General features: G+C 58.7%; 99 protein-coding genes, 14 pseudogenes and 1 other annotated feature (1 of these 114 only partly in view). Of the genes and pseudogenes, 40 read left to right on the forward strand and 73 right to left on the reverse strand.

The features are described from left to right. Positions 1 to 381: 381 nt before the first annotated feature. The 3 genes and pseudogenes from BJF92_RS06470 (at position 382) to BJF92_RS06485 (ending at position 4,761) form a co-directional block, all read left to right on the forward strand. Positions 382 to 1,113, forward strand: a complete 732-nt coding sequence (locus BJF92_RS06470; protein WP_075633974.1) for a helix-turn-helix transcriptional regulator — start codon at positions 382 to 384, stop codon at positions 1,111 to 1,113. Positions 1,114 to 1,408: 295 nt separating this feature from the next. Then, a complete protein-coding gene (locus BJF92_RS06475; RefSeq protein ID WP_245294685.1) occupies positions 1,409 to 3,193 on the forward strand; it encodes a methyl-accepting chemotaxis protein in 1,785 nt (594 codons plus the stop codon). 429 nt (positions 3,194 to 3,622) lie between these two features. After that, positions 3,623 to 4,761: pseudogene (locus BJF92_RS06485) on the forward strand (IS3 family transposase). Positions 4,762 to 4,822: 61 nt separating this feature from the next. Here BJF92_RS06485 and BJF92_RS06490 read toward each other — a convergent pair. From BJF92_RS06490 to BJF92_RS06525, 8 genes and pseudogenes are all read right to left on the reverse strand, one after another. After that, a pseudogene (locus tag BJF92_RS06490) lies at positions 4,823 to 5,848 on the reverse strand (ISNCY family transposase); the annotation flags it as partial. Positions 5,849 to 6,060: 212 nt separating this feature from the next. After that, positions 6,061 to 6,294 (reverse strand): hypothetical protein, encoded by a 234-nt coding sequence (locus BJF92_RS06495; RefSeq protein ID WP_075633977.1) that lies wholly within the window; start codon positions 6,292 to 6,294, stop codon positions 6,061 to 6,063. A 93-nt stretch (positions 6,295 to 6,387) separates the two neighbouring features. Further along, entirely contained in the window at positions 6,388 to 6,813 is a 426-nt protein-coding gene (locus BJF92_RS06500; RefSeq protein ID WP_075633978.1) for a helix-turn-helix domain-containing protein, read from the reverse strand. Positions 6,814 to 6,903: 90 nt separating this feature from the next. Further along, positions 6,904 to 8,154: a hypothetical protein gene (locus tag BJF92_RS25065; protein ID WP_143523947.1), complete on the reverse strand. Its 1,251-nt coding sequence runs from the start codon at positions 8,152 to 8,154 to the stop codon at positions 6,904 to 6,906. Then, positions 8,151 to 8,861 (reverse strand): TfuA-like protein, encoded by a 711-nt coding sequence (locus BJF92_RS06510; RefSeq protein WP_075633980.1) that lies wholly within the window; start codon positions 8,859 to 8,861, stop codon positions 8,151 to 8,153. The genes BJF92_RS25065 and BJF92_RS06510 overlap by 4 nt, the downstream gene beginning before the upstream one ends. After that, the gene (locus tag BJF92_RS06515) at positions 8,858 to 10,111 is read right to left on the reverse strand and encodes a YcaO-like family protein (protein WP_280938373.1); all 1,254 of its coding nucleotides are present in this window, start codon (positions 10,109 to 10,111) and stop codon (positions 8,858 to 8,860) included. The genes BJF92_RS06510 and BJF92_RS06515 overlap by 4 nt, the downstream gene beginning before the upstream one ends. Further along, positions 10,083 to 10,514, reverse strand: coding sequence for a hypothetical protein (locus BJF92_RS06520; protein ID WP_075633981.1), 432 nt, complete (start codon positions 10,512 to 10,514; stop codon positions 10,083 to 10,085). The genes BJF92_RS06515 and BJF92_RS06520 overlap by 29 nt, the downstream gene beginning before the upstream one ends. A gap of 8 nt (positions 10,515 to 10,522) precedes the next feature. Next, a complete protein-coding gene (locus tag BJF92_RS06525; protein WP_078057885.1) occupies positions 10,523 to 12,430 on the reverse strand; it encodes a BTAD domain-containing putative transcriptional regulator in 1,908 nt (635 codons plus the stop codon). Between the two features lie 178 nt (positions 12,431 to 12,608). On the opposite strand from BJF92_RS06525, the gene BJF92_RS06530 reads away from it, so the two are divergent. The 4 genes from BJF92_RS06530 (at position 12,609) to BJF92_RS25730 (ending at position 15,696) form a co-directional block, all read left to right on the forward strand. Further along, entirely contained in the window at positions 12,609 to 13,127 is a 519-nt protein-coding gene (locus BJF92_RS06530; protein WP_143523948.1) for a hypothetical protein, read from the forward strand. A 362-nt stretch (positions 13,128 to 13,489) separates the two neighbouring features. After that, positions 13,490 to 14,125, forward strand: coding sequence for an SOS response-associated peptidase (locus tag BJF92_RS06535; RefSeq protein WP_075633983.1), 636 nt, complete (start codon positions 13,490 to 13,492; stop codon positions 14,123 to 14,125). A gap of 80 nt (positions 14,126 to 14,205) precedes the next feature. Beyond that, positions 14,206 to 14,718 carry a thermonuclease family protein gene (locus BJF92_RS06540; protein ID WP_078057886.1) on the forward strand — a complete coding sequence of 171 codons (513 nt, stop codon included), beginning with the start codon at positions 14,206 to 14,208 and terminating at the stop codon, positions 14,716 to 14,718. 507 nt (positions 14,719 to 15,225) lie between these two features. Continuing rightward, positions 15,226 to 15,696 (forward strand): hypothetical protein, encoded by a 471-nt coding sequence (locus BJF92_RS25730; RefSeq protein ID WP_075633984.1) that lies wholly within the window; start codon positions 15,226 to 15,228, stop codon positions 15,694 to 15,696. A 1,082-nt stretch (positions 15,697 to 16,778) separates the two neighbouring features. Here BJF92_RS25730 and BJF92_RS06550 read toward each other — a convergent pair. Genes BJF92_RS06550 through BJF92_RS06560 form a run of 3 tightly spaced genes read right to left on the reverse strand, consistent with a single transcriptional unit; the run spans position 16,779 to position 19,840 of the window. Further along, positions 16,779 to 17,825: an L-idonate 5-dehydrogenase gene (locus tag BJF92_RS06550; RefSeq protein WP_075633985.1), complete on the reverse strand. Its 1,047-nt coding sequence runs from the start codon at positions 17,823 to 17,825 to the stop codon at positions 16,779 to 16,781. Positions 17,826 to 17,856: 31 nt separating this feature from the next. Continuing rightward, positions 17,857 to 18,627 (reverse strand): SDR family oxidoreductase, encoded by a 771-nt coding sequence (locus BJF92_RS06555; protein ID WP_075633986.1) that lies wholly within the window; start codon positions 18,625 to 18,627, stop codon positions 17,857 to 17,859. Positions 18,628 to 18,637: 10 nt separating this feature from the next. Further along, complete coding sequence (locus BJF92_RS06560) at positions 18,638 to 19,840, reverse strand: mandelate racemase/muconate lactonizing enzyme family protein (RefSeq protein ID WP_075633987.1); 1,203 nt, start codon at positions 19,838 to 19,840, stop codon at positions 18,638 to 18,640. Between the two features lie 161 nt (positions 19,841 to 20,001). Between BJF92_RS06560 and BJF92_RS06565 the strand changes: the two genes are divergently transcribed. From BJF92_RS06565 to BJF92_RS06585, 5 genes are all read left to right on the forward strand, one after another. Next, positions 20,002 to 20,757: a GntR family transcriptional regulator gene (locus BJF92_RS06565; protein WP_075633988.1), complete on the forward strand. Its 756-nt coding sequence runs from the start codon at positions 20,002 to 20,004 to the stop codon at positions 20,755 to 20,757. A 133-nt stretch (positions 20,758 to 20,890) separates the two neighbouring features. Continuing rightward, on the forward strand, positions 20,891 to 22,111 hold the full coding sequence (locus BJF92_RS06570) for an ABC transporter substrate-binding protein (RefSeq protein WP_075633989.1): 1,221 nt from the start codon (positions 20,891 to 20,893) through the stop codon (positions 22,109 to 22,111). A gap of 60 nt (positions 22,112 to 22,171) precedes the next feature. Then, on the forward strand, positions 22,172 to 23,089 hold the full coding sequence (locus BJF92_RS06575; RefSeq protein WP_075633990.1) for a carbohydrate ABC transporter permease: 918 nt from the start codon (positions 22,172 to 22,174) through the stop codon (positions 23,087 to 23,089). Continuing rightward, positions 23,089 to 23,919, forward strand: coding sequence for a carbohydrate ABC transporter permease (locus BJF92_RS06580; RefSeq protein WP_075633991.1), 831 nt, complete (start codon positions 23,089 to 23,091; stop codon positions 23,917 to 23,919). The genes BJF92_RS06575 and BJF92_RS06580 overlap by 1 nt, the downstream gene beginning before the upstream one ends. Before the next feature lie 12 nt (positions 23,920 to 23,931). Then, a complete protein-coding gene (locus tag BJF92_RS06585; protein ID WP_075633992.1) occupies positions 23,932 to 25,089 on the forward strand; it encodes an ABC transporter ATP-binding protein in 1,158 nt (385 codons plus the stop codon). Positions 25,090 to 25,279: 190 nt separating this feature from the next. Here the strand turns inward: BJF92_RS06585 and BJF92_RS06590 are convergent. Next, positions 25,280 to 25,528, reverse strand: a pseudogene (locus BJF92_RS06590) (transposase domain-containing protein); the annotation flags it as partial. A 256-nt stretch (positions 25,529 to 25,784) separates the two neighbouring features. Between BJF92_RS06590 and BJF92_RS06595 the strand changes: the two are divergent. Further along, entirely contained in the window at positions 25,785 to 26,972 is a 1,188-nt protein-coding gene (locus BJF92_RS06595; RefSeq protein ID WP_078057899.1) for an IS110-like element ISAtu7 family transposase, read from the forward strand. On the opposite strand, the gene tnpC (BJF92_RS06600) is transcribed toward BJF92_RS06595, so the two are convergent. After that, the gene (gene tnpC, locus BJF92_RS06600) at positions 26,915 to 28,294 is read right to left on the reverse strand and encodes an IS66 family transposase (RefSeq protein ID WP_245294677.1); all 1,380 of its coding nucleotides are present in this window, start codon (positions 28,292 to 28,294) and stop codon (positions 26,915 to 26,917) included. The two genes, BJF92_RS06595 and tnpC (BJF92_RS06600), sit on opposite strands and share 58 nt — an antisense overlap. A gap of 135 nt (positions 28,295 to 28,429) precedes the next feature. Here tnpC (BJF92_RS06600) and istA point away from each other — a divergent pair, with 135 nt between their 5' ends. Next, positions 28,430 to 29,692 (forward strand): IS21 family transposase, encoded by a 1,263-nt coding sequence (istA, locus tag BJF92_RS06605; protein WP_075634082.1) that lies wholly within the window; start codon positions 28,430 to 28,432, stop codon positions 29,690 to 29,692. Then, a pseudogene (istB, locus tag BJF92_RS06610) lies at positions 29,689 to 30,569 on the forward strand (IS21-like element helper ATPase IstB). Before istA ends, istB begins: the two are co-directional and overlap by 4 nt. Positions 30,570 to 30,620: 51 nt before the next feature. On the opposite strand, the gene BJF92_RS06615 reads toward istB, so the two are convergent. Further along, the gene (locus BJF92_RS06615; protein ID WP_075633994.1) at positions 30,621 to 31,448 is read right to left on the reverse strand and encodes an AAA family ATPase; all 828 of its coding nucleotides are present in this window, start codon (positions 31,446 to 31,448) and stop codon (positions 30,621 to 30,623) included. Next, on the reverse strand, positions 31,445 to 32,923 hold the full coding sequence (locus BJF92_RS06620) for a Mu transposase C-terminal domain-containing protein (RefSeq protein WP_198931530.1): 1,479 nt from the start codon (positions 32,921 to 32,923) through the stop codon (positions 31,445 to 31,447). Before BJF92_RS06620 ends, BJF92_RS06615 begins: the two co-directional genes overlap by 4 nt. A 183-nt stretch (positions 32,924 to 33,106) precedes the next feature. Between BJF92_RS06620 and BJF92_RS06625 the strand changes: the two genes are divergently transcribed. Continuing rightward, complete coding sequence (locus BJF92_RS06625; protein WP_075633995.1) at positions 33,107 to 33,706, forward strand: recombinase family protein; 600 nt, start codon at positions 33,107 to 33,109, stop codon at positions 33,704 to 33,706. Here BJF92_RS06625 and BJF92_RS06630 read toward each other — a convergent pair. Further along, positions 33,681 to 34,493: an IS5 family transposase gene (locus BJF92_RS06630; RefSeq protein WP_075633996.1), complete on the reverse strand. Its 813-nt coding sequence runs from the start codon at positions 34,491 to 34,493 to the stop codon at positions 33,681 to 33,683. The two genes, BJF92_RS06625 and BJF92_RS06630, sit on opposite strands and share 26 nt — an antisense overlap. A gap of 114 nt (positions 34,494 to 34,607) precedes the next feature. On the opposite strand from BJF92_RS06630, the gene BJF92_RS06635 reads away from it, so the two are divergent. From BJF92_RS06635 to BJF92_RS06640, 3 genes are read left to right on the forward strand one after another with little or no spacing between them, the layout of a single operon-like run. Continuing rightward, a complete protein-coding gene (locus tag BJF92_RS06635) occupies positions 34,608 to 35,078 on the forward strand; it encodes a recombinase family protein (protein ID WP_245294678.1) in 471 nt (156 codons plus the stop codon). Further along, positions 35,071 to 35,166, forward strand: coding sequence for a helix-turn-helix domain-containing protein (locus BJF92_RS25980; RefSeq protein WP_245294686.1), 96 nt, complete (start codon positions 35,071 to 35,073; stop codon positions 35,164 to 35,166). The genes BJF92_RS06635 and BJF92_RS25980 overlap by 8 nt, the downstream gene beginning before the upstream one ends. Before the next feature lie 13 nt (positions 35,167 to 35,179). Beyond that, on the forward strand, positions 35,180 to 35,413 hold the full coding sequence (locus BJF92_RS06640) for a hypothetical protein (protein WP_075633997.1): 234 nt from the start codon (positions 35,180 to 35,182) through the stop codon (positions 35,411 to 35,413). A 50-nt stretch (positions 35,414 to 35,463) separates the two neighbouring features. On the opposite strand, the gene BJF92_RS06645 is transcribed toward BJF92_RS06640, so the two are convergent. Then, positions 35,464 to 35,853 (reverse strand): DUF1801 domain-containing protein, encoded by a 390-nt coding sequence (locus BJF92_RS06645; RefSeq protein WP_158032205.1) that lies wholly within the window; start codon positions 35,851 to 35,853, stop codon positions 35,464 to 35,466. A gap of 209 nt (positions 35,854 to 36,062) precedes the next feature. Here BJF92_RS06645 and BJF92_RS06650 point away from each other — a divergent pair, with 209 nt between their 5' ends. Then, on the forward strand, positions 36,063 to 36,443 hold the full coding sequence (locus BJF92_RS06650) for a VOC family protein (protein WP_075633999.1): 381 nt from the start codon (positions 36,063 to 36,065) through the stop codon (positions 36,441 to 36,443). Between the two features lie 12 nt (positions 36,444 to 36,455). After that, positions 36,456 to 36,773 carry an MmcQ/YjbR family DNA-binding protein gene (locus tag BJF92_RS06655; RefSeq protein ID WP_075634000.1) on the forward strand — a complete coding sequence of 106 codons (318 nt, stop codon included), beginning with the start codon at positions 36,456 to 36,458 and terminating at the stop codon, positions 36,771 to 36,773. A gap of 137 nt (positions 36,774 to 36,910) precedes the next feature. On the opposite strand, the gene BJF92_RS06660 is transcribed toward BJF92_RS06655, so the two are convergent. Next, positions 36,911 to 37,786: a DMT family transporter gene (locus BJF92_RS06660; protein ID WP_075634001.1), complete on the reverse strand. Its 876-nt coding sequence runs from the start codon at positions 37,784 to 37,786 to the stop codon at positions 36,911 to 36,913. Between the two features lie 189 nt (positions 37,787 to 37,975). Beyond that, positions 37,976 to 38,962, reverse strand: coding sequence for a LysR family transcriptional regulator (locus BJF92_RS06665; RefSeq protein WP_198931531.1), 987 nt, complete (start codon positions 38,960 to 38,962; stop codon positions 37,976 to 37,978). A gap of 75 nt (positions 38,963 to 39,037) precedes the next feature. Between BJF92_RS06665 and BJF92_RS06670 the strand changes: the two genes are divergently transcribed. Beyond that, the gene (locus BJF92_RS06670; protein ID WP_075634002.1) at positions 39,038 to 39,922 is read left to right on the forward strand and encodes an EamA family transporter; all 885 of its coding nucleotides are present in this window, start codon (positions 39,038 to 39,040) and stop codon (positions 39,920 to 39,922) included. Between the two features lie 21 nt (positions 39,923 to 39,943). On the opposite strand, the gene BJF92_RS06675 is transcribed toward BJF92_RS06670, so the two are convergent. After that, on the reverse strand, positions 39,944 to 40,447 hold the full coding sequence (locus BJF92_RS06675) for an Lrp/AsnC family transcriptional regulator (protein WP_075634003.1): 504 nt from the start codon (positions 40,445 to 40,447) through the stop codon (positions 39,944 to 39,946). Positions 40,448 to 40,581: 134 nt separating this feature from the next. Between BJF92_RS06675 and BJF92_RS06680 the strand changes: the two genes are divergently transcribed. Next, on the forward strand, positions 40,582 to 41,217 hold the full coding sequence (locus BJF92_RS06680; protein WP_075634084.1) for a LysE family translocator: 636 nt from the start codon (positions 40,582 to 40,584) through the stop codon (positions 41,215 to 41,217). 22 nt (positions 41,218 to 41,239) lie between these two features. Continuing rightward, positions 41,240 to 42,025 carry a PhzF family phenazine biosynthesis protein gene (locus BJF92_RS06685; protein ID WP_075634004.1) on the forward strand — a complete coding sequence of 262 codons (786 nt, stop codon included), beginning with the start codon at positions 41,240 to 41,242 and terminating at the stop codon, positions 42,023 to 42,025. 62 nt (positions 42,026 to 42,087) lie between these two features. Here BJF92_RS06685 and BJF92_RS25075 read toward each other — a convergent pair whose 3' ends face one another. Further along, entirely contained in the window at positions 42,088 to 42,315 is a 228-nt protein-coding gene (locus tag BJF92_RS25075; RefSeq protein WP_143523949.1) for a hypothetical protein, read from the reverse strand. 149 nt (positions 42,316 to 42,464) lie between these two features. Further along, the gene (locus tag BJF92_RS06695) at positions 42,465 to 42,833 is read right to left on the reverse strand and encodes a nuclear transport factor 2 family protein (protein WP_075634006.1); all 369 of its coding nucleotides are present in this window, start codon (positions 42,831 to 42,833) and stop codon (positions 42,465 to 42,467) included. Positions 42,834 to 42,939: 106 nt separating this feature from the next. On the opposite strand from BJF92_RS06695, the gene BJF92_RS26420 reads away from it, so the two are divergent. After that, a complete protein-coding gene (locus tag BJF92_RS26420) occupies positions 42,940 to 43,248 on the forward strand; it encodes an ArsR/SmtB family transcription factor (RefSeq protein WP_075634007.1) in 309 nt (102 codons plus the stop codon). Then, positions 43,238 to 43,693, forward strand: coding sequence for an SRPBCC family protein (locus BJF92_RS06705; protein WP_075634008.1), 456 nt, complete (start codon positions 43,238 to 43,240; stop codon positions 43,691 to 43,693). The genes BJF92_RS26420 and BJF92_RS06705 overlap by 11 nt, the downstream gene beginning before the upstream one ends. A 116-nt stretch (positions 43,694 to 43,809) precedes the next feature. On the opposite strand, the gene BJF92_RS06710 is transcribed toward BJF92_RS06705, so the two are convergent. The 10 genes and pseudogenes from BJF92_RS06710 to BJF92_RS26430 form a co-directional block, all read right to left on the reverse strand. Continuing rightward, a complete protein-coding gene (locus BJF92_RS06710) occupies positions 43,810 to 44,145 on the reverse strand; it encodes a hypothetical protein (protein WP_075634009.1) in 336 nt (111 codons plus the stop codon). Positions 44,146 to 44,233: 88 nt separating this feature from the next. Further along, complete coding sequence (locus BJF92_RS06715; RefSeq protein WP_075634010.1) at positions 44,234 to 44,632, reverse strand: very short patch repair endonuclease; 399 nt, start codon at positions 44,630 to 44,632, stop codon at positions 44,234 to 44,236. Further along, on the reverse strand, positions 44,629 to 44,937 hold the full coding sequence (locus BJF92_RS06720; protein WP_198931532.1) for a DUF4928 family protein: 309 nt from the start codon (positions 44,935 to 44,937) through the stop codon (positions 44,629 to 44,631). Before BJF92_RS06720 ends, BJF92_RS06715 begins: the two co-directional genes overlap by 4 nt. Positions 44,938 to 45,104: 167 nt before the next feature. Further along, a pseudogene (tnpC, locus tag BJF92_RS06725) lies at positions 45,105 to 46,745 on the reverse strand (IS66 family transposase). 45 nt (positions 46,746 to 46,790) lie between these two features. Further along, positions 46,791 to 47,138 (reverse strand): IS66 family insertion sequence element accessory protein TnpB, encoded by a 348-nt coding sequence (tnpB, locus tag BJF92_RS06730; protein WP_075634011.1) that lies wholly within the window; start codon positions 47,136 to 47,138, stop codon positions 46,791 to 46,793. Then, on the reverse strand, positions 47,135 to 47,542 hold the full coding sequence (gene tnpA, locus BJF92_RS06735) for an IS66-like element accessory protein TnpA (protein ID WP_075634012.1): 408 nt from the start codon (positions 47,540 to 47,542) through the stop codon (positions 47,135 to 47,137). Before tnpA (BJF92_RS06735) ends, tnpB (BJF92_RS06730) begins: the two co-directional genes overlap by 4 nt. Before the next feature lie 168 nt (positions 47,543 to 47,710). Further along, positions 47,711 to 47,899, reverse strand: a pseudogene (locus BJF92_RS25985) (transposase domain-containing protein); the annotation flags it as partial. A gap of 151 nt (positions 47,900 to 48,050) precedes the next feature. Beyond that, complete coding sequence (gene tnpB, locus BJF92_RS26425; RefSeq protein ID WP_078057889.1) at positions 48,051 to 48,176, reverse strand: IS66 family insertion sequence element accessory protein TnpB; 126 nt, start codon at positions 48,174 to 48,176, stop codon at positions 48,051 to 48,053. A 145-nt stretch (positions 48,177 to 48,321) separates the two neighbouring features. Continuing rightward, the gene (gene tnpA / locus BJF92_RS06750) at positions 48,322 to 48,765 is read right to left on the reverse strand and encodes an IS66-like element accessory protein TnpA (RefSeq protein ID WP_075634013.1); all 444 of its coding nucleotides are present in this window, start codon (positions 48,763 to 48,765) and stop codon (positions 48,322 to 48,324) included. Between the two features lie 71 nt (positions 48,766 to 48,836). After that, a pseudogene (locus BJF92_RS26430) lies at positions 48,837 to 49,039 on the reverse strand (IS3 family transposase); the annotation flags it as partial. Between BJF92_RS26430 and BJF92_RS26435 the strand changes: the two are divergent. From BJF92_RS26435 to BJF92_RS06770, 3 genes are all read left to right on the forward strand, one after another. Further along, on the forward strand, positions 49,007 to 49,288 hold the full coding sequence (locus BJF92_RS26435) for a hypothetical protein (protein ID WP_425356455.1): 282 nt from the start codon (positions 49,007 to 49,009) through the stop codon (positions 49,286 to 49,288). The pseudogene BJF92_RS26430 and the gene BJF92_RS26435 sit on opposite strands and share 33 nt — an antisense overlap. Before the next feature lie 512 nt (positions 49,289 to 49,800). Next, complete coding sequence (locus BJF92_RS06765) at positions 49,801 to 50,670, forward strand: type 2 periplasmic-binding domain-containing protein (RefSeq protein WP_143523951.1); 870 nt, start codon at positions 49,801 to 49,803, stop codon at positions 50,668 to 50,670. 58 nt (positions 50,671 to 50,728) lie between these two features. Further along, positions 50,729 to 52,546, forward strand: coding sequence for a methyl-accepting chemotaxis protein (locus BJF92_RS06770; RefSeq protein WP_078057890.1), 1,818 nt, complete (start codon positions 50,729 to 50,731; stop codon positions 52,544 to 52,546). Positions 52,547 to 53,052: 506 nt separating this feature from the next. Here BJF92_RS06770 and BJF92_RS06780 read toward each other — a convergent pair. The 3 genes and pseudogenes from BJF92_RS06780 to BJF92_RS06790 form a co-directional block, all read right to left on the reverse strand. Next, positions 53,053 to 53,328 (reverse strand): annotated as a pseudogene (locus BJF92_RS06780) (integrase core domain-containing protein); the annotation flags it as partial. 318 nt (positions 53,329 to 53,646) lie between these two features. Beyond that, complete coding sequence (locus BJF92_RS24680) at positions 53,647 to 54,153, reverse strand: diguanylate cyclase domain-containing protein (RefSeq protein ID WP_158032206.1); 507 nt, start codon at positions 54,151 to 54,153, stop codon at positions 53,647 to 53,649. A gap of 447 nt (positions 54,154 to 54,600) precedes the next feature. Then, entirely contained in the window at positions 54,601 to 57,135 is a 2,535-nt protein-coding gene (locus BJF92_RS06790) for a methyl-accepting chemotaxis protein (RefSeq protein ID WP_075634086.1), read from the reverse strand. 647 nt (positions 57,136 to 57,782) lie between these two features. On the opposite strand from BJF92_RS06790, the gene BJF92_RS25520 reads away from it, so the two are divergent. Further along, complete coding sequence (locus BJF92_RS25520) at positions 57,783 to 57,953, forward strand: hypothetical protein (RefSeq protein WP_158032207.1); 171 nt, start codon at positions 57,783 to 57,785, stop codon at positions 57,951 to 57,953. A 36-nt stretch (positions 57,954 to 57,989) separates the two neighbouring features. On the opposite strand, the gene BJF92_RS25080 is transcribed toward BJF92_RS25520, so the two are convergent. The 12 genes from BJF92_RS25080 to BJF92_RS06855 all read right to left on the reverse strand — a co-directional run bounded on the left by BJF92_RS25080 (position 57,990) and on the right by BJF92_RS06855 (position 71,267). Beyond that, on the reverse strand, positions 57,990 to 58,175 hold the full coding sequence (locus tag BJF92_RS25080; RefSeq protein WP_425356452.1) for a hypothetical protein: 186 nt from the start codon (positions 58,173 to 58,175) through the stop codon (positions 57,990 to 57,992). Between the two features lie 19 nt (positions 58,176 to 58,194). Next, positions 58,195 to 59,076 carry a MurR/RpiR family transcriptional regulator gene (locus BJF92_RS06805; protein ID WP_075634020.1) on the reverse strand — a complete coding sequence of 294 codons (882 nt, stop codon included), beginning with the start codon at positions 59,074 to 59,076 and terminating at the stop codon, positions 58,195 to 58,197. Continuing rightward, positions 59,076 to 59,468 carry a tautomerase family protein gene (locus BJF92_RS06810; protein WP_075634021.1) on the reverse strand — a complete coding sequence of 131 codons (393 nt, stop codon included), beginning with the start codon at positions 59,466 to 59,468 and terminating at the stop codon, positions 59,076 to 59,078. The genes BJF92_RS06805 and BJF92_RS06810 overlap by 1 nt, the downstream gene beginning before the upstream one ends. 42 nt (positions 59,469 to 59,510) lie before the next feature. Then, positions 59,511 to 60,320, reverse strand: a complete 810-nt coding sequence (iolB, locus tag BJF92_RS06815; RefSeq protein ID WP_075634022.1) for a 5-deoxy-glucuronate isomerase — start codon at positions 60,318 to 60,320, stop codon at positions 59,511 to 59,513. Positions 60,321 to 60,330: 10 nt separating this feature from the next. After that, positions 60,331 to 61,242 (reverse strand): myo-inosose-2 dehydratase, encoded by a 912-nt coding sequence (gene iolE / locus BJF92_RS06820; protein WP_075634023.1) that lies wholly within the window; start codon positions 61,240 to 61,242, stop codon positions 60,331 to 60,333. A gap of 31 nt (positions 61,243 to 61,273) precedes the next feature. Then, on the reverse strand, positions 61,274 to 63,109 hold the full coding sequence (gene iolD, locus BJF92_RS06825; protein ID WP_075634024.1) for a 3D-(3,5/4)-trihydroxycyclohexane-1,2-dione acylhydrolase (decyclizing): 1,836 nt from the start codon (positions 63,107 to 63,109) through the stop codon (positions 61,274 to 61,276). 1 nt (position 63,110) lies between these two features. Continuing rightward, on the reverse strand, positions 63,111 to 65,078 hold the full coding sequence (locus BJF92_RS06830; RefSeq protein WP_075634025.1) for a bifunctional 5-dehydro-2-deoxygluconokinase/5-dehydro-2-deoxyphosphogluconate aldolase: 1,968 nt from the start codon (positions 65,076 to 65,078) through the stop codon (positions 63,111 to 63,113). 422 nt (positions 65,079 to 65,500) lie between these two features. Further along, positions 65,501 to 66,520: an ABC transporter permease gene (locus tag BJF92_RS06835; RefSeq protein WP_075634026.1), complete on the reverse strand. Its 1,020-nt coding sequence runs from the start codon at positions 66,518 to 66,520 to the stop codon at positions 65,501 to 65,503. Between the two features lie 26 nt (positions 66,521 to 66,546). Then, complete coding sequence (locus BJF92_RS06840) at positions 66,547 to 68,091, reverse strand: sugar ABC transporter ATP-binding protein (protein WP_198931533.1); 1,545 nt, start codon at positions 68,089 to 68,091, stop codon at positions 66,547 to 66,549. Positions 68,092 to 68,144: 53 nt separating this feature from the next. Continuing rightward, a complete protein-coding gene (locus tag BJF92_RS06845) occupies positions 68,145 to 69,068 on the reverse strand; it encodes a sugar ABC transporter substrate-binding protein (protein ID WP_425356454.1) in 924 nt (307 codons plus the stop codon). A gap of 81 nt (positions 69,069 to 69,149) precedes the next feature. Further along, positions 69,150 to 70,322: a Gfo/Idh/MocA family protein gene (locus BJF92_RS06850; RefSeq protein WP_075634028.1), complete on the reverse strand. Its 1,173-nt coding sequence runs from the start codon at positions 70,320 to 70,322 to the stop codon at positions 69,150 to 69,152. 21 nt (positions 70,323 to 70,343) lie between these two features. Further along, positions 70,344 to 71,267, reverse strand: coding sequence for a TIM barrel protein (locus BJF92_RS06855; protein WP_075634029.1), 924 nt, complete (start codon positions 71,265 to 71,267; stop codon positions 70,344 to 70,346). A gap of 132 nt (positions 71,268 to 71,399) precedes the next feature. Between BJF92_RS06855 and BJF92_RS06860 the strand changes: the two genes are divergently transcribed. Next, positions 71,400 to 72,413: a LacI family DNA-binding transcriptional regulator gene (locus BJF92_RS06860; RefSeq protein ID WP_075634030.1), complete on the forward strand. Its 1,014-nt coding sequence runs from the start codon at positions 71,400 to 71,402 to the stop codon at positions 72,411 to 72,413. A 363-nt stretch (positions 72,414 to 72,776) separates the two neighbouring features. Here the strand turns inward: BJF92_RS06860 and BJF92_RS06865 are convergent. The 10 genes and pseudogenes from BJF92_RS06865 to BJF92_RS06905 form a co-directional block, all read right to left on the reverse strand. Then, a pseudogene (locus tag BJF92_RS06865) lies at positions 72,777 to 73,047 on the reverse strand (transposase); the annotation flags it as partial. A gap of 143 nt (positions 73,048 to 73,190) precedes the next feature. Continuing rightward, a pseudogene (locus BJF92_RS06870) lies at positions 73,191 to 73,994 on the reverse strand (methyl-accepting chemotaxis protein); the annotation flags it as partial. A 62-nt stretch (positions 73,995 to 74,056) separates the two neighbouring features. Beyond that, positions 74,057 to 74,266, reverse strand: a pseudogene (locus BJF92_RS24685) (nucleotidyl transferase AbiEii/AbiGii toxin family protein); the annotation flags it as partial. Then, the gene (locus tag BJF92_RS25995; protein WP_245294687.1) at positions 74,227 to 74,424 is read right to left on the reverse strand and encodes a type IV toxin-antitoxin system AbiEi family antitoxin domain-containing protein; all 198 of its coding nucleotides are present in this window, start codon (positions 74,422 to 74,424) and stop codon (positions 74,227 to 74,229) included. The pseudogene BJF92_RS24685 and the gene BJF92_RS25995, both read right to left, overlap by 40 nt. 138 nt (positions 74,425 to 74,562) lie before the next feature. After that, on the reverse strand, positions 74,563 to 75,078 hold the full coding sequence (locus BJF92_RS26000; RefSeq protein ID WP_342585777.1) for an AbiEi antitoxin N-terminal domain-containing protein: 516 nt from the start codon (positions 75,076 to 75,078) through the stop codon (positions 74,563 to 74,565). Between the two features lie 343 nt (positions 75,079 to 75,421). After that, positions 75,422 to 76,552: a substrate-binding domain-containing protein gene (locus BJF92_RS06885; RefSeq protein ID WP_075634033.1), complete on the reverse strand. Its 1,131-nt coding sequence runs from the start codon at positions 76,550 to 76,552 to the stop codon at positions 75,422 to 75,424. Between the two features lie 54 nt (positions 76,553 to 76,606). Continuing rightward, positions 76,607 to 77,590 carry an ABC transporter permease gene (locus BJF92_RS06890; protein ID WP_075634034.1) on the reverse strand — a complete coding sequence of 328 codons (984 nt, stop codon included), beginning with the start codon at positions 77,588 to 77,590 and terminating at the stop codon, positions 76,607 to 76,609. Then, on the reverse strand, positions 77,587 to 78,555 hold the full coding sequence (locus BJF92_RS06895) for an ABC transporter permease (RefSeq protein ID WP_075634035.1): 969 nt from the start codon (positions 78,553 to 78,555) through the stop codon (positions 77,587 to 77,589). Before BJF92_RS06895 ends, BJF92_RS06890 begins: the two co-directional genes overlap by 4 nt. Further along, a complete protein-coding gene (locus BJF92_RS06900; protein ID WP_075634036.1) occupies positions 78,552 to 80,069 on the reverse strand; it encodes a sugar ABC transporter ATP-binding protein in 1,518 nt (505 codons plus the stop codon). The genes BJF92_RS06895 and BJF92_RS06900 overlap by 4 nt, the downstream gene beginning before the upstream one ends. Continuing rightward, positions 80,066 to 81,019, reverse strand: a complete 954-nt coding sequence (locus BJF92_RS06905; RefSeq protein ID WP_245294680.1) for a sugar phosphate isomerase/epimerase family protein — start codon at positions 81,017 to 81,019, stop codon at positions 80,066 to 80,068. The genes BJF92_RS06900 and BJF92_RS06905 overlap by 4 nt, the downstream gene beginning before the upstream one ends. A gap of 44 nt (positions 81,020 to 81,063) precedes the next feature. Here BJF92_RS06905 and BJF92_RS25085 point away from each other — a divergent pair, with 44 nt between their 5' ends. Continuing rightward, positions 81,064 to 82,080 carry an AraC family transcriptional regulator gene (locus tag BJF92_RS25085; RefSeq protein WP_158032208.1) on the forward strand — a complete coding sequence of 339 codons (1,017 nt, stop codon included), beginning with the start codon at positions 81,064 to 81,066 and terminating at the stop codon, positions 82,078 to 82,080. Positions 82,081 to 82,415: 335 nt separating this feature from the next. On the opposite strand, the gene BJF92_RS06915 is transcribed toward BJF92_RS25085, so the two are convergent. Continuing rightward, on the reverse strand, positions 82,416 to 82,889 hold the full coding sequence (locus BJF92_RS06915; RefSeq protein ID WP_075634038.1) for a hypothetical protein: 474 nt from the start codon (positions 82,887 to 82,889) through the stop codon (positions 82,416 to 82,418). Positions 82,890 to 82,942: 53 nt separating this feature from the next. Then, positions 82,943 to 83,724 (reverse strand): annotated as a pseudogene (locus BJF92_RS26440) (IS5 family transposase). A 229-nt stretch (positions 83,725 to 83,953) separates the two neighbouring features. On the opposite strand from BJF92_RS26440, the gene BJF92_RS06930 reads away from it, so the two are divergent. Beyond that, complete coding sequence (locus BJF92_RS06930) at positions 83,954 to 86,302, forward strand: hypothetical protein (protein ID WP_075634040.1); 2,349 nt, start codon at positions 83,954 to 83,956, stop codon at positions 86,300 to 86,302. Positions 86,303 to 86,527: 225 nt separating this feature from the next. Here the strand turns inward: BJF92_RS06930 and BJF92_RS24700 are convergent. After that, positions 86,528 to 87,016 (reverse strand): annotated as a pseudogene (locus tag BJF92_RS24700) (SDR family NAD(P)-dependent oxidoreductase); the annotation flags it as partial. A gap of 62 nt (positions 87,017 to 87,078) precedes the next feature. On the opposite strand from BJF92_RS24700, the gene BJF92_RS06945 reads away from it, so the two are divergent. After that, positions 87,079 to 88,310 (forward strand): IS3 family transposase gene (locus BJF92_RS06945; RefSeq protein ID WP_143523953.1). Its coding sequence is split into 2 segments (ribosomal slippage): positions 87,079 to 87,370 and positions 87,370 to 88,310, totalling 1,233 coding nucleotides; the frame shifts between segments, so codons are not numbered across the junction. Next, positions 87,363 to 87,479 (forward strand) — a sequence feature (AL1L pseudoknot). Its footprint overlaps the gene before it by 117 nt. 36 nt (positions 88,311 to 88,346) lie before the next feature. On the opposite strand, the gene BJF92_RS06950 is transcribed toward BJF92_RS06945, so the two are convergent. From BJF92_RS06950 to BJF92_RS06965, 4 genes are all read right to left on the reverse strand, one after another. Further along, positions 88,347 to 88,649, reverse strand: coding sequence for an SDR family NAD(P)-dependent oxidoreductase (locus tag BJF92_RS06950; protein WP_078057894.1), 303 nt, complete (start codon positions 88,647 to 88,649; stop codon positions 88,347 to 88,349). 61 nt (positions 88,650 to 88,710) lie between these two features. Next, positions 88,711 to 89,892 (reverse strand): alpha/beta hydrolase, encoded by a 1,182-nt coding sequence (locus tag BJF92_RS06955; protein ID WP_245294681.1) that lies wholly within the window; start codon positions 89,890 to 89,892, stop codon positions 88,711 to 88,713. Positions 89,893 to 89,983: 91 nt separating this feature from the next. Next, positions 89,984 to 90,883 carry an SDR family oxidoreductase gene (locus BJF92_RS06960; RefSeq protein ID WP_075634043.1) on the reverse strand — a complete coding sequence of 300 codons (900 nt, stop codon included), beginning with the start codon at positions 90,881 to 90,883 and terminating at the stop codon, positions 89,984 to 89,986. Between the two features lie 118 nt (positions 90,884 to 91,001). Next, the gene (locus tag BJF92_RS06965) at positions 91,002 to 91,919 is read right to left on the reverse strand and encodes an NmrA family NAD(P)-binding protein (RefSeq protein WP_210187600.1); all 918 of its coding nucleotides are present in this window, start codon (positions 91,917 to 91,919) and stop codon (positions 91,002 to 91,004) included. Between the two features lie 64 nt (positions 91,920 to 91,983). Between BJF92_RS06965 and BJF92_RS06970 the strand changes: the two genes are divergently transcribed. After that, positions 91,984 to 92,889 (forward strand): LysR family transcriptional regulator, encoded by a 906-nt coding sequence (locus BJF92_RS06970; protein WP_075634045.1) that lies wholly within the window; start codon positions 91,984 to 91,986, stop codon positions 92,887 to 92,889. A 137-nt stretch (positions 92,890 to 93,026) separates the two neighbouring features. Here the strand turns inward: BJF92_RS06970 and BJF92_RS06975 are convergent, their stop codons facing one another. After that, entirely contained in the window at positions 93,027 to 94,766 is a 1,740-nt protein-coding gene (locus BJF92_RS06975; protein WP_245294682.1) for an ATP-dependent helicase, read from the reverse strand. 28 nt (positions 94,767 to 94,794) lie between these two features. Continuing rightward, the gene (locus BJF92_RS06980) at positions 94,795 to 96,579 is read right to left on the reverse strand and encodes an ATP-dependent nuclease (RefSeq protein WP_075634047.1); all 1,785 of its coding nucleotides are present in this window, start codon (positions 96,577 to 96,579) and stop codon (positions 94,795 to 94,797) included. A gap of 121 nt (positions 96,580 to 96,700) precedes the next feature. Here BJF92_RS06980 and BJF92_RS06985 point away from each other — a divergent pair, with 121 nt between their 5' ends. Further along, positions 96,701 to 99,532, forward strand: a complete 2,832-nt coding sequence (locus tag BJF92_RS06985) for a restriction endonuclease (protein WP_075634048.1) — start codon at positions 96,701 to 96,703, stop codon at positions 99,530 to 99,532. A 40-nt stretch (positions 99,533 to 99,572) separates the two neighbouring features. Here BJF92_RS06985 and BJF92_RS06990 read toward each other — a convergent pair whose 3' ends face one another. The 6 genes from BJF92_RS06990 to BJF92_RS07015 all read right to left on the reverse strand — a co-directional run bounded on the left by BJF92_RS06990 (position 99,573) and on the right by BJF92_RS07015 (position 109,589). Further along, positions 99,573 to 101,126 (reverse strand): argonaute/piwi family protein, encoded by a 1,554-nt coding sequence (locus BJF92_RS06990; RefSeq protein WP_075634049.1) that lies wholly within the window; start codon positions 101,124 to 101,126, stop codon positions 99,573 to 99,575. Continuing rightward, a complete protein-coding gene (locus BJF92_RS06995) occupies positions 101,123 to 103,087 on the reverse strand; it encodes a toll/interleukin-1 receptor domain-containing protein (RefSeq protein WP_245294683.1) in 1,965 nt (654 codons plus the stop codon). Before BJF92_RS06995 ends, BJF92_RS06990 begins: the two co-directional genes overlap by 4 nt. 448 nt (positions 103,088 to 103,535) lie before the next feature. Continuing rightward, positions 103,536 to 106,007: a S8 family peptidase gene (locus tag BJF92_RS07000; protein WP_075634051.1), complete on the reverse strand. Its 2,472-nt coding sequence runs from the start codon at positions 106,005 to 106,007 to the stop codon at positions 103,536 to 103,538. Next, the gene (locus BJF92_RS07005) at positions 106,007 to 107,011 is read right to left on the reverse strand and encodes an AAA family ATPase (RefSeq protein WP_075634052.1); all 1,005 of its coding nucleotides are present in this window, start codon (positions 107,009 to 107,011) and stop codon (positions 106,007 to 106,009) included. The genes BJF92_RS07000 and BJF92_RS07005 overlap by 1 nt, the downstream gene beginning before the upstream one ends. 118 nt (positions 107,012 to 107,129) lie before the next feature. Further along, positions 107,130 to 108,188: a hypothetical protein gene (locus BJF92_RS07010; protein WP_075634053.1), complete on the reverse strand. Its 1,059-nt coding sequence runs from the start codon at positions 108,186 to 108,188 to the stop codon at positions 107,130 to 107,132. A 264-nt stretch (positions 108,189 to 108,452) separates the two neighbouring features. After that, entirely contained in the window at positions 108,453 to 109,589 is a 1,137-nt protein-coding gene (locus BJF92_RS07015; protein ID WP_075634054.1) for an RHE_PE00001 family protein, read from the reverse strand. A 198-nt stretch (positions 109,590 to 109,787) separates the two neighbouring features. Between BJF92_RS07015 and BJF92_RS07020 the strand changes: the two genes are divergently transcribed. The 3 genes and pseudogenes from BJF92_RS07020 (at position 109,788) to BJF92_RS24705 (ending at position 111,228) form a co-directional block, all read left to right on the forward strand. After that, positions 109,788 to 110,045 carry a type II toxin-antitoxin system VapB family antitoxin gene (locus tag BJF92_RS07020; protein ID WP_075634055.1) on the forward strand — a complete coding sequence of 86 codons (258 nt, stop codon included), beginning with the start codon at positions 109,788 to 109,790 and terminating at the stop codon, positions 110,043 to 110,045. Beyond that, positions 110,042 to 110,446, forward strand: a complete 405-nt coding sequence (locus BJF92_RS07025) for a type II toxin-antitoxin system VapC family toxin (RefSeq protein ID WP_075634056.1) — start codon at positions 110,042 to 110,044, stop codon at positions 110,444 to 110,446. The genes BJF92_RS07020 and BJF92_RS07025 overlap by 4 nt, the downstream gene beginning before the upstream one ends. After that, positions 110,443 to 111,228: pseudogene (locus tag BJF92_RS24705) on the forward strand (site-specific integrase). Before BJF92_RS07025 ends, BJF92_RS24705 begins: the two are co-directional and overlap by 4 nt. Positions 111,229 to 111,280: 52 nt before the next feature. On the opposite strand, the gene BJF92_RS07030 reads toward BJF92_RS24705, so the two are convergent. Next, entirely contained in the window at positions 111,281 to 112,078 is a 798-nt protein-coding gene (locus BJF92_RS07030; protein WP_075634057.1) for an IclR family transcriptional regulator, read from the reverse strand. Positions 112,079 to 112,373: 295 nt separating this feature from the next. On the opposite strand from BJF92_RS07030, the gene BJF92_RS07035 reads away from it, so the two are divergent. Next, positions 112,374 to 114,849 carry the 5' portion of a benzoate-CoA ligase family protein gene (locus BJF92_RS07035; RefSeq protein ID WP_075634058.1) on the forward strand. It continues 284 nt past the right edge of the window, so only the first 2,476 of its 2,760 coding nucleotides appear in the window; it begins with the start codon at positions 112,374 to 112,376; its stop codon lies off the right edge, out of view.

Genomic DNA, 114,849 nt, shown 5'->3' on the forward strand with positions numbered 1-114,849 from the left:
CCCATGCCCGTCATAGTCTGACCGCAACGAAATCCCCGAACCCATCGCAAACCTCCTGTTTGCGCCATCGATTCAGATTCGGCGCCTTTGGGGAATCCCGAGAGTCGGCATCATTGAGGGTTGGTATAAGACACATTTCGCGATAGGCCAGATAGCGCCTGCCACGAAGGCAACGGCTTCGGCCATATCCCATTTCAAAATAGTCCACATGCTTGCGGAGGCCATCGAAGCAAACACTTCGATCATGTGCGACTACATCGAACAGAAGCACGGCACGGCTGAATTGTGCGACGCGCTGGATAAATCTTGGAATTGTGCATTTACTGATTTTTAACCGCCTACCTCCAGAAATTGAATTCTATTCTGAGTTGGAGATTTGAATTGCCATTTTCCCGCGCTCTTGCTCTTAGCATCCCTTTGGATGAAGCTCCTGATTTAAGGTCGCTGCCCGTGCGAAGGCACGTTGCGTCGCATCCGTTTATTGAAAAACTGCGTGCAGCCGTCCCGTTCGACTTTTTCGCAGTGTCGGGCCTGGATCTCGATGGCTACCGCTTCGGAAGCGGACATTCGATCGACACCGATGTTCCACCAGCTTTTCTCGATGCCTATTACGGCGATGACCTCCTGAAAACCGACCCTTTTGTGATCGCTTCCATGCAGGCAAAGACGGTTGTCATTGAAGAGGAAGTCTACGCGGAGACGCCTCCGCCTCAGCGCTTGCAATATCTTGCGAGGACTTTTGGGGTTCTTAACCGCACTCTGTTTCCGATCCGGCGGGGTGAGGTGGTATTCGGCGCAGTGACCTTCTCGCGTGCGACGCCTTTCTCCGGTGAAGAAATCGAGTTTCTCGTTGAAATCGCGGAGACCACGCACCGCGTCCTGACGCGACCAATCATGGATAAGTTCTCTGCGCAGACCCTAAAGCTGATCGAGGGCGAGATCACCTGCTTGAAATTCGCCAGCCTGGGCAAAACGACGGATGAGATTGCCGTAGCGAGCGGTTACACGCCCGATACGGTGAATAGCTACATGAAGATCGCCATCCGCAAACTCAAGGCTGAAAACCGCGTCCATGCGATCGCGGAGGCAATCCGTCGGGGACTTATCACATAGCGGGCGATCCACCAGAACCCGACTCCACAAAGGGCTGCCTCTATCAGGTGGCCTTTAGGCGTTTTACGATCTCCTAATGATTGAATAGTGGGCAAAATGCGCACTTAATGGGCGATTGCTCAACTGCGTATATTGGTTTTAAGTGCTTCTTCATAGGTTACTCCTAGAACTGGGTGTGCCAGGAGGGGAAGCATGAGAGAGATGGGAACCTGGCTTCAACAAAGCGATTTGCCGCGGAACCCGGTGCTGGCCATCCCCCGACGCCTCGGCAGACATGGAGTGTGTTGTGGGTCTTATGTCTCTTGGCTTCTCGTCCGATGCGAGTGCCGTGCTCGCCGCAATGAACAGGTCTCAGGCGATCATCCAATTTGATCTCACTGGAAAAATTCTGTCCGCCAATAAGAATTTTTGTGCCGCGCTCGGCTATGAGATGAGCGAAATCGTCGGGCAGCATCACAGGATGTTTGTCGATCCGGCTGAGGCCTCGAGCGCGGAATACCACCAGTTCTGGAGCAACCTGTCTGCCGGGAAATTTGATCAACGCGAATGCAGGCGCATTGGAAAGGGCGGGCAGGAAATCTGGATCGCGGCTTCCTACAACCCGGTGTTCAAGCGCGGCAAACCCTACAAAGTGGTGAAGTTCGCGACCGATATCACTGCGCTAAAGCTGAAGAGCGCCGAAGACGCCGGAAAGCTGGACGCCCTGTCTCGGGCTTCGGCCGTGATCGAGTTCACGGCCGCAGGCGAGATTTTGACGGCCAACGAGAACTTTCTCAGCACGCTTGGATATCAGCTGGCTGAAATCAAGGGCAAGCATCACTCCATGTTCTGCGACCCCACCTACACCAGCAGCGAGGATTATCGTCGCTTTTGGACAAGATTGGCAGGGGGCGAGTTCATAGCCGATGAGTTCATGCGCCTTGGGAAGAACGGAAAGAAGGTCTACATCCAAGCCTCATACAACCCGATCTTCGATATGAACGGCAAGGTCTTCAAGGTCGTCAAGTTTGCAACCGACGTCTCGACGCGCGTTGAAAACGTCGATCAGCTTGCCTCCGCGCTGCAAGGACTTGCCGAAGGTGATCTTACCCAGAAACTCGGCACGCCTTTCCTGCCGACGTTGGAAAAGCTTCGGACGGATTTCAACGGCGCCGCATTCAAGCTACGATCTGCGATGGAGACAGTGTCGCAGAACGCCGCTGCTATCGCCGCTGCATCGCAGGAAATCAGAGCAGCCTCCGATGATCTTTCACGCCGCACCGAGCAGCAGGCTGCGTCCGTCGAGGAGACCGCCGCAGCCCTGGAGGAGATCACGACGACCGTATCCGATTCCAGCAGGCGGGCTCGGGAGGCTGGCCAACTCGTCCGCAAGACGAAGGAGAGCGCCGACCGCTCCGGCTTGGTGGTTAAGCAGGCGGTTGAAGCCATGGGTAAGATCGAGGCGTCAGCAGCTGAAATCGCCAATATCATTGGCGTGATCGACGAAATCGCGTTCCAGACGAATCTTCTCGCCTTGAATGCGGGCGTTGAAGCTGCCCGCGCCGGCGAGGCCGGCAAAGGCTTCGCGGTTGTCGCGCAGGAGGTTCGGGAGCTTGCCCAGCGCTCCGCCAAAGCGGCAAAGGAGATCAAAGATCTCATCGGTGCGTCTAACGGCCATGTCAAGAATGGCGTCTCTCTCGTCGGCGAAACCGGCAAGGCATTGGAGGAGATCGTCGGGCAGGTGGTCCATGTCGACAGCAATGTCTGTGCAATCGTGGAAGCCTCCCGAGAACAAGCGACAGGTCTGAAAGAGATCAATATGGCCGTCAACACCATTGACCAGGGCACCCAGCAAAACGCTGCGATGGTCGAGGAGACATCCGCGGCCGCGCATGGTCTGGCGAAAGAAGCCGACGCCCTCTTCCACCTTTTGTCCCAGTTCAATATCGGCGGGACGCATTCCCACCGTGGGGCTCTAAAGAGTGCATCGGCTGCACCTCGCCCGGCGGCCAACGCGGTGCGTCAGATGACAGCCAAGGTTGTTCATGCGTTCCAGGGGAACGCGGCCTTGGCGGGCGGCGACAGCTGGAAGGAGTTCTGATGTCCGCGCCGCCACGAAGCCAGACGGACAGACGGCACTGGGCATTGTCGCATTCCAACTTGGAAGACAGGCATCCTCGTGCCGAAGCGGCCCCTGAACTGATGGGGTGGATGCCCCATCAGTTCGCTCCACCATGCGGCCATGGCGTCAACGCTTGGCCCCACCGACGAAAGCGACGGAATACTTGCCAGGAATAGTCGCGAGCCCCGATTAGGAGGACATGGGTGCCGGTGCCGGCGCCTTCTTCATTGACTTGCAGTATCCGAGCGCTCCAGTAGGGGTAACTCCGACACTGAATTTCTACTGCAATCCCGGACCACTCGATAGCGCCGCACGCAATCATTCAGAGGTGGCTCGGGAAATCTGCACAGGGGGGATAAGTGGAATTTCTGCCTGACTTCGGCTTAGATGCCGGGAACAGGAGATATCATGACGAGACGACCGCGCCGGAACCACAGCCCGGCTTTCAAGGCAAAAGTGGCGCTTGCTGCGATTTGAGGTGAGCAGACACTGGTGGAATTATCCCAGCAGTTCGATGTGCATGCCAATCAGATCAAGCAGTGGAAAGACCAACTCCTTGAGGGTGCGACAGGCGTTTTCGGTGATGAAGCGAAGACGGAACCGGCGGGTCCGACCGTCGATGTGAAAACGCTTCATGCCAAGATCGGCGAACTGACCTTGGAAAACGATTTTTTGTCCGGTGCGCTCGGCAAGGCGGGATTGCTGGGCGGAAAGAAATGATCGACCGCGAGCACAAGCTGTCGGTCGTGAGGCAGGCCAGGCTCCTCGGCTTCAGCCGTGGCAACGTCTACTATTCACCGCGTCCGGTATCCGATGGCGATCTTGCCCTGATGCGCCGGATCGACGAGCTGCATCTCGAATATCCGTTTGCCGGAAGCCGAATGTTGCAAGGGCTTTTGAGAGGAGAAGGGCTTGAGACTGGGCGGCTGCACGTCGCCACGCTGATGAAGAAGATGGGCATCGAGGCGATCTATCGCCGCCCGAACACCTCCAAACCAGCGCCAGGTCACAAAATCTATCCTTACCTCCTGCGCAAGCTGGCGGTCACAAGGCCCAATCAGGTCTGGGCGATGGACCTGACTTACATCCCGATGGCGCGTGGCTTTGTCTACCTCTGCGCCGTCGTGGACTGGTTCAGCCGAAGGGTTCTGTCGTGGCGACTATCGATCACGATGGAGGCGGACTTCTGTATCGAAGCGGTCGAGGAAGCGCTGGCTCGCTATGGAAAACCGGACATATTCAATACGGACCAGGGATCGCAGTTCACATCCATCGACTTCACGGCAGTGCTGAAGAAAGCTGAGGTTGCCATCTCGATGGACGGCAAGGGCGCGTGGCGCGACAATGTCTTCGTCGAACGGCTATGGCGGTCGATCAAATACGAAGAGGTCTACCTCCACGCCTACAAGACGGTGTCCGAGGCACGCGCTGGCATCGGTCGATATCTGACCTTCTACAACGGCCGACGCCCACATTCGTCCCTTGACCGGCAGACACCCGATCAGGCCTACTTCAACACGCTGGCACCAATGATGGTGGCGGCATAATCGAGGCAGAAATCCACTTAGTGAAACGCCCGAAACTGTTCAAACAAACCGAGCCACCTCTCTCCTCCAGCATGATCCGCTTGCGCTCGAACGACAGGGTCAACTGTGATCCGACATGACGCTGCTCGCGCTTGCGCAGGATCTCTCTCAACCGATCCGGCGTCAGATTCAGCGGCCGGTGCAGGTCGTCGGGACGGGCAGGGACGATGGCAAAACGCGCATTGTAGCCTTCCATGAAGCCGGGCAGAAACGCATTGCCGGCCTCCATGGTGCCGATGCCCGATAGCCGCAGCTCCTTGACCAGACGATCTTGCAGCGTCCGGTTCATCCGTTCGACACGACCCTTGGCCTGGCTCGAATTTGCGCAGATAATCTCTATGTTTAACTCGCTAAGCGCACGCCCGAACTGGGTCATGCCCTGGCCACCTTTGGCATCTTTCTTTGCCACCCGGAACACCGAATGCTTGTCCGAATAAAAGGCAATCGGTGCGCCGTGGTGTTTGAGATAGAGCTCCAGCGCCTCGACATAGGTGAAGGCACTTTCCGAGCGCACGAAACGCAACTGCATCAATCTGCCGGTCGCATCATCGACGAACACCAAGAGCGAGCACGGCGGTCCGCGATCCTCGAACCAGCGATGCTCCGAGCCGTCGATCTGCACAAGCTCGCCATAAGCTTCGCGTCGCAGCCGCGGCTGATGAAACGTCCGGCGCTGCTTGCGCGACAGCCACAGCCCACCATCGACCATCCATTTGCGCACCGTCTCGCGGGACAGACGCAATCCGTCTCGGTCAGCCAGTTTCTCCGTCGCTAAGGTCGGCCCGAAATCCGCATAGCGCTCGCGAACCAGCGTCACCGCAAAATCCCGGATGCCATCGCCGATCCGATTGTTCGACGGCCGGCCGATCGCCTTGTGCCGGATCGACGCTGCGCCGCCCGTGCGTATCCGCTCCAGCAGCCGACGCACCTGACGCTCGCTCACGTCAAGCACATGCGCCGCTGACACCGTCGTCATCCGCCCGGCAACGACCTTCGACAAAACCTCAATGCGCTGCAGATCGCGCTCGCTCATCGCTATCAATCCCATCCGCTTGTCTCCCAGGCTTCAACGCCGGGGAGTGTGACATTCCAAATTTGCGGAAACAGGACATTCCAACTTTGCGGCTACACAAGCCGATCGGGTAACTGAAATTATGGAACCTTTCTTCCCCAAATTGCTCTTCGACTTTGGAGGCAGTTGACCTGCACGCACACGATCGCTGCCGAGCTAGCGGTGGAACTCAGGCCTGCCGAGGACGATCAGTGGAATTCAGAGATATCTGCGACCATTCCCGCCGGCTCGACATTTGGAGAGACCCTTGCACGCTGCTCAATGTCAGTGACAAGGGACAAGAGCGCCATCTCGAGGAAATAAGTCGACATCCCAAGTTCAAGGACCTTCGAACGCTGGCATGCAAAGGACACCATCCGTCCGAGCGCCATGATTTCATCGCCATTATCGTGCTGGCTTGTGATGCCATTCTCCGCCGTCATATCGTGCCCCTGTTTTGATCGTCCGGATGAGTGCCCTGTCCTGGCGCATTTTCATCGGATCAAAACAAGCGTCACACGAACGTCAAAGCGGGATTACAGATCATCGTCCCGGGCCATAGCTTCATTCGAAGCTTCGGCGAGCGACTTGGCTAAGGCAACGATCCGTCGACGCACAGCATCGTTCTTGATCCTCGAAAAAGCCTGATTGAGTGCAAAGCCTTCTTTTGAGGAAACGAGCGCCTGAATACCCGCTATCTCGCCGCCATCCGCCTGATTGGGTTCGATAACAGGCGCTGCACCGCTGAACAATGCGCTCACCTCAACGCCCAGTATTCTGGCGATGCTCTGCAGGCGAGACGCTCCAATTCGGTTTGTGCCCTTTTCGTACTTCTGGACCTGCTGAAACGTGACGCCGAGCCTTTCACCTAATGCACTCTGGCTCATACCCATCATTTTCCGACGCATACGGATCTGAGACCCGACATGTACGTCGGTCGGGTTTGGATTTCTCGTTTGCATAGGTCACACTCCAAGTTCACAGTGGGCGGGTTCACAGTGGGCAGGAAAGCAGTTGTCACAAAAGCAACTTAGAATTATATAACGCAAATATCAAATACAATTTAAGGGGGTTCTTTGCCCCTCTACACCCGGACTCTTCTTTTTGTAGTGGTGATCCGCGTGACGCCGTAAAACCTTTACCACACAGCGGATCGCTCCATTCAGGCCAGCAAAGTGGCTCCATCCTCGAACGGGAACCGGTTCGAAACCAAGCCTACGCCAAATCTCCAGGTTTTCCCGATCGAAGACCTCCAAGGGCTCCATGTCAGAAAACTGCGGAACCCAGACGAGCGGGCTCGACCGGCCGACACGACAGGCGTTTTCTAGGAGAACGTTGTTGTAGAGCCGGGCCAAGCGCTTGCCAGTACCAGGCGCCACCGCCACTGGAATTGGATTGCGCAGCACCGCAAAACCCTGCTTCAGCAGAAGCAGAGCCGACGCGTTCAATTGCTTTTTGAGCGTCTCGTTGAATCGATCCCTCGCTCCATCCACCGAAACCGGATCAGCAACGAGAAGTAGTGGTCTGCCAGTCGAGAAAAGACCTGTGACCGTCACGAACTGGTCGACATGAAAGCCGCACTGATGAACGCCAGCGAAACGGCGCGGAGCGCAGTTTTGAACGAAGGCCTTTGGATCTTGCGCGGCGCCATTATCCGGAAATATCTCGATCGCACCCGGTTCCCAGCTGAGGCTCAAGTCCGTCACCCGATATCCGAACAGGGCGAAGCCTCTTGCATCGAGCGCCGCAACAGCGGCCCAGCGTTTCACATCCACGTCTGCTCTTTTTCCGGCAGAGCTTCGTGTCACCACGTCCGAAGCACCGATGAGCCGAAATTGCTGTCCCACCAGTTGATTTCCGCCGGCGATAACCGCCTCGTTGGTGCGCAGCGGCAGCCGAAGATGCCTGGCTATCTCGGCGGCCGGTTCACAACCGGGCGCAGCGATGATCTCGGTGCATTGTCCACTTTGTCCGCAAGCATTTCGAACCTGTACGAGATCCTGAATCCAAGGGCTTGTAATCGAATCCAGCCCGTCAAGGACTGGGACCAGTTCCATGAGGCAGCATAGCTGCAGTTCCTGCACCCATAGCGCAGCCTCTTCGAGGCAGGTGCGACTGACAAAAATATGGACTTTGAGGCCATCAGGCAGAGATGACAGAAGGTTTCCGATGGGAACGAGAGGCGCGAACGCGTTGCTTTCCGAGCGGTCCTTGTTGAAAAAAGCAGCGGGGATAGCAAGTGCCAGCTCGTGGAGAAGTCCACCACAATCCGAAACGAGGGCGGGTCCGTTTAAAGAGTTCAACGAGCGGCATCCGACGCCGACATCCGTCGCCGGAGCTCGTCAAAGAATATCGTGTTCTGAAAGGTCCAGGCGCGTGAGGCCTGAGGAAAAGGCGCACAGTCCGCCAGCATGCTGACCAGGCGCTCGGCGTCGCGACGTTTTACAGACACCGTATTCGCCGCCAGGATGGCCAGATGTCCCTTTCCGAGCCCCGCTTGCGCGACAATTGACCTCCATGTCCGCCTATGAAAGTGAAGGCTTCTTGCAGCCTTGAGCAATAAATCCACGTCGGCGGCGCCTAAGATATCTGCGGCATCAGCAATGGTCGCCTCGGCGTCGACCAAGGCTATAGAAAGAGGACGATAGCCAAGCTCGGCCGGCGCGTGGGAAATCGCCACATCCCCATCGCAGACGCGTCGACCGTCCCTGTAAGCCTCGAAAATCTCGCCAATACCAATCATTCCGAACGGGGCGCATTCTGCAGCTCGCAACGCGCCCATACTGGCACCGCCGACGATGACCACCCCTTCCGTCAGTGCATAAAGTATTTCCTTGTGCCAAACGGCCGCGCTATTCCCATAAAACCCGTCAATCAGGCCAATGACTTTTGCACCTGCTTGAACGGCAGCCAAAAGGTCGCCGGAAGCAGCAGGCGGCCGAAAGGCAATGTCGAGCCTCGCCGTATCAAGGCCAAAGATCGACGGGCCTGCAAAAACGATCGGTTTCATGGACGAGCCCGCCTGAACAGGAACTGTTCCAGCACCGCAGGCTTCATTCGCTGCAGACCTGGCCCCGTCGCATTGAGACCCTTGGCCAGCGTGCGAACCACATGCAACCCTTCAACACCCGTCGTCAGTGGAAACAGGTAGATATCGTCGACACCGACTGCAAAGAGGTGGTCAGCCAGTGGTTGCCACATCGGCGCAGCTAATTTGCTGGTGAACGTGACGCAAGGAAAGCCATTTTCAACCGGATCGCGAGGCGGGCGCTTCGCATCTATCTCGTGATCCATCTGATAGCGGTTGGGAGACAAGTCGTCACGAGCGCCACTAATGTCGGTCAGGCGTGCCTGTATGGCCTCTAAAAGTGCGGCAAGTGCCGCATCGTGAACGGTCAGGCGACATGCAACGCCTGCCGAGTGGCGGACCGTTGGCCCTTCGACCGTCAGAATTGACCGCCTGAGACTTGCCATGACGACCGGAATACCGATATCCGTCGTCAGATTGAAGAAGTCGACCGAAAGCCCGCGTTCCGAAATATGGGCCATGAGCAAGTCGAGCGCCGGATTCACTGCTCGCTTCAGCGTGATTGGGCCAGACGCCGCGATCCGGGTTTCAAAGGCGTCGATGAGAAAGCAGGCGTCATTCTCGACCAGTTCCAGCAAAGCATGCAGGATGGCGCGATCATAATCGAAACCAGCCGCCAGCCCCTCAGAGCTCATATGAAACGCGCGCCTGTCCCAAGGAAAATCAGCACGGAAGTCCAGCCCAATCAGTTCATATGGCGCAAAGACATCATTGCCGTGGCGAACAGAACGGCCCCTCACCCAGGCACGCTCCTGATGTCCGTCTAGATTGTCGACGTTGACACGCCCCAATGTTTCGAGGGGAATGACGTCGACCCCTCTTGCTCGCATCGCCTCCAAGGAGTCGATGCTGACAATATGGCTTTGCGTGTCTTCCGCGACTGCCCCCTCGATCGCTTCCATGACAGCCGAGATCCGCGCCTGTTCAACCGTCAGCCCCTTGCCCTGAGCGACCGATAACCCCCGGGAATTCGGCCGTGTCGCAAACCAGACCGGAACACCGATAATATCGAGATCCGTCACGTCGCCTATACGTGTTATCCCGAACCGCTTGAGCAGTTCGGGATCGATTGAGGGGTGGGACTGAGCATGAAGTTCCGATTTCGGGTGCCCCCCCGAAATCGAACGAGACGCGAGCCATGGATCAGGGTGCTGCATTCGGTGTGTCGGCAAGGATCGCTTCGAACAGCTCGCCTGCGGCCGGTCCGGACGGCCCAACGGCTTGCAATGCACTTTCAAGCGGCGATTGCGATTTGCGGTTGAAGTCCCAGCCAGCATCGATGACATCACCAACGAAAGCAAAATCAGCCTCGGACACGACAGCACCGCCGGCGATCAATGCCTCGATCCCCTGGATTTGCACATCATCCAGGCCTGTCTCCGGCTTGCCGTCCTGGTTGAGCAGCATCGCCTTTGCCGCAGCCGCAACACGTGCGTAACCGTCAATACCCTCATGCTCTGCTTCGTAGGCAATGATTGCCTCGTGTGAAACAGTCGCAACCCGCAACGGGCTGGTCCTGACAAAAAGAACGCCCGAGCCTTTTTTCCCGATGATATAAAACTGTGAACTTGCCATGATGACCTCTATTTGATGCCTGCCAACCGGAGGGCGTTACAGAAATTCTCATTTGCCGCGGGATCGCGATCCGGCGACAAGGCTGCAATGTCCCGGGCGCTCATGCCAGGGTAGTTTTCCCTTAAACGCCCCGCGCAACGGCGTGCGTTATCCAGATCGCCGCTGAGCGCGTGGCTCGCAGTCAGGATCCGCAGTGCGGGTTCATCGTTATTCATATGTGAGCATAAGTTGACGGCGCCGATGTAATCCTTCCTGTCAAATGCGATACTGGCACCGGCCCACCAGTAGATGTCTGGCGCTAGCGGGTTGAGATCGATTGCGCTTTGAAATTTTTCCCAGGCGGTCTCGCAGTCGCCGAAATGCGCCAGCGCATCGGCGTGTTGGAGCAAAAGGTCTGCCGAGTTTGGCGCCAAAGCTTCGGCTTCGAAGAATTTTTCGGCCGATCGGTCGAAATCTCTCTGGTACAGCGCCACAACGGCCTCCATCCAGAAGCCGACCCCAAGAGCGGGATCGATCTCCCTCGATGCCTCAGCTTCGGCTTTGGCACGATGCAGGAGATGGGGATCGTTGCCACCGAGCATCAGCCATTCCAGTTGCAGCGTCTGGGCAATCCGAGCCCGTGCTGCAGCAAGACTGTGGTCAAGATCAATCGCCCTCCTAAACAACGAGCGCGCGCGCCTGATAAACGGCAGGTCGCACCTCCCATTGAGGAGCTGCTGACCTTCAAGCATTAACCTGTAAGCCTCGCCATTGTGTTGGCGCCCTGGTTCGATCTGAATTCGCTCGATCTCATGTGCCAATGCGATCGCGACCTGTTTTGACAGAACGCGGAAGGCTGAGTGGATGTGACGTTCTGCAAGGACAATTTCCAGAGACCAGACGATCTCGCCGCCCTGCTCATCGATGAGCGACACGGACAGGCGTGCGTCATCGAACACCCGCGCGACAACCCGATAGTCAACCCGCAGAAGTGAGTATCGATCATCACATGTGTCCGTTTCGAAGGCGAAAGTGCTGTGCGGCGCAAGGACAGAAAAGGAGCGAAAGCGCGCGAGGCTATTGGCAACATCCTCCATGAACGCCCGTATGCCCCCTGCTGGAGGGCGACCATCGAGCCGAGCGGGACGGAGGAAAGCCACCCTCGCCAGCTTTCGCCGTGGCCTATCGCCTAAATTTCCATCGCGATCTTTGTCATAGCTGCTAACGGAGGCCGATCTCAGGCGCCTATGCAGCGCAAACGTTGCCGCCTCAGGCACCCGCCCATCGGCACGAAGTTCGTGCTGCAAGGCTTCAAAAATCTTGTTGCTCTCCAAGACATTGCCCGCCCGTGCATAGGCAGACATTGCAGCTTGATAAGTTTCTTCTCGATCAGGCTCCAGACGGACGGCTGCCGCCGTCAATTTTGCGATATCCGCACCCTTGCCCGCGCCAAAGCGCGTGAGCTCGTCCATTAGCTGCACATAGGCTGAAAAGAACAGATCCTTGAGACGGCGCCGCTCCGAAAGGAGCCAAAGGTACAAGTGATGCTGCCCGACATCGAGTCCTTGCAAGAGCTCTCCGCCAACGGCGAGGAGCGCATCCGAACGTTCTGCCGGGGCGTCAAAATTCAAGCTTCGCAGGAACCGTCCGAGGTCTGACGTCTCCGCGAGGTGGCCTGCGAGCAGGTTGTTTCCGTCTCCCTTCACAAATCCATCGGAGCTTCCCGTCAAATTCCGCATACGCAGAATCAATTGACGCAAATTGCCAAGAGCACGCTTATGCTCGACATCTTCCCACAAAAGGGATGCCGCAGTCTGTCGGGACAGAGTCTGATGAGGCGCCAGAAGCAGGGCAGCTAGCAAAATATAGGCTTTTGCCGGGAAAAACTCGGCACTCGTCCCGCCATAATGCGGTAACCCAAACAGTCTGAGTTGCATTTGATCAGCTTCGTCGGCCAATGAGTCGCCCCCGTTTTACGTTATTTAACTATGCCTAACGAAGAATGGAAAGGTGGCCATCATCACAATTTGACGTTGGCGTGACGCTGTTGAGCACATCGTGGAGGCGCAGCTATCCTGGAAGAGACCAGGCCAGTCGTTTATAGAGAAGAGCTCGATGATCGCGTTCAATAAACCATTTCTGGTATTCAACCATATGACACAGCCGTACCAGAGAGCTGATGACGTCGGATACGCGATCACCGAGTTTCTGTGGTCTAAGGGGCGGCCATTTTATCCAGTATCCGCTTTGGCACACGCAAGGGTCAGCGAAGTCAATCTTGCTTCCGTGGCATGCACCAGGTACGACGACGACAACCTGGATCTGATCTTCCAGATGCCCAAGTCAGGTGGAGGTCATTTCTTTGAGATTGTCCTACGATCGAACGAAAGCACGGCTTATGGTGGCTGGGCCTGGGGCGAAAAACTCAGTTTCGTCGACCGTTTCGTGAATGGCTATCGTGTTTTGACAGCTTTCATTGAAGGTCAGGAGGTATCATTCGAATACTCTTCCCGCTGGCACCGTTACCGCGCGAATTGCGATATACCCGTTAGCAAGTCTTTGCGTTACAGCGGACGGGAAGTCACAGAGGAAGCCAACTATTCGAAGAACGTCGTAAGACAAGCGACATTTTAATAGCATCACTGCGAAAATCATCTGAGAATAGCGAAACTGTCCTGAGATATTTCAGTAGCTTGTGAAGCAAGATCGTTTGCGACGACGACAATGGAGATCGCTTTGCGCGAGCATGACAGCCGAGCTGATATTAGCGATAAACTATTATATGGCCAGCTTTAAGCGGCCAAAATTCCGGGATGTGCCCGCCCCTCGCCTCCGCGCAAGACGTCCACCGGTGGCAGGTTAAACTGAACTATACCGGGCTGCGGGCGCTGCAAGTGACCGTCTGGAGAGCATCCAGCTGTGAGAAAATTCGCCGCTCGATAGACGCCGACACCTATGACACCCTGCCAATGCGTGGGGAGCGCTAGGAGGACGGGATGTGTAACCTTTACAATGTGAGCACGAACCAGGAGGCGTTGCGCGCTTTCCGCCAGGCGCTTGATCGTCTCGGCAACCTTGAGCCATCATTCGATATCTATCCCGACCGCCCGGCGCCGGTCCTGCGACGCGCAGACGATGGCGAGGCCTGGGATTGGCTCACCTGGGGCATGCCCACGCCGCCCTCGGTCCTGGGCGACAAGCCAGATACGGGCGTCACCAACATCCGCAACGTGTCCTCGCCGCACTGGCGCCGCTGGCTCGGGCCCGAGAACCGTTGCGTCGTGCCGTGGACGACCTTCTGCGAGTGGGAGGACACCAAGCCGAAGAAGCGCAAGCGCTGGTTTGCGATCAGCGAAGAAAGGCCCCTCGCCTTCTTCGCCGGCATTTGGACAGGATGGAAAGGGACGCGCGGATCCATGAAGAATCCACGCGAGGGTGAGCATCAGCTATATGGCTTTCTGACCACGGAACCGAATGCCGTGGTGAAGCCGATCCACCCGAAGGCGATGCCGGTCATTCTCACCACGGCCGAGGAGGTCGATGTCTGGATGCGGGCCGACTGGGCCGAGGCGAAGGGGCTTCAGCGGCCTCTACCGGATGACGGGCTACTCCTTCTGCCGGTGGAGAGTTGAAGATAAACATCTCGTAAAATGGCGCCATCTCCGCCAGCATGCCAGCAGAAAAATTTAAAATCGCGAGGATCTAGCAAACGATGGCGTCAGACTGGAGGGACCGTCAGAAGAGCATCATAGACCACGAAAACCCTTTGCCAGCCCGCCTTCCATTATGGGGGATAGCTTATTCTGTCATCGTCTGGCTGATGCTCATCGCCATAGGTGTGTTGCTGGTTGCTCGATGCGCAGGCGCTGTTGAGATCTGCTCAGGCGGGCACCGTGCAGAACGAAAGGTAACCTGTGTCGTGGACGGTGATACGATCTGGCAACGCGGCACAAAAATGAGATTGCTGGATATCGATGCACCGGAGACGTCGGGTGCGGAATGCCCGCGAGAAAAAGCTTTGGGAGAAAAGGCCAAGCTCAGGCTGCAGGAACTGATGGGCGAAGGCTACAGGGTATCGAACAGCGGCCAGACGGACCGAACTTCTGATCATCGCGCACTTGTACGGGTTATTCTTCGCGATGGTAGAGACGCCGGCAGAGAGCTTATCAGAGAAGGTCTTGCTCAACCTTGGCCGAATAAGGGAAATGTATGGTGCGGATCATAACCGCCACCATTCCGATAAAACGCGTCGTCTACATCCAAGCTTGCTACAAGGGGATGGCGGTCAATCGGCCGCCACGAAGCAAGGTAGTCAGAGACCCGGTCCGTTCGTCCTTTTTCTGTTCGTCGCAGGTTCATGGGCCGCTCCAACGTCGTTCGCCGCCATCTCTATCAGCTAGACCAGAAGTGGGCGCCGCTGTGTCAGCACCATTCGCGCCATATCGGCGAGCATACTTGCGATGTATTCTCATACCTGTTCGTTCATTCTAGAAATTTCCGTTTATCAACGAACGCATGCAACACGGATAGCTCAACCCAGGGATCGCCTTAAGCAGGAAAATGCTGAAAAGAACGTCTACGTGAGCCCTTCACCACACATGCAAACAACTGCCTTCGGGGCAGCCTGATATCAGACCGTGTGTTGTGGAGATGCAACCTCGCCAGCCTAGACCCTCTCGACTTCGGGTAGCATATGTGTTGAAAATTCCCTCGGGGACTTCTGGGGGCAATCATGAAATTCCGGACCATGGCCGTCGCATTGGCGGCAGGCGTAGCGTTGTCTTTGGCGGGCTGCCAATCGCTCACCTATGACCAGTTTCGGCAGAACCCGAAGGCGGTGAGCAAGGCACAGCTCTGCCGCACGCTCGTGGAAACACAAGACATCGGCTTTGCGCGGCTCATCGTTGCAGAACTCGCGCGGCGCGGGATTGACTACCGGATCTGCCCGGCCATGGTCATGCAGCAAAACCAGGCCGCAGCAACTGTCGCTGCCGTCGCGCTTGCAGGAACAGCCGTGGCCGTGTGTACGAACTACGATTGCTCGGCACCGGGCTACGGCCCCTCTTCCTACCGAACCTATGACGGGAACTGCCAGCATCCGTGGCAGAGAGACATTCGTGGAAATCGATGCGGGGCGAGATCGGCGGATAGCCGCCCTGGGGGGGCGGTAGATGTTCAACAATTGCAAACCAATGAGCCATAATTCGGTGGCTGGAACTCCAGGAGGCACGCATCAGAAAAAGGGCTGGCGTCTCAGACGTGCCTCAGCTCTCATCCTGCCCCTTTTGCCGATCATGGCAGCGCTGACGGGGTGTGGATCAATCACAGTTCCCGCGGCCGTTAAAATGGCGAATGGCGAAGCGCTGGTTGGAACCACTACGGCGGCAATCAGCGGCGGCACGTTTCAGGTTTCAAGCCTAAGCGGTCGCGTAGTCTGCTCAGGCAATTATGACGCTCTCGACACTCGCCCGGTTATCTCAGCACCTGTCAAATGCAATGACGGCCGCTTTGGGACGATAACTGTTCAGCGCGCACCGGATGGCGGCTCCGGGACCGGCACAGTCACGCTTGCAGATGGCTCCACCGGCAATGTCGCATTCGGCCGAGCAGCCGCATCGGTCCTTATGGTCGACAGCTCTCCCACAGCCGCGGACGAATTTGCTCTAAGTGGCGCTTCGGCGCGCCAATATACAGGCAATTGCCCTACTCCAGAAAGCTTCGATTCAGCTGGTCGCCGCTGTGGCGCTAGAAGCGCCGCGTCTCGCGCCGGCGGCTACGATGGATACGGGAACTGGGCAAACTCCTCCTACAGCGGTGGGTCGGTGTACGTCGGCGGCTATTATCGGAAGAATGGAACTTACGTGCGCGGACATACTCGCCGACGATGAACATCGGCGATCGGCCTACCGTGCGCGGCCTGCTTCAGAACGAACGCAATTTGCGCTTCCGTAACCTTCGACGCTTTCATGGAATTCTCCTCGTCCCATCACCGGGATCATAAGTGGAAAATTCCAGTTCAAACTGGCCTAATTTGCCGGGAGCACATCACCTGGTATTAGGTTCATGAAAAACTACGTTCGCGGGCAATAAACCCGCGAGAAATGAACATCAGCCAGCTCCTCGGAGTTGCAATCCGCGCCACGCCCCAAAAGCTTTGTCACGCTTCAAATGCCGCCGTCAAGGTGACGGTGACCTGAGCCCCTGAACTTCCTCAAGAATTTGGTAGAGACCGTCAAGTATTTTAGGCAACCGCCGGGCTTGGCCTGTTAGGCGAAGGCATAAAAATCAGTCACCAATTTCGTTGAACACCAGCTGGACTTTCACACTTCGCGAACGATCGCTAGCAAGCTCGAACGCTTCTCGCGCCTGTTCAAAAGGTAGAGTAGCGCTGATGAGCGGTTTCACATCTATCAATTCCCTTCCCATCAGTTCGACTGCGAGCTGGAATTCTTCGTGGAAACGGAAGGTCCCCCTCAGCTGCAGCTCCTTTGCAACGACGGCGTTAATCGGCAGCGTCGCTTCACCGCCAAGCCCCAGTTGCACGATCACACCGCCCGGGCGCAGTGTATCCAGTGCAGACACCAGCGCTGATTGATTGCCGGAGGCTTCGAACAGGACATCGAATGTCCCTTTGTTGGCACGGTAGGGCTCAAGTACACCGTCATTGCTACTGACATTCACCGCCTCATCCGCACCGATGCGGATCGCAAGCTCGAGCGGAGCCTCCGCGACATCGGTAATGACAATACGCGTGGCACCGGCCCGTCGAGCGACGAGTAGGCTCAGCATGCCGATGGGCCCAGCGCCGGTGATGAGCACTTGCTTGCCAAGCAAAGGCCCCGCCTGACGCGCGGCGCGGAGGCATACCGCCAGAGGCTCGGCCATCGCAGCCTCCCGCATTGATAGCGCATCATCAATGAGCAAAGGCTGTGATGCATGAACTGTCACACCTTCGCGAAACCCGCCCTGGACGTGCGGGTTGCGCATGGCGCTGCCCATGAAACGCATATCAACGCACTGGTTCTGCATTCCTAGCGCGCAGTAGCGGCAATGACCACAAGGGCGGCTTGGATTAACGGCAACCCGCATGCCGGGAACCAGATGCGACACGTCACTCCCGACATTTGTGACTACGCCCGAGAATTCATGGCCAAGGGCCATCGGCGCGCGCAGGCGCACCGCGCCGAAGCCGCCATTGTGATAATAGTGCAGGTCCGACCCACAGATGCCGCCAACCGAAACGGCCACTCGAACCTGATCGGGTTGCAGAAGCTCCTCAGGGACCTCTTCGATGCGCAGATCTTTCGGCGCGTGGATGACTACTCCTCGCATGACTGCTCCTCCCTCATATTTTGTTTAATGCTCAAAGGACCGCCAGCATTCCGCCATCGACATAGATGATCTGGCCATTAATGTAGTCGGACGCACCGGATGACAGAAAGACGGCGGCGCCGATCAGCTCTTCCGGCTTCCCCCAGCGTTTCGATGGGGTTCGCCCCTTCACCCAAGCATCGAATTCCGCATTTTCGATCAGGGCCTGGTTCATATCGGTCAGCATGTAGCCGGGGCCGATGGCGTTGGCCTGAATGCCATATTGCGCCCATTCCGCCGCCATGGCGCGGGTCAGCATCTTGATTCCCCCCTTGGCAACCGTGTAGGGCGCGACGGTCGCGCGCGCGAGTTCGCTGGTGAGCGAACCGATGTTGACGATCTTGCCGTGTCCGCGCGGTATCATGCGTTTCGCGGCCTCTCGTCCGATCATGAAGGCGCTGGTGAGGTTGGTGTCGATCACCCGCTGCCAATCCGCAGTATCAAGCTCGACTATCGGTTTGCGATATTGAATACCGGCATTGTTGACAAGGATGTCGACCGCGATCCCCGCCTGATCGAGTGCGGCAAAAGCCGCCTTGATCTCCTCTTCCGACGTCACGTTGAAGGACGCGGCCTCAGCCGCGTAGCCAGCGCTCCGCAACTCTTGAACGGTCTTTGCGACCCGCACCGGGTCGGTCCCGTTGATGAGAATCCGCGCCCCCGCTTCGGCGAGCCCTTCGGCCATGGCCCGGCCGAGACCACGCGATGACCCGGTCACTAGCGCGGTCCGCCCCTTGATTTCGAATAGTGATTGCATGTTCATCGGGTTCCCCTCAAAGCGCACTGCGGCGAACGGTCAGGTCGGAACGCTCAAAAACCTGCGGCAGCAACTCCGTCCCAAGCCCGGGGCCTTCCATCGGCAGGACGCAACCGTCCTCGATTACGGGGAGGTTCGTGACGAGCTCCTTATACCAACCGGTGTAGAATGCGCGGACCGACTCCTGGATCATGGTATTTGGCTGAGAAAACGAGGAATGAACCGCGGCGACGTAGGCAACGGGACCCGTGCAATCATGCGGCGCGTAGGGGCGGTGATAAGTATCCGCAAGAGAGGCGATCTTGCGACCTTCTGTCAGGCCCCCCGTCCACACCAGGTCGGTCATCACGATACCGATCGCCCCGGCTTCCAGCATATCCTTGTAGGGGAACCGAGAGCCGAGCGTCTCGGATGCGCAGATGGGCACGCTTGTCGACGCGGCGAGTTCCTTTAGAGCCGATACGGAGTTCATCCGGATCGGATCCTCATACCATGTCGGGTCGAAAGCCTCGAGTTCGCGCGCGATCTTTTTGATCGTCGGCAGGTTCCACAGGCTATGGAACTCCACCATGATCCGCATCTGGTCGCCAACTCGCGTGCGGATCTGTTCGAACGGCCTGATGGCAGCGCGCAACTGCTCGGCCGTGATGTAACGGCCATCATTTTCGATCGCAGGAGGATCGAACGGCCATATTTTCATGGCGGAAATGCCTTGCTCCAGCAGCGTCTCGGCAAGCGCGCCCGCATCCGTCATGAATCCTCTGAGATCTTCATAAGGACCTTCGGCGTCGTCGCGGAAATTCCAGGTATCCACCGGCTTGATCTTGTTCGAACGAACATAGCCGTAGCCGGCACAAGTGTTGTAGACCGGGATGCGGTCATGGCAGAGGCCGCCTAGCATCTGATACACCGGCTGGTCGCAAACCTTCCCGAAGATGTCCCACAGGGCCAGATCGATGGCGGAGGCTGCGCGGTATTCCGCGCCGGTCGAGGCCTGCGCCATTGGCAGGTTCACGAGCTCCCGGGCATGGGCCTCGATACGAAGCGGATCTCTGCCCAGCAGGCGACTGGCGAGAACATCGTGGATATGGGCCTCGACCGCGCCGGCGCCGTAGAAGGTCTCTCCGATGCCAATCAATCCTGCGTCTGTATGCACGCGCGCCCAGAGCACGTTTGCGAACTCCTGCGTTCGCAAAGTTTCGATAGACGTAATCTTCATTCGATCCTCCGCACGTCCCGCTTACGGTCCGCATCCCCATTGGCCAGCGAGCCTGCAGGCCAGCTTAGGAGTCCGACAATAATGTCGCTTGTGAAATTTCACAACATGTTTTATATGACGGGAACGCTGACTTTGTTGACCGCGACGGGAGGAGACCGGAGATGGCACGCAAGCAGACTAGGCCCGAGCTGGTAACAAACGAGGCAAAGCCGAAGCGAACGAACAGAATCAATTTCTTCGAGCTCGCCTATGAGCGGATCGAGGAGAGGCTGATCAATTGCGAGCTGAAGCCGGGGCGGCAGCTAACACTGCAAGAGTTGCAGGACGCGACGGGACTGGGCCGTACGCCGGTCCACAATGCCGTCAGCAGACTTGCCGCCGATACGCTTCTCGTGGTTCTACCGCGCCATGGCCTGAGGGTCGCACCGATAGACTTGGCGCGCGAGCGTCTGCTCTTGCAGCTGCGCCGCGACATGGAGCGTTTCGTCGTCCGGCTGGCGATCGAGCGTGCCAGCCTTTCCCATCGCAATCAGATGTTGCATATCGAGCGAGCGCTGAGAGAGCGACGCGATAAGATCACGCTTGCCGAATTCAACCTGATGGATCGACGCATCGACCAGCTTCTGCTTTCGGCGGCAAACGAGCCCTTTCTAGAGCACACCTTGCGGCCCCTGCACACGATCTATCGCCGCATCGGCTTCATACATCACACCATTTCGCGCGAGAAAACCGATCTCTCGAAAACCGTCAATTGTCACCTTTCCGTGCTGAACGCCGTGGCGAACCGTCATATCGAGACGGCCCTCGCGGCAACGGAAGAGCTGATCGGCTTCGTTGATTCCATGTTCGACGAAATGGAGACCGGCATTGACCCGCGACTGCTGGATTGCAGTATCGAGCCGATCTTCAAGGTCTGATCATTCCGACTCCGATCGCGGAAGACCGAGGTTGGGAGATGACCAAGCTTGTCTACACGTCTGGAAATTCGACACTGTTTCGGGGAATGCGGTGCTCAGGAGGCGCCGTTGTAAAGCTCAGGGAGGAGCGAGAATGAGAAGAACGGTCAATAGACTGATGGCCGCAGCAATCGCAGTTGGATTGGCGCCGTGGTGGGCGGCTCCTGCTTTCGCAAAGGACAAGATCACGTTCGCCGCGGCCGTGTTTGCGGAAGCGGGGCGCGGCGACCGCGTGAAGGCCTGGATCGAAAGCTACAATCAAAGCCAGACCGGAGTTGAGGTCGAGCCGATCGCGATTCCGTTCTCCAGCCTCGCCAACACGGTCTTCACGCAGATGGGCGGTGGAGGTGGTCCCGATCTCATCCGCCTCGATCAGACCGACTTTTTCGCGGCTATACCTTCAGGTCGGCTTTTGCCACTCGGCGACGTGATCAACGACAAGGATTACCCGTTTCTCGGGCCGGACCGCTTCATGAAAGTGAAGGATGTCCGTTACGGATTGTTGTTCGACACCACCGGTTACGCCTTGCTCTACAACAAGGATATTCTTCCCCAGCCGCCGAAGGATTTCGAGAGTTTCTTGGCAGCCGCAAGAGAGAAGACGCGGGACGGCACATTCGGCTATGCCTACCGGGCCACGATGGCTGAGCGCGCTGGCTTCTGGCAGGACCTTTGCAATTATGTCTTCGGTTTCGGCGGACGCTGGAGCGACAAGGATGGCAATCTGACGCTCAACAGCCCAGACGTGATCAAGGGCGTCGCTGCCTATAAGAAGGTCTATGATGCCGGCGTGACACCGAAGGGTGCCGATGCCGCCACATACCGGCGGATGTTTTGGGAAGGCAAGATCGCCATGAACGTCGACAATGGCGGCGTGGCGGCCATCTTCAACCGCAATGCGCCTCAGCTGCCTTTCGCCGCTGCGCCGTCTCCCTTTCCGGACAAGGCCCAGGGCCTGATCATGACAGCGCTGGTCGTGAACGCCAATACGAAACACAAGGATGCGGCGGGCGCTTTCATCAAATGGGCCTATGCGCCAGAAAACCAGAAAACTCTTCAGGCCGCCATGGGGACGAGCGTCGGAACCAGACTGGACATGTCCCCCGAAGAGCAGGCCAAGCAACCTTGGCTGAGGGTCTACGAAGAGCAGATGCAGAATGCTCTGCCGCAACTCGTCATGGGGCACGAGGACAAGACGCCGGAAATCCAGCAGATCGTCTTGGAACAGGTCCTGAAGGTGCTTCTGGAGAATGCCGATCCGAAAGACGCCATGGATCGTGCGCAGTCACTGGTCGAGCGTCGCGTTCTGCGCTGAGAATCTCCGGGGAGGCTCCGTCATGGGCCTCCCCGGCCACCATCCCGATCGAGGTCATTCATGAAACGCGCCCAACTCGCCAGAGAGAGGCTCGACGGCCATCCGTGGACGCCTTACCTGTTTGCCGCGCCCGTCGGCATCTATCTTCTGCTGTTCCAGTTCTATCCGCTGATCCAGCAGTTCTATATGAGCTTTACCGCCACCGACCTGTTGACGCCGACAGTGAATCCGTTCGTCGGCATGGAGAACTACAGCTTCCTTATCGAAGATGGCGAGTTGTGGAAGGTCTTGTCCGTTACCGCGATTTACACGGTCGCCTGCGTCGTCTTCGCCATCGGTGTGGGGCTTGGTTCCGCGCTTCTGCTTGACTCCCCGTTCATAGGACGAAGCTTGGCGCGCGCGCTGATTACCATTCCATGGGCTGCGCCTTCGGTCGCTGTGGCACTCATCTTTACCTGGATCTTCAATTCGCAGTACGGGATTTTCAACAGGGCTCTGACAGAGCTCGGTCTGCAGCTGGGTGGAGAAAACTGGCTGGACAATGCGAGCCTGGCCCTGCCCGCAATCCTCCTCACCACCGTCTGGCAGATCTTCCCCTTCTCGTCGGTCGTCATCCTTGCGGCGCTTCAAGGCGTGCCCCAGGAATTGAAGGAAGCCGCTGTCATCGACGGGGCCGATCGCCTCAACATCTTCAAGACGGCGACTTGGCCGACCATTCAGCCCACAGTGCTGATGCTCACCCTGTTCGTCACGATCTGGTCGCTGCGCCGCTTCGATCTCATCTGGCTCATGACCCAAGGCGGACCCATCGGCGCGACCAACACGATGGTCATAGAGCTCTACAGGCAGGGATTCGTTTATCGCGATCTCGGCACGGCCGCCTCGATCGGCATGATCGGCCTGTCCATCGCTCTCCTTGTGACCGTCATCTACTTCAAAGTCACGCAGATGACTGAACAGGCGCAGGGTAAACGCTGATGCGCACGTCGAGACAACTAGAACATATGCGCGTCCTGGCCGTCTTGTTGATGCTGGGCTTTGCGGCCTTTCCGATCTACTGGATGTTCGTCACCTCGATGACGCCGTCCTCGGAACTGTTCGCGTCCTCGCCTCGCCTGCTACCCGCCTGGTCGCAACTCAGCATCTATGCGGAGATCTTCAACACGATCCCGGTCGCGACTTGGTTGAAAAACAGCTTCCTCGTGGCCGCCGGAACGACGGTGCTGAGTATTCTGCTCGCCGTTTTCCCGGCCTATGCCCTCTCGCGCTTCCGCTTTGCGGGTCTGGCCGTGCTCGGTTTTGCTCTGTTCGCGACGCAGATGCTGCCCGAAGCGATGCTGGTCGTGCCGCTCTATTCGATCTTCGGGGATCTTAACCTGCTTAACACGATCCCAGGGCTGGTGCTTGCCAATACGGCTTTCGTGGTTCCGGTGATCACTTGGATCATCAAGGGCGCGATCGACAGCATCCCGTTCGAAATCGAGGAAGCGGCGCGGGTCGATGGATGTTCCCGGCTGGACATCGTTCTGGGCATCGTCATCCCGCTGGTCGCGCCGACGCTCGCGGCTGCCGCCGTGATTTCCTTCTTCCACGGCTGGAACGAATATGTCTTCGCCCAGACGCTGGTCAGCAGCGAGAATCTCCGCACAGCCTCCGTTGGTTTGGCGAGCTTCGTCGGCGAGCTCTCTACCCCCATTCATTCCGTCATGGCGGTCGGCGTCATCTATACCCTTCCCGCTATCATCTTTTACCTCTTCGCCCAACGTTACGTGGTCGCTGGAATGACCGCGGGCAGCGTCAAAGGCTGATTGGAACCTGTCATGTCTGCTATCGAGATCAACAATGTTTCCAAAAAATTCGGCGCGAAGGAAGTCATTCGCGACATCAACGTCTCCATCGACGAGGGTGATTTTCTCGTGCTGCTCGGTCCATCCGGCTGCGGAAAGTCAACCCTGTTGCGGATGCTTGCCGGATTGGAAAGCATTTCCAGCGGCGAGATTGTGATCGGAGGCAAGCGGGTCGATCAGCTGCCGCCCGGTGACAGGGATATCGCGTTCGTTTTCCAGTCCTACGCGCTTTATCCCCACCTCTCGGTGCGCAGGAACATGGCCTTTCCGCTCCTGATGCAGGAATTTCGCCTGTGGTATCACCTGCCGATCATCGGTGCGATGGCGAAGCGAAGAATCGAGAACTCGCCCCGCGTCGTCGAAAAGATCGCGAAGATGTCCAAAATACTCGGGCTGACCGACATGCTCGACCGCTTCCCGCGCACGCTTTCCGGCGGCCAACGCCAGCGCGTGGCGCTTGGCCGCGCCATGGTGCGCGAGCCGGAGGTGTTTCTAATGGACGAACCCTTATCCAACCTTGACGCGAAACTGCGCACGTCCATGCGCTCAGAGATCTCCAGGCTTCACAAGGAGATCGGCGGCACTTTCGTCTATGTCACGCATGATCAGGTCGAGGCGATGACGATGGGAACAAAGATCGCCCTGATGCGCGATGGCATCATCCAGCAGTTTGGTACAGCCCGCGACATCTATACCGACCCGGCCAACACATATGTCGCGCGCTTCATAGGCACGCCACCAATGAACCTCATAATGGCAAAATGGGACGGTGCGCGTATGATGGTAGGCTCTTTAGCAATAGCAGCTAACCTGTCTCCAACGCTGGCCGCATCCGATGTCCTGCTTGGTGTACGGCCAAATGCCATAACACTTGCGACTGATCTCAGTAATGACTCTCTGAATGGCGAGGTCGTCATGGTCGAGCACGTAGGTGCGGATTCCATTATCGCAGTGCGTCTTAAGGACGGCCGCACTGCGCATAATGATGACGGTGATCTCGACGCGGTGATGGTCACAGTCCCCGGATACTGCATGCTTTCAATGGGACAAGCGGTCTCAATCACCATCGATCCCCACCAGATGATCCTGTTTTCAGCAGCGACGGGAGAGAGAATTCGCCGCCTGACGTAGGGCGCGGTTGGATATGGTGCTCTGATCCCTAAAAACTGGACTGTTCATAACTGGAGTTATCCGCGTTATTTTCCGGCTGGGGAAAAGGAGCGGAAGCATGAAGGCATCGAAGTTTTCGGACGCCCAGAAGGCGTTCATTTTGAAGCAGGTAGACGACGGCGTGCCCGTGGCGGAGATTGTAAGCGTCCGGTCAGGCTCTTTCCGACGGGATTTCTAGGTTCCACGGCAGGAGTTCATCGATCCGGTTTATGGGATGATCGGCGATGCGGGTCAGGACATCCCGGAGATAGGCCTCCGGATCGAGACCGTTGAGCTTTGCGGTCTCGATCAGCGACAGGATCGCAGCCGCGCGTTCGCCGCCTTTGTCCGACCCGGCAAACAGCCAGTTCTTGCGGCCGAGCGCAATCGGCCGGATAGCCCGTTCGGCGGCATTGTTATCGGGCATGTTGCCATCGGCGTCCCACGAACGCTCGGCAGATTCTATCCTGTCATGTTAGAATTGTCGTGTCGGGACGGGGGCGTCGGAGTGCGAAGAAGCGGGCAGGCCGAATTGACTTTGAGCTGCGAGCTCGCGTTGTTATCTGGCTGCCCCTGCGACTATCCCGTCTGCGCTGCGAGCGCGTATCCGTAGATGTCGCACAGCCCGCGCACTCCCCCATCAACAACATGGAGGATTTGGAATGCGGTCGATCGGAATGGATGTGCATCGAAGTTTTGCGCAGGTCGCGGTTCTTGACCGGGGCAAGGTCACCGAAGAATTCCGGGTGGAACTGGATTATGACGCTGTGGTGGCCTTTGGGCAGAAGCTCCGAAAGGATGACGAAGTCATACTGGAAGCGACCGGGAACACCTCGGCCATCGTAAGATTGCTGACGCCGTTCGTGGCCAAGGTCGTGATCGCGAACCCGCTTCAGGTGAAGGCCATCGCCCACGCGCGCGTGAAGACCGACAAAGTCGACGCGCGGATTCTGGCGCAGCTTCATGCCGCCGGCTTCTTGCCAGAGGTCTGGGCGGCGGATGATGATACCCTGAACCTGCGTCGTCTCGTGTCGGAGCGCGCCGCACTCGTGCGATCAGTGCGACGAGTGAAGAGCCGGGTTCAGGCCGTTCTCCACGCCAATCTCGTCCCGAAATACTCGGGACATCTGTTCGGAAAAGGCGGCAGAGACTGGCTCTCGACGGCCCCGTTGCCCAAAGCAGAGCTCGACCTCCTCGCCCGCCATCTCGATGAACTGGACTGGCTGAAGGGCAAGCTGGAGAAGCTGGATGGTTCCATGGCTCGAATTGCGCTTGACGACAGTCGCACGCGCAAGCTGATGACGATCGCCGGAATAAATTCTGTGGTCGCCACGGCGGTGATAGCCGCCATTGGCGATATCTCTCGGTTCCCGACGCCCGACCGGCTTGCGAGCTACTTCGGCTTGACCCCGCGAGTACGCCAGTCCGGCGATCGCGGCGCAATCCATGGCCGCATCTCGAAACAGGGAAATGCGACTGCTAGAACGATGCTGATTGAAGCTGCCTGGTCGGCCGCGTCGGTTCCGGGGCCGCTGCGTGCCTTCTTTCTCCGGATCAAGGACCGCAAAGGCCTCAATGTCGCGGCGGTCGCAACCGCGCGCAAGATCGCAAATCTGATCTGGCAGTTGCTGACCAAGGAGGCTCCCTACAGATGGGCTCGGCCCGCCTTTGTTGCCATGAAGATGCGCAAGCTTGAACTGCGTGCCGGCGCTGCCAAAGCACATGGGCCGGCTGGGCCTGCCCGCGATTATTGGATCAAGGAAATACGCCATCGAGAGATGGAGCTCGTTGCACAGGCGGAGGCAGCCTACGCGGCCATGGTCGAAGCCTGGAGAGATAGGCCACCAAAACCACAAAAGGGCTGAGAAAGGGGCTGTTCAACAACATCCGTGTCGATCTCGATACTGCCGTCATCGAGGAAACGCCAAAGCGATTTCCAACGAGACAGTGCATATCGGATCGCTTCAGCCGTTCCGGACTTTTGCGGCAGGCGCTTGAGATTGTCGTCCAACCATGACCGCAGGGCTTCGACCCTGGGAGTGCTGCTCTGTTGCCGCGCAGCTTTGCGCACGTCTGGCGGCTCCCCTCGAACGGCCTTCTCGATATCGTAGAGTTCGCCGATCCGCCGCAGCGCTTCCTCGGCGATAGGCGCTTTGCCCGACGTCGTCAGATCGAAGAACTTGCGTCTTGCATGCGCCCAGCAGGCGGCTTCGAGAATGGCCGGTGGGCCGCCTGGCTCGTTCGGTTCATAGAGATCACGAAAGCCCGCATAGCCGTCGGCATGCAGCACGCCGGAGAAGGTGGCCAGGTGCTGCCTGGGATGCAGTCCCTTGCGATCCGGACTGAAGAAGGTGCAGACGGCCGGTGGTGTCGTGTCACCATGGGGACGACCGTCGCGAACATAGGTCCAAAACCTGCCTGTCCGGGTCTTCCCCTTGCCTGGTTCCAGCACCGGGACGGGCGTGTCGTCACCATGAAGGCGATGGCCTGCGAACACACGGTCCCGAAGCTTCGCCAGCACCGGCTCAAGCAATTTGCTGGCCTTACCGATCCAGTCGGCCATGGTCGAGCGGGACAGATCGACGCCTTCCCGCGCATAAATCTCGGATTGGCGATAAAGAGGCAGGTGATCGCAATATTTGGCGATCAGCACATGGGCGACCAGACCCGGTCCCGGCTTGCCGCGTTCGATGGGCAACGACGGCATCTCGGCCTTAATCTGCGTATCGCAGCCCTTGCAGGTGAAGCGGGGCTGAACATGGCGCACGACACAGAACGAGGCCGGGACATAGTGGAGAACCTCGCTGACGCTTTCGCCTGCACGGATGAAGACGGAGCCGCCACAGACCGGGCATGCGCAAGTTGCCTGGTGCGTCACGTCATGGCGTGGCAGATGATCGGGCAATGGCCGGCGGCTCGGCTTGGCCTTTGCCGGGTCGGCAGTCGACGACGATGCCAGGACCCCAGAGACTGCCATGGCTTCTGCCTCAGCCGCCTCGATATCTTCCAGCGCCAGTTCGAGTTGTTCGTAAGCGCGGTCCATCTTCTCGGAGGAGGAGCCGAACCGTGCCCGTCTGAGGACCGCAAGCTGCGCCTTCAATTTGTCGATCAGCGTGTCGCGGGATTGAAGCTTCCGAGCCTGTTTAGCCAGCTGATCAGCCTGCGCGGCGATAATGGCTCGTGTCATTGCCGGATCAATACTCCCCAGAAGTGCCGTTTGAATCTTCCCCAGTTTGCGCCGCCGGTCTTCCGGGGCGCGCCCCGGAAGACCGGCGGCGCGTCGTCATCAATAGTCCTTCCGATATCCGGAAGGAGGGAATTGGTGATCAAGCTGAGGGAGACGATGATGATCCTGGATTTGCATCGACAAGGTCTGTCGGTGTCGGCGATCGCCAGGCAGACTGGCATCGACCGCAAGACGGTGCGCAAATATATCGAGCGTGGAATGGAGGCTCCCGCTTATGGTCCGAGAAAGCCGAGATCGACAGTGATCGATCCGTTCGCCAGCTATCTCCGCGAGCGCGTGAAGGCCTATCCGGGCCTTACAGGCAGTCGACTGCTTCGCGAGATCAGGGAACGCGGCTACACCGGCGGCTATACCGCCGTGACGGATTTCCTCCGGGATGTGCGGCCGCCGGCGACAGCGGGGTTCGAGGTCCGCTTCGAGACGCCACCCGGCGAGCAGGCGCAGGTCGATTTCGCCCAGTTCCATGTCGTCTTCACCGACGAGCCTATGACGCCGAGGATCGTCTGGCTGTTCTCGATGGTGCTCGGCCATAGCCGGCTCATCTGGGCGCGCTTCGTCATGCACCAGAACCTACCCACAGTGCTGCGTTGCCACGTGGCGGCTTTCGAGGCGATCGGCGGCGTGCCAAGGGAGATACTCTACGACCGGATGAAGACCGCGGTCATCGGCGAAGGCCAGACGGAGGGCATCGTCTATAATCGCGCCCTCCTCGATCTCGCCCGCCATTACGGCTTTCACCCCAGAGCGTGCCAGCCCTATTGTGCCAAGACCAAAGGTAAGGTCGAGCGGCCGTTCCGCTATATTCGGGAGGACTTTTTCCTGGCGCGGACCTTCTGCAACCTCGACGACCTCAATGCCCAGCTGCGGCATTGGCTGGATACCGTCGCCAATCCGAGAGTGCATGCCACGACACTGCGCGTGGTCAACGAGGCCTTCGCCGAAGAGCGACAGCATCTGCGGCCGCTGCCACTGGCTCCTTTCCGTGCGGTGCTGAAGCTGGAGCGCCGTATCTCGCGCGAGGGCATGGTGAGCGTCGGCGGCAATGCCTACAGCGTCCCGGATGCGACGAGGAGCAGGCTGGTCGAGGTTCACTCGCTTGCCAATGAGATACGCATCTTTGAGAGCGGGACCCTGATCGCGGTCCATCCTATCCTGGAGGGCCGCAAGCAACGGCGCGTGCAGCCAGACCACCGACGGAACATCGTCGCGCAGCGCTCCTGGCCAAAGGCGGGCGAAGCCGGCGTTACACTCCAGCCCATCGGTGACAAAGTCCCACAGCGATCCCTGGCTTTCTACGAGGCCGTCGGCAAGGCGCTGGCCCGGGAGAACCGCCCATGAGCGCCGCCCTCGATGCCATGCCGTCGATGATCGATCGCATTCGTCACGATCTTGTCGGACTGAAGATGCCGCGCGCGCTCGAGGCGCTGGACCATGTCGTGCGACGTCTCGAGCACGGAGAGCTGTCGGCCCTGGAAGCGATCGATATCCTGCTGTCGGAGGAACTGACGCTGCGCGAGAACAGCCGTACCAAGACGGCGCTGAGGATGGGCAGGCTGGCCACCATCAAGACCCTGGCCGGCTTCGACTTCACCTTCCAGCCGTCGCTCGACAGGGATCGCATCTTCACGCTTGCTCAGCTCGGCTTCATCGAGCGCAACGAGGCCGTCCACTTCCTCGGACCGCCGGGAACAGGCAAGAGCCACCTTGCAACTGCACTCGGCGTCGAGGCCGTCAAGGCTGGGAAGAGTGTCTACTTCTGCACGCTCGCTGACATGATCACATCGCTCGCACGAGCGGAGCGTGAAGGCCGGTTGCAGGAGCGCATCCGCTTCTTCTGCCGCCCCAGTCTGCTGATCGTCGATGAGATCGGTTATCTGCCCGTCGTCACCGGCGGCGGCAATCTGTTCTTCCAGCTCGTCAATGCCCGCTACGAGCGCGGGGCTATGATCCTGACCTCAAACCGTGGCTTTGCGGAATGGGGCGATGGCTTAGGCGATCCCGTCGTCGCAACGGCGTTGCTCGATCGGCTCCTGCATCATGCGGTCGTCGTTCAAATCGAGGGCTCAAGCTATCGGCTACGCCAGCACGCCGAGCTCATGCCCGAGCATGTGCGCTCCAAAGCCCTCATCACGCCGCCGGCCTTCGCACCGCCGCCAAGGCGCGCGGTCGACCGCCGAAAAATGGTCACCTCGTCCCGTCGTCCACCCCGGCATAAATGGGGAATTGTATGTAACTTTCAGAGCTACCTGGCACGGAATTTCCAGCGTTATGTGGCACCTATAAGCAGTGTGCTGCGGGCAGCATCCACGACTTCTTCAGTGATGGCGGTCATTTCGTTGATCCGCAAAATGCGCTCGATCTGAACGAACAGACGATAGAGAAGGCGGAAGTTTCCGCCGGTGATACGCGCGATCGCGGCGACGGCCTGTGCGTCGGTGAAGTCGGCTTCGTCCAATGTGACGCCCAGTTTGCGCCAGTGCCGGGTGAGAACGAAAGACAGTTCATCGCCGAGAAGCGGCCGGTAGCCGTGAGAGAATCCGACGCGACTGTAGAACTGCGGGTAGCGCGCCATGCGCTTCTCGATGCCCGGCATCCCGACAAGGATGAGGCCGATATTAGAGCGGTCGAAAAGATCGCGGATATATTCCAGCGCAAGGTTCGACAGCCGCTCGGCCTCATCGATCACGATTAGCTCGATCAGGCCGCAACCGTCATGCGAGGGCGTCACGGTCAGGTTGTCCAGGCCCTCGTCGATGCAATAGCTGACGCGGCCGATGAGGCGATGGAGATCGTCACGCAACTCCCGAAGGGGACTTCCGACTGTCGGCGTGTAGAAGACCGTACGCGATCGTGCGAGTATTGCCTGGGTGCTGGTATCGGACTGATCACGCGTTTTCCATGCTGACCGGAGCGCTTCGGCCTTTTCCCAGTTTGCATATCTCCGGCCAGACAGGGTTTTTCCAACGCCGGCCGGACCATGACACAATCCGATATAGCGGTGTCGGCGAACCGTATTGGCGAATTCGACAAAACGCCGATGCTCTTTCGTGGCGATGAACGGCCCTTCGTCCCGCCGATCCGAAGCGGGTTTCATGGGTCATCCTCAAAATAGGTTCGCAGCCTGCGTTTCGCCGCCACCATTTGCGGCTTGGGCTTTTCAGGGCTGGTGCGCCTTGTCGTATCGGGCAGAAAGTCTTTGACGCATCCGACCTTTTCGGTGATCTGACTGCGCAGCGCTCGACGGTGTTCGGTGCGGGCGGTCTGAATGTCTTTCAGGGTGATGGTGTAGCCGGCATATTCCGGGCTGATGGCACGACACAGGAACTGGTTGCGATGAAACACGCGGATTTCCCCAACGTCGCGGGGATCGTAGCGGACCGTGACGGACTCCCCGACATAGCTGGCGAGCGTCGGATCGAGATAGCGCGAGCCCTCGAAATGGATGCCGTCCCGGTGGACGACACGCGGCCTCGCCACCATTACCAACAGGAGGTCGAGATCTTCCAGGCTTTCGGGCATTCGCGGCAGCCAGCCATCCCCAAGCCATGACTTCAGCGGCGTGGTGCCGATGGAGCTGTGAACGCGCGCGTTGTATGTGATCGTGATGAAGCGGCCGATCGCGGCGTCCAGCTCGGAAACCGACAGGCTCGGAGGTGAGACGGGTTTGCCGCCTCTGATGTTTCCAGGCAGCTCGGACAGGAGTTCCGTGTTCAGCGTTCCAAACAGGCGCTCCACCTTTCCGCGTCCCTGCGGGCAGCCGACCGCCGAGTAGGTCAACTGGATTCGAAGATCGGCAGCCACCTGGTCCAGATGGTTGCTGGTGAAATCGCTGCCATGATCGACATAGAGAGCGTCAGGAATTCCGCAGACCGGCCAGCAATCAGTAGACTTTCGCCAGATTGCCTGTCGAAGTGCGAGGGACGTGTGCAGCGCCGATGGCGCGCCGACGAACACCATGTAGCCGGCCACGACCCGTGAATGGTCATCGATGACGGTTGTTAGCCATGGCCGCACGATCGAGCCGTCGGCGTCGATCACCAGAATGTCGAGTTGGGTGTGATCGGCCTGCCAGAGGGCATTCGGCCTCTCGGCCCTGTGACGATAGATCAGCTCGAAGCGGTTCCTGAAGGCCGACATCCCCTCATGGGCAAGGGTCAGCATGGCGGGGTCGAGTTTGCGGACGATCGCGTAGACGCTGCCATAGGATGGGGCTGGTGTATTCCTAGGGCTAAGCGCCGTGGTAGCGCATCGATGAATCGCCGCGATCGTCAGGCGCGGCTTGATGAGCGCCAGCCCCTCGATCAGATCAACGACATCCGGCGCGAGTTTTTGGTGTCCTGCATCCGAGCGCAGCGTTCGTACCAAGCCTGCCAACCCCATGGAGCGGTATCGAGAAAGCCAGCGCCTGAGGGTCCGGATCGGAACGCCAGCGTCGGCGGCAACCCGGGCCAAAGGCACGCCGTCATCAAGATGCGGCTTGAGAACCTTGAAGCGCGCGGCGGCTTCGGTTCGCCGCTCCTCGGCCAACTCCGCGAAATGGGTTCGCGTGCTCCTGCCATCCGTGCCCATGATGACGCCTCCATGCCGATTTCATCAGCTTTGGCGGTGTCCGAAAGAGGATCTTTCAACGGACACTCATTCTGCGACGTTGCGTTTGACCGGAAAGTCCGACTTTGCCGGAGGTCCGCCCGTCTCATTGAGATGGTACTATATTTCTTGCAATGATGGAGCCCCTTACGTTGCAGTTTCTGCATGACGAACACGCTCATCGGCTATGCCCGCTGCTCGACTGAAAAGCAGGACCTTGCCGCCCAGAAGAGCGCTTTGCAAAAGATTGGCGTTGCTGTCGATCGCATCTACACCGATCACGGCTTCACCGGCGCGAACCGGGCAAGGCCAGGTCTGGATCAGGCGCTCGCGGCGGTGCGCAGCGGCGATACGCTCGTAGTGCCAAAGCTCGACCGCCTCGCGCGCTCAGTCCCCGATGCTCGCGCGATCGGCGATGATCTGGCCTCGCGCGGTGTGAGGTTGCAAATCGGGGCGAGCGTCCATGATCCGTCCGACCCGATGGGAAAGCTGTTCTTCAACATACTCGCCACCTTCGCCGAGTTCGAGGCTGATCTGATCCGGATGCGGACCCGTGAGGGCATGGCGCTCGCCCGATTTAGGGGAAAGTTGCGCGGCAAGAAGCCAAAACTCTCCGAGCGCCAGCAAAAGGAGCTGCGCCGGATGTATGACACCGGCGGCTATTCGGTCAGCGATCTGGCAGAAGTATTTTCGATCTCACGGCCAACCGTCTACCGAACCTTAGAGTCCGTCCGAGAATTCATGATCGGCGTGCGATCCTTCTGATGAGGGTCATGATGGAAGCGGCATAAAGGAATGCCTTGGCGGACTTCACTGTCGCCTCCGGGTCTTTCCAGAGGCGGCGGTTTCGGCTGATCCAGGCGAAGAAGCGTTCAACAACCCATCTCTTAGGATGCACGGCAAAGCCGACCTGATCCTTCGGCTTGCGGACGATCTCGACATCGACGAGTGTCGCATTTTGCGGTCTGTCGCCTGAGTATCCCATGTCTGCAAAGGCCTTGGCCACGAACGGGAATGACCTGCGTGACAGTCGTAGAACCGGGACGGCACCATCGCGGTCCTGAATGTGGGCCGGTTGCGGATCCAGCACGAGCGCGCGTCCATCCATATCGACCATTGCTTGTCGCTTTCGGCCTTTGATCTTTTTGCCCGCATCATAGCCTCGTGGACCACCGCTCTCGGTGGTTTTGACACTCTGGCTATCCAACACGGCAGCACTTGGAGAGGCCTGACGACCGGTCTGCTCCCGATCCACCATGACGAGACGGTGATTGATCCGGGTGAAGACACCAGTGTCACGCCAGCGGCAGAAATAACCGAACACCGTGCTCTTGGGTGGCAGGTCTTTTGGGATGAGACGCCAGGGAATGCCGCCCCGCAGAACATAGAAAATGGCGTTGATGATCTCCCGTAGCGGCCAGGCCGGTTTACGCCCCCTTGGCGCCGGCTGCGGAAGAAGCGGCGCTATCACCGCCCATTCCGCATCCGTCAGGTCAGTTTCATATCGAGGCTGATTGCGACTATACTGCCGCCGGGTGGTCGGGTTCCACATGGCGCTTCCATTCAGGCTTCAGACACCTCCTTGGAATCATCATCGGCCCGATCACTCAACCCTATTCTCGGACAGGCTCTTAGACCGTCACGCAGCAGAGGTCGTGGCGTCATGATGATCGGATATACCCACGCCTCCCCGAAGGGCCAGAACCTCAAACAGCAACGTGCTGTCCTTGGCGCGGCGGGATGCGCTCAAATCTTTGAAGAAGACGATCCGACCGCGCAGCCCGATCGGCCCGAGCTGACACGGATGCTCGAACATCTACGCGCCGGCGACGTGGTGACGGTGACGCGCCTTGATCGGCTTGCCCGATCCAGACGCGACCTTCTGGCGATCGCGGTGCGGATCAATGAGGCCAATGCCGGCTTGCGCTCGCTGGCCGAGATATGGGCCGACACGACCACACCGGACGGAAGCGAATTGCTGACCGTGCTGGCCGGAATCGTGGATTTTGAGCGGGGTTTGATCGCGGAAACGCACAAGCGCCGGCAGGATCGAGGCCAGAGCGCAGGGCATAAAGTTCGGTCGCGCCCCGATCCTGTCGGTCGAGCAGATCGAGCACGCGCGCCAACTCATCGATGAGGACAACAAGCCGGTTGCCGAGGTCGCTCAGAGCCTGGGAGTCCATCGCACCACGCTCTACAGGGCGCTTGGTAGCCCGGCCAGGTAGCGGAGATATCAGCATGTCGTCCATGAAGCTTCATTTTCTCGATGCGCGCGGCGCGCTCACCGATCTCCATGATTGGCTTCACCAATGCCTGACGGAAACTTACCAGAAGGCTGCTGGCCTGATGCCGTTGCAACCGCTCGACGTTGTCGTGCAAACGGGGAAGCGCATCATCCCCGAGAAAGGGCACCTCGGATATGCCCCGCTGCTGTCGCAGTGCCACTTAGCGCTGATAAGCAGTGCCAATTAGCGATCAAAGTCACAGCGAAACCCGGACAAAACTTGGGAGTTTTGCGACTATCAGCCCGGCAGGCCGAGAGTTTTGCGGCGTTCCTCGCGTGCCGCGACAATCAAATCACGCACGGCGGGATCGGAAACTTCGTCGGGATGCCGGATAGAGAGATGACGCATCGACTTGCCCGTCCCTTTCAGCCTGCCATGCGGGTCGGGAAGATCGGCACCGCGATAGAAGCCAAGATTGACGTGGTCCTTGTAAGTTAGAGCGTAGGCATAGGCTTCACTCATCTTCTTCGGCCCCCATCCCCAGCTCACCGCGCGGTCGCCCGGACGCGCGACCTCCACATTGCCGGGATGAAGTTCATTTGCCAGTTTACGCAAGGCTCGCAAGACCGCCTCGTGCTCTGGTGCGAGGGTGACAATATCCCCGAATGTTCCGATAACGTCAGTCATTCCTACTCCCTGAACGAAGCTGAAACTATGCTGCCAGCCTCTTGCTGCCGGCCTGCGATCCCATTCGCAGCATAGCATAGCCCCGCCGCCGTAGCGACAACAGGCGAGTGCGGGTGCGTCGCGTAATTCCTAATTTTTCAGCGGCGCAAAAGTCCGGATGACATATCGAACAAAAATCGGGATATTCGCGACAGACATCGGAGGTTGGAATGGATCACGTTGGTATAGCGGTTGATAATCTTGAAGCAGCTCTGGCATTCTATGATGCTGCTTTGGCTCCTCTGGGAATACGACGGCTTATGTCTTACGGAGGAGACGGTAAGGTTCCAGATCACGTCGGTTATGGGAGTGACGTAAAGCCCTATTTCTGGCTCGGACGAGGTGACGCTGCCCGGGGCTATGTGCATCTCGCCTTTCCGGCACCTGATCGCCACGCCGTTGACAGCTTTTATCAGGCTGCATTGGACGCGGGAGCACGCGATAACGGCGCTCCCGGGCTGAGACCGCACTACCACCCGGGCTATTACGGGGCTTTCGTCCTGGCACCAGACGGCTGCAACGTCGAAGCTGTGCACCATTCCTTTTCGTAACGGGCCTTGTTTATGGGCATTGGAATCCAGACCGTACGGGAACTGGCTTTAGCGTTGCCAGGCGTCATTGAGGTCGCTCATCACGAGCGGACAGCATTTAGAACGAAGCGTAAAATCTTCTGCACTGTGGATAGCGCGTCAAGCACGATGAACTTGATGTTTGACCCCTATCTGCGTGACTTTTACTGCGAACAGCACCCAAGCGCTTTCCGTCCTTTTGCAGGTGCGTGGGGAGCAAAAGGAGCCACGTTATGTCATCTACATCTCGTTGACGAAGCACTTGCAACTTCGGCAATCGCCGCCGCCTACGGATGTGCAGCGCCCATATGAAATCGTTGCAAAAACCCTAACATTTGCGACAAAATCAGCGACGCTGATGTTGCAGGGAAATTTCTGTCGCAAAAATCGGACGCAAAAGTCAAAGTTTTGCGACCGATTTTTGCGATAGTCGGTCGACCGAAATGCGTTCACGCCCCTGACAGGAGAATAACGCCGGCGATCAGCACCCCGCACCCGGTAATTCGCCACGGCCCGACCTTCTCGCGCAGGATCAACATGCCCAGGAGCGCGCCGACCATCATCGACATCTCGCGCATGGGGGCGACCAGGCTAAGCGGCGCTCCCGAGGTAAATGCCTCCAGCACGAGAATGTAAGACAGGGGCGAGAGCAGACCCACGCCGATCGCGATCCACCAGTAGCCGCGCATGGCCTCAATGGCTCGGCCGGGGTTCGCGATCACGAGCGGGGCCAGAAGGAAGAACCGCAGCAGGTTCGAGAACCAGTCCAGCACCACCGGGGCGATGCCAAGGGCTTTGACGGCATAGGCATCGACCACCGTATAGGAGGCGATCAGGCCGCCTGTCGCTGCGCCCCACCGCACACCCGTTTGCCCGCCCGGACGCTGGAAGGCGGATAGATCTCCTTGCGTGGCGATGAGTCCGATCCCGACGACCACAAGGAGCAATCCCGCCAGCCCTTGCCCGGATGGCATTTCCCCAAGGATGAAGAATGCACCGATCGTGGAAAGCATCGGGCCGGTTCCCCGTGCGACCGGATAGACCACCGACAGGTCCGCGACCTGATACCCACGTTGCAGGCAGAGGCTATAGGCTAGATGAATCAGACCGCTGAGCAGCAGGAGGACGACGCCGATCCATGACCAGGCAATGCCGTCGCCTTGTATGAGCAGGTAAAACACCCACGGGGCATAGGCGATACAGGCAATCACATTGTAGGCGAAGACGAAGACCGGGCCGACCGACGCGGCCCGTTTGGCGAGAAGATTCCAGCTTGCATGGATGAAAGATGCAAGGACAACAAGCAGTAGCGAGGCAAACGCCATCGAGACCTCCTTATGCGCCAAAGGCGCCGGTTGATCTCGACTTCTCCTCCTCTGGGATTTTGCCCCTCGGGTGCAGCCGTGGAACACCCACGGTTTCTGCAACGCTCGGTCCAGCCACGGCGCTGCCGTCCGGAACCCTAGTTGCCACTCGGTCGATGCGAAGACCTTAGTGTGCTCACATGAGCAATATCAAGCGGCACATGCAAAAATCAGGATTTCTGCGCCGGCGTTGACGACACAGTCTTGAATACATCGGTTACGAGTTCCCTCACCTGCATAACCGGCGCGTTGCGGATGGCATCGAAGCGCCAGCTTATCCCGTAAGCATAGCGCGGGAACGCAATTGGACAGGCCGACAACGCAAACGAGCCGAGATCGGACAAGGCCTGTGCCGCATGAGCTGGAATTGTCGCTATAGCGTCGGTTCCGCGCATCAGGAAAGGCAGAGCCGAAAAATGGGTCGTCGCTGCCCTGACCAGTGCGGCGCAACCCATGTTCCGCAAGCACGTCGTCGGTTATTCCCGTGAGCCCGGAATAGGAAACGAGAATGTGGTCGCGCGCGACATATTCCTCAACCTCAATCGGGGCTTCCGATCCTCTGCCGAGCGGGTCATAGACGACCAGATAATCCGAACTGCCGAGGGCGACATGTTTCAGCCGCCCGTCACTGAAACCGCCCGAGGTGATGGCAAGGTCGATCTCCCGATCGTTCAATGCCTGAGCTGCCACAAGGCTGTTGGTCTGCCGTAACACGATCCTGACATGCGGCACCGACTGCTTTGCCAGTCCGAGAATGCGCGCACCGAACGCCATTTCGAAATCATCCGACAGGCCGATCCGCACGACGACCGTACGCACTTGGTGATCGGTCTGGTAGTTCGCGGCATTCAGCGTTCCGGAGATGATCTGCAGGGCCTCCTCGATCGAAGGCTGCAAGAAGACCGCGCGAGGGGTCGGCCGAAATCCGCGCTGCGTCCGCTCAAACAATGGATCGCCATAGAGCGTGCGCAGACGCCGCAGCGCCGCGCTCACCGCCGCTTGGCTCACGCCCAGCCGCACAGCGGCCTTCGTCGCGTTCATCTCGCTCATGAGCATCTGGAACACGACGAGAAGATTGAGGTCTATATCGCTGTCTTTGGTTTTGATTATATCTATATTCCAGTGCAGTTGTTTCACTTATGGCATATAGCCCGGTAATCTGCACGGACGAAAGACAAATCCGATCATTTCGCTCAAGCAGATCGCCTTTCTATGAAACCTCGGCACATTTTCCTCGCCCTGCTGGTCGCCACGATATGGGGTGTGAATTTCACGGTGATCCGCGTCGGGCTCGGCAGCTTTCCGCCTTTGCTGCTGGCGGCGCTGCGGTTTGCCATCGCCGCCCTTCCGGTCCTGTTCCTGCCGCGCCCGAACATCCGATGGCCGCTCTTCATCGGGATCGGCGCGACGCTGTTCCTCGGACAGTTCGCCCTACTGTTTACAGGCATGGCCGTGGGGATCACCGCCGGGCTGGCCTCTGTCGTTCTGCAATCCCAAGCATTCCTGACAATCCTGATCGCATCGGCCTTTTTACGAGAGAGGCCGACATTCAGGCAGATATCGGGAACCCTCGTAGCATTCGCAGGCCTCGTGATCATCGCCGATACGGCCGGCGGTGTGGACTTCACAATGACTGGCCTTGGCCTGTGCCTCGCAGCTGCCTTTTGCTGGGCCGTGGGGAATGTCCTTCTTAGGCGTGTGGGTTCAACCACAGTGGACGTGTTCGCATTGGTGGCCTGGCTCAGCCTCATACCGCCTGTTCCACTGCTCGTTCTATCGTTGATCGTGAACGGTCCGGAAGCTCTCGGCCGTGCGATGCATACCATGAACTGGGGCGGCGTCGGTGCGGTCCTCTACATCGCCGTGCTCTCGACCACGCTGTGCTTCGCGCTTTGGGGGCAGTTGCTCAAGAGATACCCGGCAAGCGCCGTCGCGCCATTCTCGCTGCTGGTGCCGATTTTCGGGGCCGCGTCCGCCGCTTTGTTTCTCGGCGAGAGGTTCGAGGCCATGCGCATCATCGGCATGGTCATGATTCTTGCCGGACTCGTCGTCGTGGTCCTGCCCGTGAAACGCACTTGGCGATCTCAGCTAAGCTGATGCCGGAAGCTGCCGCGAAAGTTAGGAATTGCGCGACATTTCCCCATTTGGCAGATGCTTCAGCGGGAGCGGTCCCTGCGCCTTCACAGTCTGAATAGCGAAGTTACTGCGAATATCGCTGACACCAGGCAGTTTGAGTAGAGTTCCGAGCAGGAACCGTTCATAGCCGGCGAGATCGGGAACGACGACCTGTAGGAGAAAATCAGCCTCGCCCGATACCAGATGGCAAGAGATGACCTCGGGCAACCCCTGCACGGCCTTCCGAAACGCCGCTGCCGGCTCGTCATGATGACGTTCGACCTTGACCCCGACGAACACGGTCAGGCCAAGGCCGAGGCCGCCGCGATCCAGGGTCGCGTGATAACCACCGATCACGCCGGCCTTTTCCAGAATCCGGACCCGGCGCAAGCATGGCGATGGCGAAAGCCCGATTTCCTCCGCGAGTTGCACGTTGGTCAATCTGGCATCCCGTTGCAGCGCGGCAAGGATACGGCGGTCGATGGCGTCCAGCTTCAAATTTGGCATCCTGTCGCATTTTTGAGTATCGTTGTTGGCACGATACGCTAGTCAGGCGTCAAATCGAAGCGCAGATCGCAAGGACATGCCGCCGCCTCCCACGCTAATCTTTAATCAGGAAGCAAGGGAGAACGATGCAGGGCATGGCTGATCTTTCGGTATTCATCGGCGCGCTCGCTGTCGCCTATCTCGTGCCGGGGCCGGACATGGTGTTGATCCTGCAAACCGGAGCGCTCCAGGGGCGAGTACGGGCCCTTGCCGTCGCGATCGGTCTTGCCCTTGCCCGCGCCGTCCATGTGTTCCTTGCTGTTGTCGGGCTGGCGGCGCTTCTCAGTGCATCGCCGTGGGCGTTCGAGATCGTGCGTGTTGCCGGCGCGGCCTATCTGATATGGCTCGGCGTCGGAATCCTTCGGTCTCGATCCCTGTTGCCGGAAGGGGTGGTGTTGCCGGCGAGCGATAACGGCCGATCATGGTCAGCCGCCATGCGCCGTGGCCTCCTGACCAATCTTCTCAATCCCAAGGCGCTGCTGTTCTGCTCGGTGCTCCTGCCGCAGTTCATCCGGCCGGAGAACGGCAGCGTGCCGGGGCAATTCCTATTGTTGGGAATGATCCTCGTTGCTGTCGGCCTCGTGTTCGATCTTGTCTATGCCGGCGCTGGCGCGATGCTCGGCCGATGGATCGCCCTTCATCCGCTCGTACAGCTTCTTCAGCGATGGGTCTTCGCCGCGCTGCTGATCGGCTTCGGCGTGAGTCTGGCCCTGTCGCAGCGTCCCCTGTAACGACAAGGAAAGGGCAAGGAATTTGCACCAGATTCCATTCTACCAGGTCGATGCATTCGCATCTCAGCCCTTCGCTGGGAACCCCGCCGCCGTCCTCATCATGGAGGACTGGCTTACCGATCGAGACATGCTCGCGGTAGCGGAGGAAAACAACATCGCCATCACCGCATTTGTGCGGCCTGCCGACGCTGGCTGGGAACTTCGCTGGTTCACGCCGACGATGGAAGCGGATTTCTGCGGGCATGGGACGTTGGCGACAGCCCATGTGCTGGCGACGGAAAGGGGCGTTGAGGGGGATTTCGTTTTCGCCACGCAAGCGGGTGCGCTGCGGGTGAGCCGTCATACGGACGGATATGCCCTCGACCTGCCAAGCCTTCCACCAGAACTGGTGTCGGAGGTGCCGCCGACCGTCATGGAGATTATCGAAGGTCCCGGCCTCGCCGTGTTTCGCACGGCGCGGCACTGGTTCGTGGAGCTTGCCGACGAACGGGCGGTGCGGGACTTCATGCCCGATCTGGCGAAGATAGCAACACTTCACCCCCTGAGCTTCGCCGTCACAGCGCAGGGAAACGCACATGATTTCGTATCCCGTAACTTCGCGCCGGGCGCAGGTGTCCCCGAGGATTCGGTGACGGGTTCCACCCATTCGGCGCTCGTTCCCTATTGGGCTTGGAAGCTCGGCAAGGACCGGCTCACGGCCTTTCAATGCTCGCGCCGGGGCGGCCGGCTTTCATGCGAGCTGGATGGCGATCGCGTCCGCATCGTCGGCACAGCTGTCCCCTATCTGAACGGGACCGTAATTTTCTAGCCTCTCGTAAAAATCCCGGATTTTGCTCGATATGTTATCCCGACTTTTGCAACGCTGCAAAATTAGGAATTTTGCGACAGCTTAAGTGATGAAATCATTCGGTCGCGGGCCTCCATCGCAAGCACAGGCCATGTTGCGGGACCTTCAGCAACAAGCCATTCCTTCATCCTACGGCTGCCCATCTCAAGTGGGGCACCTTCACCATTTGAAGCAAGCTCGCTAACTCGCTGCGCCGAGAGCCTGACCGCGAGCACCCCTTGCCATTCCATCGCAAAAACCTTGCCGTTCATCTTAACCCCGTTCGAACCGAACCGCGGCGAGCGAGAGTCTAGCGGTGTCACCCATGGGTCGTCTGCGAACACACCCTGCAAAAATAGCTGGACCGTGCTTGTCTTCGTCTCCGAACCATTCGTTTGCAGCCTATCGCGGCTCATGCGGGCTATCTTTCGAAGCCGGCTGCCCGCAAGGCCGCAGTGTCGTGAATTTGGCGCAGTCGGATGACCAGACCATTCTGGATCACGAAATGCTCGGTCATGCGGATAACGCCCAGACCGGAGACATTCATGTCATAGATTTGCACGACGTCGTCTCCTTCGGCCAGATCGACCAAGCGATTGGCCCCTGTTACCAGCGTGCCGAATCCTGACAGCGCGGCGACGAAATCCGCCTTGTTCGGATAGGCGTTTATAGGCGTTTCGATCTCGATTTTCTCCGCAAGAAGAGCGGCGGCGGCCTCAAAGCGCCCAGCGGTCCAGTGGTCAAAGTAAGCCTGCGCAACGGCTCTTGGCGACGTTCCGGTTGATGACATGATCCAATCCTTACCAGCTAACACAAGCAGAGACTTGTATATCGAAACATGCCTTCTCACAAGTCCACACTTGTGAAAAGGCATGTTTCATGGCAGGTAAATCGGAATGGAAGCTTCTCTCGTTATAAGCGCTCTCGCCGAGCCGCGCCGGCGCGAAATCTTGCGCATGATGCGTAACACTCCTTGCTCAGCATCTGAGATTCGGGACGCCCTCGACATCACCCAGCAAGCCGTGTCTCAGCATCTTCAGATTCTTGAAACGGCAGGCCTTGTCTGGGCGGATCGTCCGGGCCGTGGCCGACGATACACGCTGGCGGCAGATGGTATCGATGCCCTTGACAGGTTCCTGAGCGAACTTTGGCCGGACGGATTGCAACGGCTGAAATCCGCTGTGGAGGCCCGGCGTGACAGTTGATCCCTACCGCCACTCGATTCTCATTCATACGCGACAGGAAGAAGTCTTTCGGTACTTCACCGAGCCTGAAGCAATTGTAGCGTGGATGGGAGACAAGGCTTCTGTCGATCCGCAACCGGGAGGTTTGTTCCTGTTGCAGTTCAACGACACGCAGGTCGAAGGCCGATATATCGAGGTCGCACCTCACCATCGACTTGTTATTGGCTGGGGTCGGCAAGGTTCTGCAAGCTTCCCTCCGAATAAAAGCAGGTTGGAGGTCATTCTCACGGCAGAAGATACCGGCACGCGCGTGACGATCATTCACTACGGCTTGCCTGTTGAAGAACAGCCGCGTCATGCCCTTGGCTGGAAACACTACCTCTCCCGCCTTGAGCGGGTTGCATCAGGCAGGGATGTCGAAGCCCACGTCGTACCCTCCGAACTGGCGCAAGGCGTAGACGAGTAGGCCGTTCGATTGCGTTTCGCAAATGTCCCGCTTTTCGCACGACATGTTCTCGCGACTTTTTCAGCGCTGCAAAATCAGGAGATACGCGACCGCCGCGTTGAGCTGGGAACTGCTCACTACTCGCTTCTTACCAACAGGACGACACCAGCAGGATCAGAGGTCCAATGGCCATTGACACTATCAAGTGGCTCCAACTCATCGCGTTGTGGCCCGTCGAGGTGTTCAAGCGCGCGGTCAGGATCATCTGTGAGTAGTTCGAGCCACACATCGACTTGGCTCTGTTTCTCAACGCGGTCTATCCACAATGTCATGCTGCCGAACGCAAATGCTACGCTATCGGTCATTTGCTTGCTGATCGGAAGCCCAACCTTGTCCCGATAGAAAGCAACAGTGTCCGCCCATTTATAGAGCGGTACCTTGATCGCAATATTTCTTCCGGGCTTGATCTCCATAATTCCTCCGGTTCCTGTGCTATCTTGTGTCCCAAAATTCCCGCAATCCGCGACACAGCAAGCTTTAAGCTATTCGCGACACAGGCCGCTAGGCAAGGAAAACTAAGAGCTTCCGCCGCAGGGCATCGGCATCCTTCAATTCGCACTCCCAGATGACGCAGGTCTGCCATCTGCCCTCAGATAGCAATTGTTGCGCCCGCTGATCGCGATCACGATTTCGAGCCACCTTGGCAATCCAATAGTCAGCATTAGTTTTGGGCTGGCGGATGCCGCGAGCGCAATCATGGCCGTGCCAAAAGCAACCATGTACGAAGATCACTTTCCTCCTGCCAGGGAAAACGATGTCAGGCGAGCCGGGCAAATTCTTTCGATGCAGGCGAAACCGGAATCCGAGAGAGTGAACCAGTCGTCTAACGATCAGTTCGGGCTTTGTGTCCTTTGATTGGACCGCCCGCATCGTTCGCGACCGAAGTTCATCGACCGTCATCCCTCAAACTCGATCCTCAAGCTTGGATCGCTTTCCACGTCAGCGACGATGCGATTGTAGCGCTCGATTATATCTTGAACCGCCGTGGGTCGGGCATCGCGTTCAAATACGCTCCACTCGTAGACATTGGTGGCGATGAACTGCTCGATCTCTATGACATCGAGACGGTCATCTACGCCGGCCTGCTTGGAAAGCGCTTTGGCGCCGCCAACACCATCTTCGGTCGTGACAATTAAAGGCCTGAGACCGAGCGACAGGTTACCTTGGCATTTGCGGATCAGTGCTTCACCAAGCGCAGCAGGCATATTTGGGACGACGCGTCACCAGATGTCGAGCTTCTCGCTGACGTCTCCGCCGATCCGATGCACGCTTTTGCCACAGCAGGGCAGTCATGGCTTTCGATGTCGATGACGACATCGATGCTGCAGTAGATGGGCGGGAAGTGAAGTAAGCCTCCGGTGGAGGCCGTGGGTTATGCCGCTTGAGCGTTCGGCGTGTATTGCTGCCAGTTCCACGGAAGCAATTGCTCCAGCCTGGTGATCGGTGTGTCGGCGATGCGGGCGAGAACGTCGGCAAGCCATGCCTGCGGATCGATGTGGTTGAGCCTGGCGGTCATGAGGAGTGTCGCCATGAACGCGGCACGGTCAGCACCACGGTCCGATCCGGCGAAGAGCCAGGACTTCCTGCCGAGCGCGAAGCCTCGCAGGGCTCCCTCGGCCGCATTGTTCGTCAGGCAAATCCTGCCATCCTCGAGGAATAACGTGAAGCCATCCCAACGCTTGAGCATGTAGTTAATCGCTTCTGCGAGGGGAGAACTGCGCGATAGCTTTGCCCGCTCGGTTTGGAGCCAGCCATGCAGCTCTTCGACGAGTGGCTGGCTGTCCTTGCGCCGGCGCTCCAGGCGCTGGTCGGCGGCAAGTCCGTTGATTTCCCGCTCGATATCGAACAGGGCGTCGATCCGCTTGACGGCTTCGAGCGCCATGGGCGAGATCGACGCAGCGTTCTTTCCGCGCTTGGCGTTCGCGGCAATGTCGGCGAGCACGAAGAATTTGCGCCTCGAGTGAGCCCAGCAAAGTGCTTGCGTCAGGGGACCGGGATCGCGGTCAGCCTTAAACAGCGGATTGTAGCCGCCATAGGCGTCCGCCTGCAGAATACCGGTGAAGGATTTGAGGTGGCGCTCCGGATGCTCCTGCCGCCGGTCCCGTGAGCCATAATACAGCGCGGCCGGCGGTGAGAGCCCGCCGAATGGCCGATCGTCCCGGACGTAAGTCCAGATGCGGCCCGTATCGGTCTTTCTCTTCGCCAGGATCGGCACGGTGGTGTCGCCGCCATGCAGACGCTCGGCAGCCAGAAGATGCGCCTCGATCAGCGAATGGATGGGCTTCAACGCCGCGGCACAAGCACCAACCTGGTCGGCCAGCGTCGACAAGCTGAGGTCAACGCCCTCGCGGGCATAGCGTTCGCTCTGGCGATTGAGCGGTTGGTGCTGAGCGAACTTCTCGAAGAGGATCATCGCCAGCAGGTTCGGTCCGGCAAAGCCGCGGGGAGTCATATGGAACGGAGCCGGCGGCTGCGTAATCTTCTCGCACTCCCGGCAGGTAAACTTCTCCCGCACTGTCTGGATGACCTTCCACTAACGCGGAATGACCTCCAGGGTCTCGGTAATGTCCTCGCCTAGCTTCGACAGCTTGGCCGAGCCGCAGCAAGGACAAGTCGTCGGGGCGGCGATGACGACGCGTTCGCGCGGCAGGTGTTTGGGAAACGGCTTACGTGACGGACGCTTGCGCTCGAAGGCTTTGACGGCGAAGACTTTGGCTGCAATCTCCGCGGCCAGTTCGTCTTCGCCGGCGTCTGCTTCAAGCTCCTCGAGTTGCAGTTCCATCTGTTCGAGGAGTCGCACTTTACGCTCGGACCGGCTGCCGTAGAGCTCCCTTCGAACCTTGTCGATCTCCAGCTTCAACCGCGCAATCAGCGCCTCGGAATGCGATACGAGCGCTTTTGCGCTGGCAGCTTCAGCCTTTGCGGTCACTGCTTCCGCCTCGGCAGCAACGCGCCGGGCGCGTTCCTGAGCCAGCAGTGCAAGCGCACTGGCAAGGTCGGTCGCATCGCTCATGACCGGATGGAATCATATTCGACACTGCCATTCCAGTGCTTTTGTTCACCCGGCGGACGTCGGCCGCCAAGTCTTTTGCGGCATCCGCCAGTCGATACCCTCCAGCAGATAACCGAGCTGCGCGGGCGTGATCACTACCGTGCCGTCGGCCGCTGAAGGCCAGATGAAGCGTCCCCGTTCCAGCTTCTTTGTGAACAGGCAGGCCCCTTGGCCGTCATGGCAGATCACCTTGATCAAGCCGCCGCCGCGGCCGCGGAACACGAACAGGTTCCCGCACATCGGATCACGCTTCAGCGCCTCCTGTACCGTCAACGACAGACCTGGAAAGCCTTTGCGCATGTCGGTATGGCCTGTCGCCAGCCAGACCTTTACACCTGCAGGAACCGCGATCATCGCAGACCCAATACACAATCGAGAATCCGGCCAAGCGCATCCGTGTCGATATCGCTGTCCACGCGGACACGACGGCCACGCCCCAGCTCAATCGTTACATCGCTGCGTTTGCGTCGGAGATGGGATGGTGCGGGTGGCTCCGGCATAGCAGGCGAGATTTTGGAAGCGGCCTCAGACACGATTACCGGCACCAACACGGTTCCCGTCTCGGTCTGCGGCTCCTCGATCCGGCACAGCTCTTTGCGCCAACGGAACAACTGGCTGACATGGATACCGGCCGCGCGAGCAATCTCAGAGACAACCGCGTCCAGCTCAAAGCAGGCAGCGACCAATCGCTCGTCTTCGCGTGACCAGCGCCGACGGCGCTCTATGGATGTGATCACCTCAATTGGATTCTTCGTCATATGACTACTCCTAGCGTTACCACTAGGACTGGCAGTCAGCAGCCCCTCATCGCAAGACGTCCTTCACCGTAGGCTTACGAAGTGAACCGCGCTTTACCGGCCGCTTCGCAGTCCGTTCCCTGCGCAGATCGTTCGACGCTTGCTCCTGATTTTCCAGACCGTCCGCCTCGACCTGTTTGCCTCTTCGAGCCCGAGGAGAAGCTGATCTTCCGCAAGAGTCGCGGCGCGACGACCGAAGCGGTGGCGCTGCAATTCCTTGATGATCTGGCGCAGCCGGTCGTTCTCGAGTTCGCGCGACAGCAAGATGACCTTGAGCGCGTTCAGTTCGTCGGGAAGCGCGTCCGCCGTCATCGTCATAGCACCACAGCAGCACACTTCGGCGCCCAGGAGGAGGGTGTTGACGCGGCTGATTCTACGGTCGCGGCGGCTACACTGCCCTCTGCGGGACAAGCGCCTCGATCGTCGCATGAACGCGCTTACAATCCAGCCCATCGAACAAGGCCGAGACCTAAGCGGCCGTCAGGCGCATCGCACCGTCCAGCATTTTTGGCCAATGCAACTCGCCACCTTTAAGACGCTTTGAGACCATGCACACACCGCTGCCGTCCCAGAAGACGAGCTTGATCCGGTCCACCCTTTTGGCTCAGAACACGTAGATCGTGCCGGAAACGGATCAACAAGCATCTCTGTTTTGACCAGCGCCGCCAAGCCCTCCTCGCCTTTAAGGAAGTCGACAGGCCGGGTGGCGACCATCACCTCTACAACTCCCGAAAATCCGATCACGACGTAGCTTTCACAGCCTGGATGACGGCAGCAATTTTCGCGGCGTCGACGCCGAATGCGGTCCTCATGATTGCCCCACCGAGCTCCAATTCGATTGCGTCGATGCTCGACCTTCTGGTTGCGCTCGGCGATTCCTGCTCTTTCACGACAGGCGTCGTGGGTACATTCAAGACCGCCGGCGCAAACATCCCAACATCGACATCAGGGACAGCTCCGAGCAGCTTGCGGGCGAGCGGACGCCAAGGGAACAACTGCTGCGGGGTCAATCCGTGACACCGAGCCACCGAGCAGACCTTCACACCCCGCTCGTAACTCTCGGAAACAATCTTCGCCTTCTGCTCGTTGCTCCACTCGCGACGACGGCCGGTGCCAGTAAAAACCTCAAACCGGCGCACCGGTTCTTCATCGCTGAATTCAAGCGTAAGCTGTGAAATCGACATATGTCTAAGCCCCCGTTCGTGCTCAACATCGTCAATCACGCACTGGTTCGAAAGGTGCGGTCGAAACACCGCATACCGTCGATCGTTCCGATTAGAGCGTTGTTATATGAATAGCCAACGCTGCCAAAAGAAAGCTCAATGCCAGCTTCCGCCAGCCTCTCTCGGAATACTTGATCGACAAGTATTGCGTACCGCAATCAAAATGTTAGATCAGCCCGCCGCGATGGACCGGCCGCCGATCATGAAGAGCCTGATCGAGCGCATCGAGCACGAATCCGCATCTCGAGTTGATGGCCATGTCGCGCCGGGCGCGGGCCGACACTCGGTCAACGTCCGTGCGCTTGGGAATGACCTCCTAGTAGGCGGACGGGGCAGCAGTATGCAGATTGGCTCGACCTCGAGCACCGAACGGTGTTCGCAGATAAGGGAAATCATCGCTTCAGTGGGCTCCGCCCGGAGAAAATATGCCGAGGCCTTGCGCCATATCTCCTTGCCTGACGAAGCTCGCGGTTATCTTGTTTAAGGCCTTCATCTTCTTGGCAATGTCGCTGGGCAGACCTGCTCGCTTGCCACTGTCGACCTCCGCCTTCTTCACCCATTCATTGAGCGTATGCGCCGAGAAGCCGATCTTCGCGGCTATCGAGCACACCTTCGACCAACAGATGCATGTTCAGCTTCGTACGCGGTAACCACTCGAACAGCGCGGGCACGGACTTCAGGAGAAAACTTGTTCGTTGTCTTGCTGGTCATAGACCCTACATTCTCACGAGTTTGGGTCTCCGGCAAATTCAGTGCGTTTCAACTTAAACACTTGAATAAATGAACGATTTCCGCACTCCTACACACAATTATATCGGAAATGGAATGCCGTTGCCCATCATTTCCGAGAATCATTAAAAATACCAACGCGCGTCCTACCCGGAACTTGAGGCCATACAGCCGTGTCTCAGCATTATTTACCTTTTAACTATTTACTGGGATTGTTACGCTGAAATTCGAGTAAATCTCCCGGTATTTAACTTCTTCGAGGGTCCTATGAAACGTCGACAATTCGTCGCAGCGGGCGCGTCGTTGCTGGCCATGCCGTGGGCGCGGCGCGCTTTCGCGGGGAATGAAATTCCGTTGCGTTACAATGCCACGGAGAAGCTGGACGAAACGTCGCTGCCCGCGAAGGCACTGAAACTCGCTTTGTCGAAGCTTGACAAACCCTATGTGTTGACACCGTCGCCAGTGGGCTATCCCACGCAATCCGGTCTGATCAATGCCTTGTCTACCGGCGGGGAAATAGACATCTGTTGGGTCGGGGTCGAGCGGAACGCTTGGGATGCCACCCTGCCAGTTCCGTTCCCGATAGACGGAGGGCTCCTCGGCTACCGTCTATTCCTTATAAATTCCGATCGCCAGCCGGATTTCAGTGGCGTGAAGTCGATTGACGCCCTTCGCAACTTTGTCGCCATCCAGGGGCCCGGCTGGGGAGACATCGATATTCTCCGCAACGCCGGCCTTACAGTCCGGACCGGTCTTTACAAGAACCTCTTCCGTATGACGGTCGGCGGGCGAGCAGACTATTTTCCCAGAGCGGCCTATGAGGCAGTCGACGAGTACAAACAGTATGTCGGGGATGTCCCCAAGCTCGCTGTCGAGCAGGACCTTATCCTGAAATATAAGTTTACAATGATGTTCTTTGTTTCGAAAAAGAAGCCCGAGCTGCGCGACGACATCATGAAGGGCTTGGCGAAGGCGCATTCGGACGGCTCCTACCAAGCCATGTTCCAATCGGACGACAACGTGGCGACGGCGCTGTCACAGGGCAATCTCGGACAACGCACGCTAATTGAGATCGAGAATCCAAAGCTGCCTTCGGAAGTGAACGCGATCGACAAACGGTACTGGTTCTCAGTTTGACGACCACGTCGCATTTTGCAGAAAGAACCGCCGTGAACACAGACAAGAGGGCATTTACATGAAGACTTCTATCAAGACACAGATCCTGATACCGACCCTTTCCATGATGGCGGTCGGTCTCGTGGTCGTAGGAGGATTTGCCGCATTTTCGCGCGCGGACATGCAGACCGACATGTTTCAGAAAAAGGTCGATCTCACCGCGCAGCTCGTGCTGAGCGGCAGCGCCAATGCAATGTGGCAGTTTGACAGTGGCATGGCGAAGGAGACGCTTGCGCCAGCGACTAGCGATCCGGATTTTCGAGCGGGTGTGATTTTCGACGACAAGGGCACCCCGTTCTATTCCATCGGCGATGCCGCGATCATCGACGCGCTGGCGAAGTCGGATGAAAAGGGGCTTGACGGGTCGTTCGTCATCAAGTCGATACCTCTCAACCGCACGGAGGAGGGCAAGCTGATGACGATAGGCCGGATGGCCATCGTCTTCGACACGAGCACTGCGGCGGCCAGCAGCTGGAGCTCCATGCTCGCCATGGGACAGCTCGCTGGCGGCGTTCTCCTCGCCTCCTGCTTCGCGCTCTTCATGCTCCTCGGACGTCTGGCGCGGCCGATCGCGCTCCTCTCGCAGGTCATGCGGCGAATGTCGGAGGGCGACTTCAACACAGATGTCCCGGGTGTGGAGCGGCGCGATGAGCTCGGCGACATGGCAAATGCAGTTGGTGTGCTGCGTGACAACTCGCTAAAGGCGCTTGCTCTCGAAGGCGAAACCGGTGAGATGCGCGCCCGGGAAGAATCCAACCGCAGGACCGAGCAGCAGCGTATCGAGCGCGAAGCCACGCAGTTGCGACAGGCGACCGACCTCTTGGGCACCTCTTTGGCAAAGCTTGCGATAGGCGACCTGACCTGCCGCATCGATACGGTTCTTGCGCCGGAGTATGAGCCGATCCGCGTCAACTTCAACGCGGCGGTCGATCAGCTGAGTGAAGCAATGAATTCAGTGATGGCGTCCGTGCGGAATATCGACCTTGGCACGGACGAGCTCGCCAGCGGTGCTGACTCCCTCTCCAAGCGCACCGAACAACAGGCCGCAGCGCTGGAGGAAACTGCCGCAGCGCTGGACCAGATCACCGCCAACGTCTCAAACTCGAGCCGGCGGACTGACGAAGCGCGCATCGTTTCAAACAGGGCGAACGGTGCCGCGGTCCATTCCACCGAGGTGGTATCTCGGGCGGAGGATGCAATGCAACGGATTGAAAAGAGTTCGCAGCAGATTTCCAATATCATCGGCGTCATCGACGAAATTGCCTTCCAGACGAACCTTCTGGCGCTGAATGCCGGAGTCGAGGCAGCGCGTGCCGGCGATGCAGGCAAAGGCTTTGCCGTGGTCGCCCAAGAGGTAAGGGAGCTCGCGCAACGCTCCGCGCAGGCAGCAAAGGAGATCAAGGCCCTTATCAACACATCCGCAAACGAGGTAGGCTCAGGCGTCCAGTTGGTCCGCGAGACCGGAGACGCATTGAAGGAGATCAGCAAGGACATTGCCGAAATCAACCTTCACGTCGATGCCATTGCTCTATCGGCACGTGAGCAGGCAACCGGCCTCGGCGAGATCAACACCGCGATCAACCAGATGGACCAGTCAACGCAGCAGAATGCTGCAATGGTGGAGGAGTCTTCCGCTGCTTCATCGACGCTCGCAGCCGAGGCCACAAAGCTTAGAGAGTTGGTGTCCGGTTTTGTCATCGACCAGCAAGTGGGCGCATTGCTGGAAACAGGACTGCGGATGACCAGGGCGGTGAACAGCATCGAAAGTTCCAAAATGATGCCGGCAATTCACCGAACACGTCGCAACGCAACAGATGGCAGCTGGGAGGAGTTCTGAAAACGAGCGCGCGTTGACGCCATTTTGAGGCACCGGAAACTCCCGCGAATTGAATCCAAATCTGAGAAGGCTTCGTGCGTCTTGCCTGTTCAAAAACCGCCAAGGCTTTAATCGCTGCTGAATGAAAGTTGAGTGGCAGGGCACTGATTGTAAAGGTCGGCGATCTCGCGCCGAGGCGTCGAGATCGTTGGTCACGAGGCTCAGGATGTGGCCGGTCTTCAGCCTGACGGTGACGACGCGGACTGGCTCCGCGAAGGGATTGGATCTGGAGCTTACGAGGCGTTCGGGCAGCTGGCCGATCGCATCCTCGATGACGCCGTCGGTCTTTCGCGCCGGCTTGGCAAAGCGTGCCTGCTCGACGAGCGTCACGGACGTGTTGATCCTCAGCCGCGTGACGAAGCGCGCGTCGGCCTGATCGATCTTCGCCCACCAGGCGAAGTCGTATTAAGCGAGATCACAGACATGGGTGGTAATCCCCCGTTCCTATCGGGGCTCGATCGTCGAACTCACGCGGCCATTTTCAGTTTCTGTGCGGGTGTAATGCCGCCGATGCCCATGTTAGGCGGTTCATTGTTGTAGGTCCATGGCCACTGCGTGGCAAACTCTTGTGCCTCCTCAATACTTTCGATGATAGGCTGGTCGAGCCATTCGTGCCGAACCGTGCGGTTAGAGCGTTCAACGTAGGCGTTCTGTTGGGGCCTGCCTGGCTGGATGTAGCTCAAGGCTACTCCCCGCCTCTCTGCCCATTCCATCAGCTTGCCACTGATATATTCCGGTTCTTGAGTATCTAAGCGGACGATTGGCTGATACCATGCCTCTATTCGGTGCTCCCGTAACGCAGCAGCCACTCTTTGGATTGCAGCCGGTCCTCTGGAAATTTTGGTCGCTAATGTCTCATCGTACACAAGAAGGCTTCCACGACTTGTGAGCTTCGCATAGTGTAACGCCGAGCCGGCCTTGCTCCTCATTTCATCGACAGAGTGTAAGCCGTCCGATACTGCCATTCCCACAGTTGCGGTCGTAAATACTTCATTACGAGCGCAGCTCGTTTGGTGACTGGCAGCTTCGATGAACCTGTTGATACCAGCCTCAGCCTGTGCTTACTGAAGATCGTTGTAAATAATCGCAAACTCATCTCCCCCAAGGCGATATACGGGAACAGGCGCGACCGCATCTTTCAGGCGCGAAGCCATCGCTGCAATTAATTCATCACCGGCTGTGTGACCAAAAGTGTTATTGATAAACTTCACATTATCCAAATTGACCAGTGCGAGTGTCCACCTCTCGCTTAAAGGCTGGCGTTCCAGTGCTGCATTGAATTTCGCACGGTTGGGCAGGCCAGTGAGAACATCGGAAAAAGCTAGGCAGCGGATCTGAACCAATTCTCTATGACGCTCAATAGCAATCATACCCAATGGCAGGAAGGACTCAGCGATGCCCTTTTCAAATGCAGTAGGAGCGCGATTTCGATGGAAATGTAATATGAGAATACCAATAAAATCACTGTCTATACCAAATATCGGGCAGCAAAGGCATGCCTTTATGCCCAAATTCAGCGCTAACGCATCCGCGCGAGACCAATTGGGATCGCTCGCAATATCACTCACAACTATGGAGCCTTGGGAGAATTCGAACATATCTTGAGAGACGGCGAGTAGGCCAAAAGCCTTGACCGCAGCGCCGATGTAGTCATCTGGAAGGCTAGGGGCAGCACAACATCGGAGTATCCCCTCACTATCATTGCCTAATATTAACGCAAGACATTCGGGAATGACTTTTTATATTTCCAAACAAATTTCTTTTAATATGAAAATCGGATTTTCACCTTGATAAATCTGATTCAATATTCTGATTTGCACATTTATTATCTCCAATTCTTCCTCCCCAGCACCATCGCATTATTTGCATTTTACTGCGATCAAGTTTACTGTTGCATGTTAATATAATTTTTAAATAAAACTCTTATAAAATTAGTACAATGCAAATTATTTATATATATCCATCTGCGAGACATGCGAATGAAATACTTCACGTTGCCGTTTTCAAGCAGTGCGTCACGCTGCAGTCCTAGTCGCCCTACGAGTGCTACTGCTCTGACCTTCAAGCTGGAACCTATCAACGATCTCCATCAACGCCGCAGCCTCCTCGGCGAGGAGTCGAGTAGCGGCATTGGTCTCCTCGACCATTGCCGCGTTCCGTTGCGTGGTATTGTCCATTTGATTGATTGTGCCATTGACCTCCGCCAGCGCTGTCGCTTGATTGCGCGAAGCCATCGCGATCGATCCAACGAGCTCACACACTGTTTCGATATCGGTAGAAATGTTCGAAAGCACTGTACCAGTTTGCTGCACCAGATCGGCACCGACCGAAACCTCGCCGCGCGTCCTGTCGATCAGCTTCTTAATCTGGCGGGCAGCCTCCCCGGATCGTTGCGCCAGTTCTCGGACCTCGTGAGCTACCACGGCAAAGCCCTTGCCGCTTTCTCCGGCGCGTGCGGCTTCGATCCCGGCATTGAGTGCGAGAAGGTTGGTCTGGAAAGCGATCTCGTCCATGACCTGAATGATATGAACAATTTCATCGGAAGCACCTTCGATCCGCCCCATGGCGGTAATGGCCTGCTCCATTACGGAGAGAGAAGCGACGGCGCTGTGTCTAGCGTTGCGAACGATCTCGTCGACTTCTTGAGCCCGGACAGCCGAGGCCCGTACAATGGACGTGACCTCATCGACCGCCGCTGCCGATTCTTCCAAAGATGCAGCTTGCTGCTCCGTGCGGTGCGCCAGATGATCGACAGCCGCGCTCATCTCCGACGCATTTCGTTGGATCACAACGGTCGTATTTTTCACTTGCTGTATCGTCGCCTGTAACCGCTGAAGGGATTGATTGAAGTTTATCCTTAACTGCTCAAGGCGACCCTCAAAGACGGTATCGATAGGCTGCGAGATGTCCCCCTTTGCGAGAAGCTCTAGACCGGCGCCCAGCGCTTCTACGGCATGTTCGATCTGGCGATCGAAAGCGCGTTTCGCCGCTTCGCTTCGTTGGCGTTCTTCCTCAACTGCGGCACGTTGGCGGTCGCTTTCCTGCTCAATCTGCAGCTTCGAGACGGCATTCGCCCGAAAGACACCAAGCGCACGTGCCATGTCGCCAATTTCGTCTGGACGCGTATCGCCCACAATCTGCGTATCGAGAATACCTTCCGCCAAGCGTCGCATGGCCATCGTGATCTGGCCGATCGGCCGTTTAAAAGTCACGACGAGGCCGGCGCCAGCGAAAATGGAAATGAGAATACCAATCGTCGTCGTGCCGAGTGAGATTGAGTTCGCATCGCTCCGGTCCCTGCCCGCGCTCTCCTTCTGGCGCTCGGCGAAGGAAACGAGCGTTCGCCACACAGTATCAATCTCAGCGGCCGCCTGTGCGAAAGTCGACAAGCGTTCGCGGCTGATGTCCACCAGGCGCAGGCTCGCCTCTTCGAGGACTGCCAGCGCCGGAACAAGCCTCGCATCCAGCTCGGCATAAATGGGGAAAACACCTGCATTCTGCTTGAGCTTGGCCAAATCTTTTCGCATGGAGGCAATCTCCTGCATCAGTCGTGTTTGATTTTCCGGCGTCGGCTGAAGGACAAAGCGCGCAAAGATGATTTGGATTGAATAGCCGGAAGTCATGAGCTGGCGCCCGTCGGCAAGCACCGTCATCGCCTTCTCGCCCGGCACGGAGAATGCGGCAAACCGGTCGGTTGCATCGTTGAGCTTACGGAGGGCAATGGGTGAGAAGGTGGCGGAAAACTCTCTGAATTGCCTGAGCTTTTCCGCGACGTCTGACACGGCCTTTGTCGAAAAGTCATTTGCTTGGAAGGTTTTCTGAAGGTCGTTCAGCAAGGCATCTAACGATTTGACAACCGGTCGTTCTGACTCAGAGAGCGCCATTGCGGTCATTCTGATCCGTTTCCTCAGCTCCGGCAGGGCAGCCTCCACCACCTTGCGCTTGCTTGCGCTATCAGATGCCGAAGCGAAAGCTTCTTGCGTTGCGAGCGCCACAGCCTGAAGGGCGCGAATGCTGCCAGCGTCTCGCAGCAGCCCCTTAGCTACATTTTCATCATCTTGCACGCCGCGCTGCACCTTCCTCAGCGCCTCTCCAATGTTCGCCTGCGACGAGACGATGATACTAACACTCTTCTGCATGCGGGCTTCGAGGTCGGTCTTGTTGCTGTGCAGCGCCCATAGTTCATCAACATATTTTCCTGTCTCCTCAATAGTAGTTCTGGCTTTGGCGAGATCGGAAGCACCGCCATCCAACTGCGCCTCGTTGAGCATGAGGGACAGCGTATCCTGCTGGCGCGCAATCCGATCCTTGACCTCTACAAGCGCAGCTTCGGTCGTTTCGGAAAGGAATCGGTGCATGCTCGCAGCAAGATCGCGAAACCCGGTCAATGTCTGCAAAACATTGTTAGACGTCTCGATCCGATTCTGAAGCAAACCAGACGCCCAAATGCCCGTCAGTCCGACCACTGATATACTCAGAACAAAAGGCAAAAGTAATAATATAACCTTCGTCTGGAAACTATAACGTGATAGCATTTTATCTACACTCATGGAGCTCCCCCAAAACATGCGACCATGCACTATTGATGCCAATATCGCTCAATCTATATTAAAACAATATTGACGAGTAATTTTTCGGAGGTTTTCCATTTGAGAATTTGGTATCGAAATTCCATTGTAAATTATTCCCGTATTTTTCTTCCATACCACGCCGCGCATTGTCAGAATTTGGGCGCTGGAAAGAACCGCCCGCTGTAAAACCGGGACCTTGTCGCCGACAGCTACCTCCTAAACCGCACTGGTTTTGCCGGAGGCTCCAACTTCTGAGAGAGTGGAGCCACATTGTGAGCAAGACAAAGAACAGGTCGTCATCTGAAGTCCGTGAGCGTGCCATCCGCATGGTCTTGCATCATGAAGCATGAACATCCGTAACCGTGGGCAAGCACACCAGAGGAACGCGGTCTCGACCAATTCGTAGGTCGATCTTGGACGTGTCTCCACCGACATTGATCCACAACGATGATCGCCTATGCTTTACTCCAGCATCACCGTTTGCAAACGGCAAAGCGGGAAAAAACGCAGACGACGCTCGCAAAAGGGACCACCGAAGCCGACCGTGCCGGCCATCCGCCGGGCCGTCATAGACGCGCTTCCTCGACGGCGACCGGTACGCGCCGCCCGAGGACTTCCTCAACGCGATGGCAAAGCCGCAGAATCAACAGTATCGCGAAGTCGTGGAATGTGATGGCGGTCGCTTCGAACTGGACGATATTGCCGTCGATACCATCAACGAGAGGATATCCAAACCGGCGCGTCGCCGAACCCCTGGAAAAGCTGGCTTCGCAAAGAGCCATAACAGCCGCCACTGAAAGGAAAACCGCCCATCCACGACCCACGCCGGATGGTTACGCATCGTCAGGGAAGCCGGCGGTTTCTCCGGCGCCGGCCTCGATCAGACATTCATGTCCAAGCTTGTGGAACTGCGCGGCGCTGTCCGGCATCAGGGCAACGCGCGCTTCACCCTCGTGCAGTTCTCCAGCGGCGCCGATCTTCGAGCGAACTTCAAGATTGTAGCAAATGTCAGTGCTCACCCCTGCGCTTTCGTTGCAGCTAAAAGTCGAGCGAGTAAAGCGCAATGGTTTCCAGTATTGCGGTCCCGGCCGCGACCCGCAACAAACCGGCTTCGCTCGTCTCGACGACCTTTAAACTGGCTGCAGCACGCGACTTCGAAAGCGAAACCTCCGTGTCAGTAAAAACGATGAAGGGAACAGCTCTGTCGAGCAAGCTCGACGCCGTGACCGGAGTCTCCTTCATCTTGGAATGCTCAGCCACCACGAGGAGATCGTCACCGGATATCAGCTTCAGAAAATCGATGTCGCTACCGACAAAGAGGATCGAGCGGATCTTCACGCTGGCCAAGCAGTTGCGAAAGAACTCCGCGAGCGGACGCATCTCGGCAGAGGCATGGATGAAGACGCAGCGCGCTGTCTTCACTAGCTCGGCGGCTTTGATCATAGCCGCTCGGTCGATAGACTCGCAAACGGTCTCAATGGAGAGATGTACCGCCAGCGCGGTCCTGTTCAGAAGGTCGTTTTCAGGATGACCTATCCTAGTATCCGACTCTCTAATCGATCTGCCCAGACGCTTGGCATATCGTCCGCGCACGCCCTCGCGGACGACGTCCTGCAATTGGCTGAACCCTTCATAGCCAAGCAATTGAGCGAAACGGACGAGCGTAGATGGTGCAACTCGCGACTGCGCTGCAACAGAGGCAACTGAACCCAGCGCCACGGCATCCGGTGTATCGATGATGTATTTGGCGACAGCGGCAAGCCGCTTGGGCAATCGCGCCTGCCGCATGAGGATCGATTGGTGCAGGGCCTCGAATGTATCGGGCGGCTTCTGCGAGGATGGGGTGCTCTCACTTTCGACGGTGCCGTTCAGTCCGGAGTGAACGGAATTGCCCCCTAAGGGCTGCCTAGTTGTTGTCATCATAGAGAGCCGGCCACGAACTGCGCGACCCCATCGCCAAACGACCAGTCTTCATCATTATTTTCTACAATTGAGATCATGAGATCAGCGGGATCAACCCCGCAGTCTCCTTTCAGCCGACTTGCAAGCCTCCGATAGAAATCGATCTTCTGCTCCCGGCTTCGCGGTCTGGAGACGACTTCGATCATCACGAAGCTATCGCTGCGCACAAAACCCAGCTCTGTATCCTGCGCAACGAAGTGCGTCGCGTCGTGCTCGAACAGAATCTGGTAGCGATCACGCTCCGGCACCCCGAAGGCAGCGAGCATGACGGCATGGACTGTATCGAGCAGCGTGCCCACCTCCTCGGTGGTCCGACTATCCTTGTGGATGTGAAGCTTGATCAGCGGCATGCGGCTGTCCTTTGGTCAGTGATCCGTGGGTAAGGGCCACGATCACTTCTGGTCGCGATCGAGGATCGATTGAACGGCGGGGTCCGGCACGAAGCGCCACTTGCGCAAGGGCCCAGCCATGACGTTCAGATAATAGAGGTCGAAACCGTATGGCGCACCGCAAGGGTGATGGCCGCGCGGCACGAGCACGACGTCGTGGTCCTTCACCGCGATGGTCTCGTCGAGCGACCCGTCGTCGGTATAGACACGCTGAAGCGCGAAGCCGTCCTTCGGGTCGATCCGGTGGTAGTAGGTCTCTTCCAGATAGGTGATGCGGGGATCGTCATCCTCGTCGTGGCGGTGGCTCGGATAGGACGACCAGTTGCCGGCGGGCGTGAAGACCTCGGTCACCAGCAGGCTGTCGCAGAAATCATTGCCTTCCATGGCAATGTTGTTGATGAAGCGCTGGTTGGCGCCGACGCCGCGCGGCGTGAGCGCGATGCCATCCGGGCCGATCCGCCGGGCCTTGTGGCCGCTGCGCCCCGGCGCGAGGCAGACGGCGATGGCGCAATCAGTCGTGGCTGTCGCCTCGAAGGCTTCACCATTTGGCACATACAGGCAATGCGGCGGCGTGCGCTCGAAGACACTCATGCGCTCGCCGAGCTCGCCCCATTCGGTGCCGGCTGCGGTGAAACGCGCGATGCCCTCCACCATGACGAGAATGGCTTCCATGTCCCCTGTCGCCTCGGCGATCGTCTCGCCAGAACGCAGGCGGTAGAGGCTGAAGCCGACATAGCGCCAGCCCGCCGATTGCGGGGTGATCTCATGGACCTTGCCATGCGAGCCGAAGGGACGGCGGCGGAGACTGCTCATGGCTCTGTCCTCACGCCGCGCCGGCCGACCGGTCCAGCCCAACCTCACGCGCCATCGCCCTGAGCGCCTTGAGGCCCATGTCCTGGTAGTGGAAGGGTTCGCGGACCGCGCTGTCCTGCTCGGCCTCGATCACCAGCCAACCGGAATAGCCACTTTCTGCTGCGATTTTCAGTACCGGTGCGAAATCGACGCAGCCTTCCGGATCGCCCGGCACAGTGAAGACACCGCGCCGCACGCCTTCGAGGAAGGACAGGTTTTCTTCTCGCACCTGCCGCATGATGTCCGCGCGAATATTCTTGGCGTGGATATGCGTCACGCGGTCCATGTACTTGTCGGCCACCTCTGCCGGGTCAGCGCCACCAAACGTGCAATGGCCGGTGTCGAGCAGCAGGCGCGTATGCGGCCCGGCCATCGCCATGAAGCGGTCGATATCGGCCGCGCTCTCGATGATCGTTCCCATATGGTGGTGGTAACCCATCCGCACGTTTTGGCTCGCGGCATGCCGCGACAGTACCTCATAGCCCTCCGAAAAGCGCGTCCACTGTGCATCCGTCAGAATCGGCCGGTCGTTAACCGGCGTTCCGTCGCTGCCGTGGACGGTGTTGGAGCATTCGCAGGCATTGATGTGGTCGCCGCCGGCCGCCTTTGTCATATCGATGAAGCTCTGCAACGCGGCGATTTCTGTCTCGAGGTCATTGAGGAGCAGGTTGGTCGAATGCCAGCCGCCGGCGAAGCGCAGGTCGTATGCACCGAGTTCCGCCTTCAGGGCGGTTCCTTCATTCGGCATCTTGTGGCCCTTCTCGATGCCATCGAAACCGATCTTACGGCAGTCCGACAGACAATCGTCCAGAGAGAGATGCGCGCCGATCGTCTGATCGTCATCGTTGGACCAAGCGATGGGGTTTGTTCCGTAAAGGATCATGTGTGCGTCCTTCATATAAAAATCTGACACTTCAGTTGAGGCGCTGACGTGGCAGCGTGGCTTCGTAATGTGCGCGGGCTATGCGCAGAGTCTCGGTCTCGCCAACGGCAGGCACCGCCACATCCCACCAGCCGCCGCCGATCCCCGCGCCTGTCTCGGCCTCTGTGTCGATGACGATGACGGTCGGGATGGTCCGGCTGCGCGCGCTTACGATCTCCGCTTCGAGACCCGCGAGATCCGGTACCTTCACCGCGTGCGCGCCCATCGAGGTCGCATGGGCGACGAAGTCGATCTCCGGCTGCACCTCGATATTGCAGTCCTTGTACATGTTGTTGAACTCAGCCCCGCCGCATTCCTGCTGCAGCCGATTGATGCAGCCGTAGCCGCGATTGTCGGTCAGCACGATCGTGAAGGGCACGCGCATCATCACGGCAGTGGCGAGCTCGGAATTGGCCATCATGTAGCTGCCGTCGCCGACGAAGCAGATGACCTCCTTCTCGGGCGCGGCGAGCTTGATGCCGAACGCGCCAGCCACTTCGTAGCCCATGCAGGAATAGCCATATTCCATGTGGTATCCGCCGGACGCCGCGCGCCACAGGATCTGCAGCGCGCCGGGCATAGTGCCCGCCGCGCACATCGCAACCGTATTCGTCTGCGCGACCCTCTGCACGGAGCCGATCACCTGAGCATCGGAGGGCAGGAAGTTCGGCTGCGATACAGACGGTGCTGCGGTTGCGGCATCCGCCGCCTCGAACCAAGCATCGCGCGCAGCGTAGTCCGGATCTGCGAAGCGATGTCCCTGAAGTCCTTCTGTCAGGCGCTCCAAGGCGACCTTGGCGTCGGCGACGAGCGGAATCGCGCCGTGCTTGGCGGCGTCGTAGCCCGTGAGGTTGACCGAGACGAGCTTACGGTCGGGATTGCCGAAGGCGGTCCAGCTTCCGGTCGTGAAGTCCTGGAAGCGAGTACCAACGCCGAGGATCAGGTCGGCTTCGGCGGCGATCTTGTTGCCGCAATCAGTTCCTGTGACGCCGGGCGAGCCGAAGTTCAGCCGCTCCTCCCAGTCGATCGCACCCTTGCCGGCCTGCGTCTCGACGATCGGAATATTGTGGGTTTTGGCGAAAGCAAGAAGGTCGGCATCGGCACCCGAATAGAGCACGCCGCCGCCCGAAACGATGATCGGCTTCGTGGAAGTTTTCAGCGCTGCGACCACGTCGTCCACCTCACGCGGATCGGGCTCCGGACGGCGAATGCGCCAGGTCTTCGGCGTGAAGAAGGCTTTGGGATAGTCGTAAGCCTCGGCCTGCACATCCTGGCAGAAGGCGAGCGTCACGGGACCGCAATTGGCCGGGTCGGTCATGACCTGCAGCGCGCGCGGCAGCGCGGTCATGATCTGTTCCGGCCGGGTGATCCGGTCGAAGTAGCGGCTGACCGGGCGGAAGCAGTCGGTGACGGTCATCGTACCGTCGTCGAAGTCCTCGATCTGCTGCAGCACGGGGTCGGGGCGGCGGTTGGCGAAGACGTCACCGGGAATGAACAGCACCGGAAGGCGGTTGACATGGGCAAGCGCCGACGCAGTGACCATGTTCGTGGCACCGGGGCCGATCGAGGACGTAACGGCCATGGCCTTCCGCCGGCGCTTCGTCTTTGCATAGGCGATCGCGGCATGGGCCATGGTCTGCTCGTTCTGGCCGCGCCAAGTCGGCAGTCTGTCGCCAATCCCCTTCAGCGCCTCGCCGATGCCGGCGACGTTGCCATGGCCGAAGATCGCCCAGACCCCTTCGATGAAGCGGTCGCCTTCCTCGGTCATCTGGACCGAGAGCCAGCGAAACGTCGCCTGCGCTGCCGTTAGCCGAATCGTATCCATCATGTCAGTGCCTTCCCTGCAACTTCTGCGTCGCAAACTTGTCCTGTTCAGCTCCTTGGGCCGTCTCATCCTGTCGCAAACCGCCACGCGCCGCGTCCCAGACGTCGCAAAGCCGCCGATAGCGCGTCTGCATCTCCGCGACAGCGTCGTCATCGGACAGTCTGCCTGCCAACCATTCGCCCGCCGTTTTGGCGAAGATCGTCCGACCAACCGCGAAACCCTTCACGAGCGGGAACTCCGCGGCGACCGCGAAGCTTGCCGCCAGTTCCGCCTCCGGCGCATCAAGGCCGAGAACGACGATGCCGCGCGTGTGCGGATCATTCTCGATGATCGCAGCGCAGGCCTGTTCCCAAGCACCGCGGCTGGCCATCGGCTCGAGCTTCCACCAATCGGGATAGATGCCGATCTCGTAGAAGCGGCGGATGAGGGTCGCGGTGGTCGCTTCGTCGACCGGGCCGACCTTCGAGGGAACGATCTCCAGCAGGAATTCAAGGCGATTGCGACGGGCGGAGGCGAAGAGGCGCTTGACCGTCTCCTCCTGCGCGGCCTGCATGGCGTCGTCGTCGTCCGGGTGGCAGAAGCAAAGGACCTTGACGACGTTGTCGAGGGGCCATTCATCGAGACCACCGAAGTCTGGGCCGATTTCCGGTTCCAGCGTCAGCGGCCGGGAGCCCGGCCACTCGACCGGTCGTCCGATCCACAATCCGGTTCCGGAGGCTGCCTGAAGCGCCTTCCGCCCAAGCCGGCTGTCGCAAAGAATGCCGTATCCCGACTGCCCATTCTGCACCCCGAGGGCGGCGCGCAGGCAGAGCTGCTTAAAGGCGCCGATCTTCTCCGGCTTCGCACCAGCCATCGTTTCGAGCTGCATGCGGTGGTCGAAGGCGAAGACCCGCATGGTCGACCAGTCGCCGTGGCGGTTCGTCGACCAGTGGATCTGTTCGAGCTCCGCATCGTGGCGGAGCGCATTGGTCTTCACGCCCCGCTCGAGGAAGAAGTCGAGTTCGGAGAGCGACGGATAGGCGGGCGTGCAGCCATGGCGGCTGACGGCGAAGGCGCCGCAGGCATTGGCATATTGAAGCGCGCGCGGCCAGGGCGCGTCTTCCAACCAGCCCTTAATCAGGCCCGACATGAAGCCGTCGCCAGCACCGAGCACGTTGAAGACCTCGATCGGAAAGCCGGGACCGCGTTCGCCTTTATCGAGCGTCGCGGGGATCGCGCCGGTGAATGCGACCGCGCCGTGGGCCCCGCGCTTACAAACCAGCGTCGCCTCCGATACGGCACGTACAGCCTTCAGCGCCGCGATCGTGTCGGTCGACCCGCCGGCGATATGGAACTCCTCTTCCGTGCCGACGATCAGGTCGAAGAGATGCAGGGTCGACTGGAGCTTCTCGGTGACGCGCCGGCTTTCCACGAAGCGGCTTTCGCCGTCGCCATGGCCGGCGACACCCCAGAGATTCGGCCGGTAATCGATGTCGAGCGCGGTACGAGCGCCATGCTTGCGGGCGAGATCGAGCGCCTTCAGCACGGCCTTCTCGGTCTGCACATGGCTGAGATGGGTGCCGGTCGCCACGACGGAGCGGGCGCGCGCGATCAGCGCCTCGTCGATGTCGTCCTCGCAGAGCGCCATGTCCGCGCAGTTCTCGCGGTAGAAGATGAGCGGAAAGCGCTCGTCGTCCCGGATGCCGAGCAACACGAGTGCGGTGAGGCGCTCCGGATCAGTCTTCACCCCGGACACGTCCACGCCCTCGCGCGCCAGTTCCTCGCGGATGAAGCGGCCCATATGCTCGTCGCCGACGCGGGTGATCAGCGCCGAGCGGAGACCAAGGCGCGCGGTGCCGGCGGCCATGTTGGTGGGCGAGCCACCGATATATTTGCGGAACGAGCCCATGTCCTCGAGCCGCCCGCCAACCTGCGCGCCATAAAGATCCACCGACGAGCGGCCGATCGTGATGACATCGAGAGTTTCACCCATTCTGTCCTCCAGGAGCGACGCGGCATGGCCGTGGCCACCGATCGCGCTGTGCCAACTCTTAGTTGGCGTTCAAGCTTGCTGTCCGCCCGGCTCCGGGCGATATTGAGTTTGGTGTTGCATTCAAAACTTTGATATTGCGCGGTACGCTGAGCTTCATTCAATTACATCGACGTCGGCCAACCTCCATTCGGGAATATCCTGGGGTCCAGAGACCCGCTGGCAGTGCCTCAGACCTGACATTGCAAGAAGCGAACAAGTCAGTGGTCACTTTCTTTGATGGCTACGCGTTTCAATTTCCGCGTTGGCTGTCGGATGCTTTAGTAGGCCGCGGGCTCGGGAGGCAGAGCCCGCGGCCTCGCCGCTTCCCCCGTAAGAAGGCGGCGGTAATCGTAGCCACTGCTTGGTGGCTCGTCCTGGCTGCATCAGCTCCGCTTCACGCGCTTTTTCTGGCGATACATGTCGGCAACCACGGCAGCCACGATGATCAGCCCCTTCAGCATTTCCTGATAGTAGGCGTCGAGCCGCAGAAAGGTGAAGCCTGAGATGATGACGCCGAATATAACCATGCCGATGCAAGTGCCGAGAACCGAGCCGCGGCCACCCGAGAGGGAAACGCCGCCGATCACAGCCATGGCGATGGCATCAAGTTCGTACATTTGCCCCATGCCCGCCTGTGCTGTGAGGCCACGGGCGGCAACCACGATGCCAGCCAGAGCGGAAAGCAGACCGGCGACGGCATAGATCTTCACCGTGTGGCGTTCGACATTGATCCCGGTGACGCGCGCCGCATGGGCATTGGCGCCGATCGCATAGGTGAACTTTCCGTAGCGGGTGTAGCGCAGGACGACATGCATGATCACCGCGACGATGAGGAAGATCACAACCGGCATCATTCCCTTCCCCAATGCGGCGAAGCTATCGGTCGGGAAGCTGATCGGTTGGCCCTTCGTGTACCATTTTGCAAAGCCGCGGGCCGTCACCATCATGCCGAGGGTGGCGATGAAAGGCGGAATGCGCGTATAGGCAATCAGGGCTCCGTTGATGGCCCCACAGAGTACACCGACAATCAGGCCGATCGCGACAGGGATGACGACCGGAAGGTCCGTCAGGCCGGGATAAAGAGCCCGCTCGAACGTTCCGATCTGGGCGAAGCTCATGGCGATCATGGCCGTGGCGCCGACGATCGATCCCGAGCTGAGATCGATACCGCCGGAGATGATAACCTGCGTCACGCCGATCGCGATGATACCAATGACCGACACCTGCAGGATCATGATCGACAGGCGCTGGGGATTGAGCAGAAACGATTGTCCCTGCAGGATCCAGCCGAGCAACTCGAAGGTCAAAGAGATGCCGATGAGAACCAGCAGGATATTCAGTTCGGACGGCAACTTGCGTTTCGCCGACGTCGCGGCCACGGCCTGTTGCGAAATCGTGTTCATGTGTTCTCCTCCTCTTCGGCGCCGCCTCAGCGCGCCGCGAGATCCATAATTTTGATCTGGTCAGCCTCTGCGCGGTCGAGAAACCCGGAAACGCGCCCCTCCTGCATGACCATGATGCGGTCGCTCATTCCCAAGACTTCCGGCAGCTCCGACGAGATCATCAGAACGGCGACGCCTTCGGCCGCCAGGCCTGTGATCAGTCGGTGGATTTCCGATTTGGCGCCGACATCGATCCCGCGTGTCGGCTCGTCCAGGATGAGAATGCGTGGCTTGGTCAGCAGCCAGCGTGCGATCAGCAGCTTCTGCTGGTTGCCGCCTGACAGATTTTCAACGATCTCGTGGAGGTTTGGCGTCTTGACCCTCAGCTTCTTCGCCATGCCTTCCGCCAGCTCCGTCACCCTCTTCTGGTCGACAAAGCCTGCCTTGACATGCGAACGGGTGATCAGAGCGGACTGGATATTTTCCAGACAATCGAGTGTGAGGAAACATCCCGTCTCCTTGCGATCCTCGGTCAGAAACGCCATTCCATGCGCCATCGCCTCATTTGGGCTCTTGATGGTGACAGGCTTGTTATCGATCAGGATCTGGCCACTGTCGGCAGGTGTCACGCCGAACAGAGCCTCGGCGACGTTCGAGCGTTTCGCGCCGACAAGGCCGGCGAGACCCAGGATTTCCCCGCGCCGCAACGAAAACGAGATGTCGTGAAAGACACCGGGAATGGTGAGGTTCTTCACGTCGAGAATGACGTCGCCGATCGCGCAATCGATCTTCGGAAACATGTTGGTGATTTCGCGCCCGACCATCATGCGGATGATGTCGTCGCGGGTCACATCCTTCGATGAATGCGTGCCGATATACTTGCCATCGCGGAAGACCGTGAACTCGTCGGCGATTTCGAAAAGCTCGTTCATCTTGTGGGTGATGTAGATGATGCCGATATCGCGGGCCTTCAGGTCGCGGATGATGGCAAAGAGATGCTCCACCTCGCGCTCGGTCAGCGCGGAGGTCGGCTCGTCCATGATGAGAATGCGCGACTCGTAGCTGACGGCGCGCGCGATCTCGACCATCTGCTTCTGTGCCACGGTCAGTTCGGAAACTTGCGTGTCGGGATCGAGCGAGAGGTTGAGCCGCGCGAAGAGCGCGCGGGTCATCTCGGCCATCTTGCCGTGGTCGATCAGGCCGAAGCGGTTTCGCGGTTCACGCCGGATCCAGATGTTTTCGGCGATCGTCATCCAGTTCATCAACTGGAGTTCCTGATGGATCATGGCGATGCCCTGCTCCAGGGCATCAAGCGGCGATTTGAGCGTCACCGGCTCGCCACGCAGGCGGATTTCGCCCGCATCCGGCTGATAAATGCCGGCGATGATCTTCATGAGCGTGGATTTGCCCGCACCATTCTCGCCCATCAGCGCATGCACGCTTCCCTTGCGGATGCGAAGCTGGACATTGTCGAGCGCGAGAACACCCGGAAATTCCTTGCGGATCCCCTCAAGCGCGAGAAGCCCGTCGATCTCGGTCCGCTCGTTCATCCGCTTGATTGCGGACGCCGTGGCCTGGCTAACCATTCCCATCCTCCTCCCAGGTTCCACGAAGGGGCAGGACGCCCCTTCGTGGCATGTCATTGTCAATTCTTCTTCTGGTAATCCTTGAGATTGGACGGGGTGACGAGTTCGAAGGGCACATAGACCTTCTTTTCGACGCTCTCTCCCTTGGCGAGCTTGAGTGCGGCATCCACCGCCCCCTTGCCCTGACCGGCGGCGTTCTGGAACACCGTCACGTCGAGATCGCCCGCCGCCATGGCCGCGAGTGCGTCCTGCGTCGCGTCGATGCCGCCGACGACGACCTGGTCCATCGGAATGTTTGCCGCCTTCAGCGCCTGGATGGCGCCGATGGCCATCTCGTCGTTGTTGGCAAGGACAGCATCGAACTTCACGCCGGCCGACAGCCAGTTGGTGACAAGGTCCGCGCCCTGCGTGCGCGACCAGTTGCCGACCTGCTCTTCCGCGATGGACATGAAGCTGCAGTCGGGCGTGGCGATCACGTCCTTGATCGCCTTCGTGCGCATGCGGGACGCCTGGTTGGAGAGCTCGCCCATGAGAACGACGACCTTGGCCTCTTTCTTTCCGGCGGCCTTCAGCAGACGGCAGGCTTCCTTCGTTTCCAGTGTGCCGGCATCGATCTCCTTGGAGGCGACGAATGCCTGCTTGTCAGGAAGCTGGTCCACATTGGCGGGCTCGCGGTTAACGTAGACAAGCGGGATACCGGCCGCGGAAGCAGCCTGCGACATGGCCGCCGTCGCATCGGTATCGACCGGGTTGACGATGATCGCATCGACGCCCGAAGCCACGAAGTTCTGGATCTGGTTCAGCTGCTTGCCGACGTCATTCTGAGCATCTTCAATTTGCAGCTTTACGTCCTTCTCCTTGGAGTAGTCGATCATGCCGTTGCGCAGCACGGTCAGAAAGTTGTCGTCGAACAAAGCCATTGACACGCCGACATTTTGAGCCTGTGCCGTGCCGGCCATCATGCCCGCCAGCAGTGCTGCCATAACCAATTTGGATTTCATGCTGCTCTCCTCCCTAATTAAGAGCTCCCTTTGAGAGAGGGGCGACCACCGCCCTTCACCCAATTACCTGTAATCGACCCAGACCCCGCCCTGATCGGCCGAACGAACGCAGTTCTCCACCCAGCGTACGCCTTCCACTCCCGCCTCGATCCCCGGATAGCGGATGCCTGCCAGACGGTCCCCGTCGTTCTCGTTGCGCGCCTCCATGGCGATGGCAAAGCGATCGTAGAGATTGGCCCAGGCTTCGAAGAGACCCTCCGGATGGCCTGCACCGATACGATCGTCGGCAAGCGCCTTTGCATGCAGGTAACCCATGCCGCGTTCCAGGATGCGCACGGGCTCGCCCTGAACCTCGAAACGAAGCTGGTTCGGCTGCTCGTCCCACCACTCGATCGATGCTTTGGAACCGACAATGCGGACCTTCTGGCTGTGCATTGAGCCGGCATTGACAGCGCTTGACCAGAGCGTACCGAAGGCACCGTTGTCATACTCCATCAACGTCATGGCGTTGTCCTCGAGCGGCGCACGCGTCTTGACGAAGCTCTGACGTGCGCACAGGAGGCGCTTGATATGTAGGTCGGGCAGGATGACCTCAGAAATATACAGTGGATGCGTACCGATGTCGCCAAGCACGTAGCTCGGGCCTGCAAACTTCGGGTCGACGCGCCAGCGGGTGGCCGGGTTCTGCAACTCGACAGCTTCATTGTGGAAGCCGTGCGCGAACTGGAGGTTAACCAAGCGGATTTCGCCGAGTTCGCCGGCAGCAACAAGTTCACGGGCATGTTCGATGACCTGATGGCCGCTATAGCCGTAGGTCACGCCGACGATGCGGCCGCGCTCGGCGGCGATCCGCTGGAGATCTTCGGCTTCCGCAACCGTGAAGCACAGCGGCTTCTCGCAGACCACGTGCAGCCCGCTTTCGAGCGCAGCCTTGGTGATCTCGTAGTGGGTGTTGTTCGGGGTCGCGATCGAGACAGCCTCGATCCCGTCGGGACGCTTTGCTTCCTCGGCAAAGAGCGTCCGCCAGTCGGCGTAGCACCGCGACGGGTCAAGCCCGAGTTCGGCACCGAAGGCGCGACCGCGTTCGGCATCAATGTCGAAAGCGCCGGCAACGAGATCGAAATAGCGATCGCGCAGCGCCGCACTGCGGTGGACGTAGCCGATCTGGCTGCCCCGGCCACCGCCAACCATTGCCCAGCGGAGCGGTCGTTTCGTCTGACGAGTTCCGTAAATCATTGAGATATCCGTCCAGGATTGTTAGAAGCCGGCCGACTTCAGGTAGTCGCGGCTGAGTTTCACATCCGCCAGGCTTCCGCCGGCGTTGCGCGGGTCACGCTCCTGCTCGACAGTGATGAAGCCTTCGTAGCCGAGGTCACCGAGAAGGATGCGGATGGCAGGATAATCGATGCAGCCATTGCCGATCGGGCACATGACGCCTTGCGCGCAGGCTTCGAAGAAGCGGATCCGCTCGCCCATCACGCGGTCGAATACGGCCTTGTCGATGTCCTTGAAATGGATGTAGTCGAGACGGTCAGCATATTTGCGCAGCGTTTCGACAGGATCCATACCGGCATAGAACGTATGACCGGTGTCGAGGCAAAAGCCGGCAACCTCTTGCGGAATATCAGACGCCAGACGCTCGATCTCGTCCTCGAATTCGATGTAGCCACCCGCATGCGGGTGGATAGTGGCGCGAACGCCGTATTTCTCGCGGGCCAGATCGGCGATCGCTCTGATATTGTCCATCATACTGGCCCAGGCCGCGTCGTCGAGCCGCGGCGCCTTGTCGGGATGCCCAGCGGCAAAATCGCGCTCGTCATGTCCCCAGTCCATGACCGTGAGATAAGGCGCTGCAAAGCGCTGACCGGCCGACTGTGGCGGCTTGGGCAGGCTGGTGATCAGCGCGCAGATCTCCTCAGTCTGACGCAGGAGGTTTTTACGATTGCCTGGGTCGAGCAGATCATTGAAGATCGTTCCGGCAACGATGTAGAGCCCCCGGCTTACAAGTGCCCGGGAGACAAGGTCAATGTCTAGCGGGACATAACCATAGGGGCCAAGTTCCATTCCGTCATAACCGGCGTCGTTGACTTCATCGAATACCAGTTCCCACGCAGGGAGATTGGGATTGCGCACGTCATCAACGCCCCAGCAGCACGGAGCTGTGGTGACTGCAATGCTCATATTGTGATTGTCCTTCCCTGGTGCCGCCCACGGGGGGGCGACCCTCCTTGGACAAAAGACTTAGCCGCAGATATCGACTTTACAAAGTTCGATTTTGATGGGATTCCATCAAAAACGAGTGGAGATAGGCAAATGGTTGCGCGAAAGGTAAGCATCACGGACGTTGCAAAGGCGGCCGGCGTGTCAATTGCGACGGTGGATAGGGTTCTGAACAATCGTGGCGGCGTGCGCACCGACAAGGAAGATCGTGTGTTGGCCGCCGCACGCGCGCTCGGCATCGACCGGGCGCTGGATCGCACGCCCTCGCGCACGTTGCGTGTGGCGGTGCTGATCCAGCCGCCCACCAACCCCTTTCACGCGTCGTTGCGCGAAGGCATTGATCTCGCTTCGCGGATGTACGCAACTTTGAACATCAAGTTTTTCGTGAAGCATATTGATCCAACGAAGGTGGAGGCGATTGCCTCACTCGTTCATGCGTTAGGTCCTTACGACGGCCTCATTATCACCAGCCCGGACGATGAGCGAATTAGAGAAGCGATTTCAAAGATATCGCTGAAAATTCCGGTAGTGACCCTTGTGGATGATGTGGGGGGTTCTGGTCGCTCAGCACACATCGGACCCGACAATCGGCAATGCGGGCGAGTAGCTGGAGACCTGATGGGACTTTTCCTTGGCAACGAAGGCGGTCAAGTCCTGATAATTGCTGGGTCGAAGGCTATCACCGGCCATCGTGAAAGAGAGGCAGGTTTTCGTGAAGTGATTTCCGAACGCTACCCTCTCTGTAGTGTTTATGCGGTCCTAGAGACCGGGGAAGATCAGGATAACGCAGGCCGCATCGTCGAACTCGCTTTTTTCAAGAATCGCGGCATTAAGGGAATTTATCATTTCTCGTCCGGAGCACTGTCCATCGTCAATGCTCTTCAACAAATGGGCAACCTCGAGCGCACCGTTGTCATTACTCACGAACTGACCTCAAATCGGAGGATGCTTCTTAGGGCGCGCAAGCTCCGCGCTGTTATTGACCAAAAGCCATTGTTAGAAGCACGACTGGCTGTGGAAACAATGGCAAAGCTGCTTGGAAGACTAGCGGGCCAAGCGAGCTCGATCTCGACCGACATTCAAATATTCTTGACTGAAAACGCTTAGGATTTCGAGAAATTTCCTACTTGTGCGTGGTGCACAGTGTCCGTCGTCGGATGATCTGAGACTTTTTGGCTTTGGAAGAATGGAGTTTCCGGCTCGGTGTCCATGAAACCGACAGCAGGCCAAGGTGAACTTGTCTTTGGCATGACTTCTCCTCCTCCGGATCGGGAGGGGCCTGACCGCGCAAGTTCGTCATTCTCCTAACCAGGATGGCCGCGAAAACAGCGTCACCACTCTCAATTCCGCAACAGCCCATTTGCCCTGTTTTTTAACGGGATCGATCGCCTCCAATAAGCAGTCGGCAACTCCCCTCCGGCGGCCAACGTAGCACAGCCCGCTTCTTCCGCGCACAGGCGGAGCAAAGCCCGCGATCGTTTTTTGGGATGTCGCGCCCCGCCTTCAACTTGGAGACTTCACGACGGAGCCGATCAATCTCAAGCTGCTCCGGCTTCATCTGGCCCTTTCTAGGAAACGACCGGCTGGGATCGTCGCCGTATTCGCGAACTAAAGTTAATGTGCGCAACACGTTCTCTTGGACATCACTGTCACGGGCCTCCTGGGCAACAGCGGCTCCGCGCTCGTTTAACAACTTCCCCGCCTCAAGATTGTACTCGCGGCCGAACTTCCTTCTTTGCATTCACGCTCTCCGGTTCCAGGAGGAACGCCTTGACCCGGTGCCCGGGGGACCAGCGCCGGGCCAAAACTGCTATGGCGCGATCATCGAAACGGGCCTGTGTGTGGCACGCCTAACGAAAGCAGGCGTGCTTAAAACTCCGGCCACTAGTCTGCCGACTTCAGAGCGGTGTTCCCCTGAACCAGATGAGCGACCTTGGAGGCGGTCTTCGGCGTATGACTCGGAACAACGCCCGACGCGACTGACTGGCTTGAAGATGATTGGCGGGGCAACCCGGGCATGCTGCCGATCTTGAACTGGCCGAGAAGGGCGAACAATTGTTCGGCCTCTCGCGCGAGGCTGTGGGAGGCAGCTGAAGTTTCTTCGACCATCGCAGCGTTTTGCTGGGTGCCCTGATCGATGGTGTTGACGGCCGAGTTGATCTCCTTCAAGCCGGTCGCCTGTTCCTTCGAAGCCTCAACGATCGCTCCGACATTGCTGTCAACCTGAACAACCTGGCTCACGATCTCGCGGAGAGCCTTGCCGGTGTCGCCGACCAAGGTTACGCCACTCTTGACGTGGTCATTGGATGTGTTGATAAGTTCCTTGATTTCCTTGGCTGCCTTCGCTGAACGCTGGGCGAGTTCCCGCACCTCCTGGGCGACGACGGCAAAGCCTTTCCCCGCCTCACCGGCACGTGCCGCCTCAACGCCAGCATTCAGCGCGAGAAGGTTCGTCTGGAAAGCGATCTCATCAATGACCCCTATGATATTGCCAATCTCGCCGGCAGACTCTTCGATCTTGCCCATCGCATCGACCGCATGGCCGACGACCTTGCCGGAGTTCTCGGCATGCTCCTTCGTGCGCCGAACCAGGGATCCGGCCTCTTGCGCTCGATGGCTAGAGTCACGGACTGTCGTTGTAATCTGCTCCAGCGCAGCAGCAGTTTCCTCCACAGATGCGGCCCGCCGCCGCCAGCTATGCGGCGAGCATCGAGCCCTGCAATCCCGCCATTGGCGGCGGCGGTGATGAGGTCCAGCGCTTCGTCGATCTCGGCCAAACTCTCCATGCGGTCCCGGACTGGCAAACAGGTCAGGTCGATATCAACCGAGAGCCGAGGCATGTCGCGATAGAACAAATTGAATGCAGTTCTGCCCTTCAGCGAGAAGACCTTCTCAGTTGCGATAAAGGGGTGAAGCCGTATCAACAGCGCAACCTGGGCGGCATATGATTCACGGGCCATCGGCAGTTCCTGAGGTTTCCACAAAATTCGAGGGCCATGATGCGGTAGCGGGGGTGAATTTTGCCACCCTTCACGCGGGCGCGGTCGCCCGTGCCCAGCTTGAAGTCATCGGGATTGAGGCGTTCACGCGACGAATGCTTACGGCGCTCTGCGAACACAAAGAACAGGCGTCTGACCTTGATCTCCCGGCAGCTCTGCAGCAGCGCCGTCAAGCGGCGCTAACTGAGCGTGGCCAACCTTTTAAATACCATATCGAGATTGTGGAAGCTCTCTTGGGCGGGGAGTTCGTCGAGGGCTTACAGTAGGGCGCGCTCCGGTAGCGACATTAGAAGCGCCCGACCGCAAGGCGTCGTACGGGCGTTGGCAGACTTGTTCTCGGTAGGGCCCAAATCTGGATCGGTGAACAGGGACCTGCCGCGGGCAATTAGGGGCGCGTCGGGTTTCAAGCGCGGTACCCATGACGGGATATCATCGTCATAGAGCCATACAGGTGCGGGAGCTTCCAACGGCAAGTAGTGGCGATATCCCTGCTCGCAGAGGGCAGTGATGCCCCTGGCATGTATCTTGTAGCTCATGATGTGCAGGAGCGAGAGTAGGCACGTGCTCCAGCCAAGCGGCGCTGGATGTGGCCTAGGGCGACGGAAGACGCCGCGCTCGAGGCGCTCCAGCCCTCCACTCTCAACATACTTTCGCGTGAGGAAGCGGCTGATGCCTTGACTCACTAGCCAACGTGCGTCCGCGACAAAGCCTGCCGGGACAGCTTCCAAGGCATTCTTTAGCTTGATTTCCTTCGGTGTATTCATGGTACACATAATAACATTGGCTCGAAGAAACGAACCAGGGCTCTTTGTAGATCTTATGAAAGAGTACAAGGCGAACTTAAAAACCTGGCTTTTCAAATATAACGACAAGTCGGAGACCCAGATTATTACTTCATCGCAGTGGACTGGAATGCGCCCGTCTTCCAGCCGCGCTGGTCCGCAATGGAGGAATATGAACCAACGACCCTCCACTACGTAGGATGCTTGCCGACCGAAAATCTAGCCAGTCCATGCAAACGGTTTATTTAGGGTGTCCGGAAAGAGGCCGTATGCGGTCTATACGTTTTTGCGTTGATTTGCACTGAGATTTCTCAATGCAAATCAACGATCATGCTTACTTCTTGCCGCCCCAGCGCTCCGGGTAGCCCGGCAGGTCCTGGCAACCGCACAGGCTGTAGTGCAGCGGCGGCATGCGCTCGTCGATGTACTGTGTCAGCACGTCTTCGGTGATCGCCGGCTGCGGAAGCACCCACTCCGGACCGGGAACAGACTTGCCATCCAGAACGTCAAGGGCCGCGATGACGGCGGTGCGCCACTGGTAGGTCGGATAGGACGGTGCGATGGCCGTCAGCTTGTCGGCTTTCCACTTGCGCAGGAAGTCCTGCTGGTCCTCGCCGCTGATCACGGGATAAGGCAGCCCGGCATCCTCGAAGGCTTCGAGCGCGGCCGTCGCCGTGTCGCCGGCGTCCATCCAGATCGCATCGATCTTCTCGCCGCGATTGATGTAATCCTCGACGACCGCCTTGGTTTTCGCGCGGTCGCTGCCTGTAAACTCCGAGCCGATGACATTGAGCCCGGCTTCGTCGAAGATGGTCTTGGCGGCCGAATAGCGCGTCTCGAGCACATCGACGCCGGGGACGATGCGCAGGGCGAGAACGTTGTCGCCCTTCTTGAGCTTGCTGGCGATGAACTCGCCCGAGGTGATGCCGAAGCCGTAGCCGCCGACCGGATGGATGTAGGTGACGGGGCAGGAGGTGTTGACGCCACGGTCGAAGACGATGATGGGAAGCTTCGCGCAGGCGGCCTCGACGGCCGGGGTCAGCGCAGCCGTCGTGTTGGGCGAGACGATCAGCGCGTCGCACTTTCCGCCGCTCACGAGCGCCTCGATATCGGAGATCTGCTTGTCGTCCTTGCCCTCGGCATCGACGACGATCAACTCCTTGAGGCGGTCCTTGTGCAGTTCGGCTTCAGCCGTGAGATTGTTGAGGCCGACAACGCGCCAGGGGTTGAAGACGCCAGCATTGGAGAAGCAGAGCGTGACCTGGCCGTCCTTTTTGTACTTGGCCGTATCGACCATGCTGTCGCCGAGGTGCTGCGCCCAAGGCTGGCCTTCCGGCCCCTGCGGCGTCATCGCCAGCAACTCCCGCTGCTTCTTGAACTCAGCCGGATCGTTGAAATCCTGCGCAAGCGCATGACCGGCGAATGTCAATGCGACGGTGGTCGCCAGAAGTGTCCTCAGTGTCATGTCGTCCTCCTCCAGAATGCCGGCCTTGCCGGCGGTTGTGATAGCGAATGCCGGTCAGGTCCGGCGGCGGCGGCGCCAGGCGGTGACGGCGACAGCGGCGATCAGGATGACACCTTGGATGCTGTCCCTGAACGCCTGCGGCAGGCCTAGGAGATTGAGCAAGGTGAAAAGAGCAAAGAGGCTCAGTGCGCCGAAGGTCGCGCTCCAGATCGAACCGCGCCCTCCCAGCAGTTGCGCGCCGCCGATCACGCAGGCCGCGATTGCCTGCAGTTCCAGCCCCTCCCCGGCATTGACCGAGACGCCGGAGAAACCGCCGAGCAGGATGCCGGCCGTGACAGCCGAAACCGCAGAAACCACGAAGGCGATGATGCGGGTCGCAGCAACAGGCGCCCCGGCCAGTTCCGAGGCCCGTGGATTGTCGCCGACGGCGAGGGCCCGCTTGCCATAGACGGTGCCGTTCAGGCCGAACCAGGCGAGCGTGACGAAGCCGACGAGAACGACCACGGCGACCGGCAGGGTCCCCAGCCCCGGAACGTCGCGCCAGACGAGCCGTCCGAGATTGCGGAAATTGTCCGGCAGGTCGCCGCGTGCCGCGCCGCCCGACCAGGCGAGCGCCAGCCCGTTGACGAGCAGCATCGTTCCGAGGGTCGTGATGATCGAGGGCACCTTGAGGAAGGCGACCACGAGACCGTTCATCAGTCCGACGGCAATGCCCATCCCGTAGAGCACACCGATGACGGCCCAGGTGATCTCCGGATCGCCGTTGATGAGTATTGACGCCGCCAGGACAACCAGCGTCGCGACAGCGCCCATCGACAGATCGAAACCACCCGTCAGGATCACATAAAGCTGGCCGCAGGCAAGGATCACCAGCGGCGCCGCGCGCCGCAGGAAATTCATGAAGAGGCCGGGTTCGAGATATGTCGGCTGGAAAAGCACGATCGCTGCGTAGAGGACGATGAACATGACCAGACCGGCATTGAGGGCGATGCGCCCCGCCCGGCGGCGAGAGGGGGTCGTCTGGGGAACGCGCGTCATGCCACATGTCCCTTCGCGCGAACGGCGTGCACGGCGACGGCCGCGATGACGATGACGCCCCGCAGGACCTGCTTCAGGAAAGCATCGATGCCAAGCATGTTGAAGCTCGCGTCCAGGGTCGCAAAAAGCAGGACGCCTGCCAGCGTACCCGCGACGCCGCCTTTGCCGCCGGCGAGGATGGTGCCGCCGATGACGGTCACCGCGATGGATTCCAGGTCATAGAGGCCATCCCGCCCGATCCAGGGCGTACCCGATTGCAGCCGCGCCGCCAGATAGAGACCGCCCGCGCCGGCAAACAGGCTGGCCACCATGTGCGCCGAGAGAGTGACGCGCTCGGTGCGAATGCCTGCAAGACGCGCGCCATCGGGGTTGCCGCCGACAGCATAGATGCGCGCACCAAAAAGCGTGCGGTCCAGCACGAAGGCTGCCGCAAGCGAGAGGGATGCGAGAAGCAGCAGCGGATAGGGTATGCCGAGGACGCCGCCATAGGCGAGGATCTGGAATTCGCGTGCCACGGTCCCTTGCAGCGCGCCGAAGGAGGCCGCCAGCACTCCCTGGATGATGAGACCCGTGCCGAGCGTCGCGATCAGAGGATTGATGCCGCCATAGGCCACGAGCGCGCCGTTGACGAAGCCGACGATGGCGCACAGACCGAGACAGGCAATGACGGCCGGTACGATCATCGCCGGGTCACCCTGCATGAGATGCGAGGCGAGCACCGCGACGGCGCTGATCAGCGCTGCGACCGAAAGATCGATCGAGCCGACGAGGATGACGAAGGTCTGGCCGAGCGCCACGAGCCCGAGCGCCACCATGCGCTGAAGAAGGCCGGTCGCACCCTGCCAGCTCAATTGTGCGGTTTCCCCGGTAGAGAGCGCCACGACGACGAAGAGGCCGATGGACATCAGCGCGAGAAGCAGGGCAACCGGCATGCCCACGTTGAGTTTTACGGCGGACTGGCTCATGCGACGGTCCTTCCAAGGGCAGGACCGGAAAGGCCGAGGGCGAGATTCATGATGTCCTCCTCGCCGGCCCCGCGGGCGACGGAACCCGAAATGCGGCCCTGGTGCATGACGATGACCCGGTCGGCGATGCCGATGAGTTCGGGCATGTCGGAGGAGACGACGACGATGCCACGACCGGAATCGGCGAAGCTGCGCATCGTCTCGTAGATGGCCGCCTTGGCCGCAATGTCGATTCCCCGCGTCGGTTCGACGAAGACGAGGATCTGCGAGGCCTGCTCCAGCCAGCGCACGATGATCGCCTTCTGCTGGTTGCCCCCCGACAGCGTTCCGATCTCCTGGCCGAAATCGGCCGCGCGCACATCCATGGTCCGCAGCGTCTCGTCGATTTTCGCATTGCCGAGGGCGCCCTTAAACGGCCGCGTGAACAGGCCCGCCATCGAACGGAGCGTCAGAAGCGCATTGTCGCGCACGGACTGGCGCAGGGCGAGGCCCTCGCGTTTGCGATCCCCTGGCAGGTAGCCGATGCCGGCCGCCGTCGCCTGCCTCGGCGTGCGAAGCGCTGTCGGTTTCCCGCCAAGCATCATCGTTCCGCCGGCAAATGGCGCGTCTCCCACAAGCGCCGACGCCAGTGCACCCTTGCCGGAATCTTCAAGGCCAGCGACGCCGATGATCTCGCCCGCCCGCACCTCGAAGGCGATTTCATCCAAGGCCGCATTGTTGCCGCCCGCAACGGCCAGCAGAACCTTGCCCGGCGGCGAGACCGGCGCGGGTGGATAGAACTCCTTCAGGTCGCGCCCGACCATGGCACGCACGATCTCCGTCACCGGCGCAGAGTCCGCCCGACGTGTCCAGACCTTTCGTCCGTCCTTGAGGATGGTGATGCGATCGGCAATCGCCGTCACCTCGGGCATGCGGTGAGAGATGTAGACGATAGCGACGCCCTCCCGCCGCAGGGTGGAGACGAGCGCGAGAAGGGTTCGGCTGTCGCGCTCGTCGAGCGCGGCCGTCGGTTCGTCCATCACGAGGATACGCGCGTCGAGAAGCAGCGCCTTGGCGATTTCCACCAGTTGCTGGAGCGCGATGGAAAGCGATGAGACCAGCGTTCGCGGATCGATCTCGGCGCCGATCCGCTTGAGGAGAAGAGCCGCTTTCCGGTGCATCGCGGCCTTGTCCAGGAAGCCGCGGCGAACGATTTCGCGCCCCATGAAGATGTTTTCCGTCACGCTGCGATGCGGCAGCAGGCTGAGCTCCTGGTGGATGATCGCAATACCCATTTCGGCCGCCTGCCGGGGATGGGTGAAATGGATCGCGCGACCGGCGACCTCAATGGTGCCGGCATCCGGACGGTAGCTGCCGCCGAGGATCTTCATCAGTGTCGATTTTCCGGCGCCGTTTTCGCCGCAGATGGCGTGCACCTCCCCGGCAACGCACTCGAAGTCGACACCATCCAGCGCGCGCACGCCCGGAAAGGCCTTCGAGATCCCCGTCATGCTGAGAGCGGGCGAGACCGTCATGCCAACCGGTCTCCGGCAGCCGCCCATTCGCGGCGAATGAAGGCGATGCTGTCGGCGAACAGAGCGTCGAGATCATCGAAGAGGTCGCGCCAAACGCGCGTCGCACCCGCCAGTTCCGGAAGGGCGCGGCCGAAGGCTTCCACCGTCAGCCAGCCGTCGTAACCACAGCGTCGCAAGGCATCGAAATGCGCAGCGAAGGGCACGTGGCCGGTGCCGGGCACACCACGGTCGTTCTCCGAGACATGGTAGTGATTGATTTCCCGGTGATGCCGCTCGAAGGTCGCCGGCGGATCCTTTTCCTCTATGTTGGCGTGGAACGTATCGAACATATAGCCGTAATTGGGGTGATTGACGGCCTGATGGATCGCCGATGCCTGGGCGATCGTCGACATCAGGTAGCACTCGAAGCGATTGACGGCCTCGGCCGAAATACGGATACCGGCGGGCGCCGCATGCTCTGCCATGGCCCGCATCGCCTCGACGCAATGGTCGAATTCGGCGGCGGTCGGCGCCAGACCGGTAAAAATCCCAACCGGGGAATGAATGGGACCGGCAATGATCTCCCCGCCCATGGCGGCGGTGCAATCGATGATCCAGCGGTGTCGGTCGCGGGCCTTGAGACGCACCGCAGCGTCAGGGCTCACTGGATTGGCCTCCGCGGTCGCCACGGCGGCCGCGCCAGCGGAAAGACCGATATCGGAGAGCAGCTTGCCCAGGCTGCGATAGTGATGCTCGTTGCCGGAAAAAACGGGAATCTCGACAGCATCGTAGCCGAGCGCCTTCAGCCGCTCCAGCTGACACGCGTGCTGCTCGCCGATCTCAGCGCCGATTACCAGCAGGTTGAAAGCCACTTTCACAACAGTCCTCCCGTCACCGCGAAGCGCGTCTGCTGCGCGCCTTTCCGGTTGACCCCACAATGACAGGCTTGACTCGGCAATGCTTGCGGACAAAAACAGTGGTAAATTTCTTAAGTCACTGTGTTGGGAGGCGCAACGTGAACAAGCATACCGTCATCTCGCCGGCCTCCGTCCGGCCTTCGGTTTTCCGCCAGCCCGACTCTGTCATGTATGCCGACAACTGCAAGGAACTGCAGGCCGCCGCGCGCCGCGGCGAAGTCGAACTCCACGCCTGGACCCGCGGCAACTATCCCGGCATTTCTCTCGAAAACCGCCTGCCGGGCATCCGCACCGTCGGTTTCTGGGACGCACGCCACAGCCAGTCGTGGGGCCTTGGGCGCCACTGCAACGAAGGCTTCAAGATCGCCTACCTCGCCCGTGGCAGCCTCGATCTCGTGGTCGACGACCCGACCTACACGCTGAAACAGGGCCAGTTCATCGTCATCCGTCCCTGGCAGTTGCACGCCATCGGCAGTCCCAATGTTGGCCCGAGCCGCCTGCTGTGGATCATCCTCGACGCCGGCCTGCGCCGACCGAGCGAAACGCCGGATTGGCCGGACTGGCTCATTTTCTCCAGGGACGAGGCTGCACAGCTCAGCGAGATCCTGACGCAAAACAACCAACCCGTCTGGGATGGCGGACCGGAACTCTGCCGCAGCTTCGAGGCCATCCCATCGATCCTGCTGGAACGCAGCCCCGCCGACGGGGAAACCCGGCTCAAGATCGCCATCAATGCGATGATGCTCAGCCTGATCGACCGGATGACCGAGCAGGCGCCCGCGCTCGATCCGAATCTGTCGACCTCGCAGCACACCGTCGCTATCTTCCTGCGCCGGCTCGCCTATGTCCTGGACGAGGAATGGTCCCTCGAAGGCATGGCGGAGGAGTGCGGGCTATCGAGAACGCGGTTTTCAGAATACTGCAAGAAACTCACCAACATGGCGCCGCGCCAATACCTTCAGCATCTACGGCTGGAACAGGCATCCCGCCTGCTGCAGGAACCCCGCAATGCGAGCGTCACGGAGATCGCTTTAAGTTGCGGGTTCAACTCAAGCCAATACTTCTCCAACGCGTTCAAGAAGCGTTACGGGCACTCTCCAAGCAGATATCGATAGACAACTTTGGCGATGTGGTTCGTTGGCCTGACCCTCGAACAGCGAAATGGTGTTTACCAGCGGAGCGCACCGCGAGAGCTGTCTGCGATCGGCGGGAGTGAGAATATGTTCACTTTCTCTTCTGTTCAAACGAGCCTGACGAGAACTGCTAGAGCTGGCTCAGGAAAGCTGCACATCCACGCCTCCGCGAAGGAGGCGACCTGCCAAGCCGTATGCATCCCATAGTCGTATGCGTTCGATCCACGCGCCCGTGAACGATCTGGTCGAGGCCCGCTTCTGCTCTAAGAGCGACCGGGAAATCCACGTGCACGCCGGCTCGACGGGGCTGGGAGCGATCAGCCGGCAGGGCAAGCCGTCATCAGCCGCCTGCGGACCTCGGCGAGAATGCGTCGCCGGTCGGAGGCATATCGCCGTGTCGTAAGGTGTACAAGCCCTTCAAAATCCGCCGGCTTCACTTGGCGGTAGAGGTCTAGCGCATGGCGGCGGCTGTTGACGATCACCAGAATCTGCTCGCGCGCACCGAGCATTGCCTCCAGCGCGGCATCGTCCAGCACACTTTGATGGCGAATGCGGGTGCGAGCCAACTGCCGGGCCAGACTTTCGGGATCGAGCGCCAGTTCGCGATCGATATCGAGCGGCAAACCCAAATCGATTCCTTCGCGCCGTGCAAGCGCCGGCTGGGTGGCAGTACACAGAACCACGGTACACCCGTAGCGCAGGACCAGTTCCACAAGCGCTCGCGTCATCGGCAGAAGCAGGCTGCGCGGCAGGGTCTGCGCCTCATCCAGAATGATGATGGCATTGGCCATGTTTTGCAGCTTTCGCGAGCGCGACAGACGCGGCGAAAGCAGGCTTCGAACAGCTAGGTCCTGTTGACAAAGTATGGCAGCCAAATCTTTGCGGCTGCGAGCGCAAGGAATGCTGAGAAGGATTTTCGTGTCTTGTCGTATCGGGTCGCGACGCGGCGGAACTGCTTGAGGCGGTTGAACATCCGCTCGATGCGGTTCCTGTCCTTGTAAGCCCGGAAGTCGCAGGCAGGCGGGTTCTTCAGGTTTGCTTTCGGCGGAATGACTGGCCTGATCCCATGGATCAGGAGTTTATCGCGCAGGAAATCGCCGTCCTAGCCTTTGTCGGCAAGGCACAGTCTCGGCTTGCCGACTGGTATCGCCAGCAGATCAGAAACGCCGTTTTAGTCCGAAGCTTCGCCGCCTGTCAGGACGAAGCCAAGAGGGCGGCCCTGACCGTCTGCTCGGGCGTGGATTTTCGTCGTAAAGCCGCCGCGTGATCGACCAAAAGCCTCCTGATAAGTCCCCCTTTAGCGCCCGCAGCCTGCGAATGGCCGCGAACCGTGCTGCTATCAATCATATGCTGCCAGTCATCCGTCAGCCCGAGTTCGACGAGGGTCTCAAGCAGAGCGTCCCAAACGCCTTGTTCAGCCCAACGGCGGAAGCGCACATAGACCGAATTCCACTTTCCGTAGCGCTCGTGCATGTCCCGCCAGGGGCATCCGACCCGAAGAACATGCAACATGACGTTGAGGTATCGTCGATTATCGTGCGAGGGCCGAGACTTCCTGCCGCGTTCGGTGGGCAACAGCCCCTCGACGATCCGCCATTCCATATCCGTCAGGTCGCCGCGAGCCAAAACTGCCTCCTAAAAGCCAGTCTTGAATCACGCTTCCGCTGATTTGGGAATCCACTTTGTCAACGGGACCTAGACATTCGTAGTGATCACAACACTCTTGATGCTTCATTTGAAAACTGGGGAGCTCAGCCTGGCCCCAAAAGCTCGCCGCTGCGGCAATACCATTTGTTAAATGTCCGCTCCTACCCGCCCGCGCTCGGCACTGGTGGCGAGAGAACGGAATAAGAGCATGGCAAAACACGATCTTTCAACTCATCACTTTCAACGAAAAATCTCGGATTTCTGCGAGGTGCGCATTGCGCCAATCGCCTCAAAGCGCGTTCTGGAAAGCATTCGGCCCTATCTCGTTGGTCTTGTCATCCACCGCCGGCCACCACCGATCGTTAGTGGCCGTATGGATTGGACGGCCATTGGCGAGGCATGCGGGGTCGAAAACCAATTAACTGCCGATTTGAAGAAGGCGCTCCGTCCGGGACTGGACGCGATTATCCGCTGGCTCGGAGAACCGCCTGCCGCCGATGACATACAGTCGACGAAAACACGCAGGAAATCGCGCAAGACCGTTCAGAGCAAGGTGGAAACTGCGACGCGTTCCAGAGCGCGACAGATCCTCTCCGACAAGACCCCGGCTACCTCGTCATCTGTGCCGAGGGGACCACAACCGAAACCAATCAGCCCATTCCCTGAGCCATTGTTTGAGGCGACCGATGATCCGGCGAGCTTTAGCGATGCGCTCGTTTATCACATGCGCCGGTTCGGCGAGAGCTACTGGCAACTCTACCGCGCCGTCGTTCGCCTGGGCGAGACGTTCGATGACAAGACTCTGCTGTCGTGGGTTCAGGGCGAGCGCGTGCCGCGATCTCTGACGAGCTTCGAGATCCTGTCCCGTATCGAGCGGCGCTACCGACTGGGACAGGGCTATTTCAAAGCGAAGCTCCCGCACCAATCCCGCTCCCTATACGGCCATGATATGGGCGACATCAGCGCTGCGGAGCGGCGACGACTTGCATGGCATCTGCCGGACAATTTCAGCAGCTTGCCGTTCTCCAAGCGGGAGGAAATCATCGAATGGGTGCGCCGGGTCATCATCTCGGGCTCAACCGACTATCGCCGCTACCAGGCGGCGGCAACCAAACAGCGTTATGCAATACGATTTCCAGGGATCACCTATGGCGGAGGCACCCTGTCTCCACGACCACAAATGAACCCGAACAGCACGAGCCACAATCCCGAGGCCTTTGAAGATCCTGATCTCCTCTCCGGCGTCGTCGATGCGCTGCTGCGGTTGGCTATGGAGATGGCCGATCTGATCCGCTTCAAGACATCGACGCTGACCGCAATCGGCTTCCAACGAAATGGAGTTTGGGGAGAGGAAACCGCATCCCAGAAGGTCGAGCATCTCGGCCTCATGTTCGGTGCGCTCGCTGCCTCACCCGCAAGCGTCGTCAAAGGGCGCGGTGTGCCGCTCAGCCAACTAACCTTTGGCCTGTTGATCTTCCCGGGCGTCTGGGACTGGTATCTCCAATGGCGGGAGCAGCGCCGCGGCTTCTACACCAAATGGGAAGAAGACATGCTGATGCTGGCGCAAGCTCTCACGCGGGCAGAGGTGGGCTGGATCCGCCAGCATCCGGAGCTCCTGAAGAAGGTTCAGCCAATCGAAGGGCTGATCGCGCCGGAGGAGATAGAATTCGCAGCACGCGACTGGCACGGCGCCTGCGACGCATTCCACCGGCATGCTGCCAATCGCTCGAAGGAAATACAGCGTGTCATGCGCGTGCACCGCGATCCGTTCGAGCCGATCATGGTGGTCCTTGAAGCAGACAGCCCGCTGTCGGAATACCGCAAGATCACAGATGAGATCCTGAAGCGTATGCCGGATGAAAACCGATATCCTCGGGCAGCAGCCGAAGCGGTCCGCTCTTTCCTTTTGCTGCGCCTCGGCCTGCATCTGGGACTTCGGCAAAAGAACCTTCGCCAGCTTCGCTTGTGCCCACGTGGGCATTTCCCGACTTCGGAGCGACGGCTGGAAGACATGAAATGCGGTGAATTGCGCTGGAGCGATCGGGAAAACGGATGGGAGGTCCTCATCCCATCAATCGCCTTCAAGAACTCAGGCTCATCATTTTTCGGACAAAAGCCGTTTCGCCTGATGCTGCCGGATTTGCTCGACCTCTACAAATACCTCGAGGCCTATATCGATCGCCACCGAGGTGTGCTGCTTGGTTCGGCAAAGGATCCCGGCACCCTGTTCGTCAAGACGGTGAAGACAACCAGCCCGGACGCGGCATACGATTCCACCAAATTCTATGAAGCCTGGCGCACCGTGATCCAACGCTATGGCATCTACAACCCCTATACCGGCCGCGGCGCTATCAAGGGATTGCTGCCGCACGGACCGCATAATCTTCGGGATATTCTGGCAACGCATATCCTCAAGCAGACCGGTTCGTATGAGCAGGCGAGTTATGCCATCCAAGATACACCGGATGTCGTTCAGCAGCACTACGGTCGCTTCCTGCCACAGGACAAAGCAGCACTCGCGGCGAAAATCCTCAATCAGGTTTGGGAGGCTGCATAGCCACTCTGATGAATGGCTGATCCACATCGCCCATGCAGATGCAAACCAAGCCCCGCATCTGTATGGACCCTGCTGGTCGTCTTCGCCTTGAACGGATACGAACCCGTGACCTCGACGTCCTGTTGCTGTATCCGAATTTTCGTTTCTCCTTTTGCGCTGAGCAATAGAGATGATTGCTGCGAAGGGGCTACGTCTTTTGGCATTAACTGGCCGTCGCCGGACACGTTATGCCCACTTCCAGTCAGCAATTCGAGAAAAATACTCGGCTTCAATGACTTCAACAGCGCCCCTACCGAAAAAGACCCGTAGCGGTGGATTCTCGGTGTCGACCAGCTTGAACAGTGATGTCACTGAATCCTGCGGATCGCCGGGTGGCATCTTGCCGAACATCTGCAAGATGCCTCTCCGAACGTCATCGTATTCCTTCATGGTTTCCGCCTGTTTTGCAGAAGGACCGGACCAGTCCGTGGCGTATGGCATCGGTTCGACCAGCGTCACCTTGATGCCGAAGTCTTTGACCTCGGCGGCCAGAGCCTGGCTCATCCCCTCGAGGGCCCACTTCGACGCGTTGTAAATGCCGAAGAACGGGAATGCGGTGACGCCGCCGATCGAAGAGACTTGAATGATGTGGCCGCTGCCTTGTGCTCTGAGATGAGGGAGTGCTGCTTGCGTGACCCAAAGCGCACCGAAGAAATTCGTTTCGAACTGGGCGCGGGCCTCAGGTTCTGAACCGCCCCGGCTTTGCCGGAGACCCCAACTCGTGAGAAGTAGGGTCTATGACAAGCAAGACGACGAACAAGTTTTCTCCTGAAGTCCGCGCCCGCGCCGTTCGAATGGTTGTCGAGCATGAAGCAGAGCATCCTTCGCGGTGGGCGGCCGTGTCTTCCATCGCCGCCAAGATCGGCTGCTCGGCGCATACGCTCAATGAATGGGTGAAGAAGGCCGAGGTGGACAGCGGCAAGCGTGCGGGTTTGCCGAGTGACGTCGCGGAGAGGATGAAGGCTCTGGAGCGGGAGAACCGCGAGCTTCGTCAGGCCAACGAGATTTTGCGCAAAGCCTCTGCGTATTTTGCGATGGCGGAGCTCGACCGCCCACTGAAGCGATGATTTCCTTCATCGACGAACACCGCTCGGTGCTCGGGGTCGAGCCAATTTGCAGACTGCTGCCGATTGCCCCGTCCACCTATTATGAGGTCATCGCCAAGCGCACGGATGTGGACCGTCTGTCGGCCCGCGCTCGACGCGACATTGCCATGAAGGTCGAGATACGCCGGGTGTTCAACGAGAACTTCCAGGTCTATGGCGTGCGCAAGGTCTGGCGACAGTTGCAACGGGAAGGTTACGACATCGCCCGCTGCACAGTCGCTCGGCTTATGAGGGCATTGGGGATGCAGGGCATAATTCGCGGCAAACCGATCCGCACGACGGTCAGTGACAAGACCGCGCCATGTCCGCTCGATCGGGTGAACCGGCAGTTCTACGCTCCCGCGCCGAACATGCTGTGGTTATCCGATTTCACCTACGTGGCGACTTGGCAGGGCTTCGTCTACGTGGCCTTCGTCATTGATGCCTTTGCACGCCGCATTGTCGGTTGGCGTGCAAGCCGGACCGCCCACGCGGGCTTTGTGCTCGATGCTCTCGACCAGGCACTTCATGATCGGCGGCCCGTTCACCGTGGCGGGCTGGTTCATCACTCGGACCGCGGCTCGCAATATGTGTCCATTCGCTATTCTGAGCGATTGGCAGAGGCAGGCATCGAGCCTTCCGTCGGTAGCGTTGGCGATTCCTATGACAACGCGCTCGCCGAAACGATCAACGGCCTTTACAAAGCCGAGGTCATCCATCGCCGGGGACCATGGCGTAACTTCGAAGCCGTGGAGTTCGCCACACTCGAATGGGTGGACTGGTTCAACAATCGACGCCTTCTGGAGCCCATCGGGAACATACCGCCAGTCGAGGCCGAAGAACGGCACTATGCTATGCTGGACGCACCAGCTTTGGCCGCATAACTTAAACCAAACGGTCTCCGGCAAAGCCGGGGCGGTTCATTCTGATACCTCTTCCACCATGCCGAAAAGACCGTAGCCGGCATTGTTGACGACAACGTCCAGACGTCCGAAATGAGCAACGGCAGCATCAATCGCGCTCTTAGCGGACGCGCGATCAGTGACATCAAGCGCAAGTGGAAGAATCAGATCGCCATATTGCTCGACGAGGGGTGTGAGCGTCTCGATGTTTCGCGCTGTGGCGGCCACCCCATCGCCACGGGACAGGGCCGCCTGAGCCCAGACGCGGCCAAAGCCGCGCGACGTGCCGGTAATGAACCAGACTTTTGATTTGGTAGACATGTTTGCCTCTCTGCCGCCCTCTTCTCTGACGGCGATCAAGTTCGGGAGTGTCGGGAGATGATTAGGGTTTCAGATGCTGCTCGAAAAATGCGTCGATCTTATCGAAAGGGATCTTGTCGTCCTGGTCGTAGAGATCGGTATGGATCGCGTACTTGACGATCAGCAGTTCCTTCGGTTCTGCCGCCGCCTTGTAAGCGTCCTCGCTGAAGTAGCGGGAATGCGCCTTCTCGCCTGCGATGAGCAGAAGGGGACGCGGTGAGATCTCGGCTATACGGGTCAGGATCGGCATGTTTACGAAGGACAGCGGCATGGTGCCGGTGAAAGCTCCTTCAGAGTTCAGCGACCGTTCGTGGAAACCGCGTGGCGTCTTGTAGAAATCGAAGTACATCCTCACGACCGGATCAGTTACGCCATCAAGGGTCTGAGGCAGGAAGCTCGGGCCCGGAGCCGGGGCGCCATTCTTCGCGTCGACCCAGCGCTGCTGACTGATGTGCTCAAGCATGCCTGTGCGCCCGGCAAGATCCATCTTGTCGTAATAGCCCTGCGCCATCAGGCGGGAGATGTCGTACATGCTGAGTGCAACGACAGCCTTGATGCGCTTGTCGACTGCCGCGGCATTCAAGGCAAAGCCACCGCCACCGCAAATCCCGATCACGCCGATGCGGCTCTGATCCACATTGGGAAGTAGACCGATGTAATCGACGGCGGCGCTGACATCTTCCGTATTGATCTCGGGCGACGCAAGATTGCGCGGCTCCCCGCCGCTCTCGCCTGTATAGGAGCGGTCAAATGCGATGGTCGCGAAGCCGCGCTCGGCCATGATTTGCGCGTAACGACCGGAGACCTGCTCCTTCACGGATCCGAACGGGCCGTCGACCACAAGAGCCGCCAGTCGTTGATCCCCGATCTCTTTCGGAAGATAAAGATCGGCCGCAAGCGTGATGCCATAGCGGTTCTTGAAGGTTACCTTCCGGTGATCGACCTTGTCGCTCTTGGGGAAAATCTTATCCCATTCCTGTGTTAACTCCAGGCTTGCTCCGGAGGGAATCGGTGCGGTTTGCGCCATAAGAGGCTGCGCGAGCAAGACGGCGGAAACGTAGCTGGCAACGATGCTGCAAGACAGCCTTGTGACGAGGCGTCCTGCGGCCGCAGCCAGAGATGTCCTGGGGTGTTGGCCGGCGCTTGAAGGTTCCTTGCGCCAAAGGCATGCAGTCATGACAATGCAAAGCATATCGATCTCCAATCAAATAGATGCTTGAGGATTTTGGATGCAGCGATTATTTCCCGCCCCTGCGCGATCTGTCCTGGCCTGCCAGGGCTGAAACACTTGGGCGTCAACCCAAGGCCTGCAAAGCTGCCTTGTTGTTCGCGAGCCAGTCGGAGAACGACTGCGGTCCAACGCCTGTGATCCTGCGAAAATCACCAGTCACGGTCCCGGCGAACCCGTCGGCCGTGTTGACGTCGAATGACGCAAAGATCCGCGCAAAGTGTTCGGGCATGCCGGCCTTCGTCATTCCTTCCACGAGGGACCTCTCGGTGATGGAAATCGCCGTGATCTTCCGGTCCAGCACACGACTGACGAGGTCCGCCTGCTCTGCCGTGGTCAAAGCCTCTTCACCGCTTAGCGTTAGGACCTGCTTGCCCTCAGTGTGCCCGGCCAAGACAGTCGCGGCAGCAAGGGCGAGATCGTCACGGGAGAGGTTCGCCAGTTTGCCCTCTCCTGCGGCATGGAACCACTGGCCTGCGTTGTGCAGGATCGCGGGCAAGGTCATGTAGAGGTTCTCGAAGTACCAGTGCATGCGCAAGATGGTCCAGGCTGGGATGCTGCTCGCTTCGATTGCCGCTTCCGTCCTGGCGTGGTCTGGCGCCACCATGACGCTGGCTTTATCGGCATTCGGCATCGACGTGTAAATGACGTGTCCAATGCCTGCCTCTTCTGCTGCCCTAACGGCCAATAGCTGCTGTTCAAGACGTCGCCCCGGCCGATCCAGAGCGTCGGTGCTGATGAGCAGCATGCGGTCGATGCCCTCGAAAGCAGGCCCCAAGGATGCTTTGTCCTCGAAGTCGGCAAAGCGGACAGAGACGCCCTTGTTGGCGAAGGCGCTCAAGCCATCGGGTCGACGCGTCGTAGCGACAATGTTGGCAGGGTCGACGTTGAGCGTAGCGATAAGGTGAAGGAGAACCAACTGGCCGAGATGGCCAGAGGCTCCGGTGACGAGCAGTTTCTGCGACATGATGTTCTCCGAAGTGCGCGCCGCATTTTGAAGGGGGAGCGGTATTTTCGAACCACGCTTGATGCGTCCCCTCGCCAGCGAGGACGAGGGGACGCATCAATGCGAATGACTGTGTGAACTAGCCGCGGTGGGCGCCAACGAGAGCTGCAACCGCTTCCTCGACACCGATCCGGCCGACGCGCTTGATCGTTCCCTTGTCCTCGAACGACAGCCAGCCCTCATTGAAGCCATCGAGGCACTTCATCCACATCTCCGGATCCTTGATGCCCTGACCTCTGAAGATGCCGTCCCAGGCTTCATGCGGAATGGCTTGAACACCGACGTCACGGCCAAGCGCCTTGCCAAATGCATTGGCGATGTCCTGCGGCGAGACCAGATCCGGGCCATGCAATTCGACAATGTGGTGGCCCGTCCAGTCCTCCATCAGAAGTTCACCGGCGGTGCGACCGGCATCAGCAACCGAGACCATGGGCAATGCACGATCAACGGGCTGCAGGAAGGAGTGGATCACACCATCATTCTTCGCGCTGCCGACGTCCCATTCGGCATTTTCGATATACCAGGCGGGCCGGAGGAAGGTGATCGGCAGATCGACATCGGCCAGTTCTTCCTCGAGGATCGTCAGTTCGCTGATCGTATTGCGCTCTACAGCCTGGGCGCCAACGCTGGACAGGGCGACGATCTTGCCTGGACGCGCTGCCAGGATCGCCTTTTTATAGGCCGCGACAATCGCCCGCGCCTTTGGCAGATCCTCCGGCTGGTCAAGGCTGGGCGGAACGACCAGAAACACGCCTTCACATCCCGAAAACGCGTCGGTCAGCGCTTCGTGGTCTTCCATCGTCGCCAGAGCAATCTCGCATCCGTGATCGGCAAAGGCCTGCGCCTTGCCGACATCGCGCGCCACAACGCGGAGCGATTTACCGGCGCCGAGAAGAGTTTTTGCGGCATTGCCACCAACGCGGCCCGTAGCCGCAGTTACTGCAAACATCTGAATTTTCCTCACCTGGACCTGTTGTTCGTGAGGTCTTTTTCTCATGTTTGAATTCGGGATTTTATCGCTATAATGTCCGGACAATGTGGACTCAAATTCCGGAACTAACATGGCCTATGACAGCCGACTCCTGACTGGTGTCACCGTGCTGATGGCGGTGGTCGAAGCCGGAACCATGGCGAGAGCCGCAGAGGCTTTGGGAATGACGGCCTCGGGTGTCGGAAGGGCCATCGCTCGCCTTGAAACAAGGATAGGCATTCGCCTTCTGGAGCGAACAACCCGTTCCCTGCGGCTCACCGATGAGGGGCGCAAGTTCTATGAACAGGTCGGGCCACACCTCGATGGCATCGAAGATGCTGCATTGGAAGCGTCCGGGTCGGCTGGTGTCGTCAAAGGACGCTTGCGGGTCAATGTCGCGCCCATCGTGTCCCAGACCATCCTGTCTGATCGTATGGGGGCGTTCCTGGCCGCCTATCCGGAACTGCGTGTGGAAATGATCATGCGGGACGCCGTCGGGGACCTCGTTGCAGATGGTTTTGACATGGCACTTCGCTTCGGCGATCCGCCGGAAAACCTGATTGCACGGCGTCTTGCAGATATGCGCGTGATCACGGCGGCATCGCCCACGTATATCGCAAGGCGAGGTCGGCCCTCACACCCCAGCGAATTGATCGACCATGAAACCATAGATTTCTGGGATCCTGTGAAGGGTCGCGCCTATGACTGGGAGTTCCATCGGGATGGCGAGACTTTGCCAGTTAAGACGCGTGCCAGACTGATGACTTCAGATGCAGCCACCATGCTGGCATCTTGTCTCGCCGGCGTCGGAATTTGTCAGATACCTCCTATCGGAGCGCACCACCTCTTCGCACGGGGCGACCTTATCGACCTGTTCCCCGATTGGCCGGGGGAGCGCTTTCCGCTCTATGCGCTCTATCCACCGCGCCAGAAGCATTCCGCAAAAGTACGAGCTTTCGTGACATTCGTGGAAGGGCTCATCACGGAAGAGGGATAAAGGGACATTACGCCGCGAGAAACGCATACCGATTCCCAGCAACATAAAGCTCTTGATGGGAATAGAACTTTTGGCAGGTGATTTCAGCGGCTAAATTCCAACACGAACAGATGCTTATAAGACCTCAGCTCCAATCGTTATATCTGACTTCTGTCAAAGAGTTCCTTTACCCACGGTGAATGATGATGCTCTTGATAGACCAAGGCAAGTTCCCGCCGTGGGCGCGTCACGCCAACGTAGAAAAGACGGCGCGCTTCACGGAGCGCAACGGTACTCTGCCGATCGCGTTGACTGGGAAAATCGCTTGCATTCACGCCATACATGACGACGGCATCAAACTCCCTGCCCTTCGCACTATGCAGCGTGCTCAGGTTCACGCGACCGGTTCCCTCTACACGGCCGGCGAGATGGGCGAGCGGGATATCGAGGTCGGCCACAGGGTCAGTATTGCGGATCATCTCGGCACAGACCTCCCATTCTTGCTCTGCGTTTCGCGCAATCGTCCGCCAATGTGCAATAAGCTCGCTGTCGAAAAGTTGTAGCCAGGTGTGGGTGGTGTCGCTGGAGTTGATCGTAGCTTGGAGAAAGCCGATGAGCTGATCCGAAAGAAGTTGCTCTTCGTCAGGCCTAACTTGAGCGCCGTAGACGATCTTCAACGCTTGCTGAAGCAGGCGGCTATACCGCGGGTCAGCACTTTTCCAGCCACCAACGACCCAACGCGCGCAATCCTCGATAAACCGGGAAAGTCGCGAACTCCGCCTGACCAGTGCGTTTCCGTCGCTGCGTACAAAGGGCGTGCCGGCCCGCTTCAAGGCTTCGGCAATCTTGTCCCCGAGATATGCAGCGCGATACAGCACGGCTATTTCGTCAAGTGCAAAGCCTCTCTTTTCCAGATCGGGAATGACAGTGTCGGCAATCGCTTGTGCCTGCACATCAAGGCCGAGCGTCACCGGCCAGAATGTCAACTCTCCCTCTGGAGCTCCTTCTGCCTCGCGATAATCACGCTCCTCTCCCAATGCCCCGAGCGACGCTCGCACGATTTTCCCGCCAGACCGGTAGTTGAAGCGCAGTCTGATGGTGCGGACATCGCAGCGTTGGGTCAAGCTATCGAGCAGTTCGGGGTTTGCACCAGTGAACCCGTATATGGATTGGTCGGAATCGCCGACCGCAAACAAGCGAATGCCCCCGCCAAAACACAATAAAAGGACAAGCTCGTGCAATGCATGGCCGAGATCCTGATATTCGTCGACGAACAAGACGGGGAAACGCGCGTGAAGTGCATCTCTGATCCAGTCGTGCTCCTTGATCATGCGATACGCCAGGAGCGGCATATCGTCGAAATCGATCAAGCCTTGCCGTCGAAGCTCGTTCTCATAAGCCTCAATGAACACGGCGAGCTCCGGATTGCGGCCTAGCCAGTCTGGCCGGCTGCGATCAACGTCCCGTCGCCGCTTTTCCGACGCAAAGTTCCATCGACGATGAGGGTCGTCGCTACCGCCGATCGCGGTCGCGTAGGCCGCCTCGACCGCAGCTCGTGTCTGGGCACGGGTCGCCACCTGAAACTCTGCAGGCAGTCCGATCGGTACGCATCGGGCGTACGGCGCTATGACCTGGCTCAGAGCGAATCCATGCACGGTTCCGATGAAGGCTCGATCACCACTTTCGATCCCAAGGCGGGCAAGGCGTGTCTCAAGCTCAATTGCGCACTCATTGTTGTAGGTGATGCAAGCAACCCCGCGAGGTTCAATGATGTCGTAAGACAGAGCGCGGGCCATCGCTGTCGTCAGCGTCTTCGTCTTGCCACTTCCTGGTCCGGCCAGAACGACGCAGTGGCCCGTCTCGCGCACAGCTGCGACTTGCTCCGGATTGGTGCTCAATTCATTGATCGCGCTAAGCAGTTGCTGACTAATGGACACGGCTCACCACGTACGCTATTGCATCGGCAATGTACTTCGGTGGGGTGAGGCCGACCGCTTTTTTCGATAGTTTTGCGCTGAGCCGGCCTTTGCCGATATCCGCGATCATAGCCAGCAGTTGCGCGGGATCAACTGAAGCCGTACCCGATCGCCAAGAGGCGATGCGTTTGGTTCGGATCGATCCGAAACCTTGGGCGCCGAGGATATCGAGGAGAGGGCTCAAAAGGGACGGCGTGTTTGCAACTGACACCTCGAACGTCTGCTCGTTAAGAAAGATCCCGGCAGGTGCAACCATTGATGCGAACGCGGCAAAGTCGAGCGCTTCCCATTGACCTCGCTGCACGGGATTGACCGCGGGCTGCTTGCGGACCTTCAGGATGTCATCCCAGAGGTCCAGCGTGCGTGTCTTGCCGAGGGGTAATTTCGTGCCGTCCAACGGATCCCAGTCGGTGATCACCGCGTAGGGCATGCCAAGAGATTCGGCCAATTTGACATATGGTGAGAAGTTCGTACCGGCTACATTGCATATGCTGATGCCGAGATCGTCGAGCCCATGGCCCAAGGCCGAGGAAAACACTGGTACCAAAGCCTCCTCGGCGTCCCCCTCCACGAAGATCACGCCACGGGCGAACAGCAGTTCCGCACGCGTGGCATCAATATAGTTCTCCAGGTCGTCGAGCTCATCAGGCGTGACAGGCAACTCTGCCAGCGAAAATGCGCGCGTCGACTGATCGCGCGTCCTCAGGTGAATGATTGACCGCAACGGAGTGACCGCAGCGAGCGTCGGCGAATGGCTGGTGACGATCAGCGATTGTCCTGCATCCCCGCCGGCGAGGAGTTTTTTGAACACCGAACGCTGCAGTTGCGGATGGAGGTGGGCCTCAGGCTCCTCTATGCACAAGAGCGAGAAATTTCGCTCATTTTTCTTCCTGCGCCAGGCAAATTCAGCAAGCTTTAGCGCGAGTAATGCGACATTGGCCGATCCGAGGCTTGCCTCTGCAATACCACGCCTGCCGCCGTCAATGAACATGGCAATAGCTCGGAAGAGCCGCAACGGATCGGAGGGCGCAAACCTGAGCCGTGCATCGATATCGTGCGCCTTGCCGGAAAGATTCAGAATGCCGGTGCGCAGCTCCTCTTCCAGATCTTTAATCGTCGGAAACGCCTCGAGCGCCTTCGTCACCTTGTCGAGTTCAACCGCGACGGCATTGAGCTCCGCTCGCGTCACTCCCGCGATTGCGTCTTCGAGGAGGGGACGCAGAGGTGAACTTCTCCATGTACCAAGCTGGCCTTCGGCATCACGCAAGGCATCGAGCATATCAATCGCAATGCGTCGACGGACCTTGCTCGGCACGGTCCGCGACTCAACACCGCCGCCGAACACGAGAAACTCGCAGTCGTCGCTCGACTGTGGCGCGCCTTTGATATCGGCCTTCTTGCGGAAGATATAGGTGAGGCGCGCGATCGTGGGATTATCCTCAGGCCTGAACTCAGAAAGCATCGCCAAAAGGCCAAGGTCGCTCGCGAAGTCTGCGAGTTCTAGATGAACTTCGATCGCATCCTCGTAGGGGGCAGCTGCCCCGTCCCAGAAATCGGACAGTTTGAGCTGACGGGCCGAATCCGGGAGCGTTGAATCAAGTATCAACCGGATGGCGAAGAGGAGATTGCTCTTGCCGACACGGTTTTCGCCCAACAAGACGACATTGTCCGAGAGCGCGATGTCAACGGATTGGAAATTTCGAAAGTTTCGGACACTTAGCTTGCTTAGACGCATGTTTTCCGGCCCATCAGTTCTCGAGCTTTAGATCTTACACCAAGGATGTATATCAACCACTTGCTCGCTGCTACTTTACCTAGAATATATTGGATTTAGATTTCAGTTTGGGGAGTATGTGATGGCTGATCGCCAGACACCAAAGCGATCAAAAGGCGGGATCACTGGTCCAGCCGAACTCGAAGCTTATGTCGCAAGCCTGTATTCGATATTGGGGTATAACGTTAAGACCAACGTGCCACTTGGTGGGCAACAGATCGATGTTCTCGTAGAGCGGCATCTCGAAGGCATCGGCGTAACCCGCATCATTGTCGAATGCAAGTACAAAACAACAGGCTCTGTAAGCAATCAAGATGTGTTCGATACCATCAATACCTTCGGAGCATTGATGAAACTGCATGGCGTATCTCACTGCGTGATGGTGACGAATACCAGCTTCTCGCAGCGTGCACAGGACGCGGCGGACAACGACAGGCTATTTAGGCTCGTACTGCTCTCTGACCTGGAAGACGATCTGGTCAACGTCGCAGATTCTCTCCTGGCTCTAAAGAAAGGCTATGAATCCGAACAAATATTCCATGAGTTCTTGCCACAATCGGCTCAAGGGCGGCTCCCCTATACCAAGGTTGATGGACAGATCGACAACATTTTAGAAGCCACCATCGAGTGGATCGAAAATTTTGGTGAAGGCTTCCTCACGGTCCTCGGCGATTTTGGAGGTGGAAAAACAACTTTGCTGAGACGACTCGAATACGAATTTTCCAGTCTATTTTTGCAGAAGCGAACCCGTCATCGTCCACTTTACTTCACACTGAAAGACTATTCATTTTATGAGGGGCTTGACGAATTCATCGCGAGCTCAGTTCGGCAAAAATATCAACGTAACATGCCCTCTAATGTCTTTTGGACCCTTGCACGCGAGGGGGGCTTCCTTTTTCTCCTCGACGGCTTCGATGAGATCATTACTGGCGTGGATCGCTCTGATCGGGCCAAGACCTTTCTGTCTTTGCATCGAATAATATCATCGGGTTCGCCAGTCATTCTGACGTGCCGGCCTGCTTACTTCGTCTCAACCGAAGAGCTCAACGACCTGATTCGGCAAGTGAACTTTAGGGATGGCCAGAAAAACCCGGGACTTCCCAGCCGTTGGGATGCTCATCTTTTCAACATCGGCGAAACCACAGCCTTGGCTCGGACGAGCCAGTTTCTTTTCGAGAAGTACGTAGACAACGCCACTCTCGATCCGTTGATGAACCTCTCCAGTACAGTGACGCACCTAGAGGTGTTCCAGCCTGCGCAAATTGACGAGTATCTGAAGAAATTTGACAGCGACTTCCGCAACGTCAGCAACAGCGGTTGGAACGAGGTAAAAGCAGAAATCGAAAAAATCTACGATCTCACAGACTTGATGAAGCGTCCAATCATGCTTTCGATGATTAAGGACACAATTCTGCAAGGCCAGATCGATATCCGCCGCCACAATGTCATCGGTGGCGCTTTTTCGCTTTACGATGCCTACACCAGCGTCAATCTGAAAAGGGATTGGGGCAAGAGCAAAGGCCGGAAGCTTCTAAGCGAAAAGCAACGTCAGGAATACGCCCAGCTCATCGCTCTTACGATGTTCAAGCGTGCCAATCTCAACGTCGACCATTCTGAGATCATTAAAGTCGCCAAAGAGTCGCCCTTGTCACTGGGCTTTTCGGCGGATCTGAGCCAACTCGACCCGGAGCAGCTTGCTGCCGATATTCAAGTAACGACTTTCTTATCGAGGCAAGGCTCTTCGTTTCGCTTCACACATAAGTCATTTATGGAGTTTTTTGTCGCCAAGTCAGTTGTCGACAAGCTGTCTGATCAACGGATGGCGAAAACGTCACTCACAGAGCCCTATACGCGCGAGATCATCTCGTTCATTGGCGAAGCGGCAACGGTCAATCCCAAGCTGCTATCCAAAGTCTCTACGATCCTGCTTGCCCAGACAAACGCCCCAAAAAAGCGAGATGATAGCGACATCATCAAGCGCAACGCCGTCGGAATACTGTTAAGCGGCACCGAGGTCATCGCAACAGACTACTTCTCGAACAATCATGTCTGGGAGCTTTCTGTGAGGAAGCGCACGATTGACGGCTTGGTCGTTCGCGGCACACAGTGGGACTATTGTGGCTGGCATCTTGTAACATTATCGAAAACTTCGATCAGTCAAAGCCACTTTATCGGCTGGCGCGTTGAAGGTGGCAGCTGGACCGACGTATCGTTTAACGGACGGCTTCAGGACAGTCATTTTGAGGACGTCCAATTCTCTAACTGCGTCGTCGCGGCCTCCACGCAGAAAACCATCTTCCAGAGCTGCGCTTTCTCCGGAGGAGCATTGACGGTCCGAGGCGAATTCCAGGTGAACTCCTCTGCGTTTAAAGCCATGAACCTGTCGATTGACGTAGGTGTAGGTGCGATCTCCCGTCTAAGCTTTAGCAATTTTGAGAATTGCGAGCTCGCAGATATCGCTGGTCCGCACTACCGGCCGGTCATGATCGAGCACTGTATCTTTACCGAATGCCAGTTTGTCGGCTTCAGCCCAAGCAGCAAATTCATAGAGCGCCTGCTATATGAGCATCAGGTCTTCTCTAAGGGATTGACGGTCGACGAGGAAAGGACAATCATTCTTGACCGCTGCGCCGGTATATTGTTCATCGACGAATTCGACGACTGGATCAAGATTGGTAAACAGGGTTTCAAGGCGATCGGTAACGTGTTCCTCGTTGCACAAGGAACATTGCAGAGCAAGATCAAAGCCAGGACGGCCTTCGTGAGAACGCTATCCAATCGCTTTGGCAAGGAGTACCCTCAGCTTCTCGGTAAATTGGAAGCGGCGTGTCCCGGCATCTTCAAAGTTCCCAGTGATCCTTCTCCCAAGCGACAGGAAGGCGGTCAAGTCGCAAAACGTTCACTCAACACATGACACCTGAATTTCAGTGCCGGTCCGCTGAGGCAAAAGCCCTTCAGATATAAAATTTGAACGGCTGTTTCTTCTCACCTTTTCCGGCGGAGCCCATCGTTAGAACATCTCCGACCATCCGGGCAAAGCGGACCGTTACCGGAAGGCCGTCGTTGAAGTTGCAGGAATTGTAGTTGATCTTGGTGAGGCCCATGATGTCGGAAAGGACGTCGCGGATCTCGGGTTTCGAATCCTTATAGCGCGTCACCTTGATGTGAAGAGGATTCGGTGTCTCCGGGCCGATATAGGTGTCAAGCTGCGGAACATAACCGGTGGTCCAGATATAAGCTGATTGTGGGTCGAGAAGTAGAGCGGTGCCGCGAAGCACGGGGTAATCGCCATCCCGGAACAGCTTCGTCTCGCCGCCGGTTGAACGGATCCGCACGCCAACGACGTTGGTCCCCTTCGGCGCGGCTTCTGCGAACGCTTCCCATTCTTCGTCGTTGAAGTATGTCTGACCGTGTATGAAGAGCTCCTTGGGAGCTTTGCCATGCGTATCGACGTAGCTGTCGAGCACGAGCTTCAGCAGATCCTTCGCTGCACCACGCTTTAGGTGGTACTCGTAGTCACCCGTCTTCCATGGGCCGTTTGCGCCACGGAAGACAACTCCGTCACCCTCATTCAGGAACATCTGCGCGGCGCAACAAGCGTGGCCGTCCGGGTCATTGGGGAGGCTTTTGTAGACCATGCCGAGATAGCACACGCCGGGTCTGATCGTTGCTAGACGCCATGGCGGTCGCGGCTGGGTTTTGTAGTAGAGCCCAGTCGCGAGGTTCCAGGCTACAGTAGCCCGATCCTGGGTCTTGCGGATCGGGTACCCGGCCTTGTTAAGGAAGGCGCCAGGCGCCAGCGTCGTTTCCCGGACCAGCTGCGTTGGAGCAATATTCAGGAAGTCGGCCTTTATCCGGCGATGGAAATCGGGAACATCGTCGAAAATCGTTTCATCGCTCTGGTCGATGACCCCGGCAAGGAGAGGTAGGCTTTCGCGCTTCTTCTGCTTTTTGCCGAAATCTCCCTTTTCCGTGGCGAGACCTGTCCGCTTTGACTCCGGCCTGCAGCGCTCATAGACGATTTCCGGAAGAACGAGGATCCATATGTCCACGGCGCGCTCTTCATTGCGAAGATGCTTGTTCACTCGATCGATATAGAGACGCGAGACCTTGTCGACGGCCTCGTGCTGATTGAAGATCCGCGACGCCCGCTCGATGTCCTCGAGCGGGATCGACAGCGCGCTAAGTTCATCAGGCTCGTAATAGATGCCGAACGTTTCCTCGAGTCCTGGGAAATTGGCAAGATGCAGCCGATTGGCCTTCTCGCCCTTGCCCGGCGGAGGAACCTGGACGATGGACTGAAGCTCGCGGCTCCAGGCGCGGAAAAGGGCGATCCCATCACTCGTACCGATGACGCCAACCCGGATCGGCGAAGCCTTCTTCGCCTTGGCATGCGGTCCGTATAGATGAAGACCGTCCTTCGGATGGGCGGTCTTTTGACCGAACGCGAACTCCAGTTCCGGCTCGTGAATATGGTCAACTTCCAGCGATCGCTCCGGAAACTTCATTCGCCACCCTCCTCATCGTTGTCCGGTCGGCCGAGAGTGCTTGCATCCGTCTCCTCATCATCCTCGTCGACGAGGTTCGGGAGAACCGTGCTCACCGGAGACGAAAACAACATTGGTGTCGCTTCGATGACGATCTCAGTCGTCTCCGAAAGGGGAAGGCGGATGAAAGCCGACTCCCCTGAAAGGAGTTCGAGGAACGCGAGCATTCGCCCATACCATTGTTTGTTCCGCCATCCCTTGCAGACGGAACGCCTGAGCCGATGGAGCTTTTTGGGGTCGTCAATCGCAACACCTGCCGGCGTTTGGTTGTCCTCTGCGAAAAGGACCCGGGATTTGAGCTTGAAATGCCAGAACGGCCAAAAAGTCGGGATTGCCGTCACGCCGAATTGCCAAATGTGGCCCTTGGCCGAATTGCGAAGCATCGAGGAGCGTCTCTTTTCACCCTGGTTTCCCCAAGGGATTTTCTTGCCCGTCGGCGCATGCTCTGCCGATGCATGGAAGCCCACGGAGTTTGAATAGGTGTGCTCGATGAAACCGTTGCGCTTGCAGTAGTTGAACCAAGCCCTCTTCATCATGGCGATCACAAGGTTCGACGCTGTCTGGCGATCGACCCGGAGCTTAGCGAAGCCCTTGGCGACAAATTCGTCGAGCGGAATTTCGTGCTTTATCTTGAAGCGGCCGGCGGATTCGAACGCCATCTCGATTTCGGGTTGATGCCCGAATGCGAGGAACCCGTTTCCCCCGACCAGCGCGCACGGATGGCCAAAGCCATCGAGCGCCCGCTGAAGCCGGTTCTTGTCAATGGCCCCGGAGCTTTCGAAGTAGCGGATGACGTCCGGCGTTTCCACGATGCGCAGCCAGTTGGACGTCAGCCGTTCCGGCTCGTCGGTGATCTCGATCGTGCCCCGTCGGCGAAACATTTCCCAGTTTGGATTGATCGACGCGTTGTCGCAATTCCGAGGCACTTTCTGGCGTTGAAGCGTGTCCAGCAGCTTGTTGAGACCATCGCCCCAACCCTTGACGAAATCGACGGCAACCGTGTCGCCAAGCCCCTTGACCTTCCGAAACGTTTCCATCCGCAATGGAACCACGAAGCGCTGGTCGCCGAGATCCTTCGCAAGTTCCAACGCGATGTCGAGATCGTCCTGGACATTCTCATCGGCAAGTGTGGAATCCCGGCATAGTAGCAATACTTTCGCCGCGCGGTGGCGAAGCGCGGCATTGATCTCGCGTCGCCAGCGGTCACCGGGTTGAAGCGTCAAGACATCAGCGAAAACCTGGTAGCCCTCGGCCTCGAGTTTCGGAGCAAGCCACAGCGTAAACTCATCGTCGATTGGCGAGGCCTTGATGATGAAGACGACATCGCGTTCGACTGGCTTGGCCACGGTCGAATTGCCGGTAGCCGGTGGAGGCATAAGCCTGGACAATGCCGGCGGTATGGTCTCAGACGCCATCGCCTTGCGAACGACCGATGACAGTACCTCCTCGAGCACAGAGGTGTTCTGGCCCCAGAGCTTCTGATGCGCCTTTTCGATCTCGGGATAAGCTCGTAGTAAGGCGTTTAGGTCGTCGGCTCCGAAGATGTCACCCGTCGAGAGCAAGGAGGGTCCGATGAGCTCGGCGAGTGCGTCCTTGTTGGCGGGCGTCAACGCAACGGATGTCGCCAGGACATATCGCTTCGGATTCAATTCATCGATGGAATGCCGTTCCTCCTTCATTTTCGATCTGAGCTTCGAAAAGCCGGAGCGGAAATAGTGTTTTGCCTGGAGAACGATGGACCCGTCTGCAACCGCGTGACGCCCGTCGATCCCGCTATCGGTGCCGACAGTAAAAGCTTCGAACCGGATGGCTAGGTCAGCCCCGACGAGATCGCGGCTCAGGTCTTCGAACTCATCTGCAGATAGCGTTGAGAAATCATACTTCATTGCCGGAGGATGATCGGCAAGTACAGTGATCGTCAAGTTGGTGGCCGGGGCAGACTGTGATGGCGACAGAGTTACCAACAGTTGTCAATTTTAGTGGGGCTTTTTCCCGCATAAGCTTGGCACGTCGACCGAAGGAATTATTCTAATGTCCTACTTGTCCACCCGCTCCGACCATCGAAGCGAGCGATGCAGGGCTTTCCTGCTTCTTCTAATAGGCCGGCGAAATTACCACCGACAGATCGACTATTTCAATCGGTGAAAAGCCGTCGGTGGATCCAGATCAAGACATGTGTGTGGAAGCGTCAGAGTTCCGGTCCACCGCTCACGTTCTTCACACCCGACAAAGTCGCGGACGCGATCTGGACGCTGGTCGGCCCATCCTGCTCGCGTCTACTGGCCGCTTTTTTTCTCTATTCGCCGGGCGCCTTTGGGGCCTGAGAAGTCAAGCCTGATTTGCTCTAACCACCGGTCAATTCACCGGAGCCTATGCCTCTGCGACGATTTCCGTTGTCAGGATTGTCTCGACAGCCGCATAGAGATCGACCTCGGCATTGGGAGCACGTATGGTTACGATCAACGAGTAGCGAGCGTGATCGTTGTATCGATCAAGATACGGCTTTTCCTTCCACCAGCCACCAACTGGAAAGATGCCGATTGCGTCACGCTCCGCAAGATCTGCCGCCGTCCCCCGCCAGAAATCCGAGTGCAGCGACCCGCTGTCGCGGAACGTTCCCAGTAGCCAGCCTTCACCGACGTTGACTGGCGCACCTTCTTCCTCGTTTCGCGCAGCCTGGTTGATGCGCGCTCGAAACTCTCCCACTGTTTCAGTTGCCGTCTTCATCTGGAAGCGCAATCCGTGCGAGGCATATCTGTGGCGCCTCGTCCAGCCTCGCTCGCCGGGATTCGGCTCGATGAAATACGACAGCGTGACACGGACTTCGACAGGCTCGGCGCCAAGGGACAGGAGGTCCTCCTTTGGCCAGGGCAGCATATGGAGCTTCATATCTCGCATCTTGACCGATCCGGTACCTTCTCGCTGGAAAGGTCGGATTTCGTCCTCGATCATCAAGGTCAGATCATTATTGGCTGAAAGCAGCGCCCGGCCAAGATCAGGCACTCCATAACCATAACGGCGGAGAAGCGCCTGCAACTGCGTCTTGTTGCCGTGGCAGTTCGCGATGCGGGCGGCCATCACAGGCGTCCATTCAGCGGAATGGACAAGCAAGGCACGGACGGTCTCTGGCCAGAGCCCGGGCCTTCCCACGATTATCTCTGCTGCCAGCTTCGCAGCCTGTGCGGTTGCGGAGCTTGTATCGCCAATTGTAGAGAAATAGCGATTTTCTGGGCGGAAATGCGTTGTCAGGATGCGAAGATCGTCGATCGGCTCTCCCGGATTCTCACCATCATGCGCCAGGTTCCCGCCCTCCATGAGGATATCCGGCTTGACCGGCCACTGGCGATCCCAGCTGACAGAGGTCCTGCTGGCGGGTGAGAGTTCTCCGGCTGGCGCAATCGGGATGTATCCCGCAAAAGCTGCATCGATAACATCAACCTTGTTGGTGAAAGCCCCGACGGTGATCGCATTCCATGCCTGCGCCGGATCGTCCAGAGGCTCGATGTCATTGCGAACAAGCAGATCGGCCGGCGTCAGATCGATGCGTATGTTTCCAGCCGATATCAGGACCAACCGCTGCGCATCGGTTTCAAAGCACAGCTGGTCGATCGATGAAGACCAGGAGGAGGCCCGTCCACGGGAATGGTTCGAGCTGGTGATGGCGGTCGTGATGACGCGGCTTCTGTGGGGCGCCTGGATTTCGGCTCGAGCGATCGCCTCACCCGTAATAGCGCCGTAGAGATCTGGTCGATTTTCCTCTGCGTCGCCAGGAGGCAGAATTCTGACACTCTCGAGACGATATCGAATTTCGAAGGGATCCTGGGCGGCCAGCGGACCGATCAGATCATTGTAAAGAGCAACCCCCGCCATGCGCGTGCCATGGCCCTGCCACGCGGGCGTGTCGTCGGCACCCCAGTCGGGATTGATCGTGTGCCAATCATCTACCGACAATACAGGCTCGATCAGTGGATGTGTGCGGCGCACCCCACTGTCAAGCAGACATATAGCAACTTCATCGGCGGCTTCCGAGACCTGCACCCGATCCGCCAGATCGTCGGTCCAGGCTTTTTGCTCGGCGCCTCCAAGACCTGTGAAAACCGCCGGAGTATCCTTTGCTCGACGCAACTCGGCGATGGTATCGCTGCTCGCTACCACACGATCCATGGTTACTGTGCTTGCAAGCGCCAGAACAACTTCACGCTCCGGAAACCGGATGGCATGCTGGCGCATCTGTATTTCCAGGGCGGCAGCCATGGCTTCGAACCGCTCGCGCCGGCCTTCGCGCAGCCAGACCTCCCACCACACTGCCACATCGGCATGCTGCGGAAACAGCTCATCCTCATCAGTGAAGAGGGAGCGTGCCGAAGCAAGCTGAGCCGTGTCGATTCGGGATATCAGGGGCTCGTTTCGCGGCCGCCCCTTGTCTGTGTCCGTTGTTCGATACTGTTCAATCTTGTTCAGGAAGTAGTTTTTCGCGCGTTCCGGGACGAATACCGCAGCCTTGAGACCACCGCCATCGCCGTCCGCCTCGCGAACGGCGACCACCTCCATCTTCTGTTGCCTGTTCGCGAGCTGGTCGATCCCAGCCCGTTCTGAAGCAGGAAGATCGAATTCGAGATAGAATCCTCGTGTTTCAAAAGCTGTCACCCCGGGCGCGGCAAGCTGGTGCTCTGCCGCGGCGACGGCTGTCCCGACGGCTTGCGCCAGTGCTTGAGCGTGGGCCTGTCTGTTGCGCAAAGGCAATGCCGGGGGGTCAATTTTCCGGTTCGGGCGACGATACGGCTCTACCGTGCCGTTATCTTTGAGGAGAAAGTGCGGTCGATTGCGTGGTCCGGTCGCCATCAGGGCCTGTTGCTCGCATCCATGGTTTCGGCGGCGGTGCGGCGTTCGGCAATCGCGTCAAGTATGCTATCGGCGGTTACGGTGCCCGAATTGTCCAGAATGACGGATTTGGCGGCGTCATCAGCCACGCGGGAAATCTCCGCCGGCGAGAGTCCCTGTGCGGCGGCAGCAACGTCGGACCATGACATGTCGGACGTTGCAAAGCGATCTAGTCTGTTACGCAGGATCGCTTCGATTAGCGATACATCCGGAAGCGAATATTCAATGACGTCGTCAAAGCGACGGAAAAGAGCGCGATCCAACAGTTCGGGATGGTTGGTCGCAGCGACGATCACCGCGTGGCTTTCGTCCTGCTCGACAAACTGTAGAAAGGAGTTGAGCACACGCCGGATTTCTCCCACGTCCTGCCGGTCCCCCCTCTTTGCCCCGATCGCATCGAATTCATCGAAAAGATAGACGCCGCGGGTTGCGGTCATCGCGTCGAAAACCAGACGCAGTTTCGACGCGGTTTCGCCCATGAACTTTGTAATCAGACCATCCAGCAGGATCGTAAACAAAGGAAGGTGAAGTTCCCCTGCCAAAGCACTCGCCGTCATCGTCTTGCCGGCGCCCGGCGGACCAACGAGCAGGATCTTTCGTCGTGGCTGTAGTCCGTGGCTGCGCAGGTTTGCCTGCTGTCGCTGTTCAGCGAGGATACGGTCGAGACGCTGGCGAAGCGGGTGCGCCAGCACCATGTCTGCAAGGCGTATGTCGGGATAACGAGCGCTTAGCAGTCCGGCGAGCTCACCTTTCGGCTGCACCAGTGCAACTGCTCCGCCCGGGCGGCGCATGCTCGGCTCTCGCGTCTTCGCCGTATCCACGAGATCCTTGACCTCCTGCGCCAGTTTGCCATGCCCTTGCCGCGCTTCATGGGCGGCCAACTGCAGCGCGGTCGACAGGAATCGCTCCTCATCGCCCGCGATGTGGCTTTTCAAAAGGGTCACGATGTGGCGAGACGTGGTCATGTTGATTTGCCGTTTCGTTCTGCTTTTGGACTATCAGCTGCAGCGCAATTTGCAACGCAATTCCCGAATAGATAACAACCAATCCGTTACTATCCCGTTCCGGAAAACTGATCGCAGTCTATCGGCCCATTCTCATCAGCATTTCATCCATTCTTTGAAAGAGCAGATTTTCGGGTGGATCCCCTGCATCAGCGCCTTCGAGCATTGAGCACAAGTCGGCGAGCGTTATGACCATAATGAACTTTCCGTTCTCGCGGAGCTGAGTTTCGGCGAGTTTCCACGCGTTCCTGTCTGCACCGTTGCGGGCTATGACAACTGCCACGGTTCTCAGCCCCTTGGCAAAAAGATACTTTTCCGTGATCTGGATCTCGGACTGAGTAATCGGTTCCTCGAAGTTCTTTGCGTCAAAGACAATGTATCGCGTTGAGAAGTCCGATGCGATCATTGACCAGAAGGAGCTGCCCTCGCTCTTGATCCTCCCCACGAGATCCATCCGATTCAATCCGTCGTCCGTGCGCAGCTGTGCGGTGAGATTCAAGAGCTCGCGGCCAAAGAGCAGCCGGATCGCCTCTTCACTCAGCAACTCGAATTCTCTCCACCCCCCCGAGCCGGGCGCGCTCTGCCGTAGTCTGGTTGCGAGGAGGCTGCCTTGCCGCACTTCATGTGCGACCCTGACGGGAAGAGGTGTACGATCGTCGAGGATCGTCTCCGCGACAAGCTCTTCCAGCTCGTTTGAAAGTTCTTCGTTCCCCTCGACAAGCTCGCGCAGCTTGCTGATATCCCAGATCTCGATGCCGGAGTCCGCAGGTGAAACCAGGTGTGCAAGCGTGTGATCAGGCAGTTCGAGCGTGAGGATGATGATGCCGCGCTCGAAATCGCTCGTTGCCAGGATCTCCCGCATGTGGGAGGTCGCGTCGCGCACCCGACGGCGCCATTCGTTCTGCCAACGGAACATTTTGATGTCGACTGCCGCTTTGAATTTCATGCCTTTCGGCTGGAATCTCAGGTCCGGTACCAAACGGTAAGACTGCCATTCCTCCTGCGAGGACGGCCCTTCATCCGGTTTCAGCAGTGCCGCATCGCCAATTTCCTTCTGGCTCAGGATGTTTTCAAGCAAGACCTCCCAGTCCCGTGCAAGATTGTGAGTTTCGATCTGAAGTTCTTTCATCTGGGCCATGTGACACTTCCCCGATATTCTGAAACTATTGCACGGAACTAGAATGGTCGGCGACCTTGATCGATGTCTAGCAGGACGCTGAGCTCCACGGCACGGTCAAACATCAGCGCGCCCTTCTGTTGGCAGCAAGTTCCCGGTCGACAGCCAAGACAGCTGATATTTACATCGGCAGCCTTACCAAAATTGAGTTCAACCTGGGAAATTTCGATCAGCGCGTTGACCCAAAACGCACAGCCAGCTTCATAGACGCTGTCGACACCCGCGCTATACCACGCCCCACGCCCGGAACCTCCCCCTCCCCGTCATCTCGCGCAGGCCGAGCTCCGAAACGATCCGCCGCGCCGCCTGCGGCGTGACGTCGAGCGTCTTGGCCACCATCCCGGCCGACACCAGCGGCTTTGCCATCACCAGTTCGACCAGTTCCGGCAATCTTGAAGACGTGCGCCGTCCTTCGAGTTTTCGCTCGAACAGCGTGCGCGCCAACGCCAGCCGGTCATGTTCCTTGATGCCGATCTCGGCGGCCGCCAGCAAACCCTGAGCAATCGCCAGCAGCCGGGTTTCGCGGTCGCGATGCCGGCGTCGATCGACGGGAATGGTTTTCAAGCCAAGATTGATGGCGGCAAGATGGGCTCCGGTGGTTATGCTACCCTGCCGCAGGATGGACGCGGCAAAAAGCCGGCCAAGCCAGGGGGCGTGCTGGAGGACGGCAAGCTCGTTCCAGGCATCGAAGGCCACGATCGCCTGCAGTACCGCCGGCAGGTTTTCGGCCTGGCGCAACACGCCGCGCCATTCGTCGAGCCGGGCATCCTCGTCCCAGTCGAGATCGTAGATCATCGGATCCTTCTCGGCTGCAACGCGGCCTCTGGCCCCGCCAGGCCGGGTTGCGTCTTCGATTGCGGCCGACGATCGGGCCAGCGTCGCATCGATGGCGGCATAGTCGACACCCGACAGATCGGTCAGGTCATCGTCCCCCTCCCCTTCCGGATTTTTTGCAGCGGCTGCGGGCCGATTGAAGCCGGCCGGCTCCATCGCCCCGGCGCCGACCGGATTGATGTCCGACGTCTGTCGCAAAATTCGGATACCCTCTGCCGATAACGTCCAATCCGGCGATTGACCAGCAATGCGTCGGCGGGTTCGTAAAACGTCGCGGGCGATGGTGAGTTCGTGGGTCGGCGTGCGGATGTCGCGGGTGGCGTCATGGAGGACAAGGTCTTCGAGGTGAACGAGCTCCCCGTCGATCCACAGCGAGGCACACGCGTCGGCGAAATTCTGCCGCTCGAGTAAGCCGGCGCCAACCGGCGAACGCGCAATCCGCTCGTCCAGACGCGTCAGCGCGATGCCGGCATCGAAAGCCGGCCGCATCAGGGTGCTCATGCTAATTTTCGCGAGATCGCAAGCCATTGAAATCATGGTAAATGATTTGCTAAACGAACTCTATATTAAAATTGCGGTTCCTCACATGGTATAATTGCAGGATTGAGTTATAACCATCGATAAGTACCCCTTATCGGAGATAAGCCATCAGGGTGCGCTTGCCTTGCCATCATTGATGCAATTCCTTATCTTCGATGGCGTTAAATCCACGCTGGGGCGCCGAACATGTCCGAACCGCAACTTTCCATCCGCAGCAGCAAGGCCCGTGATCTCGCGCATGCGCTCGCACGCCGCACCGGCCAACCGATTAACAAGCTCGTTGAACAGGCCCTCGAACGATACGACATCGAGCTCCGCAGCCAAAACAAGGCCCATCCGCTGGATGTGGTCTGGGAGCTTGCCGCTGAAGGCCGGCGAACCGTTCCGACCAGCACGACCTCGGCGCATGATGACCTCTACGATGAGAATGGGTTGCCGAAGTGATCGCTATCGATACATCGGTTCTAATCGCGATCTTCCTCGAAGAGCCGGAAGCCGAAAAATTCAAGCTCGTCATGGCAGAGAACGATATCGTCATCGGGTGGCCCACGCTCTTTGAAACAAGAACCGTATTGGCGGCCAAGAGGTTTCTCAACCCAAGTCATATCATCACGAGCCTCTCCGAGGCTTCTAACGTGACCTGCCTCGCGTTTGATCGGCAGCACTATCGCGTGGCCGAACAGGCATTGCAGCACTACGGCAAAGGCCGCCATCCCGCGGGCCTCAACATGGGGGATTGCTTTTCCTACGCAGTCTCAGCGGTGGCTAAGGCGCCCCTGTTGTTCAAGGGGCGTGACTTCTCGCAAACCGACCTGAAACTGCATCCGGCGTCGTCATCGGCATGAGCAACGCCGAGTCCAACAGTTCTTTGGATCGTCGTGTGTCAGCCCTGCACACGATCGCCTCGGTCTGCCAATGGGGCGTCGCGACGCCTCGGCGGACCTGCTGACCGACCAGGACATCGAAACGCTAAGGCATCTCGTCAACCAGGGCATGGGCGAGAACACGCTGCGGGCGCGCACCTCCGACCTTGCCCATCTGCACGCCTGATCGCTCTCAGCGATCGGCGGTCCTCTTCTATGGCCGGCGCCGGAAGCGCTTCTGTTGAAAATTGTGGCGCAGCATCTGTGGGGCTCGGAAACACGTCTTGCTGATCCTCAGCAAGGAATGCCAATCGACGTCGAAGACCAGCTTCGCCTTCAGGCCTTCCTGAAGGCCGCAGGATCTCATGCGCCCGATACAGTGCGCCGGCGGCTGGCCACCTGATCGACGCTGACAAAATGGCGCGGATTGAAAGCGGCAGCGTGTTTCGGGGGATTGATCGCTGGGGCGATGTCTCGACCCTTCCGCGGTGAATGACATCGTCAAGCAGCGTGCGCGATAAGCAGGTCTCGACCCGGCGGAGTTCTCTGCGCACGGATTGCGGTCTGGCTGTCTGACGGAGGCGGCCAATCGCCGCATTCCGCTCACTGAGGCCATGGAGCAATCGAGGCATCGGTCCGTCCAGCAGGCCTCGGAAGATTACAACAGCGCCACCCGCAGAAGCGGGCGGGCGGCTCTGTTATTCTATCGCGTGGAGGCATTACAGCATCTTGCCATGGCGGCGAATTGGTTCTTCGTAAAGTAGCGTCGAAACGTGTGCGTCTCCTGACGGAGAAAGGAGATGCATACAGCCACCTTCACGCCAATTTGGCGTATGACAGCCGCTGGCAACAGGCGATCAGCGATTTTGTGGATCCGGACTCGGGCTGCATGACTTCCGGATCGGTTCCGATCAGCGTGACGACGGCTTGTGCCTCCCCCTGCCAGTCGAGGATCGGTGCGGCGATCGCAACAAGGCCGGGAATGTAGCGGCCCTCGACTGAAGCGTAGCCGCGCTCACGCGTCTCCGCGACCAGCTTCTCGATATCCTTGTCGCTGACGATCCGCTGGCCGGCGGTGGCCGATGTCCGGCGGGCCTCCCGCAATTCGGCGCTGCGGATATCCTTCAGGGGTGCCGGCGGCGCCCAGGCGAGAAAAGCCCGGCCAGTCGCCGAGTTGAGAAGTGGCAGGATCGTTCCGAGCCCCATCGAGGTGACAGCGGGCGTTGCAGCCCGCTCCCAGCGAACCACTGTCGCGCCATGCGTGCCCCAGACGGACAGCAGCACGGTAAGACCCGTTTCCTGGCAGAGTTCCGGCAGGACATCCGATGCGCGGTTGACGAAGTCGTGCCGCGCGAGGGCTGCAAGCCCCAGCATGACCGCGCCATGACCGAGATCGTATTTGCCCGAACGCCCGGCCTGGACGACAAGGCCCGCATTGGCAAAAGACGTCAGATAGCGATGCGCCTTGCTCGGCGGCATGCCGCAATCACGCGCCAGTTCCGACAGCGCGACCGGCCCCGGATAGGCCCGCATTGCGTTCAGCAGCTTCAGGGCCGCATCGAGCGACTGGATGCCGCCAGACTGGCGATCATTGTGATCTTCATTGTCCGTCACACCCGAATCCCCCGCCTACAAGCTTGCAAATCACAAGGCGACGATAGTCACCGCCGTCGCGTTTGAACAGGTGCCTCCCGATATCGCGGCGCAAGGCTGAGTCAGCAGCCACGGACCTCCAATGCATTTGAAAAGCATCTGAAACGCCTATCCCACATCGATGTCCGGAAAAAGAAAACCAAATGGTTTCAGGTGAATATCACTTTTTGATTTTTCACATTAAGGAATCTATTGCACAGAACAGAAAATTTTATATCCTCAATTGCAGGGAGTTTTGACGAATTCGGGAGGTTTCATGAAAAAGCTGGCTTCAGTCGAGGTACTGGGTGGTGGTCCGGCCGGGCTCTATACGGCGATCCTGCTGCGGCGCATGATGCCGCATGTCCGGCTGCGTGTGACGGAGCAGAATGCCAAGGGCGCGACCTTCGGATTTGGCGTCGTCTTCTCCGATCAGGCGCTGGATTTTCTGAAGGCCGACGATCCGGAAACGCATGATCTGGTGACGCCGGCCATGGAGCGGTGGCGCAACATGACGCTCAACCTCCCTGCCGGTCAGGTGGTCCTGGATGGCGTCGGTTTCTCAGCGGTCGGCCGTCTTGAACTGATCGAAATCCTGCGCAAGCGCGCCGAGGCTCTCGGCGTCGAAATCCGCTTTTCTCAGCATATCGAGTCGCTGGACGATCTGGATGCGGATCTGATCATCGGCGCGGACGGGCTGAATTCGCTGGTGCGACGCTCCAACGAAACAGGTTTCGGCGTCCATCTCGACCATTTCAGCAATCACTTCGCCTGGTTCGGCACGGAGCGTCCCTTCGACACGCTCACGCAGACCTTCGTGAAGACCGACAAGGGCGCGTTCAACGCCCACCATTATCGCTTCCAGCCGGACCGCAGCACGTTCATCGTCGAATGCGATGAAGCGACCTTCAAGGCCTATGGCTTTGCTGGGATGGGCGAAGAAGAGAGCGCCCGGCTCTGCGAAGGCATTTTTGCCGATACGCTGGAGGGTGCTCCGCTCATCACCAACAAGTCGATGTGGCGGCAATTCCCGCGTCTTTGGTGCGACAAGTGGGTTTCGGGCCGCCATGTCCTTCTCGGTGATGCCGTCCATACTGCGCACTTTTCCATCGGCTCGGGAACGCGCCTTGCCATGGAAGATTCGATTGCGCTCGTTCGAGCGCTGGCGAGCCATGACGATGTGGACGAGGCGCTTGCCGCCTATCAGGCCGAACGCCAGCCGATCGCCAAGAAGATCGTCGATGCGGCGAACACCTCCGCCACATGGTACGAGAGCTTCGCCAGCAAGATGGACCTCCCGCCGGTCGACTTCGCCTTCGACTACATCACCCGGTCGGGCCGCATCGACATGGAGCGCCTGCGTCGCATGGCGCCGGAATTCGCTGCCCGTTACGAGGCGGAGGGCGGCAGGCAATCCACGGTGATTGCCGATCCTGTCGCTCCCCATGTCCCGGGTGCCGCCGAGATCGGCTTCGACAAGGCCGCGCATGGCAACTGCTCCAATATTTTGTGGGACAATCTGGAACGCAACCCCCGGAAGATTGCTGTCACGGGACCGGCCGGAACGCTGACCTATGCAGACCTGATTGCGGAAGCCGCACGGTGGGGCAATGCATTCACCACAGCCGGTCTTCAACGCGGTGAGCGTATCGCATTCTTCATCGATGACACGCCGGTCTATCCGGCTGCCTTCTTCGGGGCGGTGCGGGCGGGCTTCGTGCCGGTTCTTCTCAACACGCAGACACCGCCGGACGTGCTGAACTATTTCCTGCAGGATACCGGCGCGCGGATAGCCCTGTGCGAGGCCACCTTTCTCGATGTCTTCTCCGACGACGTGCTGAAGGGAACATCGCTCAAGACCATCGTCGTCGCCAACGGGGCGGCGAAGGGCGAGAAGCAGCGCGCCGCTTCGGAGTTCCTGGACGGCCACGCGACAACGCTGGCCTGCGCATCAACCGGGCCGGACGACATGGCCTTCTGGATGTACTCTTCCGGCTCGACCGGCCGGCCGAAGGGTATCGTCCATCTTCATCACGACATGGCCTATACGCAGGCGTCCTTCGGCCGCCATGTGCTGAAGCTCACGGAAGACGATATCTGCTTCTCGGTGCCGAAGATCTTCTTTGCCTATGGCTTCGGCAATGCCTTCACTTTCCCCTTTTCGATCGGTGCCACAACCGTTCTGATGCCGGGCCAGCCGCGCGCGGACGCGGTGCTTGAGACCATCGAGACTTTCCGGCCGACCGTGCTGTTTGGCCTGCCGACGCTCTATACCTCGCTGGCGCGTGCCGAATCCGTCAAACGGCGCGACCTCAGTTCGTTGCGCCAGTCGATGTCGGCGGCTGAGGTTCTTTCCCAGGATATTTACGAGGCCTGGAAAGCGCTGACCGGGCATGGACCGACAGAGGGGCTGGGCTCGACCGAGCTTCTGCATATCTATCTCTCCAACAGCCTCACCGACCATCGCATCGGCTCCGCCGGCGCGCGTGTTCCCGGCTATGAGATCCGCCTGGAGACACCGGACGGCAAGGTGCCGGACGCAGGCGAGGAAGGTGTCATGTTCGTGCGCGGGCATTCGTCTGCGCCGACATACTGGAACCGGCCGGACAAGACCCGCGAAACCATGCGCGGCGACTGGATCTATACAGGCGACCGTTTCATCGAGAAGGACGGCTACTACTTTTTCCAGGGCCGCGCCGACGAACTGATCAAGGTCTCCGGCCAATGGGTCTGGCCGCTCGAGGTCGAGCGAT

The sequence above is a fragment of the Xaviernesmea rhizosphaerae genome (assembly GCF_001938945.1).
Taxonomy (GTDB): Bacteria; Pseudomonadota; Alphaproteobacteria; order Rhizobiales; family Rhizobiaceae; genus Xaviernesmea; species Xaviernesmea rhizosphaerae.

Excerpts from the sequence above, each read along its gene's own strand:
- BJF92_RS06475 (WP_245294685.1), top strand. The coding sequence starts at position 1,409 with ATGTCTCTTGGCTTCTCGTCCGATGCGAGTGCCGTGCTCGCCGCAATG.
- BJF92_RS06495 (WP_075633977.1), bottom strand. The coding sequence starts at position 6,294 with ATGACGGCGGAGAATGGCATCACAAGCCAGCACGATAATGGCGATGAA.
- BJF92_RS06500 (WP_075633978.1), bottom strand. The coding sequence starts at position 6,813 with ATGCAAACGAGAAATCCAAACCCGACCGACGTACATGTCGGGTCTCAG.
- BJF92_RS06510 (WP_075633980.1), bottom strand. The coding sequence starts at position 8,861 with ATGAAACCGATCGTTTTTGCAGGCCCGTCGATCTTTGGCCTTGATACG.
- BJF92_RS06520 (WP_075633981.1), bottom strand. The coding sequence starts at position 10,514 with ATGGCAAGTTCACAGTTTTATATCATCGGGAAAAAAGGCTCGGGCGTT.
- BJF92_RS06525 (WP_078057885.1), bottom strand. The coding sequence starts at position 12,430 with ATGCAACTCAGACTGTTTGGGTTACCGCATTATGGCGGGACGAGTGCC.
- BJF92_RS06530 (WP_143523948.1), top strand. The coding sequence starts at position 12,609 with ATGATCGCGTTCAATAAACCATTTCTGGTATTCAACCATATGACACAG.
- BJF92_RS06535 (WP_075633983.1), top strand. The coding sequence starts at position 13,490 with ATGTGTAACCTTTACAATGTGAGCACGAACCAGGAGGCGTTGCGCGCT.
- BJF92_RS06540 (WP_078057886.1), top strand. The coding sequence starts at position 14,206 with ATGGCGTCAGACTGGAGGGACCGTCAGAAGAGCATCATAGACCACGAA.
- BJF92_RS25730 (WP_075633984.1), top strand. The coding sequence starts at position 15,226 with ATGAAATTCCGGACCATGGCCGTCGCATTGGCGGCAGGCGTAGCGTTG.
- BJF92_RS06550 (WP_075633985.1), bottom strand. The coding sequence starts at position 17,825 with ATGCGAGGAGTAGTCATCCACGCGCCGAAAGATCTGCGCATCGAAGAG.
- BJF92_RS06555 (WP_075633986.1), bottom strand. The coding sequence starts at position 18,627 with ATGAACATGCAATCACTATTCGAAATCAAGGGGCGGACCGCGCTAGTG.
- BJF92_RS06560 (WP_075633987.1), bottom strand. The coding sequence starts at position 19,840 with ATGAAGATTACGTCTATCGAAACTTTGCGAACGCAGGAGTTCGCAAAC.
- BJF92_RS06565 (WP_075633988.1), top strand. The coding sequence starts at position 20,002 with ATGGCACGCAAGCAGACTAGGCCCGAGCTGGTAACAAACGAGGCAAAG.
- BJF92_RS06570 (WP_075633989.1), top strand. The coding sequence starts at position 20,891 with ATGAGAAGAACGGTCAATAGACTGATGGCCGCAGCAATCGCAGTTGGA.
- BJF92_RS06575 (WP_075633990.1), top strand. The coding sequence starts at position 22,172 with ATGAAACGCGCCCAACTCGCCAGAGAGAGGCTCGACGGCCATCCGTGG.
- BJF92_RS06580 (WP_075633991.1), top strand. The coding sequence starts at position 23,089 with ATGCGCACGTCGAGACAACTAGAACATATGCGCGTCCTGGCCGTCTTG.
- BJF92_RS06585 (WP_075633992.1), top strand. The coding sequence starts at position 23,932 with ATGTCTGCTATCGAGATCAACAATGTTTCCAAAAAATTCGGCGCGAAG.
- BJF92_RS06595 (WP_078057899.1), top strand. The coding sequence starts at position 25,785 with ATGGATGTGCATCGAAGTTTTGCGCAGGTCGCGGTTCTTGACCGGGGC.
- tnpC (WP_245294677.1), bottom strand. The coding sequence starts at position 28,294 with ATGACACGAGCCATTATCGCCGCGCAGGCTGATCAGCTGGCTAAACAG.
- BJF92_RS06615 (WP_075633994.1), bottom strand. The coding sequence starts at position 31,448 with ATGAAACCCGCTTCGGATCGGCGGGACGAAGGGCCGTTCATCGCCACG.
- BJF92_RS06620 (WP_198931530.1), bottom strand. The coding sequence starts at position 32,923 with ATGGGCACGGATGGCAGGAGCACGCGAACCCATTTCGCGGAGTTGGCC.
- BJF92_RS06625 (WP_075633995.1), top strand. The coding sequence starts at position 33,107 with ATGACGAACACGCTCATCGGCTATGCCCGCTGCTCGACTGAAAAGCAG.
- BJF92_RS06630 (WP_075633996.1), bottom strand. The coding sequence starts at position 34,493 with ATGTGGAACCCGACCACCCGGCGGCAGTATAGTCGCAATCAGCCTCGA.
- BJF92_RS06635 (WP_245294678.1), top strand. The coding sequence starts at position 34,608 with ATGATCGGATATACCCACGCCTCCCCGAAGGGCCAGAACCTCAAACAG.
- BJF92_RS06640 (WP_075633997.1), top strand. The coding sequence starts at position 35,180 with ATGTCGTCCATGAAGCTTCATTTTCTCGATGCGCGCGGCGCGCTCACC.
- BJF92_RS06645 (WP_158032205.1), bottom strand. The coding sequence starts at position 35,853 with ATGACTGACGTTATCGGAACATTCGGGGATATTGTCACCCTCGCACCA.
- BJF92_RS06650 (WP_075633999.1), top strand. The coding sequence starts at position 36,063 with ATGGATCACGTTGGTATAGCGGTTGATAATCTTGAAGCAGCTCTGGCA.
- BJF92_RS06655 (WP_075634000.1), top strand. The coding sequence starts at position 36,456 with ATGGGCATTGGAATCCAGACCGTACGGGAACTGGCTTTAGCGTTGCCA.
- BJF92_RS06660 (WP_075634001.1), bottom strand. The coding sequence starts at position 37,786 with ATGGCGTTTGCCTCGCTACTGCTTGTTGTCCTTGCATCTTTCATCCAT.
- BJF92_RS06670 (WP_075634002.1), top strand. The coding sequence starts at position 39,038 with ATGAAACCTCGGCACATTTTCCTCGCCCTGCTGGTCGCCACGATATGG.
- BJF92_RS06675 (WP_075634003.1), bottom strand. The coding sequence starts at position 40,447 with ATGCCAAATTTGAAGCTGGACGCCATCGACCGCCGTATCCTTGCCGCG.
- BJF92_RS06680 (WP_075634084.1), top strand. The coding sequence starts at position 40,582 with ATGGCTGATCTTTCGGTATTCATCGGCGCGCTCGCTGTCGCCTATCTC.
- BJF92_RS25075 (WP_143523949.1), bottom strand. The coding sequence starts at position 42,315 with ATGAACGGCAAGGTTTTTGCGATGGAATGGCAAGGGGTGCTCGCGGTC.
- BJF92_RS06695 (WP_075634006.1), bottom strand. The coding sequence starts at position 42,833 with ATGTCATCAACCGGAACGTCGCCAAGAGCCGTTGCGCAGGCTTACTTT.
- BJF92_RS26420 (WP_075634007.1), top strand. The coding sequence starts at position 42,940 with ATGGAAGCTTCTCTCGTTATAAGCGCTCTCGCCGAGCCGCGCCGGCGC.
- BJF92_RS06710 (WP_075634009.1), bottom strand. The coding sequence starts at position 44,145 with ATGGAGATCAAGCCCGGAAGAAATATTGCGATCAAGGTACCGCTCTAT.
- BJF92_RS06715 (WP_075634010.1), bottom strand. The coding sequence starts at position 44,632 with ATGACGGTCGATGAACTTCGGTCGCGAACGATGCGGGCGGTCCAATCA.
- BJF92_RS06720 (WP_198931532.1), bottom strand. The coding sequence starts at position 44,937 with ATGCCTGCTGCGCTTGGTGAAGCACTGATCCGCAAATGCCAAGGTAAC.
- tnpB (WP_075634011.1), bottom strand. The coding sequence starts at position 47,138 with ATGATCGCGGTTCCTGCAGGTGTAAAGGTCTGGCTGGCGACAGGCCAT.
- tnpA (WP_075634012.1), bottom strand. The coding sequence starts at position 47,542 with ATGACGAAGAATCCAATTGAGGTGATCACATCCATAGAGCGCCGTCGG.
- tnpA (WP_075634013.1), bottom strand. The coding sequence starts at position 48,765 with ATGTCGATTTCACAGCTTACGCTTGAATTCAGCGATGAAGAACCGGTG.
- BJF92_RS26435 (WP_425356455.1), top strand. The coding sequence starts at position 49,007 with ATGAAGAGCCTGATCGAGCGCATCGAGCACGAATCCGCATCTCGAGTT.
- BJF92_RS06765 (WP_143523951.1), top strand. The coding sequence starts at position 49,801 with ATGAAACGTCGACAATTCGTCGCAGCGGGCGCGTCGTTGCTGGCCATG.
- BJF92_RS06770 (WP_078057890.1), top strand. The coding sequence starts at position 50,729 with ATGAAGACTTCTATCAAGACACAGATCCTGATACCGACCCTTTCCATG.
- BJF92_RS06790 (WP_075634086.1), bottom strand. The coding sequence starts at position 57,135 with ATGAGTGTAGATAAAATGCTATCACGTTATAGTTTCCAGACGAAGGTT.
- BJF92_RS25520 (WP_158032207.1), top strand. The coding sequence starts at position 57,783 with ATGGCAAAGCCGCAGAATCAACAGTATCGCGAAGTCGTGGAATGTGAT.
- BJF92_RS06805 (WP_075634020.1), bottom strand. The coding sequence starts at position 59,076 with ATGACAACAACTAGGCAGCCCTTAGGGGGCAATTCCGTTCACTCCGGA.
- BJF92_RS06810 (WP_075634021.1), bottom strand. The coding sequence starts at position 59,468 with ATGCCGCTGATCAAGCTTCACATCCACAAGGATAGTCGGACCACCGAG.
- iolB (WP_075634022.1), bottom strand. The coding sequence starts at position 60,320 with ATGAGCAGTCTCCGCCGCCGTCCCTTCGGCTCGCATGGCAAGGTCCAT.
- iolE (WP_075634023.1), bottom strand. The coding sequence starts at position 61,242 with ATGATCCTTTACGGAACAAACCCCATCGCTTGGTCCAACGATGACGAT.
- iolD (WP_075634024.1), bottom strand. The coding sequence starts at position 63,109 with ATGATGGATACGATTCGGCTAACGGCAGCGCAGGCGACGTTTCGCTGG.
- BJF92_RS06830 (WP_075634025.1), bottom strand. The coding sequence starts at position 65,078 with ATGGGTGAAACTCTCGATGTCATCACGATCGGCCGCTCGTCGGTGGAT.
- BJF92_RS06835 (WP_075634026.1), bottom strand. The coding sequence starts at position 66,520 with ATGAACACGATTTCGCAACAGGCCGTGGCCGCGACGTCGGCGAAACGC.
- BJF92_RS06840 (WP_198931533.1), bottom strand. The coding sequence starts at position 68,091 with ATGGGAATGGTTAGCCAGGCCACGGCGTCCGCAATCAAGCGGATGAAC.
- BJF92_RS06845 (WP_425356454.1), bottom strand. The coding sequence starts at position 69,068 with ATGGCAGCACTGCTGGCGGGCATGATGGCCGGCACGGCACAGGCTCAA.
- BJF92_RS06850 (WP_075634028.1), bottom strand. The coding sequence starts at position 70,322 with ATGATTTACGGAACTCGTCAGACGAAACGACCGCTCCGCTGGGCAATG.
- BJF92_RS06855 (WP_075634029.1), bottom strand. The coding sequence starts at position 71,267 with ATGAGCATTGCAGTCACCACAGCTCCGTGCTGCTGGGGCGTTGATGAC.
- BJF92_RS06860 (WP_075634030.1), top strand. The coding sequence starts at position 71,400 with ATGGTTGCGCGAAAGGTAAGCATCACGGACGTTGCAAAGGCGGCCGGC.
- BJF92_RS26000 (WP_342585777.1), bottom strand. The coding sequence starts at position 75,078 with ATGTGTACCATGAATACACCGAAGGAAATCAAGCTAAAGAATGCCTTG.
- BJF92_RS06885 (WP_075634033.1), bottom strand. The coding sequence starts at position 76,552 with ATGACACTGAGGACACTTCTGGCGACCACCGTCGCATTGACATTCGCC.
- BJF92_RS06890 (WP_075634034.1), bottom strand. The coding sequence starts at position 77,590 with ATGACGCGCGTTCCCCAGACGACCCCCTCTCGCCGCCGGGCGGGGCGC.
- BJF92_RS06895 (WP_075634035.1), bottom strand. The coding sequence starts at position 78,555 with ATGAGCCAGTCCGCCGTAAAACTCAACGTGGGCATGCCGGTTGCCCTG.
- BJF92_RS06900 (WP_075634036.1), bottom strand. The coding sequence starts at position 80,069 with ATGACGGTCTCGCCCGCTCTCAGCATGACGGGGATCTCGAAGGCCTTT.
- BJF92_RS06915 (WP_075634038.1), bottom strand. The coding sequence starts at position 82,889 with ATGGCCAATGCCATCATCATTCTGGATGAGGCGCAGACCCTGCCGCGC.
- BJF92_RS06930 (WP_075634040.1), top strand. The coding sequence starts at position 83,954 with ATGGCAAAACACGATCTTTCAACTCATCACTTTCAACGAAAAATCTCG.
- BJF92_RS06950 (WP_078057894.1), bottom strand. The coding sequence starts at position 88,649 with ATGTCTACCAAATCAAAAGTCTGGTTCATTACCGGCACGTCGCGCGGC.
- BJF92_RS06960 (WP_075634043.1), bottom strand. The coding sequence starts at position 90,883 with ATGTCGCAGAAACTGCTCGTCACCGGAGCCTCTGGCCATCTCGGCCAG.
- BJF92_RS06965 (WP_210187600.1), bottom strand. The coding sequence starts at position 91,919 with ATGAGAAAAAGACCTCACGAACAACAGGTCCAGGTGAGGAAAATTCAG.
- BJF92_RS06970 (WP_075634045.1), top strand. The coding sequence starts at position 91,984 with ATGGCCTATGACAGCCGACTCCTGACTGGTGTCACCGTGCTGATGGCG.
- BJF92_RS06980 (WP_075634047.1), bottom strand. The coding sequence starts at position 96,579 with ATGCGTCTAAGCAAGCTAAGTGTCCGAAACTTTCGAAATTTCCAATCC.
- BJF92_RS06985 (WP_075634048.1), top strand. The coding sequence starts at position 96,701 with ATGGCTGATCGCCAGACACCAAAGCGATCAAAAGGCGGGATCACTGGT.
- BJF92_RS06990 (WP_075634049.1), bottom strand. The coding sequence starts at position 101,126 with ATGAAGTTTCCGGAGCGATCGCTGGAAGTTGACCATATTCACGAGCCG.
- BJF92_RS07000 (WP_075634051.1), bottom strand. The coding sequence starts at position 106,007 with ATGGCGACCGGACCACGCAATCGACCGCACTTTCTCCTCAAAGATAAC.
- BJF92_RS07005 (WP_075634052.1), bottom strand. The coding sequence starts at position 107,011 with ATGACCACGTCTCGCCACATCGTGACCCTTTTGAAAAGCCACATCGCG.
- BJF92_RS07010 (WP_075634053.1), bottom strand. The coding sequence starts at position 108,188 with ATGGCCCAGATGAAAGAACTTCAGATCGAAACTCACAATCTTGCACGG.
- BJF92_RS07015 (WP_075634054.1), bottom strand. The coding sequence starts at position 109,589 with ATGGCTTGCGATCTCGCGAAAATTAGCATGAGCACCCTGATGCGGCCG.
- BJF92_RS07020 (WP_075634055.1), top strand. The coding sequence starts at position 109,788 with ATGTCCGAACCGCAACTTTCCATCCGCAGCAGCAAGGCCCGTGATCTC.